At 73.8% G+C, this 115,343-nt stretch carries 105 protein-coding genes and 1 pseudogene (2 of these 106 only partly in view); 33 read left to right on the top strand and 73 right to left on the bottom strand.

Features of this window, described 5'->3' with window-relative positions; genetic code table 11:
• Positions 1-313: the 5' portion of a transcription termination factor NusA gene (gene nusA, locus ACIBTV_RS10005; protein ID WP_396703647.1), read on the bottom strand. Its footprint begins 731 nt before the window's first position; only the first 313 of its 1,044 coding nucleotides appear in the window; it begins with the start codon at positions 311-313; the stop codon falls past the left edge of the window.
• Positions 310-1,008, bottom strand: a complete 699-nt coding sequence (gene rimP, locus ACIBTV_RS10010; RefSeq protein ID WP_396703648.1) for a ribosome maturation factor RimP — start codon at positions 1,006-1,008, stop codon at positions 310-312. The genes nusA and rimP overlap by 4 nt, the downstream gene beginning before the upstream one ends.
• Positions 1,009-1,243: 235 nt before the next feature.
• On the opposite strand from rimP, the gene ACIBTV_RS10015 reads away from it, so the two are divergent.
• From ACIBTV_RS10015 to ACIBTV_RS10045, 7 genes are all read left to right on the top strand, one after another.
• Positions 1,244-1,693: a hypothetical protein gene (locus ACIBTV_RS10015; RefSeq protein WP_396703775.1), complete on the top strand. Its 450-nt coding sequence runs from the start codon at positions 1,244-1,246 to the stop codon at positions 1,691-1,693.
• Positions 1,690-2,139, top strand: coding sequence for a ferritin-like domain-containing protein (locus ACIBTV_RS10020; protein WP_396703649.1), 450 nt, complete (start codon positions 1,690-1,692; stop codon positions 2,137-2,139). Before ACIBTV_RS10015 ends, ACIBTV_RS10020 begins: the two co-directional genes overlap by 4 nt.
• Before the next feature lie 130 nt (positions 2,140-2,269).
• Positions 2,270-2,860 (top strand): PadR family transcriptional regulator, encoded by a 591-nt coding sequence (locus ACIBTV_RS10025; protein ID WP_396703650.1) that lies wholly within the window; start codon positions 2,270-2,272, stop codon positions 2,858-2,860.
• On the top strand, positions 2,857-3,588 hold the full coding sequence (locus ACIBTV_RS10030) for an ABC transporter ATP-binding protein (RefSeq protein WP_396703651.1): 732 nt from the start codon (positions 2,857-2,859) through the stop codon (positions 3,586-3,588). The genes ACIBTV_RS10025 and ACIBTV_RS10030 overlap by 4 nt, the downstream gene beginning before the upstream one ends.
• On the top strand, positions 3,585-6,377 hold the full coding sequence (locus ACIBTV_RS10035) for an FtsX-like permease family protein (protein ID WP_396703652.1): 2,793 nt from the start codon (positions 3,585-3,587) through the stop codon (positions 6,375-6,377). The genes ACIBTV_RS10030 and ACIBTV_RS10035 overlap by 4 nt, the downstream gene beginning before the upstream one ends.
• Positions 6,378-6,434: 57 nt before the next feature.
• Positions 6,435-6,935, top strand: a complete 501-nt coding sequence (locus ACIBTV_RS10040) for a nitroreductase/quinone reductase family protein (RefSeq protein WP_396703653.1) — start codon at positions 6,435-6,437, stop codon at positions 6,933-6,935.
• Positions 6,936-7,041: 106 nt separating this feature from the next.
• Positions 7,042-7,782, top strand: coding sequence for a nucleotidyltransferase domain-containing protein (locus ACIBTV_RS10045; protein ID WP_396703654.1), 741 nt, complete (start codon positions 7,042-7,044; stop codon positions 7,780-7,782).
• A gap of 55 nt (positions 7,783-7,837) precedes the next feature.
• Here the strand turns inward: ACIBTV_RS10045 and ACIBTV_RS10050 are convergent, their stop codons facing one another.
• Both ACIBTV_RS10050 and map read right to left on the bottom strand, forming a co-directional pair.
• The gene (locus ACIBTV_RS10050; RefSeq protein ID WP_396703655.1) at positions 7,838-8,554 is read right to left on the bottom strand and encodes a VIT1/CCC1 transporter family protein; all 717 of its coding nucleotides are present in this window, start codon (positions 8,552-8,554) and stop codon (positions 7,838-7,840) included.
• Complete coding sequence (map, locus tag ACIBTV_RS10055) at positions 8,551-9,408, bottom strand: type I methionyl aminopeptidase (protein ID WP_396703656.1); 858 nt, start codon at positions 9,406-9,408, stop codon at positions 8,551-8,553. The genes ACIBTV_RS10050 and map overlap by 4 nt, the downstream gene beginning before the upstream one ends.
• A gap of 95 nt (positions 9,409-9,503) precedes the next feature.
• Here map and ACIBTV_RS10060 point away from each other — a divergent pair, with 95 nt between their 5' ends.
• The gene (locus tag ACIBTV_RS10060; protein ID WP_396703657.1) at positions 9,504-9,818 is read left to right on the top strand and encodes an STAS domain-containing protein; all 315 of its coding nucleotides are present in this window, start codon (positions 9,504-9,506) and stop codon (positions 9,816-9,818) included.
• 4 nt (positions 9,819-9,822) lie between these two features.
• On the opposite strand, the gene ACIBTV_RS10065 is transcribed toward ACIBTV_RS10060, so the two are convergent.
• From ACIBTV_RS10065 to ACIBTV_RS10090, 6 genes are all read right to left on the bottom strand, one after another.
• Positions 9,823-13,467 (bottom strand): SpoIIE family protein phosphatase, encoded by a 3,645-nt coding sequence (locus ACIBTV_RS10065; protein WP_396703658.1) that lies wholly within the window; start codon positions 13,465-13,467, stop codon positions 9,823-9,825.
• Positions 13,468-13,592: 125 nt separating this feature from the next.
• On the bottom strand, positions 13,593-14,324 hold the full coding sequence (locus tag ACIBTV_RS10070; protein ID WP_396703659.1) for a gamma-glutamyl-gamma-aminobutyrate hydrolase family protein: 732 nt from the start codon (positions 14,322-14,324) through the stop codon (positions 13,593-13,595).
• A complete protein-coding gene (locus ACIBTV_RS10075; RefSeq protein ID WP_396703660.1) occupies positions 14,321-15,088 on the bottom strand; it encodes a 3-oxoacyl-ACP reductase in 768 nt (255 codons plus the stop codon). Before ACIBTV_RS10075 ends, ACIBTV_RS10070 begins: the two co-directional genes overlap by 4 nt.
• Before the next feature lies 1 nt (position 15,089).
• Positions 15,090-16,436, bottom strand: coding sequence for an aldehyde dehydrogenase family protein (locus ACIBTV_RS10080; RefSeq protein WP_396703776.1), 1,347 nt, complete (start codon positions 16,434-16,436; stop codon positions 15,090-15,092).
• 123 nt (positions 16,437-16,559) lie between these two features.
• Positions 16,560-17,924, bottom strand: coding sequence for a glutamine synthetase family protein (locus ACIBTV_RS10085; protein ID WP_396703661.1), 1,365 nt, complete (start codon positions 17,922-17,924; stop codon positions 16,560-16,562).
• 148 nt (positions 17,925-18,072) lie between these two features.
• Positions 18,073-18,693, bottom strand: a complete 621-nt coding sequence (locus tag ACIBTV_RS10090; RefSeq protein ID WP_396703662.1) for a TetR/AcrR family transcriptional regulator — start codon at positions 18,691-18,693, stop codon at positions 18,073-18,075.
• 122 nt (positions 18,694-18,815) lie between these two features.
• On the opposite strand from ACIBTV_RS10090, the gene ACIBTV_RS10095 reads away from it, so the two are divergent.
• Positions 18,816-19,676, top strand: a complete 861-nt coding sequence (locus ACIBTV_RS10095; RefSeq protein ID WP_396703663.1) for an SDR family oxidoreductase — start codon at positions 18,816-18,818, stop codon at positions 19,674-19,676.
• Positions 19,677-19,884: 208 nt separating this feature from the next.
• On the opposite strand, the gene ACIBTV_RS10100 is transcribed toward ACIBTV_RS10095, so the two are convergent.
• Positions 19,885-21,360, bottom strand: coding sequence for a tetratricopeptide repeat protein (locus tag ACIBTV_RS10100; protein WP_396703664.1), 1,476 nt, complete (start codon positions 21,358-21,360; stop codon positions 19,885-19,887).
• 245 nt (positions 21,361-21,605) lie between these two features.
• Between ACIBTV_RS10100 and ACIBTV_RS10105 the strand changes: the two genes are divergently transcribed.
• The gene (locus ACIBTV_RS10105) at positions 21,606-21,959 is read left to right on the top strand and encodes a hypothetical protein (protein ID WP_396703665.1); all 354 of its coding nucleotides are present in this window, start codon (positions 21,606-21,608) and stop codon (positions 21,957-21,959) included.
• Positions 21,960-22,074: 115 nt separating this feature from the next.
• Here the strand turns inward: ACIBTV_RS10105 and ACIBTV_RS10110 are convergent, their stop codons facing one another.
• From ACIBTV_RS10110 to pcaF, 6 genes are all read right to left on the bottom strand, one after another.
• Positions 22,075-22,413, bottom strand: a complete 339-nt coding sequence (locus ACIBTV_RS10110) for a hypothetical protein (RefSeq protein WP_396703666.1) — start codon at positions 22,411-22,413, stop codon at positions 22,075-22,077.
• Between the two features lie 100 nt (positions 22,414-22,513).
• Positions 22,514-24,091 (bottom strand): amino acid permease, encoded by a 1,578-nt coding sequence (locus ACIBTV_RS10115; RefSeq protein ID WP_396703667.1) that lies wholly within the window; start codon positions 24,089-24,091, stop codon positions 22,514-22,516.
• Between the two features lie 280 nt (positions 24,092-24,371).
• A complete protein-coding gene (locus ACIBTV_RS10120) occupies positions 24,372-24,875 on the bottom strand; it encodes a DUF456 domain-containing protein (RefSeq protein WP_396703668.1) in 504 nt (167 codons plus the stop codon).
• Positions 24,876-25,114: 239 nt separating this feature from the next.
• Positions 25,115-27,283, bottom strand: a complete 2,169-nt coding sequence (locus ACIBTV_RS10125) for a putative bifunctional diguanylate cyclase/phosphodiesterase (protein ID WP_396703669.1) — start codon at positions 27,281-27,283, stop codon at positions 25,115-25,117.
• A gap of 5 nt (positions 27,284-27,288) precedes the next feature.
• The gene (locus tag ACIBTV_RS10130; protein WP_396703670.1) at positions 27,289-28,104 is read right to left on the bottom strand and encodes an SAM-dependent methyltransferase; all 816 of its coding nucleotides are present in this window, start codon (positions 28,102-28,104) and stop codon (positions 27,289-27,291) included.
• A 105-nt stretch (positions 28,105-28,209) separates the two neighbouring features.
• Entirely contained in the window at positions 28,210-29,415 is a 1,206-nt protein-coding gene (gene pcaF / locus ACIBTV_RS10135; protein ID WP_396703671.1) for a 3-oxoadipyl-CoA thiolase, read from the bottom strand.
• A 105-nt stretch (positions 29,416-29,520) separates the two neighbouring features.
• Between pcaF and ACIBTV_RS10140 the strand changes: the two genes are divergently transcribed.
• From ACIBTV_RS10140 to ACIBTV_RS10150, 3 genes are all read left to right on the top strand, one after another.
• A complete protein-coding gene (locus ACIBTV_RS10140) occupies positions 29,521-30,486 on the top strand; it encodes a glutathione S-transferase family protein (RefSeq protein ID WP_396703672.1) in 966 nt (321 codons plus the stop codon).
• On the top strand, positions 30,479-31,114 hold the full coding sequence (locus tag ACIBTV_RS10145) for a DUF998 domain-containing protein (RefSeq protein ID WP_396703673.1): 636 nt from the start codon (positions 30,479-30,481) through the stop codon (positions 31,112-31,114). The genes ACIBTV_RS10140 and ACIBTV_RS10145 overlap by 8 nt, the downstream gene beginning before the upstream one ends.
• A gap of 66 nt (positions 31,115-31,180) precedes the next feature.
• Complete coding sequence (locus ACIBTV_RS10150; RefSeq protein ID WP_396703674.1) at positions 31,181-32,248, top strand: NADH:flavin oxidoreductase/NADH oxidase; 1,068 nt, start codon at positions 31,181-31,183, stop codon at positions 32,246-32,248.
• A gap of 22 nt (positions 32,249-32,270) precedes the next feature.
• Here ACIBTV_RS10150 and ACIBTV_RS10155 read toward each other — a convergent pair whose 3' ends face one another.
• The 3 genes from ACIBTV_RS10155 to ACIBTV_RS10165 form a co-directional block, all read right to left on the bottom strand.
• Complete coding sequence (locus ACIBTV_RS10155; RefSeq protein ID WP_396703675.1) at positions 32,271-35,768, bottom strand: ATP-binding cassette domain-containing protein; 3,498 nt, start codon at positions 35,766-35,768, stop codon at positions 32,271-32,273.
• 161 nt (positions 35,769-35,929) lie between these two features.
• Entirely contained in the window at positions 35,930-36,769 is an 840-nt protein-coding gene (locus ACIBTV_RS10160) for a GNAT family N-acetyltransferase (protein ID WP_396703676.1), read from the bottom strand.
• Positions 36,770-36,827: 58 nt separating this feature from the next.
• The gene (locus ACIBTV_RS10165) at positions 36,828-38,051 is read right to left on the bottom strand and encodes an MFS transporter (RefSeq protein ID WP_396703677.1); all 1,224 of its coding nucleotides are present in this window, start codon (positions 38,049-38,051) and stop codon (positions 36,828-36,830) included.
• Between the two features lie 117 nt (positions 38,052-38,168).
• Here ACIBTV_RS10165 and ACIBTV_RS10170 point away from each other — a divergent pair, with 117 nt between their 5' ends.
• Positions 38,169-38,744 carry a PadR family transcriptional regulator gene (locus tag ACIBTV_RS10170; RefSeq protein WP_396703678.1) on the top strand — a complete coding sequence of 192 codons (576 nt, stop codon included), beginning with the start codon at positions 38,169-38,171 and terminating at the stop codon, positions 38,742-38,744.
• A 100-nt stretch (positions 38,745-38,844) separates the two neighbouring features.
• On the opposite strand, the gene ispG is transcribed toward ACIBTV_RS10170, so the two are convergent.
• The 4 genes from ispG to ACIBTV_RS10190 form a co-directional block, all read right to left on the bottom strand.
• On the bottom strand, positions 38,845-40,017 hold the full coding sequence (gene ispG, locus ACIBTV_RS10175; RefSeq protein WP_396703679.1) for a flavodoxin-dependent (E)-4-hydroxy-3-methylbut-2-enyl-diphosphate synthase: 1,173 nt from the start codon (positions 40,015-40,017) through the stop codon (positions 38,845-38,847).
• Positions 40,018-40,025: 8 nt separating this feature from the next.
• Positions 40,026-41,276, bottom strand: coding sequence for a M50 family metallopeptidase (locus tag ACIBTV_RS10180; RefSeq protein ID WP_396703680.1), 1,251 nt, complete (start codon positions 41,274-41,276; stop codon positions 40,026-40,028).
• Positions 41,276-42,487 carry a 1-deoxy-D-xylulose-5-phosphate reductoisomerase gene (gene dxr, locus ACIBTV_RS10185; RefSeq protein ID WP_396703681.1) on the bottom strand — a complete coding sequence of 404 codons (1,212 nt, stop codon included), beginning with the start codon at positions 42,485-42,487 and terminating at the stop codon, positions 41,276-41,278. Before dxr ends, ACIBTV_RS10180 begins: the two co-directional genes overlap by 1 nt.
• 186 nt (positions 42,488-42,673) lie before the next feature.
• A complete protein-coding gene (locus ACIBTV_RS10190) occupies positions 42,674-43,174 on the bottom strand; it encodes a YcxB family protein (protein WP_396703682.1) in 501 nt (166 codons plus the stop codon).
• Between the two features lie 101 nt (positions 43,175-43,275).
• Here ACIBTV_RS10190 and ACIBTV_RS10195 point away from each other — a divergent pair, with 101 nt between their 5' ends.
• Positions 43,276-44,118: a YhjD/YihY/BrkB family envelope integrity protein gene (locus tag ACIBTV_RS10195; protein WP_396703683.1), complete on the top strand. Its 843-nt coding sequence runs from the start codon at positions 43,276-43,278 to the stop codon at positions 44,116-44,118.
• 74 nt (positions 44,119-44,192) lie between these two features.
• On the opposite strand, the gene ACIBTV_RS10200 is transcribed toward ACIBTV_RS10195, so the two are convergent.
• From ACIBTV_RS10200 to ACIBTV_RS10225, 6 genes are all read right to left on the bottom strand, one after another.
• The gene (locus ACIBTV_RS10200) at positions 44,193-45,374 is read right to left on the bottom strand and encodes an alkaline phosphatase PhoX (protein ID WP_396703684.1); all 1,182 of its coding nucleotides are present in this window, start codon (positions 45,372-45,374) and stop codon (positions 44,193-44,195) included.
• A gap of 69 nt (positions 45,375-45,443) precedes the next feature.
• Complete coding sequence (locus ACIBTV_RS10205; protein WP_396703685.1) at positions 45,444-47,675, bottom strand: MMPL family transporter; 2,232 nt, start codon at positions 47,673-47,675, stop codon at positions 45,444-45,446.
• A gap of 97 nt (positions 47,676-47,772) precedes the next feature.
• Positions 47,773-48,993: an ABC transporter permease gene (locus ACIBTV_RS10210; protein ID WP_396703686.1), complete on the bottom strand. Its 1,221-nt coding sequence runs from the start codon at positions 48,991-48,993 to the stop codon at positions 47,773-47,775.
• A complete protein-coding gene (locus ACIBTV_RS10215) occupies positions 48,990-49,733 on the bottom strand; it encodes an ABC transporter ATP-binding protein (RefSeq protein ID WP_396703777.1) in 744 nt (247 codons plus the stop codon). The genes ACIBTV_RS10210 and ACIBTV_RS10215 overlap by 4 nt, the downstream gene beginning before the upstream one ends.
• Before the next feature lie 41 nt (positions 49,734-49,774).
• Positions 49,775-50,905, bottom strand: coding sequence for a peptidoglycan-binding protein (locus tag ACIBTV_RS10220; RefSeq protein ID WP_396703687.1), 1,131 nt, complete (start codon positions 50,903-50,905; stop codon positions 49,775-49,777).
• Positions 50,892-51,527, bottom strand: a complete 636-nt coding sequence (locus ACIBTV_RS10225; protein ID WP_396703688.1) for a hypothetical protein — start codon at positions 51,525-51,527, stop codon at positions 50,892-50,894. The genes ACIBTV_RS10220 and ACIBTV_RS10225 overlap by 14 nt, the downstream gene beginning before the upstream one ends.
• 123 nt (positions 51,528-51,650) lie before the next feature.
• Here ACIBTV_RS10225 and ACIBTV_RS10230 point away from each other — a divergent pair, with 123 nt between their 5' ends.
• From ACIBTV_RS10230 to ACIBTV_RS10240, 3 genes are read left to right on the top strand one after another with little or no spacing between them, the layout of a single operon-like run.
• Positions 51,651-52,349: a response regulator transcription factor gene (locus ACIBTV_RS10230; protein WP_396703689.1), complete on the top strand. Its 699-nt coding sequence runs from the start codon at positions 51,651-51,653 to the stop codon at positions 52,347-52,349.
• Positions 52,339-54,201, top strand: a complete 1,863-nt coding sequence (locus ACIBTV_RS10235) for an ATP-binding protein (protein ID WP_396703690.1) — start codon at positions 52,339-52,341, stop codon at positions 54,199-54,201. The genes ACIBTV_RS10230 and ACIBTV_RS10235 overlap by 11 nt, the downstream gene beginning before the upstream one ends.
• A gap of 11 nt (positions 54,202-54,212) precedes the next feature.
• A complete protein-coding gene (locus ACIBTV_RS10240; RefSeq protein WP_396703691.1) occupies positions 54,213-55,817 on the top strand; it encodes a phytoene desaturase family protein in 1,605 nt (534 codons plus the stop codon).
• Positions 55,818-55,914: 97 nt separating this feature from the next.
• On the opposite strand, the gene ACIBTV_RS10245 is transcribed toward ACIBTV_RS10240, so the two are convergent.
• Entirely contained in the window at positions 55,915-57,504 is a 1,590-nt protein-coding gene (locus tag ACIBTV_RS10245; protein WP_396703692.1) for a Rieske 2Fe-2S domain-containing protein, read from the bottom strand.
• A 297-nt stretch (positions 57,505-57,801) separates the two neighbouring features.
• Here ACIBTV_RS10245 and ACIBTV_RS10250 point away from each other — a divergent pair, with 297 nt between their 5' ends.
• Complete coding sequence (locus ACIBTV_RS10250) at positions 57,802-58,023, top strand: DUF2631 domain-containing protein (protein ID WP_091590987.1); 222 nt, start codon at positions 57,802-57,804, stop codon at positions 58,021-58,023.
• Positions 58,024-58,127: 104 nt separating this feature from the next.
• Here ACIBTV_RS10250 and ACIBTV_RS10255 read toward each other — a convergent pair whose 3' ends face one another.
• The 8 genes from ACIBTV_RS10255 to ACIBTV_RS10290 form a co-directional block, all read right to left on the bottom strand.
• Positions 58,128-59,198, bottom strand: a complete 1,071-nt coding sequence (locus ACIBTV_RS10255) for a DivIVA domain-containing protein (RefSeq protein ID WP_396703693.1) — start codon at positions 59,196-59,198, stop codon at positions 58,128-58,130.
• A 31-nt stretch (positions 59,199-59,229) separates the two neighbouring features.
• Positions 59,230-60,381, bottom strand: a complete 1,152-nt coding sequence (rlmN, locus tag ACIBTV_RS10260; RefSeq protein ID WP_396703694.1) for a 23S rRNA (adenine(2503)-C(2))-methyltransferase RlmN — start codon at positions 60,379-60,381, stop codon at positions 59,230-59,232.
• 104 nt (positions 60,382-60,485) lie between these two features.
• Positions 60,486-61,847, bottom strand: a complete 1,362-nt coding sequence (locus ACIBTV_RS10265; RefSeq protein ID WP_396703778.1) for a phosphatidate cytidylyltransferase — start codon at positions 61,845-61,847, stop codon at positions 60,486-60,488.
• Between the two features lie 630 nt (positions 61,848-62,477).
• Positions 62,478-63,035, bottom strand: a complete 558-nt coding sequence (frr, locus tag ACIBTV_RS10270) for a ribosome recycling factor (protein WP_091590996.1) — start codon at positions 63,033-63,035, stop codon at positions 62,478-62,480.
• A gap of 80 nt (positions 63,036-63,115) precedes the next feature.
• Entirely contained in the window at positions 63,116-63,883 is a 768-nt protein-coding gene (gene pyrH, locus ACIBTV_RS10275; protein WP_091590999.1) for a UMP kinase, read from the bottom strand.
• 159 nt (positions 63,884-64,042) lie between these two features.
• Positions 64,043-64,870, bottom strand: a complete 828-nt coding sequence (gene tsf, locus ACIBTV_RS10280; RefSeq protein WP_396703695.1) for a translation elongation factor Ts — start codon at positions 64,868-64,870, stop codon at positions 64,043-64,045.
• Between the two features lie 136 nt (positions 64,871-65,006).
• Complete coding sequence (gene rpsB, locus ACIBTV_RS10285; protein WP_396703696.1) at positions 65,007-65,855, bottom strand: 30S ribosomal protein S2; 849 nt, start codon at positions 65,853-65,855, stop codon at positions 65,007-65,009.
• Between the two features lie 359 nt (positions 65,856-66,214).
• Positions 66,215-67,540: a hypothetical protein gene (locus ACIBTV_RS10290; protein ID WP_396703697.1), complete on the bottom strand. Its 1,326-nt coding sequence runs from the start codon at positions 67,538-67,540 to the stop codon at positions 66,215-66,217.
• Between the two features lie 167 nt (positions 67,541-67,707).
• Here ACIBTV_RS10290 and ACIBTV_RS10295 point away from each other — a divergent pair, with 167 nt between their 5' ends.
• The 5 genes from ACIBTV_RS10295 to ACIBTV_RS10315 all read left to right on the top strand — a co-directional run bounded on the left by ACIBTV_RS10295 (position 67,708) and on the right by ACIBTV_RS10315 (position 73,327).
• Positions 67,708-68,067: a YraN family protein gene (locus ACIBTV_RS10295; protein WP_396703698.1), complete on the top strand. Its 360-nt coding sequence runs from the start codon at positions 67,708-67,710 to the stop codon at positions 68,065-68,067.
• A gap of 85 nt (positions 68,068-68,152) precedes the next feature.
• Positions 68,153-69,673, top strand: a complete 1,521-nt coding sequence (locus ACIBTV_RS10300; RefSeq protein WP_396703699.1) for a YifB family Mg chelatase-like AAA ATPase — start codon at positions 68,153-68,155, stop codon at positions 69,671-69,673.
• Positions 69,670-70,860: a DNA-processing protein DprA gene (locus ACIBTV_RS10305; protein WP_396703700.1), complete on the top strand. Its 1,191-nt coding sequence runs from the start codon at positions 69,670-69,672 to the stop codon at positions 70,858-70,860. Before ACIBTV_RS10300 ends, ACIBTV_RS10305 begins: the two co-directional genes overlap by 4 nt.
• Positions 70,861-70,977: 117 nt before the next feature.
• A complete protein-coding gene (locus ACIBTV_RS10310; RefSeq protein WP_396703701.1) occupies positions 70,978-72,072 on the top strand; it encodes a tyrosine recombinase XerC in 1,095 nt (364 codons plus the stop codon).
• Positions 72,073-72,145: 73 nt separating this feature from the next.
• Positions 72,146-73,327, top strand: coding sequence for an aminotransferase class V-fold PLP-dependent enzyme (locus tag ACIBTV_RS10315; RefSeq protein ID WP_396703702.1), 1,182 nt, complete (start codon positions 72,146-72,148; stop codon positions 73,325-73,327).
• 76 nt (positions 73,328-73,403) lie between these two features.
• Here the strand turns inward: ACIBTV_RS10315 and ACIBTV_RS10320 are convergent, their stop codons facing one another.
• Positions 73,404-74,030 carry a murein hydrolase activator EnvC family protein gene (locus tag ACIBTV_RS10320; RefSeq protein WP_396703703.1) on the bottom strand — a complete coding sequence of 209 codons (627 nt, stop codon included), beginning with the start codon at positions 74,028-74,030 and terminating at the stop codon, positions 73,404-73,406.
• Positions 74,031-74,192: 162 nt separating this feature from the next.
• Here ACIBTV_RS10320 and ACIBTV_RS10325 point away from each other — a divergent pair, with 162 nt between their 5' ends.
• Entirely contained in the window at positions 74,193-74,837 is a 645-nt protein-coding gene (locus tag ACIBTV_RS10325; protein ID WP_396703704.1) for a methyltransferase, read from the top strand.
• A gap of 232 nt (positions 74,838-75,069) precedes the next feature.
• Positions 75,070-76,200: a sulfite oxidase gene (locus ACIBTV_RS10330; RefSeq protein ID WP_396703705.1), complete on the top strand. Its 1,131-nt coding sequence runs from the start codon at positions 75,070-75,072 to the stop codon at positions 76,198-76,200.
• Positions 76,201-76,274: 74 nt separating this feature from the next.
• On the opposite strand, the gene ACIBTV_RS10335 is transcribed toward ACIBTV_RS10330, so the two are convergent.
• From ACIBTV_RS10335 to ftsY, 20 genes are all read right to left on the bottom strand, one after another.
• Positions 76,275-76,598 carry a DUF2469 domain-containing protein gene (locus ACIBTV_RS10335; RefSeq protein WP_007075222.1) on the bottom strand — a complete coding sequence of 108 codons (324 nt, stop codon included), beginning with the start codon at positions 76,596-76,598 and terminating at the stop codon, positions 76,275-76,277.
• A complete protein-coding gene (locus tag ACIBTV_RS10340; protein WP_396703706.1) occupies positions 76,595-77,440 on the bottom strand; it encodes a ribonuclease HII in 846 nt (281 codons plus the stop codon). Before ACIBTV_RS10340 ends, ACIBTV_RS10335 begins: the two co-directional genes overlap by 4 nt.
• Complete coding sequence (locus tag ACIBTV_RS10345; protein ID WP_396703707.1) at positions 77,434-77,961, bottom strand: NUDIX hydrolase; 528 nt, start codon at positions 77,959-77,961, stop codon at positions 77,434-77,436. The genes ACIBTV_RS10340 and ACIBTV_RS10345 overlap by 7 nt, the downstream gene beginning before the upstream one ends.
• A gap of 166 nt (positions 77,962-78,127) precedes the next feature.
• Complete coding sequence (gene lepB / locus ACIBTV_RS10350; RefSeq protein ID WP_396703708.1) at positions 78,128-78,760, bottom strand: signal peptidase I; 633 nt, start codon at positions 78,758-78,760, stop codon at positions 78,128-78,130.
• A gap of 10 nt (positions 78,761-78,770) precedes the next feature.
• Entirely contained in the window at positions 78,771-79,643 is an 873-nt protein-coding gene (gene lepB, locus ACIBTV_RS10355) for a signal peptidase I (protein WP_396703709.1), read from the bottom strand.
• A gap of 184 nt (positions 79,644-79,827) precedes the next feature.
• On the bottom strand, positions 79,828-80,184 hold the full coding sequence (gene rplS / locus ACIBTV_RS10360) for a 50S ribosomal protein L19 (protein ID WP_396703710.1): 357 nt from the start codon (positions 80,182-80,184) through the stop codon (positions 79,828-79,830).
• Between the two features lie 143 nt (positions 80,185-80,327).
• Positions 80,328-81,101, bottom strand: a complete 774-nt coding sequence (gene trmD, locus ACIBTV_RS10365) for a tRNA (guanosine(37)-N1)-methyltransferase TrmD (RefSeq protein ID WP_396703711.1) — start codon at positions 81,099-81,101, stop codon at positions 80,328-80,330.
• Between the two features lie 19 nt (positions 81,102-81,120).
• Positions 81,121-81,669 carry a ribosome maturation factor RimM gene (gene rimM / locus ACIBTV_RS10370; RefSeq protein ID WP_396703779.1) on the bottom strand — a complete coding sequence of 183 codons (549 nt, stop codon included), beginning with the start codon at positions 81,667-81,669 and terminating at the stop codon, positions 81,121-81,123.
• 2 nt (positions 81,670-81,671) lie between these two features.
• On the bottom strand, positions 81,672-81,932 hold the full coding sequence (locus tag ACIBTV_RS10375) for an RNA-binding protein (RefSeq protein ID WP_396703712.1): 261 nt from the start codon (positions 81,930-81,932) through the stop codon (positions 81,672-81,674).
• Entirely contained in the window at positions 81,907-82,362 is a 456-nt protein-coding gene (gene rpsP / locus ACIBTV_RS10380; protein ID WP_396703713.1) for a 30S ribosomal protein S16, read from the bottom strand. The genes ACIBTV_RS10375 and rpsP overlap by 26 nt, the downstream gene beginning before the upstream one ends.
• A 240-nt stretch (positions 82,363-82,602) precedes the next feature.
• The gene (locus tag ACIBTV_RS10385; RefSeq protein WP_396703714.1) at positions 82,603-83,271 is read right to left on the bottom strand and encodes a DUF402 domain-containing protein; all 669 of its coding nucleotides are present in this window, start codon (positions 83,269-83,271) and stop codon (positions 82,603-82,605) included.
• 1 nt (position 83,272) lies between these two features.
• On the bottom strand, positions 83,273-84,679 hold the full coding sequence (gene proS, locus ACIBTV_RS10390) for a proline--tRNA ligase (protein WP_396703715.1): 1,407 nt from the start codon (positions 84,677-84,679) through the stop codon (positions 83,273-83,275).
• A gap of 158 nt (positions 84,680-84,837) precedes the next feature.
• Complete coding sequence (locus ACIBTV_RS10395) at positions 84,838-85,917, bottom strand: amidohydrolase family protein (protein ID WP_396703716.1); 1,080 nt, start codon at positions 85,915-85,917, stop codon at positions 84,838-84,840.
• Positions 85,918-85,935: 18 nt separating this feature from the next.
• The gene (locus ACIBTV_RS10400; RefSeq protein WP_396703717.1) at positions 85,936-86,514 is read right to left on the bottom strand and encodes a Uma2 family endonuclease; all 579 of its coding nucleotides are present in this window, start codon (positions 86,512-86,514) and stop codon (positions 85,936-85,938) included.
• A 68-nt stretch (positions 86,515-86,582) separates the two neighbouring features.
• Complete coding sequence (gene ffh, locus ACIBTV_RS10405; RefSeq protein WP_396703718.1) at positions 86,583-88,130, bottom strand: signal recognition particle protein; 1,548 nt, start codon at positions 88,128-88,130, stop codon at positions 86,583-86,585.
• Between the two features lie 182 nt (positions 88,131-88,312).
• Positions 88,313-90,583 (bottom strand): [protein-PII] uridylyltransferase, encoded by a 2,271-nt coding sequence (locus tag ACIBTV_RS10410; protein WP_396703719.1) that lies wholly within the window; start codon positions 90,581-90,583, stop codon positions 88,313-88,315.
• 10 nt (positions 90,584-90,593) lie between these two features.
• Complete coding sequence (locus ACIBTV_RS10415; RefSeq protein ID WP_396703780.1) at positions 90,594-90,932, bottom strand: P-II family nitrogen regulator; 339 nt, start codon at positions 90,930-90,932, stop codon at positions 90,594-90,596.
• 25 nt (positions 90,933-90,957) lie between these two features.
• Positions 90,958-92,364, bottom strand: coding sequence for an ammonium transporter (locus ACIBTV_RS10420; protein WP_396703721.1), 1,407 nt, complete (start codon positions 92,362-92,364; stop codon positions 90,958-90,960).
• A gap of 240 nt (positions 92,365-92,604) precedes the next feature.
• A complete protein-coding gene (locus tag ACIBTV_RS10425) occupies positions 92,605-93,468 on the bottom strand; it encodes an aminoglycoside phosphotransferase family protein (protein ID WP_396703722.1) in 864 nt (287 codons plus the stop codon).
• Positions 93,469-93,474: 6 nt separating this feature from the next.
• On the bottom strand, positions 93,475-94,665 hold the full coding sequence (ftsY, locus tag ACIBTV_RS10430) for a signal recognition particle-docking protein FtsY (RefSeq protein ID WP_396703723.1): 1,191 nt from the start codon (positions 94,663-94,665) through the stop codon (positions 93,475-93,477).
• A gap of 152 nt (positions 94,666-94,817) precedes the next feature.
• Between ftsY and ACIBTV_RS10435 the strand changes: the two genes are divergently transcribed.
• The 4 genes from ACIBTV_RS10435 to ACIBTV_RS10450 all read left to right on the top strand — a co-directional run bounded on the left by ACIBTV_RS10435 (position 94,818) and on the right by ACIBTV_RS10450 (position 98,244).
• On the top strand, positions 94,818-96,530 hold the full coding sequence (locus tag ACIBTV_RS10435; protein WP_396703724.1) for an alkaline phosphatase D family protein: 1,713 nt from the start codon (positions 94,818-94,820) through the stop codon (positions 96,528-96,530).
• Positions 96,531-96,554: 24 nt separating this feature from the next.
• On the top strand, positions 96,555-96,995 hold the full coding sequence (locus ACIBTV_RS10440; protein ID WP_396703725.1) for a MarR family winged helix-turn-helix transcriptional regulator: 441 nt from the start codon (positions 96,555-96,557) through the stop codon (positions 96,993-96,995).
• Positions 96,996-97,190: 195 nt separating this feature from the next.
• Positions 97,191-97,679 (top strand): universal stress protein, encoded by a 489-nt coding sequence (locus ACIBTV_RS10445; RefSeq protein ID WP_396703781.1) that lies wholly within the window; start codon positions 97,191-97,193, stop codon positions 97,677-97,679.
• A 43-nt stretch (positions 97,680-97,722) separates the two neighbouring features.
• A complete protein-coding gene (locus tag ACIBTV_RS10450) occupies positions 97,723-98,244 on the top strand; it encodes a DinB family protein (protein ID WP_396703726.1) in 522 nt (173 codons plus the stop codon).
• Here the strand turns inward: ACIBTV_RS10450 and ACIBTV_RS10455 are convergent.
• Positions 98,231-99,211, bottom strand: a complete 981-nt coding sequence (locus ACIBTV_RS10455) for an ArsR/SmtB family transcription factor (protein WP_396703727.1) — start codon at positions 99,209-99,211, stop codon at positions 98,231-98,233. The two genes, ACIBTV_RS10450 and ACIBTV_RS10455, sit on opposite strands and share 14 nt — an antisense overlap.
• A gap of 77 nt (positions 99,212-99,288) precedes the next feature.
• On the opposite strand from ACIBTV_RS10455, the gene ACIBTV_RS10460 reads away from it, so the two are divergent.
• Entirely contained in the window at positions 99,289-100,242 is a 954-nt protein-coding gene (locus ACIBTV_RS10460; protein WP_396703728.1) for an SMP-30/gluconolactonase/LRE family protein, read from the top strand.
• A gap of 69 nt (positions 100,243-100,311) precedes the next feature.
• On the opposite strand, the gene ACIBTV_RS10465 is transcribed toward ACIBTV_RS10460, so the two are convergent.
• The 3 genes from ACIBTV_RS10465 to ACIBTV_RS10475 form a co-directional block, all read right to left on the bottom strand.
• Complete coding sequence (locus ACIBTV_RS10465; protein WP_396703729.1) at positions 100,312-100,932, bottom strand: HAD-IA family hydrolase; 621 nt, start codon at positions 100,930-100,932, stop codon at positions 100,312-100,314.
• Positions 100,932-104,546 (bottom strand): chromosome segregation protein SMC, encoded by a 3,615-nt coding sequence (smc, locus tag ACIBTV_RS10470; RefSeq protein ID WP_396703731.1) that lies wholly within the window; start codon positions 104,544-104,546, stop codon positions 100,932-100,934. The genes ACIBTV_RS10465 and smc overlap by 1 nt, the downstream gene beginning before the upstream one ends.
• A gap of 356 nt (positions 104,547-104,902) precedes the next feature.
• On the bottom strand, positions 104,903-105,097 hold the full coding sequence (locus ACIBTV_RS10475; RefSeq protein WP_091591078.1) for a hypothetical protein: 195 nt from the start codon (positions 105,095-105,097) through the stop codon (positions 104,903-104,905).
• Between the two features lie 372 nt (positions 105,098-105,469).
• Between ACIBTV_RS10475 and ACIBTV_RS10480 the strand changes: the two genes are divergently transcribed.
• Both ACIBTV_RS10480 and ACIBTV_RS10485 read left to right on the top strand, forming a co-directional pair.
• Positions 105,470-106,885 (top strand): CAP domain-containing protein, encoded by a 1,416-nt coding sequence (locus ACIBTV_RS10480; protein ID WP_396703732.1) that lies wholly within the window; start codon positions 105,470-105,472, stop codon positions 106,883-106,885.
• An 85-nt stretch (positions 106,886-106,970) separates the two neighbouring features.
• Positions 106,971-107,840: an endo alpha-1,4 polygalactosaminidase gene (locus ACIBTV_RS10485; protein WP_396703733.1), complete on the top strand. Its 870-nt coding sequence runs from the start codon at positions 106,971-106,973 to the stop codon at positions 107,838-107,840.
• Positions 107,841-107,927: 87 nt separating this feature from the next.
• Here the strand turns inward: ACIBTV_RS10485 and ACIBTV_RS10490 are convergent, their stop codons facing one another.
• The 9 genes and pseudogenes from ACIBTV_RS10490 to rsmD form a co-directional block, all read right to left on the bottom strand.
• Positions 107,928-110,144: an MMPL family transporter gene (locus tag ACIBTV_RS10490; protein WP_396703734.1), complete on the bottom strand. Its 2,217-nt coding sequence runs from the start codon at positions 110,142-110,144 to the stop codon at positions 107,928-107,930.
• A 230-nt stretch (positions 110,145-110,374) separates the two neighbouring features.
• A complete protein-coding gene (mutM, locus tag ACIBTV_RS10495) occupies positions 110,375-111,232 on the bottom strand; it encodes a bifunctional DNA-formamidopyrimidine glycosylase/DNA-(apurinic or apyrimidinic site) lyase (RefSeq protein ID WP_396703735.1) in 858 nt (285 codons plus the stop codon).
• A 202-nt stretch (positions 111,233-111,434) separates the two neighbouring features.
• A pseudogene (rnc, locus tag ACIBTV_RS10500) lies at positions 111,435-112,181 on the bottom strand (ribonuclease III); the annotation flags it as partial.
• Complete coding sequence (locus ACIBTV_RS10505; RefSeq protein ID WP_396703736.1) at positions 112,178-113,158, bottom strand: phosphate acyltransferase PlsX; 981 nt, start codon at positions 113,156-113,158, stop codon at positions 112,178-112,180. The pseudogene rnc and the gene ACIBTV_RS10505, both read right to left, overlap by 4 nt.
• Positions 113,159-113,272: 114 nt before the next feature.
• Positions 113,273-113,446 (bottom strand): 50S ribosomal protein L32, encoded by a 174-nt coding sequence (gene rpmF, locus ACIBTV_RS10510; RefSeq protein WP_396703737.1) that lies wholly within the window; start codon positions 113,444-113,446, stop codon positions 113,273-113,275.
• A gap of 5 nt (positions 113,447-113,451) precedes the next feature.
• Positions 113,452-114,015 (bottom strand): YceD family protein, encoded by a 564-nt coding sequence (locus tag ACIBTV_RS10515; RefSeq protein ID WP_396703738.1) that lies wholly within the window; start codon positions 114,013-114,015, stop codon positions 113,452-113,454.
• A 109-nt stretch (positions 114,016-114,124) separates the two neighbouring features.
• Positions 114,125-114,622, bottom strand: a complete 498-nt coding sequence (locus ACIBTV_RS10520) for a hypothetical protein (protein WP_091591095.1) — start codon at positions 114,620-114,622, stop codon at positions 114,125-114,127.
• A gap of 169 nt (positions 114,623-114,791) precedes the next feature.
• Positions 114,792-115,280: a pantetheine-phosphate adenylyltransferase gene (gene coaD, locus ACIBTV_RS10525; protein ID WP_091591097.1), complete on the bottom strand. Its 489-nt coding sequence runs from the start codon at positions 115,278-115,280 to the stop codon at positions 114,792-114,794.
• On the bottom strand, positions 115,277-115,343 hold the 3' portion of the coding sequence (gene rsmD / locus ACIBTV_RS10530; protein ID WP_396703739.1) for a 16S rRNA (guanine(966)-N(2))-methyltransferase RsmD. It continues 497 nt past the right edge of the window; the window shows 67 of its 564 coding nt (coding positions 498-564); its start codon lies off the right edge, out of view — the gene reads right to left on this strand; its stop codon occupies positions 115,277-115,279. Before rsmD ends, coaD begins: the two co-directional genes overlap by 4 nt.

Here is a 115,343-nt window from a genome sequence, read left to right on the forward strand (position 1 = left end):
CGAAGTGCACCTCGTCGGTGGCCTCCCGCAGTCGCTGGAGGATCACCTGCTTGGCCGTCATGGCGGCGATCCGGCCGAAGTCGTGCGGAGTGTCGTCCCACTCCCGCACCACCGCGCCCTCGTCGTCCACCTCCTGCGCGTACACCAGGGCCGCGCCGGACTTGCGGTCGATCTCCACCCGCGCGTGCGGCTCGGCGCCGTCGGTGTGCCGGTACGCGGTCAGCAGCGCGGTCTCGATCGCCGCGAGGATCGTGTCGAACGGGATCTCCCGCTCGCGCTCCAGTGCGCGCAGCGCCGCGAGGTCGATGTTCACCTCTCCTCGTCCTCCACATCATCTTCGTCGTCGATGTCGTCTTCGTCACCGGGCTCGCCGGTGTCGTCGAACTCGTCCGTCTCCTCGATCTCGTCGAGGCGGTTGAACTCGACCTGGACCCGGCCGGGGCCGAGGTCGGCGTACGTCCATTCGGTGCGGCCGGCGTCCGTCTCCAGCACCACACGCTCGGTGTCGGCCTCGACCACCCGAGCGGTGAGCTGCCGGTCGCCGGCGGGCTGCTCGCCCTCCCGGCCGGCCCGGACGGTCACCTTCACCAGCCGGCCGGCGTTGCGCCGCCAGTGCCGGGGCAGCGTGAGCGGACGGTCCACCCCCGGGGAGCTGACCTCCAGCTGGTACTCCCCCGCGACGATGTCGCCGCCGGCCTCCTCCGCCGCGTCCAGCGCCGCGGAGACCGCCCGGGAGACGTCCGCGACGGCGTCCAGGTTGATCCCGCCGTCGGCGGCCACGATCACCCGCACCACGTGCCGGCGGCCGGCCCGAGACACGGTGAGGTCCTCCAGGTCGTAGCCGGCCTCGGTCACCACGGGCCCGATGACCTCGCGCAGCCGGTTGCGCCGCGCCGTGAGGTCACCGCCGCGCGGTCGCTCGGCGTCGCGCCGCCGTTCACCGGCACCGGACCGCTCGCCGCCGCGGGGCCGGCCCGTCGACCTGGTGGCACGGCCACGCTGCGTCATCTACGTACCCTTCTTCTGACCCGGCGGGGACCGCCTGGTCCCGCCCCATGCCGGCACGCCACCGGGGCGGACGCGCCCGGTGGCTGCGCAGAGCGTAACGCGCCCGGCGTCCACCCGGCCGGGCGGCGCACCGACGCCGATGGCCCGCCCACCACCGACCATGGTGTTGACTTGTGCGGTGGCGACGGGGACGACTACACAGCGAAACGGGATATTCCGACCCTCCCGGCGCGGTCTGCTACGTGCCGGAGGGCTGGTGGCCCTCGGCGGCGTGGCGGTGCCGCTGGCCGGCTGCGGCCTGTTCGACCGGGACGAGGGGCCGCCCCCGGCCGCCGATCCGCTGCACCCGCTGCTGGACGAGGCGCTGGCGCTCGCGGCGAGTTACCGGGAGGCGGCGGGCGCCGTGCCGGAGCTGGCGGACCGGCTCACCCCGATCGCCGAGACCCACGAGTCCCACGCCGCCGAACTGGCGCGGGTCATCGGCGCGACGCCGCCGTCGCCCGCGCCGAGCGCGACCGGCACGCCGCCGGCCGGGGCCGACGCCGCCCTCGCCGCGCTGCGCCAGGCCGAGCAGGCCGCCCGGAACGCCGCCGTCACGGCCTGCGCCGCCGCACCCGCCGAACGTGCGGCCCTGGTCGGGTCGATCGCGGCCGCCCGAGCCACCCACCTGGAGGCCCTGAAGTGATCGAGCGCGCGGCACGGACCACCCCCGCCGAGGCGCTCGGCGCGGCACTCAGCGCCGAGTACGCGGCCATCTACGCGTACGGACCGATCGGGGTCCGGCTCTCGGGCGCGGCCCGCACCTCCGCGCGGCAGGCGGAGGCCGCGCACCGGCGCCGCCGGGACGCGCTGGTGATGCAGCTCAGCACCTCGGGCGCCACCGTCCCGCCGGACCACGCCGGCTACGCGCTGCCGTTCCCGATCACCGATCGGGCGAGCGCCCTGCGGCTGGCCGTGGAGGTCGAGGAGCGTACGGCTGCGCACTGGCGGGCAGCGCTCGCGGCGACCACGGGCAGCGACCGGGACCAGGCGCTGGACGCGCTGCTCGACTACGCGGTGCGGGCCACCCGGTGGCGCAGGACCGCCGGCGTGACCCCGCTCACGGTGCCGTTCCCGGGCCGCCCCACCTGACCGACCGGCGGTCCCGCCGCCCGGTTCGTTCCCGGCGGCGGCGTTCCGTCCCCTTCTCCGTCCACCGGGCGGAGAGCGGAGGACGGAACTCCACTTGCAGCTCGCATACCAGGTATGCATACTCCGGGCCATGTCCATCCGTCACGGGCTGCTCGCCCTGCTCGAACGCGGCCAGATGTACGGCTACCAGCTGCGGGCCGCGTTCGAGGAGTCGACCGGCTCGACCTGGCCGCTGAACATCGGGCAGGTCTACACCACGCTGTCCCGCCTGGAGCGGGACGGCCTGGTGCGTTCGCTGCCGGAGAGCGAGGCGGGGCAGCGCCCGTACGAGATCACCGACGCCGGACGGGCGGACCTGGCGCTCTGGTTCGCCACCCCGATCAGCCGCAACGACCGCCCGCGCGACGAGCTGGCGATCAAGCTGGCTCTCGCGCTCACCACCCCCGGCGTGGACGTCCGGTCCGTCGTGCAGACGCAGCGCAGCGCGACCATGCGCGCGTTGCAGGAGTTGACCCGGTTGAAGTACGCCAGCGACCGGCCCGAGGACCTACCCTGGCGGCTGGTGCTCGACGCGATGGTGTTCCAGGCCGAGGCCGAGGTGCGGTGGCTGGACCACTGCGAGACCAGCCTGGTGCGGTACCGGCCGCCCGCGCCCGGGCAGCAGCCCGGCGCGACACCGGCCGAGGCGGTGTGGCCGTCCGACGAGGAGGCACGACGGTGAGTGGACCGGGCATCGTGCTCGACCTGCGCGACGTCCACCGCACCCACGGCGCCGACGCGGCCGCCGTACACGCGCTGCGCGGGGTGAGCCTGACGGTCCGGACCGGCGAACTGGTGGCCGTCATGGGCCCCTCGGGCTCCGGCAAGTCGACCCTGCTGGCGCTCGCCGGTGGTCTGGACAGCCCCACCGCCGGTGACGTACGCGTCGAGGGCCAGTCACTGGCCGCCCTGGACCGGCGCGGCCTGGCCCAGCTGCGCCGCCGCCGCATCGGCTACATCTTCCAGAACCTCAATCTCCTGGGCAGCCTCAGCGCCGTCGAGAACGTCGCGCTACCGCTGGAGCTCGACGGCACCGGCGTACGGCGGGCACGCAAGCTGGCGCTGGCCGCGCTCGCGGAGGTCGGTCTGCCGGGGCTGGGCGACCGCTTCCCGGACCAACTCTCCGGCGGCCAGCAGCAGCGGGTGGCGATCGCCCGGGCGCTGGTGGGTGAGCGCCGGCTGGTGCTGGCCGACGAGCCGACCGGCGCCCTGGACTCACAGACCGGCGAGGCGGTGCTGCACCTGCTGCGTCGCCGCGTCGACGCCGGCGCCGCCGGTCTGCTGGTGACCCACGAGGCACGGCACGCCGGCTGGGCCGACCGGGTGGTCTTCCTCCGGGACGGGGTGCTGGTCGACTCGACGGCCCCGCTCGGCAGCGTCGAGCAGCTGCTGACCGGCAGCGGCCGGTGACCCTCCGCCCCGGCGTCCGGTTCCGGCTGCCGGCCGGCGCGGCGCGGGAGGTGCCGCCCGGCGCCGGAGCCCCGGCGGGTCGGCCACGCCGGGTCGCCGAGCTGGCGGGCTCGTGGCGCGCGGCGCTGCGCATCGCCCGCCGGGAGGCCCGCCGCGCACGGGGCCGGACCGCGCTGGTGCTGGCGATGATCGCCCTGCCGGTGCTCGCCCTGTCGTTCCTGGCCGCCAGCTACGACATGGCCCACCTCACCCGGGAGGAGCGGATCGACCGGCGGCTCGGGGCCGCCGACGCCGTGCTGAGCTGGACCGGCGGCGTGCCGGTGGTGCAGGACCGGTGGGGAGAGAGCTGGTACACCCAGGGCGGCGACCTCTCGGCACCCACCCGTCCGACCAGCACCCCGGAGCTGGAGGAGCTGCTCGGGCCGGGCGCGCGAGCCGTCGAGAGTCCCCGGCCGACACCGGTCACGTTCCGCGTGGACGGCCACGGCGAGTCGATGACGGCGCGCGACCTCGACCTCACCGACCCGCTCGCCCGCGGCACGGCCCGGCTGCTCGCCGGGCGGGCACCGGCCGGTCCGGGCGAGATCGCCGCGAGCCGGGCCGCCCTGCGCCGCCTCCACGTACGCCTCGACGGCACGGTCACCGTCGCCGACGATTCGGCCACCGTCCGGGTCGTCGGGGTGGTCGAGTTCCCGGACGATCTGGGGCCGGTCGTCGTACGGCACCCCGGCGACGCGCCGCCCGGTGAACCGGCGGCGCCGACCTGGCTGGCCGCACTGCCCGGCGGGGTGCCCGCCGACCTGGTACACCGGCTGAACGAGCGGGGCATCCTCGTGACCACGCGGGCCGGGGACGACCCCGGCACCCCCCGCCTCTGGCCGGGCGGGGACTCGCCGACGGACGTGGACGACCTGGGCGTCGGCCTGCTGATCGGCGGGCTCGGGCTGCTGGAGGTGGTCCTGCTGGTCGGGCCCGCCTTCGCCGTCGGCGTCCGTCGCCGGCGGCGCGACCTCGCCCTGGTCGCGGTGGCCGGCGGCGACGCCGCCCAGCTACGGCGGGTGGTGCTGGCCGACGGGGTGGTGCTGGGCTGCCTCGGGGCGGTCACCGGGGTGCTGCTCGGCGTCGCGGCGGCGTTCGCCGCCCGGCCACTCGTGGAGCAGTACGTCAACGGCGCACGCTACGGCGGCTACCGGTGCTGGCCGGCGGCGCTGGTGGTGATCGCCGGGGTCGCCGTGCTGGCCGGAGTGCTCGCCGCGCTCGCCCCGGCCTGGACCGCCGCCCGGCAGGACGTGGTCGCGGGGTTGGCCGGGCGGCGCACCCCGGCACGGCACCGCGGCCGGTGGTTAGCCCTCGGGCTGACCCTGGCCGTCGGCGGCGCGGTCATCGCCGCGCTGGGCGCCACCCGACCGACACCGGTGGTGATCCTCGCCGGCCTCATCCTCGGTGAGCTGGGGCTGGTCTTCTGCATTCCGACTCTGATCGGCCTGCTCGCCCGGCTCGGCCGGGCGCTGCCGTTGGCGCCCCGGATCGCGCTGCGCGACGCGAGCCGCAACCGGGCCGCCGCGGCGCCCGCGATCTCCGCCGTGATGGCCGCGGTCGCCGGCAGCGTGGCCCTCGGCGCCTACCTGGCCAGCGACCAGGCCCGCACGGCCGCCGTCCACCAGGTGACGATGCCCCCCGGGAGCGTGCTGGTCACTCCCGAGGGGACGGACCGGCCGGTGCCGTCGCTCCGGCAGGTCACCGAGGCCGCCCGGGCCCACCTCGACGCCCGGGCCGTCGCGCCGGTCTCCACCGTCGCGTGCGGCTCAGCCCAGGGCTCGGCGGCCTTCTGCGACGTGAGCCCCGTACCACCGCCGGGGGCGACCTGCCCGTGGCTTCCCAGCGACGCCCTCAGCACGGCGCAGCGGCGGCTGGCCCGGGCCGACCCCCGCTGCGAGCAGCGGTTCGGCGACTACTACGGGTCCTACGTGCAGGTGCTGATCGACGACGGCAGCGCGCTGCCGATCCTCACCGGGGCGGCACCGGCCGACGTGGCGGCGGCTGCCGCCACGCTCCGCGCCGGAGGGGTGGTCGTGACCGACGCACGTCAGGTGCGGGACGGGCGGGTCGCGGTCGCGGTGGACCGGAGCGACGCCGTGGACCGGCCGCCGGCCCGGACGGTCAGCGTGCTCGCCGGGTACGCGCTGCCCGTCGAGATCGGCCCGGACCGGCTGGTGCTCTCCCCCGCCACGGCCAGCCGGCTCGGGCTCACCCGAGCGGTCACGTCGTGGGCGATCGCCACCCCCGACACACCGGACCGGACCCGGATCGACGCGTTCACCGGCGCGCTGCGGCCGGCCGGACCGGTCTCGGTGACGACCGAGCCGGGCCGGCCGCCGGACCGGGACGCACCCTTGCTGCTCCTGCTCCCGGCCGCCGCCGGGCTCATCACGGTGGGCGCGGCCGGAATCGCCACCGGGCTCGCCGCTGCCGAGGGCCGCGCCGACCTGTCCACCCTCGCCGCGGTGGGAGCCAGTCCGGGCGTACGCCGGCTGCTCTCGCTCTGCCAGGCCGGGGTGATCGCCGGTCTCGGCTCGGTGCTCGGCATCGTGGCCGGCCTGGGCACCGCCACGATCGTCCTCTTCTCGACCAACCGGCAGTACGCCGACAGTTGGCCGGTGCAGGAGCCGTACCCCCTGGTGGTGCCGTGGACGGCGCTCGGTGTGCTGGCGCTGGTGCCGCTGGTGACCATGCTCGGCGCCGGGCTGTTCACCCGGTCCCGGCTGCCGGTGGAGCGGCGGCTGGACTGAGCCGGCGGCAGCGTCGGGGGGTGCCGCCGGAGCGGGTGGACCGGCACACTGTTCCCCGTGTCCGTGCTCGGATCCCTCACCCGCCGCCTCGGTCATCACCGATGGTTCGCCGCCGCCGCCCGTCTCCTCGTCCCGGCCGACCGGGCGGTGGGCCGCCTCACCCGGGGCCGGGTGGTCGCGCTCGGGCTGGCCCCGTCCCTGGTCCTGACCACCACCGGCCGCCGCTCGGGCAAGCCCCGCAGCAACCCCCTGCTCTACGTCCGCGACGGCGACGCCTACGTGGTGACCGGCTCGAACTGGGGGCAGACCCACCATCCTGGCTGGACGATGAACCTGCTCGCCCTGCCCGACGCCGAGGTCGCCGTGCGCGGTCGACGGATATCGGTCCGCGCCCAGGTCGCCACCGGCGAGGAGCGGGAACGGCTCTGGCGGCTGCTGGTCACCGAGTGGCCGGCCTACCAGACGTACCTGCGCCGCGCCGGCGGCCGGGAGATCCGCGTCTTCCGACTGGTGCCGGTCGGGCGCGGCGCGCCGGCCGACGCGGACGACCGTGGCTAGGGTGGTGCCAGCGGGGTGACCGGCGCGGACGGTCGCGGCCGGCCGGCGCGCTGACCGGCCGGGCGACGGCGCAGCGTCCGCCAGTCGCGAGGCAGGGGTGGTCGGCGTGAGCGCGGGCAGCGAGGACACCGAGGTCGATCGTCACCTGGCCGATCCCCGGTGGACGGTGGCCGAACGCGCGGCGCAGGCGGCCCGGCGCCGCTACCCGGCCGACGTGCTCGCCGTCGCGGTGCACGGGCCGCTGGCTCACGGCGACGACGACGGGGGTGGCGACGGCGAGGTCGGCCTGCTGGTGGTCACCTACCGGCCCGGCACCGGCCCGGCCCCGGCCACCCGCCGGGTCGACGGCGTGCTGGTCGAGCTGACGGTCGCCGCCGCTGAGGACTACCTCGCGCGCGCCCGGGTGATCACGTCGCGCTGGCCGCTGACCGCCGACCGGTACGTCACCACCCGCCCCCTGCACGACCCCGGCGACTGGCTGCACACGCTGCGGGACGAGCACCTGGGGCGGCTGGCCCGGGCCCGCCCGGCGGAGTTCAGCGCCGCCGCCCGTCAGGCCTGGTACCGGGGGTACGCGGCGCACGCCCGGGCCGCCCGCCTCGCCGAGTGGTACGAGACGGACCAGGCGCTGCTCATGCTCGGCGAGGCCCGACTGGCGGCGGCGACGGTGAACGGGCTGCTCAGCCGCACCTACTTCCGCGACCCCGGTGACGCGGTACGCCGTACCGGCCTGGCCGGCGCGGACATGACGGAGGTGGGCGCGGTGCTCACCCGCCAGTCGGCGGAGCTGACCGCCCGGGGCCAACCCGTGGACGGCACCGTGGACGACCTCATCGCCCACACCTAGCCCGCCCCCGCGACCAGCCCCCGCGATCTTGCAGTTTCGGCCCGTCGCGGTGGGGTCAGCCGAGGCCGCCCTGGACGCCGATCAGGGCGCCGATGCCATAGGTCGCGGCGGCGGCAGCCGAGCCGAGCAGCAGCTGACGCAGACCGCTGGACCACCAGGGGCGGTTGGTGAACCGGGCGACCACCGCGCCGGCCACGAACAGCCCGAGCCCGCCGACGCCGAGCGCCAGCCAGAGGCTCGTGAAGCCGATGAGGTACGTCAGCAGCGGCACGAGCGCGCCGACGGAGAAGAACAGGAACGAGGAGATCGCCGCCGCCCACGGGCTCGGCTGGTCGTCCGGGTCGACGCCCAACTCCTCCCGGACGTGGACCCGCAGCGCCTCCTCCGGGTTGCGCCGGATCGCCTCGGCCACCTGCATGGCGAGGTCGCGGGGCAGCCCCCGCGACACCCACGCGTCGGCCAGCTCGCGGGCCTCCGCCTCGGGGTGCCGCTCCAGCTCCCGCCGCTCCTTGGCGACCTCGGCCGCCACCTGCTCGTTGGCGGACCGGACGCTGGTGTACTCGCCCAGCCCCATCGAGATGGCGCCGGCGACCAGGCCGGCGGCGCCGGTGAGCACGATGCTGCGCGGCGAGACACCGCCACCGCCGACACCGGCGATCAGGGCGATGTTGGTGACCAGGCCGTCCATCGCGCCGAACACGGCGGGTCGGAGCCAGCCGCCGGACACGTCCGCGTGGTGCGCCTCGCGCAGCGCCGCCGGGGTGTCGGTCACGGCAACGTCAGGATCTCGTGCCCGTCCTCGGTCACCACGATGGTGTGCTCGAACTGGGCCGTCCACTTCCGGTCCTTGGTGACGACGGTCCAGCCGTCGTCCCACATGTCGTACTGGTAGGTGCCGAGGGTGATCATGGGCTCGACGGTGAACGTCATGCCGGGCTCCATGATGTCGGTGGGCCGGGGGCTGTCGTAGTGCGGCACGTAGAGCCCGCTGTGGAAGGTCTCCCCGATCCCGTGACCGGTGAAGTCGCGGACCACGCCGTAGCCGAAGCGCTTGGCGTACGACTCGATGACCCGGCCGATCACGTTGATCTGCCGGCCCGGCGCCACCGCGCGGATGCCCCGCATCATCGCCTCGTGGGTGCGCTCGACCAGCAGCCGGGCCTCCTCGCTGACCTCGCCGACGCAGAACGTGGCATCGGTGTCGCCGTGCACCCCGTTGATGTACGCGGTGACGTCGATGTTGATGATGTCGCCGTCCTGCAGGACCGTGCTGTCCGGGATGCCGTGGCAGATCACCTCGTTGATGCTGGTGCAGCAGGACTTGGGGAAGCCCCGGTAGCCCAGCGTCGAGGGATAGGCGCCGTGGTCGCAGAGGAACTCGTGCACCACCTTGTCGATCTCGTCGGTGGTCACGCCCGGCTTGCAGTGCTCGCCCGCGAGCTGGGTCGCCCGGGCGGCCAGCCGGCTCGCGACCCGCATCTTCTCGATGGTCTCCGGGGTCTGCACGTGCGACCCGCGCCACTCCTGCGGGGCCTTCTTGCCCACGTACTCGGGGCGGGGGATCTCGGCAGGCACCGGTCGCCACGGGGAGAGCGTGCCTGGGGTCAGCGGCGCACGGACGGTCATGGGAAAAGCCTATCTCCGCGACCGGGGTGAGCCCCGCCGCGGTCCCGCCGCGCGGGTTGTTGCCGGGCCCGGCGGGGCTGTGCCATGGTGTCTGCGTGGATCAAGGGGCAGTGCCGCCCGTCTTCTCCGCCACGGCGGAGACCGACGGGGATCAGCTCCGCGTACGGGTGGTCGGCGAGGTCGACATGGCGACCGCCGACACCATGTTCCAGACCGCGCTCCGCGAGCCGGCCGCGCGGGTGACGCTGGACCTGCGCGCGGTGACCTTCTTCGACTCGGCTGCGATCCACGCCCTCGTCCGGCTGGCCCAGCGGCTCCCCGGCGCGCTCACCGTGCTGCCGTCCCGGCAGGTCCGTCGGGTGCTGGAGATCTCCGGCCTCGGCGAGCAGGCCTGGCTCGACCCGGCCTGACGGCTCACTCCTGCAACCGCCGACGCAGGGTCACCTCGGTGCCGGCATCGGTGCGCCGGACCGACAGCTCCCCCAGCGCCTGGATCAGGGAGAGGCCGCGCCCGCGGAAGCCGGAGCCGGTCGACTCGCGCCAGCGCCCGCTGTCGCGCACCGTCGCCACCACGGACCGGTCCGCGATGGTCACCTCGACGGCGATCACCGGCTCGGCCGGGTCCACCGGGTGCTCGATCGCGTTGGCCGCCGCCTCGGAGATGGCCACCGTCAGGTCGAACAGGTCCGTCTCACCGACGTCGTGCGCGACGAGGAAGTCCTCCAGCCGCTTGCGGAGCACGCTCAGCCGGGTGGGGTCGGCGGGCAGCCGGAGCGCGAAACGGTTGAGTTCGGCCGCCTCCAGCGCGAGCACCGCCACATCGTCGCGCCGGGGCCGCTCGGCGACCGGCGCCACCACGGCGTCGACGAGGTCCGCCACGTGCTCCCCCGGCCGGGCGGCGTCCTGGCGCAGCCGCGCCAGCGCCGCGTCGATGCCGAGGTGCCGGTCCTCGATCAGCCCGTCGGTGTAGAGCAGGAGCCGGCTGCCGGCGGGCAGCTCGCCCGCCACCGTCCGGTAGGCCGTGTCGGCCAGCGCGCCGACCGGCGGCCCGAGCGCCCGATCGTGCAGGAAGCGGGCGTCGCCACCCCGGATGACCAGCGGCGACGGGTGCCCGGCGCTGGCGTACCGCAGGCGCCCGGTGCGGGGGTCGAACAGGAGGCAGACGACGGTGGCCAGGGTGCGGGCCTCGGTCGAGGCGAGCAGCCGGTTCAGCCGGGTCAGCGACTCGCCCGGGTCGAAGCCCTCCAGCAGGTAGGCCCGCAGCGCGTTGCGGATCTCCCCCATCGCCGCCGCGGCCCGTACGCCCTTGCCCACGACGTCCCCGATGACCAGCACCAGCTCCCGGCCGGCCAGGGCTACCACGTCGTACCAGTCGCCACCGACCTCGACGTCGGCGCTGCCCGGCAGGTAACGGCTGGCGACCACCGCGCCGGGCAGCTGGGGCAGCGAGCGCGGCAGCAGGCTGTGCTGAAGGGTGGTGGCGATCCGGTGTTCGGCCTCGTAGAGCCGGGCGTTCTCCAGCCGCACACCGACCAGCCGGCCCAGCTGCGTCAGGGCGGCCCCGTCGGTCTCCGTGCCGTCCCCGTCGTGCCGCCACACCCGCAGCTCACCGAGCGGTTCCCCACCCGTGCCGGCGAGCGCCAGCACGAAGGAGGGCTCGACGGCGGTGGTCCCGCCGCCGTCCGCCTCGAAGCGGGCCCCGCCCGCGCTGACCACCACCCGGGCGGCCCCGACCAGGCGCAGCGCGTGCCGGGCGGCGACCTTGACCACGTCTTCGGTGGATCGGACGGTGTTCACCGCCACCGCCGCGTCGGCCAGGATCCGCAGCCGGCGGATGATCTGCCCGCGCAGCTGGCCCAGCTCGACGTTCGCGCGGACGCGGGCGGTCAGCTCCTGCCCGGAGAACGGCTTGGTCAGGTAGTCGTCGGCGCCGGCCGAGAGCCCGGCCACCGCCTCGGCGGAGCCGGCCCGGGCGGAGAGCAGGACGATCGGCAGGTGGCGGGTGCGCGGGTCGGCCCGCAGCGCGGCCACCAGCCCGAAACCGTCCAGCCGGGGCATCATCACGTCGCTGAGCACCAGGTCGAACCCGCCGTCCACGGCGAGACGCAGCCCCTCGACGCCGTCGCTCGCGGTGACCACCTCCCACGTCGGGGCGAGCAGCCGGCGGATGTGTTCGCGCAGGTCGGCGTTGTCGTCCACGACGAGGATGCGGCCGGCGGGAGTGGTGGTGGCGGGCAAGGCCGCCACCTCGTCGACGCCGGCCCACAGGGCGGTCTCCGCGGCGAGGAGCCGGGCCTGGTCGAGCACCGCGGGAGCCGGATCCGCCTCGATCACGCGCTCGGGCGGCAGGTGCCCGGTGCCGAACGGCACGGTCACGATGAAGGTGCTGCCCTCGGCCACCCGGCTGGTCACCGTGACCTCGCCGCCGTGCATCTGGGCCAGCTCCCGCACCAGCGCGAGGCCGATGCCGGTGCCCTCGTGGGTACGCGCCCGCACCCCGTCCGCCCGGTGGAACCGCTCGAAGACGTGCGGCACCTCGTCCGGCGGAATGCCGACGCCGGTGTCGGTGACCTCCAGTCGGGCGGTGCCGCCCGACGCCAGCAGCCGCACGCGGATCTCGCCGTCGAAGGTGAACTTGACGGCGTTCGAGATCAGGTTGAAAACGATCTTCTCCCACATGTCCCGGTCGACGAACACCGGCGCGGGCAGGGGCGGGCAGTCCACCACGAGCCGCAGCCCGGCCCGTTCGATCGCCGAGCGGAACGTGCTGGCCAATCGGGCGGTGTAGTCGGCCAGGTCGGTGGCCTGGTAGCGGGCGGCCAGCCGGCCGGACTCCAGCCGGGAGAAGTCGAGCACCGTGTTGACCAGCCGAAGCAGGCGCAGTGCGTTGCGGTGCATCACGGTGAACCGGTCGGTGTAGGTGGCCGGCAGGGCGGGGTCGGCGAGCAGGTCCTCCAGCGGCCCCAGCAGGAGCGTGAGCGGGGTGCGGAACTCGTGGCTCACGTTCGCGAAGAAGTTGGTCTTGGCCCGGTCCAGTGCGGCCAGCTCGGCGGCGCGGTCGCGTTCCTGCTCGTACGCCCACTGGCGGCCCGCCGCCCGGGAGATCTGGGCCGCGACCAGGCCGAGGAAGTCCCGGTACTCGTCGGTCAGCGGGAGCCGGCGGGCGACGCCCACGACGAGCGCGCCGACGGTCTCGTTGGTGGCGGTGAGCGGCAGCACCAGCGCCCGGTCGGCGGCCGTGGCGGGCGCCGGGTCGAGCAGGTCGGCGACCGGCACCTCGCCGGACCCGCCGTCGACGGCGGCGAGGACCATTTCCGGTACGCCCGCGCCGGCCGTCGCCTCGATGCCGCTCGCCCCGGCGAGGCTGAACCCGCCGGCGCCGTCGCGGAGCCAGATCTGCGCGAACGGCACATCGGCCCGGTGCCGGTCGAGCACGGCGGCGGCGGAACGCCCCAGCTCGGCGGTGGTGCCCGCGTCGACCAACTCGGAGCCGAGCTCGGCGAGCGCACGCAGCCGCCGCTCCCCGAGCACCCGGCCGGTGGTCTCGCTCACGATGCAGAAGACGCCGGCGACCGAGCCGTTCGCGCCGCGGATCGGGTCGTACGAGACGTCGAAGTACGTCTCCTCCAGGAAGCCGTGCCGCTCGATGCGGAACGGATGGTCCTCGCCCCGGTAGGACCGCCCGGTGCGGCGCACGTCCGCCAGCAGCGGGCCGAGCACCTCCCACGTCTCCGACCAGGACGTCCGGGCCGGCCGGCAGAGCGCGTGCGGGTGCTTGCCGCCGATCGTCGGCCGGTAGGCGTCGTTGTAGAAGGCCAGCTCGTCGTCGCCCCAGAACATCACGATCTGCGCGCTGGACGCCAGCATCGTGCCCACCGCACCGGCCAGCTCCGCCGGCCAACGGGCCGGGGCGCCGAGCGGGGTGCTGTCCCAGTCGAAATCGCGCAGCTGCCGGCCCATCTCACCGCCGGCCGCGAAGGCCGCGGCGAGTGGTGGGGGCAGTTCCCCGTCGGCGACCGGGAGCTGCCCCGCGTCCGCGCCCCCCAGCGCCGAACTCATTCGCCCTCCCGATCCGGCCGTCCGCACCACCCGGCCGATTGATCCCACCCGTCGTGCCCGGCCTTGTACCCCGGCGCACCGGAGACGTAACACGTGGGACGCCCGGGACGCTGGTTAGGACCGTCTCACTGACGGGGGTCCGACAGCCGGCCGGCGGCCCGGTCGTACGCCGCCGCGACCAGCGCGTCGACCGGCCGGGGATCCGCCTCGTTCTCCGGATGCCACTGCACACCCAGCACGAACGGCCGGTCCGGGTCCTCCACCGCCTCGACGACGCCGTCGTCCGCCCAGCCGGTCACCGCCAGCCGGCCGGGGTCGGCAACCCCCTGGTGGTGGTACGAGTTGACCCGGTCCACCCCCGCCATCGCCCGCGCCGCCAGGCTGCCCGGGGCGAACCGGACCGGGTGCGCGCCGTAGACCCCCGGGGCGGGCCGGTGCCGCTCGTGCCCGACGACGTCGGGCAGGTGCTGGTGCAGCGAACCGCCGTACGCGATGGTGAGCAGCTGCATCCCCCGGCAGATCCCGAGCACCGGCACCTCGGCGGCGAGCGCGCCGGTCAGCAGGGTCAGCTCGCCGGCGTCCCGCAGCGGCCGGGTCTGCGTGCGCGGGCCGGGGAGCTGGCCGTACCGCGCCGGTTCGACGTCCGCGCCACCGGCCAGGATCAGCCCGTCCAGCACCCGCAGCACGTCGGCGTCCCGGTCGTCCGGAGGCAGCACCACGGCCCGGCCGCCGGCCCGGGTCACCGCCCGGACGTACGCCTCGGGCACCAGCACCGCCGGCACGTTCCGCCAGACCGCCCAGCCGGCCGGCTCGACGTACGCGCTGACGCCGATCAGGGTACGGGTGACCCGGCTCACAGGGGTGTGACGTACGCGCCGGTGATCCCGCCGTCCACCACGAACTGGGCGGCGGTCATGAAGGAGGCGTCGTCGCTGGCCAGGAACGCCACCGCGGCGGCGATCTCCTCCGGGTTGCCGAACCGGCCCATCGGCACGTGAACGAGGCGACGGGCGGCGCGCTCCGGGTCCTTGGCGAAGAGCTCCAGCAGCAGCGGGGTGGCGACCGGGCCGGGACAGAGCGCGTTGACGCGGATCCCCTCCCGGGCGAACTGCACGCCCAGCTCCCGGGTCATCGCCAGCACCCCGCCCTTGCTCGCCGTGTACGCGATCTGCGAGGTCGCCGCGCCCATCAGCGCCACGAAGGAGGCGGTGTTGATGATCGAACCCTTGCCCTGGCGGCGCATGTGCGGAATGGCGTACTTGCAGCAGAGGTAGACGCTCGTGGTGTTGACCCGCAGCACCCGCTCCCAGGCGTCCAGACCGGTCTCCAGGATGGAGTCGTCGTCCGGCGGCGAGATGCCGGCGTTGTTGAACGCGACGTCCACCCGGCCGTGCCGCTCGGCCACCCCGTCGAAGAGGTCCCGGACGGCCGCCTCGTCGGCCACGTCCGCGGCGACGAACTCCCCGCCCACCTCGTCCGCGGCGCGCCCGCCCGCCTCCGCGTCGATGTCCACGCAGATCACCCGGGCGCCCTCGGCGGCGAACCGCCGCACGGTGGCCAGCCCGATCCCGCTGCCCGCCCCGGTCACCACGGCCACCCGGTCCTGCAACCGACCCTGCATCTCACTCCTCCGTGCTGATGAACACGTTCTTGACGTCCGTGAAGGCGTGCAGCGCGTCCGGGCCCAGCTCGCGGCCGAGCCCGGAGCGCTTCATCCCACCGAACGGCGTCCAGTAGCGCACCGAGGAGTGCGAGTTGACGCTCAGGTTGCCGGACTCGACGCCCCGAGCGACCCGCAGCGCCCGGCCGACGTCGCGGGTCCAGATCGAGCCGGAGAGGCCGTACTCGGTGTCGTTGGCGAGTCGGATCGCGTCGGCCTCGTCGTCGAACGGGAGCACCGAGACCACCGGGCCGAAGATCTCCTCCCGCCAGTGCCGGTCGGCGGGCGAGTCGGCGAGCAGCACCGTCGGGGCGTACCAGAAGCCGGGGCCGTCGGGCCGGGAGCCGGTGAAGGCGACCTTCGCGCCGTCGACGTAGCCGGCGACCCGGTCGCGCTGGTCGGCGGAGATCAGCGGTCCCATCTCGGCGGTGTCGCGGGCCGGGTCCTCGACGCGGAACGCGCGGACCGCCGGTTCGAGGAGTTCGAGGAACCGGTCGTACACCGGCCGCTGGACCAGGATCCGGGAGCGGGCGCAGCAGTCCTGGCCCGCGTTGTCGAAGACGGCGTACGGCGCGGTCGCCGCCGCCTTCGCCAGGTCGGCGTCGGCGAAGACCAGGTTGGCGCTCTTGCCGCCCAGCTCCAGGGTGACCCGCTTCACCTGCTCGGCGCAGCCGGCCATGATGCGGGTGCCGACCTCGGTCGAGCCGGTGAAGCAGACCTTGCGGACCGCGGGGTGGCTGACGAAGCGCTCGCCGACCACCCGGCCCGCGCCGGGGAGCACGGTGAACACGCCCTCCGGGAGGCCGGCCTCGCGGCCCAGTTCGGCCAGGCGCAGGGCGGTCAGCGGGGTCAGCTCGGCGGGTTTGAGCACCACGGTGTTGCCGGCCGCGAGCGCCGGGGCGAAGCCCCAGCCGGCGATCGGCATGGGGAAGTTCCACGGCACGATCACTCCGACCACGCCGAGCGGCTCGTGGAAGGTGACGTCCAGGCCGCCGGGCACGGGGATCTGCCGGCCGGTCAGCCGCTCGGGCGCCCCGGCGTAGTAGTCGAGCACGTCGCGGACGTTGCCGGCCTCCCACCGGGCGTTGCCGATGGTGTGCCCGGAGTTGCGCACCTCCAGCTGCGCCAACTCCTCCAGGTGCGCGTCGACCACGGCCGCGAACCGCCGCAGCAGCCGCGCCCGGTCCCCCGGCGAAACCGCGCGCCACGTCTCGAACGCCGCCGCCGCCCGCTCGATCGCCGCATCCGTCTCGGCGAGCGAGGTGGCCGCCACCTCACGCAGCGCCTCACCGGTCGCCGGATTGACCACCTGGGTCACGTACCCACCCCCTACTCGCCGACCATGGAGTTGTGGCACCCCGCGAAACCCGCTGAGCGCCACGAACCGGGCACCGCAACTCCATGGTCGACGGTGGGACGGGGCGGGGCGGGGTCACAGGCGTTCGAAGCCACGTTGCAGCTCCCAGTCCGTTACGGCGGCGTCGAAGGCGGCCAGCTCCACCCGCGCGTTGTTGGCGTAGTGGGCGACCACCTCGCTCCCGAAGGCGTCCTTCGCCGTCGCCGAGGACTCCCAGAGCGTGAGCGCGTCCCGGAGCGTGCCGGGCACCCGCTCGGCGTCCCCGTCGTCGTAGGCGTTGCCGGCGCACTCCTCGCCCAGCTCCAGCTCCCGCTCGATGCCGTGCACTGCGCCGGCCACCAGCGCGGCGATCGCCAGGTACGGGTTGACGTCCGCACCCGGCACCCGGTTCTCCACCCGCATCCCCTGGCCGTGCCCGACCAGCCGCAGCGCGCAGGTGCGGTTGTCGGTGCCCCAGCGCAGCACGGTCGGGGCGAAAGAGCCCGGTTGGTAGCGCTTGTAGGAGTTGACGTTGGGGGCGAACAGCAGGCTGAACTCGCGCATGGTGGCCAGCAGCCCGGCCAGCACCCGCTGGCCGGTGGTCGACAGGTGCGCCGGCCCGTCGCCGAGCATGGCGGAGCGGCCGTCGGCGTCGCGCAGCGAGAAGTGGATGTGGCAGGAGTTGCCCTCCCGGGCGTTCGGCTTGGCCATGAAGGTGATCGACATGCCCTCCTGGGCGGCGATCTCCTTCGCCCCGTTCTTGTAGATGACGTGGTGGTCGGCGCAGGCCACCGCCTCGTCGTAGCGGAAGGCGATCTCGTGCTGGCCGAGGTTGCACTCGCCCTTGGCGCTCTCCGGGGTCAGCCCGGCGCCGGCCATCTCGGTGCGGATCCGGCGCAGCAGCGGCTCGACCCGGGCGGTGCCGATCAGCGAATAGTCCACGTTGTACTGGTTCGCGGGCGTCAGCTCGCGGTAGCCCCGCTGCCAGGCATCCTCGTACGAGTCGCGGAACAGCACGAACTCCAGTTCGGTGCCCGCGTACGCGGTGAGCCCGTGCTCCGCCAGCCGGTCGAGCTGCTGACGCAGGATCTGCCGGGGTGAGGCGACGACCGGCCCGGAGCCGTCCAGCCACTCCAGGTCGGCCAGGAGCATGGCGGTGCCCGGCTGCCACGGCACCCGGCGCAGGGTGGTGAGGTCGGGCTTCATGGCGAAGTCGCCGTAGCCCCGCTCCCAGCTCGACATCGCGTAGCCGTCGACGGTGTTCATGTCGACGTCCACGGCGAGCAGGTAGTTGCACCCCTCGCTGCCGTGCGCCACGACCTCGTCCAGGAAGTAGGGGGCGTGAAACCGCTTGCCCTGGAGGCGGCCCTGCATGTCGACCAGCGCCAGCACCACGGTGTCGATCTCGCGCTCGGCGACCGCGACGCGCAACTGTTCCAGCGTGAGCGGAGCTTTCCTCATCGGCGCGCCTCCATCACCAAGGTCTACTGGCAGAACCGGATCACCGTCAATGCCCCCTGCGGCCACCGTCGCAAACGCGATCGGCCGAGGGGGCGGATACCGGTCGCCGGGCGGGCCGGGAAGCTCCTACGCGCCATCAGATGTCGGCTCAACGGCCGGACGGACGTGGGCGCAAGCCGTTGAGGGCGGTGGCGAGGACACGGTCGGTGTATTCGGCGGTGAGTGGTCCGCTGCGTTGCAGCCAGCGGTTGAGCACCGGGCCCCAGATCATCTCCACGGCCACGTCGAGGTCGAGGTCTTCGGCGAGTTGCCCGGCCCGCTGGGCGCTGGCCAGCCGTTGCCGCTTGGCCTCCTTCATCGGCCCGTCCAGCCGTTGGCTGTAGGCGGCGGCAAGTTCGGGGTCGTTCGCGATCTCGGTGGCCAGCGCGCGCATCGGCCGGTCGTACCGGGGATCAGTCAACTCCGCGACCGTGGCGTGCAGCACCGCGGTCAGGTCGGCTTCCAGGTCACCGGTGTCGGGCAGCACGGGAGGTTCGCCCTCGCCGCCCTCACTGAGCATGAGGAACGCGTCGAAGATGACGGCGCCCTTCGACGGCCACCAGCGGTAGATGGTCTGCTTGCCGACGCCGGCGCGTGCGGCGATCCCCTCGATGCCGAGTTTGGCGTATCCGACTTCCTGGAGCAGGTCGAACGCGGCGGCGAGGATGGCGCGCCGCGAGGCTTCGTTGCGGCGGGTCGCGCTGGGCGTTGCTCGGTGTGGTGTCGTCACCTGCCCCACGCTACCGGACAAGACGGACCGTCTCGTCTTGCGCATCGGGGGCCTCTGCCATATCCTCACCTCAGCAGCGAGACGAACCGTCTCGTCTCGGCATTGGGAAGTGGAGAACGCGTTTGCACACCTCACCCAGCACCGTTTCGCGTACCTGGTTCATCACGGGCGCCAGCCGTGGTCTGGGCCGCGCGTTCACGATCGCGGCACTCGAACGGGGTGACCGGGTGGTCGCCGCCGCTCGGAGCATCACGCGGGACGACTTCGATGAGCGATACGGTGACCGGCTGCTCGCCCTGCCGCTCGATGTGACCGACCGGGCGGCGGCATTCGCCGCCGTGGCCACCGCGGTCGAGCACTTCGGGCAGCTCGACATCGTCGTCAACAACGCCGGCACCTTGTCCATGGGCATGATCGAAGAGTTCACCGAAGCTGAGGCGCGTGCCCAGTTCGAGGTCAACCTCTTCGGTGCGCTCTGGGTCAGCCAGGCCGTCCTGCCGCACCTACGCGCCCGGCGTGCCGGCCACATCGTGCAGATCTCCAGCATCGCCGCACTCGGCGGCTTCCCCAGCACCGGGATGTACAGCGCGAGCAAGTTCGCCCTGGAAGGCCTGAGCGAGGCACTGGCGATGGAGGGGACAGCGTTCGGCGTGAAGGTCAGCATCGTGCAGCCCGGCGGCTACTGGACGGACCTGTACACCAGCATGACCTCCACGACTCCGATGGAGGCTTACGGTCCACTGCGCGCGGAGCTGGAACGGCAGTGGGCGGAGGGATCCATCGACAGCGATCCCCGACTCGCCGCCGAGGCGCTGCTGAAACTGGTCGACAGCGACGACCCGCCGTTGCGGCTCCTGCTCGGCGGAATGGTCTACGACCTGGCGTTCGACATCTCGCGCCGGCGAATGGACACCTGGGCGGGCTGGGAACACGTCAGCCGAGCGGCGGAGCGTGCCGTCCCCGCCCCCAGCGGTACGCACTGACGACCTTCCGCGTCACCAAGCGTCGTGGGCCCCACACGCCCGACTTCAAGGTCAATGTGGGGCCCTCCGGCGCGGTGGCGTGGCATCGGCTCACCCCGGACCTGCCATTGTCGCCGCCCTGCACGGCCCGGGACGGCGGCACCCTCCACACCGGAACCTCGCGCCGCGACCGGGCCGGTGCCCTGGAACCGCTGCCGCGGTCGGGCGGTCAGCCGGCGTAGTGGGGCTCGCTGATCCGGCGGCGGAACTCGGCGTGCGCGGTCTGGAAGACCTGGTTGAGCCGTTCGAGTTCGGACTCGGTCGGTTCGCGCCGCAGCCCCACCTCGATCTTGAAGTCGCCGTCCACGATCGCCACGTCGAGGCGGTCGAGCAGGTCCGCGGGCAGCCTCGTCAGGACGAACTCACGGTACGCGTCGGCGATGCTGCCCGGCATGTCACCGCACCCGCAGGTGCGGCCGTCGAGCACCGCACCGAGGTGGCTGCGGCCGACGATCGCGTCCGGGTGCACGGGATCCAGGACGGCGAGGCCCTCCTCCAGGACCGCGCGGGCCTCCGACAGCCGTCCCTCGTGTTGGAGGAACAGGCCCAGGGCGACGCCGGCCCGCCCGACCATGTCGTGGTCGGCCCCGCGGCGCGCCTGCTCCACCGCCTCGGTCAGCCGTTGCTCCGCCGGGCCCACCTGGCCGGCCTCCTTCAGCGCGAGACCCCAGTTGCGCAGCACCTGGCTCCGCAGCTCCGGACGGCCGATGCGCTCCGCCCGCGCGGCCGCCGACGCGTACGTGCGCAGCCCCGCCTCGGTGTCGCCCGCTTCGTCCTGAGCCATCGCCAGGCCGAGCGCCGCCATCAGCGCCTGCTCCGGCCGGCCCTGACGGTCGTACGAGGCGAGCACGCGCTCGATCGCGTCGATCCGCCCGGCCTGGTCACCGAGGTCACGGCCGAGGTTCGCCAGCACGGACAGGGCGTTGAGCGTCGCCTGGTGGTCGACACCGAGCCGCTCCTCCAGGGCCGCGACCAGGGCGGTGAGCAGGGGCTTGGAGGCCGGATCGTCGCGGTCCAGCAGCTGGATGACGACCTGGCCGACCTGCTCGACGACCTCGTCGGGCAGTTGGTGCAGGCCGACGAAGAGCGGCTCGCGGGTGCCCCCGGCGTGCACGATCGCCGCTCGCAACGCCAACGCGGAGGCCACCCGCTCGTGCCCGTTACGCCACAGGTTGGCCACCGCCTCCTCGACGACCTCCCGGGCACCCGCCAGGTCACCACGCTGCCGCAGCAGGTCGGCCAGCGGTTCCAGGCCGAACGCGTACCCGGCGTGCTCGCGGCCGTAGAAGGCGAGCCGCTCCTGGACGCCCTGGCGGAGCTCCGTCTCGGCCTCGTCGAGTCGCCCGGCCATGCGCAGCGCCAGGCCCAGGTTGAGCCGGTAGGTCAACTGCTCCTTGCGGGACTCGTGATCACGCGGCGGCACGGAGGCGGCACGGCGGAAGCACTCCGCCGCGCGGTCGAGTTGATCGGCGTTGAGCAGCACGGTGCCGAGATCGCACTGCGCCGAGGCCCATTCGGGACTGCCCGTGCCGTGCCGGTCCGCGGTGGTCTGCGCCTCGCGCGTCATAAGGTTCTCGGCGTCGCCGATCCGGCCCTCCTGCAACAGCGCGAAGGCCAGCTCGACCGGGGTGGGGGGTGTCGTCACGCGCCGCAGTCTAGGGGTGCCCACCGATCTTCGCGGCCCCTGTGAGCGCCTCGGCGCGCCCGGCACGACAACGGGGGTGCGCGCGTCGGCGGGATTCGTGTTGACTCTGCCGGTGGATCGTCAACGGCTCAGCAGCATCGCGCACTCGCACCACCCGATCGCGGCCCCGATCTTCGGCGTCAACGTCAACCGGCTCCTGCGCCGGGCGGGCGGGCGGCGAAACGCTGAAGCTGGCCGGCCGGCATGTGAACGCCGACGGCATCCTGCTGGTCGGCGAGGGATTCTGGCAGGTACCGCCAACGCCGGCGGCACTCGCCGCCCTCGACGCGAAGCCGGAGGAGTTCACCGACCTCGCCGGCCTGGTCGACGCCGCCGAGGAGGCCGGCTGGACCCCGGTGTACGCCCATGTCAGCGACGCCGCCGAGTGGGACGACTACGAATGGTCGTGGGTCGGCTCGCTCACCGAGTGGGCGCTGGACAACCCCGGCCATCCGGACGCCGCCGAGGCGCTCGCCGTCGCCCGGGAGCACCGGGACCAGTGGCTGCGCGGGTACCGCGACGTCCTGGGCTTCGTGACGCTGGTGCTCCGCCGGAGCTGATCCTGGTGCGGCCTTGATCTTCCCTTGGCCATACCGGTGACCAAGTGGCTTGCGCCACCCGGCGCGATGAAGGCGCGGTGGCGTGGTGAGCGGCCGTTGAGCACGGGTCGCCGAGTCAGGTTTCCCGCCGTGCGTAGCCGCACTCCTCGTGTACCCAGCGATCGAGGTACGCCGTCCTGCCTTCCGGCGAGTCCACGACCGTCAGCCATTCCGCCGCCGCCTGCTTCATGCGCCGGACCGCGGCGGCGTCCTGTTCCGGGGAGCCTCTCCCCGGCGCGTCCATCTCATCCGTCAGTGCTCCCCAGATGAGGTAGAGCGCCACCGGCACGTCGGGGGCGTACGCCGCGTCGGGGGTCTCGGACATGGCGTGCATGGCCCGGCCCTGGAACTCCAGGCCCGTGTCGTACGTGGGCCAGCCGTCCTCGGCGTCGAGCACGCGGCGCGCCTGCTGCACCGTCTCCGCGAGGAACCCGTGCTTCCCCGCCGCGGCGCGGCTCCCGCGGCCCCCGGCGCTCCCCGTCGGCGCCGGGTGGCCCGGCGCCGACGAGGAGGGATCAGGCCGGCTCGTCGGCCGGTGCGCGGCGCTGGTCCGGCACGTCGACGGTACGGCGGGGGCCGGTGAACCACTTCCGGGCGGAGACGTACCACCAGACGGCGACGCCGAACAGCACCCCGCCGACGGCGAGCGGGGCGTAGTTGACGGCGGTCCAGGTGAAGTCCGCGCTGCCGGGCACACCGGCCGGGACGATCGGCAGCACGAAGTAGACGCAGATGATCGCGATCTCGATCACCGCGACCCAGCCGAGAACCTTGTACCTGCGACCCAGCGTCCACGGGCCCGGCACGAACCGGTCCCCCATCCGCAGCCGCAGGAAGATCGGGATGAGGAAGGACAGGTACAGCCCGATCACCGCGACCGAGACCACCGCGTAGAAGGCGACCGGCACGCCGGCCCGCTGGTAGAGCGCGGGCAGGGTGAGCACCAGCCCGGCCAGGGTGGCCGCGATGATCGCGTTGACCGGGGTGCCGTTGCGGTCCACCCGGGACCAGAGCCGCCAGCCCGGCACCGCGCGGTCGCGGCTGAAGGCGTACGCCATCCGCGACATCGAGGTCACGCAGCTCATCCCGCAGAAGAACTGCCCGATGGTGGAGATGATGATGACGGTCTTGAAGAAGAACGGGGTGAGCGCGGACTCGAAGATCGCTCCGGAGAATCCGCCGGCTTCGTTGATCGCGTCCACGTCGGTGGCCGCGAAGAGGAAGGCGAGCAGCAGGATCCAGCCGCCGACCGCGGAGTAGAAGATCGACCGCCAGAGGCCCTGGGCGGCGGCCTTCGAGGCGCCGCGGGTCTCCTCGGAGACGTGCGCGCAGGCGTCGAAGCCGGTGATCGTGTACTGGGTGAGCAGGAAGCCCAGCGGCAGCACGTAGAACCAGAACGTCAGGCCGCCGCTGTCGCCGTCGCCGAAGCCGGAGTTGTTGAACCGCTCGGTGAAGACGAACTGGAAGCTCTGGTGGTTGTCGGGGACGAACAGCAGGATGGCCACCACGGCGGCGGCGCCGGCCACGTGCCACCAGACCGAGACGTTCTGGAGTACGTCGATGATGCGGTGCCCGTAGATGTTGATGAGCCCGTGCAGGGCGAGGATCACCACGAACAGACCGAAGGTCTGGTGCAGGGTGCCGGCCCACCCGTCGAAGAGCGCGGAGAGGGTGAGGTTGAGGAAGGTCGCGCAGCCGTAGTCGACCGAGGCGGTCACCGCCACCAGGCCGATCAGGTTGAGCCAGCCGGTGAACCAGCCGTGCACCGGCCGACCCATGGTGGCGGCCCACCAGTAGATGCCCCCGGCGGTCGGGTAGGCCGAGACCAGTTCGGCCATGCAGAAGCCGATGATCAGGATGAACAGCGAGATCAGCGGCCAGCCCCAGGAGATCGCGACCGGACCGCCGTTGTTCCAGGCCTGGCCGAAGGTGGTGAAGCAGCCGGCCAGGATCGAAATGATCGAGAACGAGATGGCGAAGTTGGAGAAGCCGCTCCACTTGCGGCGCAGTTCCTGCTTGTAGCCGAGTTCGGCGAGCCGTCGGGCGTCGTCGTCCATCGGTTGCTCGGCGGTCGGCGCGGGCGTCGTGGCCACTGCACACCTCCTCGAGGCGGATCCCCGGTGCGAGTGGGCAAAGTGTTCACCCGTCGATCAAGACGGTCAATACGTCGGCGGTGGGAATCTCCTCGCCGCCCGGCCTAATTCCGTTGCCGTGACCGGCCCGTCCGGCGCATCCTTGAGCCCGTGACCAGGCCCGATCGCGACGGGCCGGCCGGGCGCTCGGCAACGCCCGGCCCGCGGCGGCGCGGGGTGTCCACCTCTCTCTCACCCTACGGCGATGCGCCGTATCCGACGGGCACCCCGCGCCGGCGCCTCACGAGGCGAGCAGCAGCCCGGCGCCCCAGAGGGCTGCGATCACCAGACCGGACGCGAACTCCACCAGCATCGACAGGCCGGCCGCCTTCAGCGCCTGCACGGTCGCGGGCCAGGCGAGGCGGTTGTCGCCGAGCCGCAACCGCTCCGCCGCCCAGACACCGCCGACGAAGCCGATCACCAGGCCGACCACCGGGATGACGAAGAAGCCGACCAGGCCCAGCAGGCCCCCGGCGAGCAGCGAGGACGTCGGCACGCCGGTGCGCTTCAGGTTCCGCCCCGGCCACAGGTACTTCACCACCGTCCCGGCGACGGCGACCGCGGTGGCGGCTGCGAGCACCGCCCAGCGGCCGGCGCCGGCGCCGCCGAACAGGGCCCAGACCAGCACGCCGCCCCAGCACAGCGGCAGGGCCGGCAGCCCGGGCACGATCACGCCGGCCAGCCCGGCGAGGATCGCCAGCCCCGCCACCACCGTGACCAGCGCCTCCGTGTCCGTCGCGCCCACCCGACCACCCGCCTCCGCTGCATGTCGCCCCGCACCACGTGCGCGACGGCTCCTTCAAAGCCGAATCGTCTGGCCGCCCGGGGTCGTCCACGACGTCAGCTCCACATGACGCACGCAACCATTCCCGGCCTCGGCGGTCACCATTCGTGTGCTGTCGACCTGCCCCAGAACTGGGGCAGGTCGACAGCGCCGGACCACCCCCGAGGGTCTGCGACGACCGGGCGCGCCCGGTGGCGAGCTCACTCGGAGCCGCGCGCCGTGCCGGCGAGCCGGTCGGCGATCGCGTCGGCCGGCATCGGCGCCCCGAAGTAGCGCCCCTGGCCGGTGTCGCAGCGCAGCGCACGCAACCGCTCGGCCTGCTCACCGGTCTCCACCGCCTCGGCCGTCACCCAGAGCTCCAGCGCGTGCGCCAGCCGGACCAGCGCGTCGACGATCCGCTCGTCGCGGTGGTCGGCCGCCGCGTCCGGGCCGTCACCCCGGATGCCCTCCACGAACGGGCCGGCCAGCTTCAGGCAGTGGATCGGCAGCCGGCGCAGGTACGCGAGGTTCGAGTAGCCGGTGCCGAAGTCGTCGATCGCGAGCCGTACGCCGAGCCCCGAGAGCCGGCGCAGCGACCGCAGCGGCTCCCCGGCCGTGCCCATGACCGCGCTCTCGGTCAGCTCCAGCTGCAACAGCTCCGCCGGCAGCCCGCTCACGGCCAACGCGTCCGAGACGGTGTCCACGATCGCCGGGTCGTCCGCCTGCCGGGCGGCCAGGTTCACGCTCACCACCACCCGGGCCTCCGGGAAGCGCTGCCGCCACCCCTCGGCGTCCCGGCAGGACTGCCGCAGCACCCACTCGCCGAGCCGGACGATCAGCCCGGTCTCCTCGGCGAGCCCGATGAACCGGTCCGGGCCGAGCAGCCCCAGCGTCGGGTGCTGCCAGCGCACCAGCGCCTCGACGGCGAGCATGCGCCCGTCCAGCAGGGACACGATCGGCTGGTAGCGCAGCACGAACTCGTCCCGGTCGAGCGCGGCCGGCAGACCGGCGGCCAGCGCCGAGCGGGCGAGGTCCCGGGCGCTGCGTTCCGGGTCATGGACGGCCCACCGGCCGCGCCCCTGCGCCTTCGCCCAGTAGAGCGTGGTGTCCGCCGCCTTCATCAGCTCGGACGCGGTGTTCTCCCTGGCCGGCCCCTCGACGATGCCCACGCTCGCCGAGACGGCGAGCTGCTGGTCCCCGACGCGCGCCGGCGCGGAGACCGCGGCCAGCGCGGCCTTCGCCACGGCTACTGCCCCGTCGAGCCCGTCGCCGCCGTCGAGCAGGATGACGAACTCGTCGCCGCCCATGCGGGCGACCAGGTGACCGTGGTCGGCGACGCACCCGGCGAGGCGTCGGGCGATCATCACCAGCAGCCGGTCACCGAGGTCGTGCCCGAGGCCGTCGTTGATCGCCTTGAACCCGTCCAGATCCAGGAAGCAGACGGCGACCCGACGGTCGGGCCCGGCCCCGTCGAGGATCCGACCCAACGTCTCGAAGAAGAGCGTCCGGTTGGGCAGGCCGGTCAGCGGGTCGTGCGACGCCTGGAAGCGCAGCCGCTGCTGGAGGGCGTACCGCTCGGTGATGTCCTCGATCATGGAGACCGTGAACCGGGGCCGACCGTCGTCGTACCGGATCAGCGACACGGCCAGGTCCGTCCAGAGGGAGGTACCGTCCTTGCGCTGATAGCGCCGCTCCACCCGGGCCGAGTCCTGCTTGCCCTCGACCAGCTCCTGGTAGAGCTCTCCCATGCCGGCGGCGTCGTCCGCGTGGAACAGCGAGGCCACGTCGACCCGACGCAGCTCCTTGGCGGAGTAGCCCAGCATCTCGGCGAACGACTGGTTGACGTCGATGATCCGCCCGTCGGCCCCGGCGATGCCGATGCCGATCGCCGCGCCCGTGAAGACCGCCCGGAACCGCGCCTCGCTGTCCCGCAGCGCCTGCTCCGCCTCGTCCCGCGCCTGCCAGGCCGAGCGCGCGATGCGCTCCTGCTGGCTGAAGGTACGGTCGCGCAGGGCACGCGCGAACCCGGCGGCGAGGCCGCCCTGCAGGGCCGAGATCCGCCGCGCCGCGTCCGGCGGACAGGTCCCGGCGGGCAGCACCCGGCCGAGGAAGTCCTCGCCGAGGGCGCGGACCGACCACTCCAGCATCCGGGGCTCGGCCAGGTGCGCCCCGACCAGCGCCCCGCCGACGTCCTCGCCGGGCTGGGCGTCGAACGGCTCGGCGCGTACCGCACGGGCCAACCGCGCGGTGTGCGCCAGCAATAGCCGCTCGGTCTCGGCCGCGCTGAGCGGCACGAAACCGAGGCGGCGGAGCGCGGCGGCCCACTCGGCGGCATACGCCTGGGCGCCGGCGCGGCCGATGTCCTCCCCGGCGGGTTCCGGGACGGCCACGTCGATCAGCCGGCGGTTGGTTCGTCGTAGCGGGCGACGCCACCGAACGCGCCGAACCGCTCGGGGTGCTCGTCCACGTCGGACGGTGAGTCGGGCCGCCAGAGCGGCATGTGCACCACACCCGGCTCCAGGATCGTCCAGTCGCCGAAGAAGCCGGTGATCTCGGCCCGGGACCGCAGGCTGATCTCGGTGGCCGTACGCGCCGACAACCGCTGCGCGTCGAGCATCTCCTGCGGCTGGTCCTCGAACGTGGAGTGGGAGATCACCAGGCAGCTGCCCGGCGCGGCGGCGGCGCGGAGGGTGGCGAGCAGGTCGGCGGGGCGGTCCGCGTCGGGGACGAAGTGGACCACCCCGGCGAGCAGGATGCCGACCGGGCGGCCGAAGTCGAGCAGCCCGCCTGCCTCGGTGAGGATCCGCTCCGGCTCGCGCAGGTCGGCGTGGATCACCAGGGTGAGGTCGTTGCCGGCGAGCAACTCCCGGCTGTGCGCGACGGCGACCGGGTCGATGTCCACGTAGACCACCCGGGCCTTCGGGTTCGCGCCCTGCGCCACCTCGTGCACGTTGCCGACGGTGGGAATTCCGGAGCCGATGTCGAGGAACTGGTCGATGCCGGCGTCGAGCAATGCCCGTACGGCCCTGCGCAGGAACTCCCGGCCGGCGCGCATCGTGGCCGGAAGGTGCGGCGTCATGCCGGCGATCTGCTCGGCGAGCTGCCGGTCGATCTCGAAGTTGTGGGCACCGCCCAGGAAGTAGTCGTACACCCGGGCGGCGCTCGGGCGGGTCAGGTCGATCTCGGTCGGAAGGGCGTCGGGCATCTGCATGCTCCCCAGGTCGTCGCCGAGAGGCGGGACGGCGCCGGCGCCGGGGTGCGTGCGGGGACGCGGCGGCCCACCGACCGACCCGCCGATCGTGTGGTGTGGACCACTCTAGGCCGCGGACTCCAGCAGAAGGGAGATCCCCTGGCCCACTCCGATGCACATCGTGGCGAGGGCCCGCCGGCCACCTCGCCGGCGCAGCTCCAGCGCGGCGGTCAGCGCCAGCCGGGCGCCGCTCGCGCCGAGCGGGTGGCCGAGGGCGATGGCACCGCCGTTCGGGTTGACGTGCTCGGCGTCCTCCGGCAGGCCCAGCTCGCGCAGCACGGCGACCGACTGCGCGGCGAACGCCTCGTTCAGCTCGATCACGTCGACCGCGTCGAGGCCGACGCCGAGGCGGTCCAGCAGTTTGCGGGTGGCCGGCACCGGGCCGATCCCCATGACGCGCGGCGGCACCCCGGCGGTCGCGGCGCCGACGACGCGGGCCAGCGGCGTGAGGCCGTAACGGGCGACCGCCGCCTCGGACGCGACCAGCAGCGCGACCGCGCCGTCGTTGACCCCCGACGAGTTGCCCGCGGTGACCGTGCCGCCCGCGCGGAACGGGGTGGGCAGGGCGGCCAGCTTCTCCAGCGACGTCTCCCGGGGGTGCTCGTCGACCTCGACCAGCTTCGTCTCGCGGCGGCCGGCCGGCACGCTGACCGGCACGATCTCCTCGGCCAGCCGGCCGTCGGCCTGTGCCTTGGCCGCCCGCTGCTGGGAGCGGAGGGCGAACTCGTCCTGCGCGGCGCGGTCGATCCCGTACTCGGCGGCCACGTTCTCCGCCGTCTCCGGCATCGAGTCGATGCCCCAGCCCGACTCCATGAGCGGGTTCACCAGCCGCCAGCCGAGCGTCGTGTCGTACACCTCGGCGGCCCGCGAGTAGGCGGAGGTCGCCTTCGGCATGACGAACGGCGCGCGGCTCATGCTCTCCACGCCGCCGGCCACCACCAGGTCGGCCTCCCCGGCCACCACGGCGCGGGCGGCGGTGGCGAGCGCGTCCAGGCCGGAGCCGCAGAGCCGGTTGACCGTGCTGCCCGGCACCTGCTCGGGCAGGCCACCGAGCAGCGCCGCCATCCGGGCCACGTTGCGGTTGTCCTCACCGGCCTGGTTGGCGCAGCCGAGGATCACGTCGTCCACCCGCGCCCAGTCCACGGACGGGTGACGGGCGACCAGCTCGCGGATCACGTGTCCGGCCAGGTCGTCGGGGCGGACGCCGGCGAGCGCACCGGCGTAACGGCCGATCGGGGTGCGGACACCGGCCACCAGGTATGCCACGGTCATCGCGAGTCCTTCGGGGGTGGGAAGGGCGGGACGGAAGCGCCCTCCGGGTCGCGAGGGACGCCCGGCCGCCAGGATATCCACGCCCGGAGCGGATAGGTTGACGGCATGGCCCGGGCCCAGTTCGACGCAGAGACGAGTACGGGCGGCGCGTTCGTCCGCCAGCCCAACCGGTTCACCGACCGGGTCACCCCGCACTCCGCCTCACCCCCGGGCGGTGGGCCGGACGACGAGGGCCGCTGGCCGCTGGAGGCGGGCCGCTACCGGTTGATCTGGTGCCGGGCGTGCCCCTGGTCGCACCGGGCCCGGATCGTGTGGAGCCTGCTCGGCCTGGACGACGTCATCTCGCTGGGCACGGTCGACCCGATCCGCGACGAGCGGGGCTGGCGGTTCAGCCTCGACCCGGACGGGTTCGACCCGGTGCTGGGCGTCGGCTTCCTGTCCGAGGCGTACCTGGCCACCGACCCGGACTACACCGGCCGGGTGACCGTGCCGGCGCTGGTCGACACGGTCACCGGCCGGGTCGTGACCAACGACTACCCGCAGCTCACGCTGGACTTCTCGACCGAGTGGCGGCGGTTCCACGCCCCCGACACCCCCGATCTCTACCCGGTGGAGCTGCGCCCGGAGATGGACGCGCTGATGGCGGAGATCCACCGGGACGTCAACAACGGTGTCTACCGGGCCGGCTTCGCGACCTCCCAGGAGGCGTACGACGAGGCGTACACGGCGCTGTTCGCGCGGCTGGACGCGCTCTCCGAGCGACTCGCCGGCCGGCGCTACCTGATGGGCGAGGAGATCACCGAGGCGGACGTGCGACTGTTCACCACGCTCGTCCGCTTCGACGTGGCATACCACGGGCACTTCAAGTGCAACCGGCAGAAGCTGACCGAGATGCCGGTGCTCTGGGCGTACGCCCGGGACCTGTTCCAGACCCCCGGCTTCGGCGAGACGGTGGACTTCGACCACATCAAGCGGCACTACTACGCCACGCACAAGGAGATCAACCCCACCGGCGTGGTGCCCTTGGGGCCCGACACCTCCGGCTGGACCACGCCGCACGGGCGTGGCTGAGCCGGCCCGGCCCGCGCCGATCGGCGTCCTCCGCAGCGCCGCCGCGTCGGCCGCCGCCGGCTGCACGCTCGCCGGGGCCGGCGCGGTGACGGTCGCCCTGGTCGCCGGTCCCGGTCCGGGCCTCACCGGGTACGTCAGCGAGGCCGGGATAGCCGGCAGCGGCCACGCGCCCGCGTACCGGATCGGGGTCTACGCCCTGGCCGCCGGCCTGCTGCTGCTCGCCGCGGCCCTGCCGCCGCCGCTGCGGGTCGCGGCGACGCTGCTCGCCGCCGGCGGCCTCGGCACCGCCCTCTCCGGTGCGGTGACGTGCAGCGCCGGCTGCCCGCTGCCGCCGTTCGAGCGGGCGACGGTGGCCGACCTGGTGCACGGCGGGGCGAGTATCGCCGCGACCGCCGCGGTGATCTTCGCGATGGTGGCGATCACGCTCACCCACCGGGCGAGCCGGCCGTTGCGCCGGCTCTCCGGGATCGCCGCCGCGGTGGCGCTGCCGCTCTGCGCCGCGGTGGGGCTGGCGATGCTGCTGGTGGGCCGGGGCACGCTGGTCGGCGTGCTGGAGCGGGTGGTGCTGGCGATCGCCGTGCTCTGGGGGCTCGCCGCGGCCACCACGGTCGGCTTCCCCCGCCGATGACATCGACGAGCCGCCCGGAGGGCCCCTCGGTGAGGGCCCTCCGGCCTGTACCGGAACATTGACGCCATGAGCGAACTGTTCACCCCGTTGGCCCTGCGCGCCGTGACCCTGCCCAACCGGATCGCCCTCGCGCCGATGTGCCAGTACACGGCCGGCCCGGACGGGCTGCCGACCGACTGGCACCTCGTGCACCTGGGCGCCCGCGCGGCGGGCGGCGCCGGCCTGGTGGTCACCGAGGCCACGGCGGTGGTGCCCGAGGGGCGGATCAGCCCGCAGGACACCGGGCTCTGGTCGGGCGCGCACGTCGACGCCTGGCGACCGGTGACCGCCTTCCTCGCCGCGCACGGGGCGGTCCCGGCGGTGCAGCTCGCGCACGCCGGCTTCAAGGCCTCGACGTACCGGCCGTGGGCCGACGGCCGCGGCGGCGTGCCCGACGAGGAGGGCGGCTGGACCCCGGTCGGCCCGGGCAGTGAGCCCTTCACGGCCGGCTACCGGACGCCGACGGCCCTCGACGCGGCCGGTGTCGCCGGTGTGGTCGACGCGTTCGCCGCCGCCGCCGTCCGGGCGCTGGACGCCGGATTCGCCGCCGTCGAGATCCACGCGGCGCACGGCTACCTGCTGCACGAGTTCCTCTCCCCGTTGAGCAACCACCGCACCGACGGCTACGGCGGTGACCGGGCCGGGCGGATGCGGCTCACCCTGGAGGTGGCGCGGGCGGTCCGCGCCGCCGTCGGTGAGGAGGTGCCGGTGCTCGCCCGGATCTCGGCGACCGACTGGGTGGAGGGCGGCTGGACGCCGGACGACAGCGTGGTCCTCGCTGGTGAGCTGGCCGCCGCCGGGGTCGACCTGGTCGACACGTCCTCCGGCGGCGTCAGCACCGCCCAGGTGATCCCCCTCGGACCGGGCTACCAGGTGCCGATGGCCGCCCGGATCCGCCGGGAGGCCGGCGTGCCGACCGGTGCGGTCGGGTTGATCGTCGAGCCGGAGCACGCGGAGCGGATCATCGCCGACGGCGAGGCCGACCTGGTGCTGCTCGGTCGGGAGCTGCTGCGCGACCCGTACTGGCCGCACCGGGCGGCGGCGAAGCTCGGCGCCATCCCCACCTGGCCCAGCCAGTACCTCCGCGCCGCCTGACCCCGGGCGGGGGTGGGGTGGGTCAGCCGGCCAGGTGGGACCACTGGGGTTCCAGGTCACGCCACGGTCCCTGGGCGGCCACCGTGCCGCCGACCAGCACCACCACGTGGTCGGCGCGGACCAGCGCGGCCCGCTTGGACGTCGAGCCGACCACCGTCACCCCGTGCTCGCGCAGCGCGGCCCATAGCGCCAGCTCGGTGGTGACGTCCAGCGCGGACGAGACGTCGTCGGCGACCAGCAGCTCGGTGCGGGGCGCCAGGGCGCGGGCGAGCGCCAGCCGCTGCAACTGCCCACCGGACAGCCGGGTGCCCTTGTGGCCGATCAGCAGGCCCAGCCCACCCCCGGCCGCGGCCAGGTCATGGTCGAGCTGCGCCGTGGACACCGCGGCGCCCGCGTCGACCTCGTGGCCGAGCGCGATGTTCTCCGCCACGGTGCCCGAGAGCACCCGGGGCAGCTGCCCCACGTAGCCGACCTGCCCGGGGCGCAGGAACAGCTCCGGGGAGGTCACCGGCTCCCCGTTCCAGCTCAGCCGACCGGTGTGATGCACGATGCCGGCCAGGGCGCGCAGCAGCGACGACTTCCCGGCACCGACCGGCCCGACGACCAGCACCAACTGTCCCCGTTCGACGGTCAGGTCCACGTCCCGGACCGCGAGGATCCCGTCCGAGTGCAGCGCGCCGAAGCCCGCCAGCTCCAGCCGACGCAGCGGGTGACGCGGCGGCGGCTCCGGTGCCGGCGCGGTGCCGGCGGCCAGGTCCACCCCCGGCACCGAGGCCGAGTACGCCCCGACCCCGCTCATCGCCACCGTCCGCCGCGTCCAGACCCGGGCGGACGGGTAGTGGGAGACCAGCGAGGCGGTGGTCCACGCGAACCAGCGGGCCGCGCCCAGCGTGGAGACCGCCACCAGGGTGGCGCCGGCGGAGAGCCCACCGCCGAGGTAGAGGGCCCACGCGCCGATCGGCAGCAGTCCGCTGACCACCGACGGGGTGGACCGCGCCCACACCTGCATGGCGATCTCCCGGCGCTGCCGGTCGCTGCGCACCGTGTCCAGCGCCGCGAGATGGCGCAGCACCGGCCGGGTGGCGCCGGCGAGCTTCACCGTACGGGCGGCGGAAAGCGAGGAGACCAGCGCGGTGGCGAACGCGGCACGCGCCTTGACGGTGCCGCGTGCGGTGCGTTCCAGTCGCGGCCCGAACAGCGTCGCCGCCAGCCCGGAGACCACCATGGTCCCGAGGAAGAAGAGACCCGGCACGACACTGCCGGTCACCAGCGTCATGGTGACCACGATCGCCACCGAGATGAACTGGTCGACGAGGTTGTCGGCGAGCTGCACCACCCGCTCGGTGTCGCCGCCCTGCGCGACCACCTCGGCCGGGGTGTGCCCGCTGATCCGGCGGGGACCGGTCTGCCCGTGCACCAGGCGCAGGCTGATCCGCAGCATCTGCCGGATCCACCACTGCGGGAACCACAGGTTGGTGAGGTACGGCAGGGGCAGGACGACGAGCAGGGCCACGACGATGCCGAGCGCGGGCAGCCACGGGTCGCCCCCGTCGACCACGTCGGCCCACAGCCACGGCAGCACCGACCCGTCCAGGCCGAGCAGCGTCATCACGATGAACATCGCGACCGAGACCAGGCCGAACCGCGGTTCGTTGACGGCCAGCCGCAGGATCTCCCGCATGGTCCGTGCGGGCGGGGCCGGCGGCAGCGGCGGCGGGTCCGTCCTCGGCGCCGTGACCGGGCGCTCGGCCTCCGGTCGGGTCCGCTCCCCCACCGGCTCGGCGAGGTCCCACTCGGCACCGGGGGCGGGCAGCAGGTCCACGCCGCCGCGGGTCGCCCCCGCCCCGGCGTACGCGCCGGCGTGGCTGGTCGCCAGCAGCTCGGCGAAGCGCGTCGACTCGCGCAGCGGCCCGGCCTCCAGCACCTCGCCGTCGGCCAGCACCACGACCTCGTCGCAGCGGCGCACCGAGGAGAGCCGGTGCGCGATGACGATGCCGATGCGGTCGGCGAGCAGACGCTCGGTGGCCTGCCGCACCCGGGTCTCGGTGACCGGGTCGAGTCGGGCGGTGGCCTCGTCGAGGATCACCACGCGGGGGTCCCGGACGAGGATCCGGGCGAACGCCACCAGCTGCTCCTGCCCGGCGGAGAGCACGTGGCCGCCCTCGCCGAGCCGGGTGTCCACGCCGTCGGGCAGCTCCGCGATCCAGCCGGCCAGGCCCAGCTCCGCCAACGCCCGCGCGGCGCCGTCGAGCAGGTCGGGGTCGAAGAGCGCGACGTTCTCGGCGAGGGTGCCGGCCAGGATCTCGGTGCGTTGCGGCACCACGGCGACCCACCGGCGCAGCTCCTCGACGTCCAGGTCGAGCAGGTCGGTATCGCCGAGGAAGACGGTGCCCCGGGGGACCTCCACGGCGCGGGTGAGCACCTTCGCCAGGGTGGACTTGCCGGACCCGGTGCGGCCGACCAGCGCGTACGACCGGCCACGTGCGAAGGTCAGCCGGATGTCGCGCAGGGCGGGACCCCGGTCGTCGTCGGCATGGTAGCGGAAGGTGAGGCCCCGCACGGTGAGGTCGCCCTCGACCGGGGCGAGCCCGCCGGCCGGCTCCTGCCGGGAGTCCTGCAGCAGCTGGACGCGGGCCCAGGCGCCGAGGGCGTACTGCAGGTGCGGCACCCACCGGGCCATGTGCTCGACGGTGGCGCCGAACGCGATGGCGAGCAGCCAGATCGCGGTGAGCCGAGCGCCGTCGATCCGGCCGCTGGCCAGGGCCCACGCGCCGCCGAGCACGACGCCGGCGATCCCGGCCCGGATGGCGCCGGCGGCGATGGCGGTGACCTTCGCCGACATCCGGAAGACCCGCCCGGCACGGGCGATCACCTCGGCGGCCCGGCGGGCGTAGAGGCGCAGCACGTACGGGCGGGCGAGGCTGGTGCGCACGTCGTCCTGGCCGTGCACCGCCTCCTCCATCACCGCGGCCAGGTCGGACCAGGCCTCCTCCTCGGCCATCCGGGCCGGGGCGATCCGCGCGGTCGGGCGGCGCAGGGCGACGGCGAGCAGTGCGGTCAGCAGGACCATCCCGACACCGGCCGGCCACCACACGACCAGCGCGCTGGCCGCCGCGAGCAGGCAGACGGCCAGGCCCTGAACCAGCCGGACGCCGGTGTTCCGCAGCTCGGCGGCGACCTGGTAGACGTCGTTGTCGATGCGGTCGAGCAGCTCGCCGACGGGGGTGGTCTCCAGGGTGGGAAGGTCCTGTCCGAGCGCCACCCGGCAGAGCCGGCGGCGTACGTCGGCGGACCAGTCCGCGGTGAGACCGGCCATCAGCAGCCCGACGGCGAGGTCGGTGACCACCGCGGCGACGAGCGCGACGGCCAGGATCGTGAACCAGCCCATGGAGCGGTGCACCAGCACCGGCCCGGCGAGCGCGGCGGCGGCGGCCTGACCGGCGGCGCCCAGCACGACGAAGACCAGGACGGCCGTCATCCGGCGCGGCGCGGTGGTCCAGAGGTCACGGAGCAGGCGCATGGACAGTCCTCCGGACTTCCGGTCGGTTGGGGGCGGTGCCCCCAGCCTCGCGCGCCGACCACCGCATTTTCAACGCAATTACGCGCCGGCAGAGCGCCGGTCAGGTCGGGCGACCCGCCGAGCGGCGCCGCCGCACGTCCTCGGTCGGTCGACCGGGCAGCTCAGAACAGCACGGTGGCCAGGGTGCCGACCGGGCGGAAGCCGCACCGCTCGTAGACCCGGCGGGCGGGCAGGTTGAAGTCGTTGACGTAGAGGCTGACGGTGGGTGCGACCCGCAGCAGGGCGTCGCGTACCACCGCGGCCATCGCCGCCGTGGCGATTCCCCGCCCCCGCCACTCCGGCGCCACCCAGACCCCCTGGATCTGGGCGGTGCGCCGGGTCACCACCGCCAGCTCGGCCTTGAAGATCACCCGACCGTCGGCGAAGCGCGCGTACGCCCGACCGGCCCGGACCAGCTCGCTCACCCGGCGCCGGTAGCTGCGCCCGCCGTCCTCGGCCAGCGGCGAGACGCCGACCTCCTCGGTGTACATCGCGACGGCCGCGGGGAAGAGCCGGTCGATGTCGCCGCCGCGTACCCGGCGCACCTCCGGATCGGCCGGCACCGCCGGCAGCGCCTCGGTGGCCAGCAGCGGCTGGTTGGCGCGGACGTCCCGGGCCGGCCCCCAGACGTCGGCGAGCTGGTCCCAGAGCCCGAGCACCGCGTCGGCCCGCCCGACGATCGACGAGCAGAGGCGCTCCTCACCGGCGAGCAGGTCGGCGAAGGCGGCCACGGCCGGCTCGGTGGCGAGCACCGGAGTCAGGTTGCCGCCCAGCCAGCAGAGGGATTCGAGGTTGCGCCGGGCGCCGTAGCCGAGGATCCGACCCTCGGCGCGCCACCAGGCCAGGCCACGCGCGGCGATGCGCTCGGCGACCTGCGCGCCCGCGTACGGGTCGAGGTCGAGCAGGCGCTCGACCGCGCGGCGCTCCGATTCCCCGAGTTGCCGTACCGGCACCGTCAGCACGACTACCAGCCTGCCAGATCCCGCCCCCGGCTCGCGGGCTGAGTGGCGACACTGTCGCTCACACCGCCACCGGGCGCGCCGCCGGGTGGGACTCGCGGGTGGAAACCGCCCACCGGACCACCGGTGGCACCAGGACACCGAGCAGCAGGAACAGCCCGCCGAGCACCAGCCATCCCGGCACACCCCAGCCGATCGCCAGCGTCGTCACCACCACCGGGGCGAGCATCTTGCCCAGTTCGTACCCCATGCTGTAGGCGCCCTGGTACTGACCGTGCGCGTCGTCCGGGGCGAGGCCGAAGGAGATCCCCCAGCCGGCGGCGGAGTGCCACAACTCGCCGACGACGTGGCTGAGGGCCCCGGCGGCGAGGAGCGCGACGGCGGCGGCGGTGGGCAGCCCGCCGCTGGCCGCGAAGAGCACGCAGGCCACGGCGATGGCCACGCCGGCACGCCGCGAGGCGCGGGCGGCTCCGGTGAGGTTCTCCGTGCCCCGCGCCGCCCGCACCTGGAAGAGCACCACGGTCACCGTGTTGACGAGCGTCACGCCCGAGATCACCCAGGCGGGCGCCCGGGTGTGCCCGGCGATCCACAGTGGCAGGGCGATGTTGAGCAGGCCGAAGTGCATGGACAGCAGTCCGTCGAGGACGGTGAAGGCGAGGAACGGCCGGTCCCGCAGAGCGACGAGCCGGGGGCCGTGCGCGGGGGCGACCACCGGTGGGACGACCGGCAGGCGGGTGAAGACCGCCGCCGCGACCAGGGACGCCACCGCGGCGGTCAGGACCAGCCCGACGTACGCGGCACGGGTGTCGGCGGCGATGGCGAAGCCGGCGAGCACGGCGCCGAGGGAGATGCCGACGTTGGTGGTGGCGCGCAGGTAGGCGCGGGTGCGGACCCGCTGGTCGGACGGGACGGCACCGGCGATGAGCGCGCCTCGGGCGCCCCGGTCGGCCGCGTCGGCCAGCGCGGTCGCCGCGCCGATCAGCAGAAACGCCGGAAACGACCGGACCGTGACGAGGGCGGCGGTGAGCCCACCGGCGACGATCAGCGCACCGATCTGGGTGCCGCGCGGGCCGACGCGGTCGGCCAGGTAGCCGGTGGGGGTGCTGGCCAGCACGCCCACCAGCGCCGACACGGTGAGCCCGGCGCCGACCTCGGCCGCCGAGAGCCCGACCGATCGGGTGAGGAACAGCGCGCTCGCCACGAGCCAGAGACCGCGGCCGACGGTCTTGACCAGGGTGCCGATGGTGAGGACCCGGGCCGATCCGGGCGGGGGAAGCAGTCGCATGATCCGCAGCTTAACAAGACGTACGTACGGTTTGTTGCGGGTCGCCGTCCGCCTTGTCGACGACACATTGGCGATATATCGTGGATGCATCGGCGATACCACGAGGAGGAGTTGGTCATGAAGTTCCATCGACAACACCACGCCCTGCACGAGGCCCGGATGCGCGGCTTCGGCTTCCCGCCCTTCCCGCCCGGCGGCCCCCACGGGCCGGGCGGCCACGGCTGGGGTGGCGGACGAGGGCGCGGCCGGGGCCGCCGACCCAACGTCCGGGGGGCCGTCCTGGCGCTGCTCACCGAACGTCCGATGCACGGGTACGAGATGATCCAGGAGATCGACTCCCGCACCGGCGGGGCCTGGCGGCCCAGCCCCGGGTCGATCTACCCGACCCTGCAACTGCTGGAGGACGAGGGCGTCATCGTCGCCGCCGAGGACTCCGGCGGCGGACGCAAGCGGTTCACCGTCACCGAGGCCGGCAGCGCCGAGGCCACCGCGGCGGCGCAGACCCCGCCGTGGGCGGAGTTCGCCCAGGGCACGGTCAACAGCTGGCACGACATCCGGGATGCCGGAGCGCAGGCGATGCAGGCGCTGCGGCAGGTCATGATGACCGGCACCGACGACCAGCGGGAGCGGGCCGCCCAGGTGCTCGACGAGACCCGCCGCAAGCTCTACGCGATCCTCGCCGAATCCGAGTGACCCGGACGCGCCAGGCCCTCACACACGCGAAGAGTGGCCATCCCCGGGGGGTATGGCCACTCTTCGCGTGTTCGTCGACCCGCCACCGGCGGGCGGGCGGTCAGTGGACGGTCACCGTCGGGCCGGTGATCATGCCGCGCAGCTCCTCGGGGAGCTCGGCGCCCATCTCGTCGGCGATCCGCAGCGCCTCCTCGATCAGGGTCTCCACGATCTGCCCCTCGGGGACGGTCTTCACGACCTGCCCCTTCACGAAGATCTGACCCTTGCCGTTGCCGGAGGCGACACCGAGATCGGCCTCCCGGGCCTCACCGGGGCCGTTGACGACGCACCCCATCACCGCGACCCGCAGCGGCACCGGCAGCCCCTCCAGGCCGGCGGTGACCTCCTCGGCGAGCTTGTAGACGTCCACCTGAGCCCGCCCGCAGGACGGGCAGGAGACGATCTCCAGGCCACGCTCGCGCAGGCCCAGCGACTCCAGGATCTGGGCGCCGACCTTGATCTCCTCGACCGGCGGCGCGGAGAGCGAGACCCGGATGGTGTCGCCGATGCCCTCGGCCAGCAGCGCGCCGAACGCGACCGCCGACTTGATGGTGCCCTGGAAGGCCGGGCCCGCCTCGGTGACGCCGAGGTGCAGCGGATAGTCGCACTGCTCGGCGAGCTGTCGGTACGCCCGGATCATGACCACCGGGTCGTTGTGCTTCACCGAGATCTTGATGTCGCGGAAGCCGTGCTCCTCGAAGAGCGAGCACTCCCACAGCGCCGACTCGACCAGCGCCTCGGCGGTGGCCTTGCCGTACTTGCTGAGCAGGCGCTTGTCCAGCGAGCCCGCGTTCACGCCGATCCGGATCGGGACCCCGGCGTCGCTGGCGGCCCGGGCGATCTCCTTGACCTTGTCGTCGAACTGCCGGATGTTGCCCGGGTTGACCCGCACGGCCGCGCAGCCGGCGTCGATCGCGGCGAAGACGTACTTCGGCTGGAAGTGGATGTCGGCGATCACCGGGATCTGCGACTTCTTGGCGATCGCGGGCAGCGCCTCCACGTCGTCCTGGGACGGCACCGCGACCCGGACGATCTGGCAGCCGCTGGCGGTGAGCTCGGCGATCTGCTGCAGGGTGGCGTTGACGTCGGCGGTGAGGGTGGTGGTCATCGACTGCACCGACACCGGCGCGCCGCCACCGACAGGGACCGAGCCGACCATGATCTGGCGGCTGGCCCGGCGCGGCGCGAGCGGCGGGGGCGGAACGGCAGGGATACCGAGACTGACAGCGGTCACTTCAGCACTCACCTTGAGAAGAGCGTGATCGGGTTGACGACATCAGCGGTGATGGTCAGCAGCGTGAACACGCCACCGATGAGAATCACCGCGTACGTGAACGGCATGAGTTTGAGGTAGTCGACGCGGCCCGGGTCCGGGCGGCGCAGGCGCGCGTAGATCCAGGAACGGGCCCGCTCGAACCAGGCGATGGCGATGTGCCCGCCGTCGAGCGGCAGCAGCGGCAGCAGGTTGAACACGCCGATGAAGAAGTTGAGTGAGACGAAGAGCATGAAGAACACCAGCCACGCGTTGTTCTCCACCGCCTCGCCACCGAGCCGGCTCGCGCCGACCACGCTGATCGGGGTGTCGACGTCCCGCTCGCCACCGGTGATCGCCGTCCAGAGCGCCGGAACCTTCTGCGGGATCCGCTGGATCGCGTGGTAGGTGCCCACCGCCATCTCGCCGGTGAAGTCGGCGGTCGCACCGAACGCCCCGACCGGCCCGTACGTGACCCGGGTGGGCGTGCTGGGGATGAGCCCCACGCCGAGCGCGGCGACCGGGGCGACGGCGCCCTTCGGGTCGTCCAGCGGTGGGCGCTCGGTCTTCGCGAGGGTCGTGGTCACCGTGTCCGGCTTCCCGTCCCGGACGAAGCCGATGGTCGCGGTGCTGCCCGGCTGGAGGCCGCGCAGGGTGGTGAGCAGCTGACCGTAGTTGTTGATCGGCATGCCGTTGAGCGAGGTGATGCGGTCGCCGTCCCGCAGTTGGGCCTGGGCGGCCGGGCTCGCGGCGTCGCCGGGCGCGCAGGCGCGGGCGGTGTTGTCCGGCACCACGCAGTCGCTGAGCGCCACGACCGCCGGCTCCTGACGGGCCTGCTCCTCGGTCGTCGGGTAGGCCGGGTTGGGCAGGCCGGCCGACATGGCGAGGATCCAGAGGGTCACCAGCGCGAGCGCGAAGTGGGTGATCGAGCCCGCCGACATCACGATCGTCCGCTTCCAGACCGGGTAACGCCACATGGCCCGCTTCTCGTCGCCGGGCTCGACGTCGTCGTCCTGCGGGGTCATGCCGACGATCTTGCAGAAGCCACCGAGCGGGATGCCCTTGACGCCGTACTCGGTCTCACCCCGCTTGAACGACCACAGGGTGGGGCCGAAACCGACGAAGTAGCGGGTGACCTTCATCCCGAACGCCTTGGCGGTGAGCATGTGCCCCGCCTCGTGCAGGCTCACGGAGATCAGGATCGCCAGGGCGAAGAGCACCACCCCGAGCAGGTATGCCATCAAGCTCCTTCCACCGACCCGGTGATGATCTTCTGCGCGTGCGTACGCGCCCACGACTCGGCCGCGAGCACGTCCTCGACGGTACCTGGTTCGTCGAAGTCCGGAGCGTCCTCCAGGACCCTCGCGAGAGTGTCCACGATGCCGAGGAACGGCAGTCGACCGGCGACGAAGGCAGCCACGCACTCCTCGTTCGCGGCGTTGTAGACCGCCGGCCGACACCGCCCGGCCTCGCCGGCGGCCTTGGCCAGGGCGACGGCCGGGAACGCCTCGTCGTCGAGCGGGGCGAACTCCCAGGTGTGGCTGGTCGTCCAGTCGACCGCGGCGGCGGCGTCGGCCACCCGGTCCGGCCAGCCGAGGCCGAGCGCGATCGGCAGCCGCATGTCGGGTGGGCTGGCCTGGGCGAGGGTGGAGCCGTCGGCGAACTCGACCATGGAGTGGATCACCGACTGCGGGTGCACCATCACGGTGATGTCGGCGTACGGCACGTCGAACAGCTCGTGCGCCTCGATCACCTCGAGCGCCTTGTTGACCATCGTGGCCGAGTTGATCGTGACGACCGGGCCCATGTTCCACGTCGGGTGCGCCAGGGCCTGCTCCGGCGTGACCTCGGTCAACTCGTCGCGCCGCCGGCCCCGGAACGGGCCGCCGCTGGCGGTGACGATCAGCCGGCGCACCTCGCCCCGCGTGCCGCCACGCAGACACTGGGCCAGCGCCGAGTGCTCCGAGTCGACCGGGACGATCTGCCCCGCGCGGGTCACCGCGGCCTTGACCAGGGGGCCGCCGGCGACGAGGGACTCCTTGTTGGCGAGCGCGAGCGTACGCCCGGCGCGCAGCGCGGCCAGGGTCGGCGCCAGCCCGAGCGAGCCGACCACCCCGTTGAGCACCACGTCGCACGGCCACTGGGCCAGCTCGGCCATCGCGTCCGGGCCGGCGACGATCTTGGGTAGCTTGAAGTCGCCGGTGGCCCAGCCGCGCCGGCTCGCCTCGGCGTAGAACGCGAGCTGGAGATCCTGCGCGGCCGACGCCTTCGCCACGCCCACCGCGTCCACGCCCAGTTCGAGGGCCTGGCCCGCGAGCAGCTCCACGTTGCCGCCGCCGGCGCCGAGCGCCACGACCCGGAACCGGTCCGGGTTGCGCCGGACGATGTCGACGGCCTGGGTGCCGATCGAGCCGGTCGAACCGAGCAGGACGAGATCTCGCGGGGAAGTCACCCGCCCATTCTTCCCCAGTCGGGCTGTACGTCCGCTGGGAGCCTCAATCTTCCCCGCCGACCTGCGCCTCCCGCGCAAAGGCCCCGTCGTCGAACCGCTCGGAGGCCGCGTCGTCGGGTTGCTCGGGGGCCGCCTCGTCCAGGAGGTCGGCTGGATCGCGCAGGCTGTCCGCCCCCGGCACACGGATCAGCGGAGGAGCCCGTCCGGGGCCCCGCCGGCACCGGCCAGGCCCCGCGCGCGGAGGAGGCCGAGCAGCGCCGCCCGGTCCTGCGCACCCAGGCCCGCGATGGGCACCGGAATGACCTGCTGGCGATTGATCTTGAGGAGCAGCTGGTCGGGGATCAGCTCGACGGTCTCCACCGCCGGCCAGCGGACCAGGCTCTCCATGAGGTCCGAGACCATTCGGACGCCCTCGTCGGAGACCTGCCAGTCGATCGTCCGCCCGTACGTCTTCCAACTCGTCTGGACAGCGCTGCGCACCACCAGCGGCGGCAGGATCCAGAAGACCACCGCGGCGAACACCCACACCACGACCATCGCCGGGTCGTCGGTGAGCACGGCGACGGCCGCCGGCAGGAGAAGGATGACGCCGCAGAGCCGGGACAGGAGCAGGCTGCGGCCGAGCGTGCGCCGCAGCGCGGCGGCCAACAGGGACCGGTCCGCCTGCGTCTGGAAATCGATCACCACGGGCGCAGACGATACGACCTCCGCCCCAGCCCCTCCACCCCCGCGTCCCGACCAGCGATCGTCGAGGACTGGCGGCGACGGCTGCGGGGAAGTAGAAGGCGATGGGGACGGGCTGGCAGCGGACGCGGCGGATCGTGAGTGCCGCGTTCCGGCCGGTCCGGGGGCGGGACCTCTCCCTGCACGCCGCCGCGATCACCTTCTACGGGGGTGTCGCCATCGTGCCGGTGGCGCTGCTGGCCATCTGGCTGACCTCGCTCGTCGCCGGGACGGGTCGGGTACGCCGGCTCACCGCGTACGCCGTGCGGACCCTGCCGGACGACATCGGCGCGCCGCACGCGGTGGCCGCGCTGGTCGACGCCGGCGTGGGACTGACCCCGGTGCTGGCGTTGGCCTCCCTGTTGCCCGCGTCGCTCTACGGCGAGGGGCTGCGCCGCGCGTTCGTCTCGGTCGCCGCGTCGCACACCGGGGAGAGCTGGGTCGGTTGGCGTGGCCGGCTGCTGCTGTTGCCGCTGCTCGCGCCGGCCCCGGCGCTGCTGCTGTCGATCCTGGTGGCCCTGCCCACCACGACGGGGCTGGTACGCCAGGGCGGCTGGGCCGGGGTGCTGGGCGTGGTGCTGTCGTTCCTGGGTGTGTGGCTGGTGCTCACGCCGGTGCTGCTGTGGGTCTTCCGGGTGGTCGGCCCCGCCTCGCCGGACTGGCTCTCCGCGCTCGCCGTCGGCTCGTTCACCGCGGCGAACCTCTCCGGGTTCCTGCACGGCTTCGTGCTCTTCGCCTCGCTCCCCCTCGACCTGGGGGCACCGTTCGGCGGCTTCGACGAGATCGGCGCCGGTGTCGCCGTGCTCCTCTGGCTGTACGTGTTCCACGTGATCGTGCTCAGCGGCTACTCCGCGACCCTGGCCCTGAGCGCCTGGCGAACCCGCCGCGCCGGGGCGGACCGGGGTTGACCAAGAGATTCGCGTCACCCGAGGGTCCGTTCCTGACGCAAACCTCTTGATCAACACGGGTCGGGGCAGCCGGGTCAGCGTCGGAAGGGGCCGGTCACCTCGTAGGTGACGCCGTCGGTGCCGGCGCGGGCCCCGCTCGTGCCGCGCTGGGAGGAGAAGTAGAGGCGGAAGCCGTCCGGGGAGAAGGCCGGCCCGGTGATCTCCGACGAGGACTGGCCGACGATCCGCAGGAACGGGCTCACCACCCCGGTCGGCGTGATGACGTTGATCTCCATGTCGCCGCCGTCCTCGGCCACGTAGAGGTCGCCGCCCGGGGTGCCGGTGATGTTGTCCACGCCCGTCAGCGGAGCGGCGCCGGGCGGCACCAGCGAGTCGTCGTACGCCAGGTCGAGGCGCTGGTTGACCGCGTCGTACGCCCACACCCGGTTGTCGCCCTTCGTGGTGAACCAGCAGGTGCCCTGGTCGTACCAGCAGCCCTCGCCGCCGTCGAAGTGCTTCGCGGCGCCCACCTGCCACCGGGTGAAGATCGGGAAGCCGTCCCGGTCCGGGATGTCCCGCCAGGTCACCGGGCCGGCCACCTGGTCGGCGGGCGCGCAGAGCACCTGCACCTTGCCGGTGCGCAGGTCCCCCCAGGTGTCCGGGATGAACCGGTAGAAGCACCCGTCGTTCTCGTCCTCGGTCAGGTAGACCACCCGCCGGTCCGGGTCGCAGGCGGCGGCCTCGTGGGTGAAGCGGCCCATCCGGGTCCGCTCCTCGGCGGCGCGGCTGCCGTCCGGCCAGGTCTCGAAGACCCGCCCGAGCGGCACCTCCTCGCAGGAGAGCCAGGTGCCCCACGGGGTCGCGCCACCGGCGCAGTTGACGTTGGTGCCGCCGAGGATCCGGTACGCCGCCGTGACCGAGCCGTCCGCCGCGAACCGCACCGCCGAGGCGCCACCGACCAACGGCACCTCGGAGTTGGACACGTAGATCCAGCCGGTGCCGGCGGGGAAGCAGGCGCCACCGTCGGGTGCCGGATGCCAGACGTACGAGGTGCCGGCGACCCGCTGACCGGAGCGGGCGATCACCCGGCTGGTGAAGTCGGCGGGCAGTTGCAGGCCGTTGCCGTCGGCGGGGAGCAGGTCCCCGTACGGGCCGGGGCCGGGCTGCGCGGGACCGGCCAGGGCGGCGCCGGTCCAGAGGCTGCCGGAGAAGGCCGCGGCGCCGGAGATGGTGGCGGCCCCGGCGACGGCGGAGCGCAGGACGGTACGACGGTCCATCGGATGACCTCCCGGACGTGAGTCGATACGTTGTCGACGCTAGGGCCGACACGACATCGACGGAACCCACTATCCGGTAAACGCGGAATGACGGGTCTCCGGTGGGCTCGACGCCGACTCCCGCAGCCCGTAGCGGCGGTAGACGCGGCCGAGCGGGCCCGGCGCCCACCAGTTCCAGCGGCCGAGCAGCCGCATCGTCGCCGGCACCAGCAGCGCCCGGACGAGCGTCGCGTCCACCACGATCGCCACGATCATGCCGACGCCGATCAGCTTGATGAACGCCATACCGCCGGTGGCGAAGCCGGCCACCACGACGATCAGCAGCAGCGCGGCCGCGGTGATGATCCGGCCGGTGTGTTGGAGCCCGGCGGCCACGGCGGCGGTGTTGTCCCCGGTCCGGTCCCACTCCTCCCGCACCCGCGAGAGCAGGAACACCTCGTAGTCGGTCGCCAGCCCGAAGAGCACCGCCAGCATGAGGATCGGGTTGCTCGGCTCGATGAACCCGGTGGGGGTGAAGCCGAGCAGGTCGGCGAGGTGACCGTCCTGAAAGATCCAGACCACCACGCCGAACGACGCGCCGATCGAGATGAGGTTCATCAGCACCGCCTTGACCGGCAGCACCACCGACCCGAACGCGAGGAAGAGCAGCACCAGCGTCGCGGCGGCCATCAGCAACGCCATCCAGGGCAACCGGGCGCCGAGGCTGTCCAGCAGGTCCCGGTCGGCGCCGGGCCGGCCGCCGACCAGCACCTCCGCACCCGCCGGCCCGGGCAGGTCGCGGACCGCCCGCACCACGTCCTGGGCCACGTCGCCGGTCGGCTCCCCCGGGTACGTCACGCTCAGCAGCGTCGCCTCCCCCCGGTTGGCCGTCACGGTCACCCCGGTGACCCCGGGCAGCCGGGCGATCCGGTCGGCGAACGGGCGCACCGCCTCGGCCGACGCGCCGGAGACCAGCACCTCCACCGGGGCCACGGTGCCGCCGGGGAACTCGGCGGCGATCCGTTCGGAGACGACGCGCGGCTCGGCGCCCACCGGGAGCACCCGCTCGTCGAAGCCGCCGAACGTGATCCGCAGGAACGGCGTGGCCAGCAGCGTCAGCAGCAGCGCGACCCCGACCAGGTAGGGCACGGGGCGGCGCATCACGCTGCGGGCGATCCGGGCCCACGCGCCGCCCTGGACGGCATCGGGGCCGCCGCCGGTCGCCGTGCCGTCCGGGGCGCCGGCCGCGCCGTCGGCGGTCGCCGCCGGCCGCCCACCCGCCGTCGCTCGCCGCCACGGCAGCGGTACGCGCACCGCGTCGATCCGTGGCCCGAGCACCGCCAGCAGGGCCGGCAGCACGGTCAGCGCCGCGAGCATGGCGACCAGCACGGCGGCCATCCCGCCGAGGCCCATCGAGCGCAGGAAGGACTGCGGGAAGATCAACAGACTGGCCATGGCGAGCGCGATGGTGAGGCCGGAGACGAGCACGGTCCGGCCGGCGGTGACCATGGTGTGCCGGACGGCCCCGGCGCTGTCGCGGCCGGCGGCCAACTCCTCCCGGAACCGGCTGACCACGAAGAGCGCGTAGTCGACCGCCATGCCGAGACCGATCAGGGTGATCACGTTGATCGCGAAGATCGACACCTCGGTGACGACGTTGACCAGCCGGACCGCGACGAACGCGCCCAGGATCGCCAGCCCACCGATGAGCAGCGGCGTGGACGCGGCGACCAGCCCGCCGAAGATGACCACGAGCAGCACCAGCAGCACCGGCATGGAAAGCAGCTCGGCGCGGGTGATGTCCGCCGTGGTGCGGGTGTTCGCCTCCTCCAGGAAGGGCACGTTCCCACCGGTCTGCGTGCGTACGCCGGGGGTGTCGAGCACGCCGCGCAGCTCCCGGTAGGCGGCGGTCTTGCCGTCCTCGTCGTCGGCGCGCAGCTGGACCAGCGCGTAGGTGGCCCGCCGGTCGCCCGCGAGCAGGGCGGGCGCACCGGTGTCGTACCAGGTGGTGACGGTGGCGACCTCGGGCCGCTCGCGCAGCCGGGACACCGTCGCCGCGACGGGATCGCGGAACGCCGGCTGGTCGGCGGTGGCGGTGTCGCTGGACCAGAGCACGATCACGTCCGCGCCCTGCGGCCCCAGCTCCTCGGTGATCCGCTCGTAGGCCCGGGTGGACTCGCTGGCCGGGTCGTCGAAGCCACCGCCGGTGAGCTGCCCGAAGACCCCGGCGCCCCAGGTGGCGCCCACGACCGCGAGCAGCAGCCCAGCGGCCAGCACGGCCCAGCGCAGCCGCACCACGACCCGTCCCCACCACGCGAACACCGCGCCTCCCTCGCCGCCGGCCCGCCCCAGCATCCCCCACACCGCGCGCGGACGTGAGGGAGCCGGGGTTTCGGGGGGCCGGCGACGCGGGCGGCCGTCACGGGGCGGCGAGCGCCTCGGTGGGGGTGAGCCGGGCCGCGCGGATCGACGGGTAGACCCCGGCGACCACGCCGACCAGCAGCGCCCCACCGACACCGGCCGCCACCGAGGCGATCGGCACGGTCGGTGGCCAGCCCTGGTAGCCGGCGTACCCGACCGTCGCCAGCACACCGAGGACCGTCCCGGCGGCGCCGCCGAGGAGGGAGAGCAGCACCGACTCGGTGAGGAACTGGGTGCGGACCTGGGCCCGGTTCGCGCCGAGGGCCCGGCGCAGGCCGATCTCCCGGCGGCGTTCCAGCACCGAGATCACCATCGTGTTGGCGACCCCGATGCCGCCGACCAGCAACGCCACCCCGGCCAGCCCGAGGAAGAGCGCGGAGAAGGTGTTCTCGGTGGCCCGCTTCGCGGCGAGCGCGTCCGAGGGGCGGCTGACCTGCACCAGGCCGGGGAGTTGCGGATTGAGCGTCGCCGGCAGCACCGCCCGCACACCCTCCAACGCGTCCTCCCGCGCCTGCGCGTAGACGACGGTGGGGTGCCCGTCGAACCCCAGGACGTCCCGGGCCGCGCCCCAGCCGACCAGCACCGACCGTTCCAGGTCCGGCGCGAGCGGCATCGGGTCGAGGATGCCGACCACGGTGAACCAGTGCCCGTCGATGTTCACCTGCGGCGGCTGCCGCGGGTCCACCGTCGCGAAGCCGAGCCGGCTCGCGGCGACGTACCCGAGGACGGCGACCGGCAGCCGGTCCGTTCCGGCGGCGAGGAAGCGGCCCGTGCGGAGCCGGCCGTTGACCGTGTCGAGCAGGTTGGGCCGTGCGGCCAGCACGGTGAGCCCCCCGTTGTCGTACCGGTCCATGACGTCGCTGCGGCGCACCGTGGTGTGGGTGTTCGCGACGGCGCTCGTCGCGGTGACCGGCCCGATCCGGGCCGCCATGGCGGCCGACTCCTCGGGCAGCAACACGGGCGGCGTCCGGTCCGGCACCGGCTCGGCCCGCAGCAGGTTGGTGCCGAGGGCGGAGAGCTGATCCATCAGGTGCCGCTGGCTGGACGCCGGGATGCCGACCACCACGATCATCGTGGCGATGCCGATGGCGATGCCGAGCGCGGAGAGGACCGCCCGCCCCCGCCGGGTGGTGAGCCCGAGCAGACCGAGCCGGAGCACGTCGGTCGGGGCGAGCCGGACGGGCCGGACGCCGCGCCGCGCCGCGTCGCCGCGCCTCATCGCCCGCTCCGTTCGCCGCTGGTCGCGGGGTCGCCTCCCGAGCGGCGGCCGGGCCCGGAAGCGGTGTCCGCGACGACCCGTCCGTCGCGGATCTCCACCTGTCGGGGGGTCCGCGCGGCGATGTCCCGGTCGTGGGTGATGAGGGCGATGGTGGTCCCCTCCGCGTTCAGCTCGGTGAGCAGCGCCAGGACGGCCTCGCCGGTGGCCGTGTCCAGGGCGCCGGTCGGCTCGTCGGCGAGGACCAGCGCCGGGTCGTTCACCAACGCCCGGGCGATCGCCACCCGCTGCCGCTCCCCACCGGAGAGCTGGTGCGGCAGGTGGTCGACCCGGTGGGCGAGGCCGACCCGGGCCAGCGCCTCGACCGCTCTACAGCGACGGTCGCGGCGGCGCACCCCGGCGTAGAGCAGCCCGGTGGCGACGTTCTCCACCGCGTCGAGCCCCGGGGCGAGATGGAACTGCTGGAACACGAAGCCGAGCCACCGGCCCCGCAGCGCGGAGAGCCGCCGGTCGGAGAGGGCGGTGACCTCGTGTCCGGCGACCCGGACGTGACCGCTGGTCGGCAGGTCGAGCGTGCCCATGATGTTCAACAGGGTGGACTTGCCGGAGCCGGACGGGCCGACGATGGCGAGCAGCTCACCGGCGTGGACGCGCAGCGACACGTCGTCCAGCGCGGTGACTCCGCCCGGATACGTCCGGCTCACCCGCTCGATGGCGAGGACCGGTTCCCGGTACGCGGGGATCACCTCGGTGGGGGCGTCGCCCGCGCTGGTGACGAGGGCGCTCACGAGGCCGTCACCACGGCGAGTCCCTCGGTGACGCCGGGCCCGCTGACCTCGATCAGGCCCCGCGCGACCATGCCGGTCTCCACCGCCACCAGCCGACCCTCGGGAACCTGGAGCGCGTAGCCGCCCTCCCGGAGCGCGACCAGCGCGCCGACCGGCACCGCGAGCACGTTCTTCCGCGTCGCGCTGGTGAACCGGACCTGGACCGCGGCGGCGTCCAGCGTCGCCACGTCCGCCGCCTTGACCGGGCTGACGAGCACGTTCACCTTCGGCGGGCTGCTCTCACCGGCCCCCTGGTCCGCTCCGCCGCCCTGGACGGTGCGGGATACCGACGCCACCCGGCCGGGGACCTCGGTCCCGTCGGGCAGGACGATCACCACGCCGGTGCCGGCCCGGATGCCGTCGACCTCAGTGGCCTCGACCGGCACGGTGACCAGCTTCGTCCGCTCGGTGACGGCCAGGAGTTCGCCGGCGACCGCGTCACCGGGCAGGGCCTTGACCGCGCTGACCCGCACCGACCCGGGAAGCACGACGGCCGCGCCGACGGTCAGCTTGCCGGTCGGCTCCAGACCGTTCTGCTGCTGCCACTTCTTGATCGCGGCGACCAGGGCCGGGGTGAGCACGGCACGGTCCGGGCCGAGCTTCGCGCCGTTCCGGCCCCGGGTGGGCTGGGATCCGGTGCGGAGACCGAGCGCCGCGAGGTTGTCCAGCACCATCCGGACGTCACTGCCCTCCAACCCGGGCGTGTCCAGCGGGCGGAAGAGCGGGACCGTGCCGAAGAGCACCGGCACCGGCCGGTCGTCGACCCAGTAGAGCGGCCGGCCCCGGGTCACCGTGTCGCCGACCTTCGGCAGCCGGGTGACGACGCCGCTTCCGGCCCCCTTCACCACCCGCTCCGGCCCGAACCCGAGAGTGCCGCCGACGCTGCGGCTGTCCGACAGGTCGGTCCGGGTGACGGTGGTCGTGGCGATCGGCGGTGGGCCGCTCGCCGCTCCGTCCGTCGACCGGTCGCGCAGGGTAAGCAGCGCGCCGCCGGCGCCGGCGGCGGCCAGCACGACGGCCAGGACGGCGAGGGCCACGGGCCGGGCCCGTCCACGCGACCGGCCGTCCGGCGAACTACTTGCGGCCACCGAACGCCTCCTGGGTGCAGTCGCGCTCGGCCCGCGTCAACGCCTCGCCCTCCACCGCGATGGCGACTCCGTCGTCGTAGGTCCACCCCGAGCCGTCGGGGAGCGCGTGGATCTTCATGCCGCGCCCGCGCAGGCACTGCACGTAGTCGCTGAACTGGCTCAGGTAGTTCGGGTTCTTCTTCGGGTCCAGCTCCGGCGGCATCACCGGCAGCTTGTCGGCGCAGGCCGCGTACGCCGCCTTCGGCTCGCCACTGGAGAGGTCGAGGTCGATCCCGTCGCCGTTTCCGGCGGCCCCGGGCACCTGGCCGTGGTTCTCCGGCACCCCGTGGTCCTTCAGGCAGCGCAGGTACGACTGCCAGAGCCGCGACTTCTCCGCCTCCGTGGTGTCCAGACGCAGCTGCGGACCGCCCCCGGTCCCGCCGGCCGGCGCGGACGCCGACGCGCTGTCGGCCGGCGCGGTGAGCGACGCCACATCACCCGCCCCGTCGGCCCGGTCCCCACCGTCGCCGGCGCCGCCGCAGCCGGCGAGGCCGGCGACCGCGGTGAGCAGGGTGACAGCGGTGCGCGCGGCGAGGCGGCGCGGACGCGGCCCGGACACGACCCGATTCGGTCTGATCGTCATGTCACCGAGCCTCGCGGCCGGTTGTCAGGGACCTGTCAGGAAGCTGTGGTGATCCGATATCCGCTGGTCAGGCGCGCTCCTCGGCCTCGGCAGACCGGGTCGCGGGAACGTACAGTCGCCGCCGTGGGTGCGCATGTGCTGGTGGCGGAGGACGACGAGAAGCAGGCGGAGCTGGCGCGCCGGTACCTGGAACGCGAGGGGCATCAGGTCGTCGTCGTCCCGGACGGGCGGGCCGCTCTGGAGCAGATCCGACGCCGACCACCGGCACTGGTGATCCTCGACGTGATGATGCCGAAGGTCGACGGGCTGGACGTCTGCCGCATCCTGCGCCAGGAGTCGGACCTGCCGGTGCTGATGCTCACCGCCCGGTCGACGGAGGACGACCTGCTGCTCGGCCTGGACCTGGGCGCCGACGACTACATGACCAAGCCGTACAGCCCACGGGAGCTGGTCGCCCGGGTCCGGACGCTGCTGCGGCGCGGCCGGCGCCCCGCCCTGCCACCCGACCCGGTGCTGCGCGTCGGCGCCCTGCACGTCGACCCGGTTCGGCACGAGGTCACCAGCGACGGACGCCCCGTCGACTGCACCCCGGGCGAGTTCCAGCTGCTCGAGGCGATGGCGGCACAGCCCGGGCGGGCGTTCACCCGGGATCAACTGCTCACCTACCTGCACGGCACCGGCCGCTACATCACCAACCGCACCGTGGACGTGCACGTGATGAACCTGCGCCGGAAGATCGAACCGGATCCGCGCCGGCCGGTCCGGCTGGTGACGGTGTACGGCGTCGGCTACAAGCTGGTCGAGGGCGTCCGTGGCGCCTGAGCTCCCCCTGCGCCGCAGCCTTCTGGTCCGGCTGCTGGCCCTCGCCGTCCTGATCGCGGTCGGCTCGATCGCGGCGACCGCCTGGCTCGCCGTCCGCACCACCACCGGGGCGATCCGCCAGGAACAGGGGCAGGCGCTCGCCGACGACGCCCACGTCTACGACACCCTGCTCACCTACGCGGCGACCCACCCCGACTGGAGCGGCGTGGACGCCGCTCTGCGGCCGCTCGCCGACCAGGTCGGCCGGCGGATCACCCTGACCACCGGGTCCGGTACGCCGATCGCCGACTCGACGCCCGGCGCGGGTGGGCTGCCGGCGAAGCCCTCCGCGGTCCTCGACCCGCTCTCCGTCGACGCCGCGCTGACGCCGGGGCCGGACGCCCGGGCCGGCGCCCCGTCGACCGACCGCATCGACCCCCGCGCCGTGGGCCCGTACCGGTTGCCGGAGGAGGAACGCGCGACGCTGCGCCACCGGGCGGACGAGGCGCTGCGCTGCCTCCGGACCGGCGCGAAGATGGAGGCCACGGTCGTGGAGGGGCCGAGCGGGCGGCCCCGGATCGACACCCCCGGCACGGACCTGGCCGGCAGTGCGCTCTGTGCCGAGTCCCGCGCGGCGCTGGAGACGTCGACGCCCACCGAGCGCAAGGCCCTGGCCCAGCTCAACGCCCTGGTGAACACCTGCCTGGCCCGCCGGCACCTGCCCGAGGTGCGGGTCGCCCCCGACTGGACCTGGGCGTGGCTGCCCGGGCCCACCGGCCCGAAGCCCGACGCCGAACAGGACCAGGAGGAGAGCCGCGCCGTGCGGGCGTGCGTCGGGAGCAGCCGGCGGGAGCAGCTTCTGCCGTACGTCGCGCAGCCGGCGGCGCTCTACGTCACCGACCTGGCCGGCCGCCCCTCCACCGCCTTCGACCTCTCCCCGGCCAACCAGGCCCGGATCGTCGCGGTCGCCGGGCTCGTCCTGCTGGTGACGGTCGGCGTCACCGTGCTCGCCGGCATCCGGCTGACGCGTCCGCTGCACGCCCTGATCGGCGCGGCGCAGCGGATGCGCGACGGGGACGGCTCCGCGCGGGTCCGCGTCACCGGTCGGGACGAGATAGCCCGGCTGGCCGAGGTCTTCAACGACATGTCGGCCCGGCGTGAGCGGCTGGAGGAGCTGCGCCGGGCGATGGTCAGCGACATCGCGCACGAGATGCGTACGCCGGTCACGAACATCCGGGGCTGGTTGGAGGCGGCCGAGGACGGTGTCGTCGCCCCCGACCGCCGGCTGATCTCCTCGCTGCTGGAGGAGGCGACGCTGCTGCAGCACGTGATCAGCGACCTGCAGGACCTGGCCGAGGCCGACGCGGGCGCGCTGCGGTTGCACCGCGAGCACGTCTACCTCGCCGACCTGCTCGCCCAGGTCGTCGAGGCGCATCGGGCGCAGGCGGACCGGGTGGGCGTGTCGATCGCGCTGCACGCCGAGGCGGACCCCCAGCTCGACGCCGACCCGGTGCGGCTGCGGCAGGCCGTGTCGAACCTGCTCGGCAACGCGCTGCGGCACACCCCGACCGGCGGCAGCGTGACGGTGCGCGCCGAGCCGGCCGGCGACGCGGTGATCGTCACGGTGGCCGACACCGGCTCCGGGATCAGCGCCGAGGACCTGCCCCGGGTCTTCGACCGCTTCTGGCGCGCGGAGAAGTCCCGCGGCCGGCAGACCGGCGGCAGCGGCCTGGGGCTCGCCATCGTCCGCAAGCTCGTCGAGGCGCACGGCGGCACCGTCGCCGCGGCCAGCACGATCGGGCTGGGCTCGACCTTCACGATCCGACTGCCCGCCGGTTCCGAGCGGGCGGAATCGGACCGGCCGCTAGGTTAGGCTGCCGCGGCATGAGCAGTGAACTTCCCGCCCGCGCCGACGTCGTGGTCGTCGGGGCCGGGCACAACGGCCTGGTCTCCGCCATTCTGCTGGCCCGCGCCGGGCTGGACGTGCTGGTGCTGGAGGCGGCGGACGTGATCGGCGGCGCGACCCGCACCGAGAACCCGTTCCCGAAGGTGCCCGGGCTGCGCCACTCCACCGGCTCCTACCTGCTCGGGCTGATGCCACCGGAGCTGCTCGCCACCCTCGACGTGCGGATCCCGGTGCTACGCCGCGACCCGCACTACTTCCTGCCCACCCCGGGCGGGCTGGGGTCGCCGTACCTGCTCTTCGGCAGCGACACCGCGGCCACGCGGGCGCAGCTCGCCGAGTTCTTCTCCCCCGCCGACGTGGCCGCCGACGACGCCCTCCAGGCCGAACTGGCCGCGCTGCGGGAGGACCTCGCGCCGGCCTGGCTGGCCGAGCCGCTGCCGGTGGAGGAGACCGCCGAGCGGTACGTCCGGCCGGCGCTGCGGCAGGTCTTCGTGGACCTGGTCCGCGGCTCGGTCGCCGACTACCTGGCCCGGTTCGACTTCCGCTCCGAGCTGCTGGTCAGCATGTACGCGGTCACCGACGGGCTCTCCGGCCTGAACGCCGGGCCCGACGACCCGGGGACCGGTCACAACTTCCTGGTGCACAACATGTGCCGGCTGCCCGGCTCCGGCGGCACGTGGATGATCGCCGAGGGCGGCATGGGCACGGTGAGCCGCACCTTCGCCGAGGCTGCCCGGGCCGCCGGGGCGCGGATCCTGACCGACGCGCCGGTCCAGGCGATCACGCTGGACGGCGGCGCGGCGAGCGGGGTGGTCCTGGCCGACGGTCGGGAGGTGGCGGCCCGGGTGGTGCTCGGCGCGTGTGACCCGTACCGGCTGATGGGTCTGCTGCCCGACGGCGCGCTCCCGGCACCGCTCGGCGAGCGGATGACGGCGGTCCGCCGCACCGGCAGCACCCTGAAGCTCAACCTGGCGCTGGCCGGGTTGCCCCGCTTCTCCTGCCTGCCGGCGGCCGCGCCGAGCCCGTTCGGCTCCACCATCCACCTGCTGCCCGGGTCGGCGTCGCTGGTGGGCGGCGACACCTCGTCGCCGATGGCGGCGCTGCGGGCCATGTGGGCGGAGGTGCGGGACGGGCGGCTGCCGGCGGAGCCGACCATCGAGTGGTACCTGCACACGACGGTCGACCCGTCGCTCTCCGACGGGAAGGGGCACCACTCGTCGGCGCTGTTCGTCCAGTCGGTGCCGTACGAGCTGGCGGGCACCACCTGGGACGCGGCGCTGCCCGGGTACGTGGAGCAGCTCGTCGCGATCTGCGAGCGGTACGCGCCGGGCACCGCTGATCTCATCGTCGACGCGGTGCCGCTGCCGCCGCCCGGGATCGAGGCGCACTTCGGGATCACCGGCGGGCACATCCACCACGTCGACAACACGGTCTCGTTCACCGACCGGATGCCGTACGCCACCGGTGTCGACGGCGTCTACGCGGGCAGCGCGGGCTGCCACCCGGCCGGCAGCGTGATCGGTGCCGCCGGCCACAACGCCGCCCGCCGCATCCTCACCGACCTGGGCACACCCTCCCGCTGATCATGAAGTTGTCGCCTCGACACGCCCCGGGGCGGCGGGCAACAACTCCATGATCACCGGCAGTGGGGCCGGGCCGGGTGCGGCGGGGCGGTGGGTTTCAGCTCGCGGCCTCGCCCGCGGGCGCCGGGGCCGCGGCGTCGGCCCGGTGCGCCCGGATCTTGTGCCCGACGCTGGTCAGGCAGCGGCCGCTGGGCAGGTCGAACCGCCAGCCGTGCAGCTGGCAGGTGAGCTGGTCGCCGTCGACGATGCCGAACCGGCTCAGGTCCGCCTTCAGGTGCGGGCAGCGGCGCTGCACCACCCAGTCGCCCAGCGTGATGTCCTCGGCGTCGACGGCCCGCTCGTGCTCGTCGTACCAGCCCTCGGCGTACTGGAGGCGCTCCTCGGAGAGGCACTTGAAGAAGGCGTAGACGAACTCGTTGTACTGGCCGATCCGGGCGGCGGAGAACCGGCAGGAGAGGAAGAGCGAGTTGACCCAGTCCACCTCGTCGATGAAGAGCAGGTGCTCGATCAACGCCCGCTCCGTACGGAACCGGTAGCGCACCTTCTCGTCCGCGTACGGCCGGACCTCCTTGCCCGGGAAGTCCACCACGATTGATTCAAGGGTCTCCCCGCCTGAGCTGTCGGTGCCCACCAGGTCGAAGCGGACCGGGCCGCCGACGCCCTTGGCCAGGTAGATCGACTCGTCCAGCAGCGGCTCGATGCGGCGCTTCATCTCGGCGAGCACGTCCACCTCGGGGTGCCGCCACGACGCCTTCTCCGCCTCGATGATCGGGCGCTTGCGCTCGCGCATCTCCTCCAGGTGGGCGACCTTGTTGGCGAAGAACTCCGCCACCGGCACCGGGTGGGTGGTGGTCGCGCCCTCCGTGGTGACCTCGGCGACGCTGCCCGGCAGCAGCACGATGCCGTTGGTGCCACCGACCTTCGCGTACTCGGCGAGGAACACCGACTGGTCGGGGAAGATGTTGCCCTCGTCGCCGAAGATGTCGTTGAACTGCCACAGCTCGTCGTCCAGGAAGCACGGCGGGCCGGCGATCGGGAAGACGTGATCGGCCTTCAGGTCGTCGATGTAGCGCCACGTACGGTCGAACTGCCGGTCGCGCTTCTGCTTGCCGAACGCGGTCTTGGCCGCCTGGGGCAGCTCGTAGACCATCGGGTACCAGATCGCGCCCGAGAACTGGAGCAGGTGCGCGTGCACGTGGCCCAGCTCGGCGAAGACGCTCAGGTCGGTGGGGCGGGCGTCGTTCTGGTTGAGCAGCCGGACGCCGTCGTACTCCACCCAGAGCGACGAGTCGCCGATCGGGCCGTCGGTCGGGCTGGTCAACGCCTGGATCATGATCTTCAGGCCGCCGGGCAGCTCCACGACCTGCTCGTTCGGGGCCTTCAGGAACTTCGTGAAGCCCAGCGCCCGGAACTCGTCCTCCATCTCCGAGGTCGGGAACTCGGGGAGCAGCACCGTCGCGTCCTTCGACACGTACTGCTTCAGGTGCTTCGCGTCGAAGTGGTCGCGGTGCAGGTGGGAGACGTACAGGTAGTCGACCTGGCCGAGCGTCTCCCAGTCGAGCCGGGAGTTGTCGGGAAACGGGAACCAGGAGGCGAAGTAGGCCGGATTGACCCACGGGTCGCACAGGATGCTGCCCGCGGCCGTGTCGATCCGCATGCTGGCGTGCCCCGTACCGGTCACTCGCACCGCAGTTTCCCCCTCAAAAGACGTATCAAGGTGTACGACAAACGCTACCGGAGTGACTGTGGCCCCCGGTCCGCGACGCCGGTAGTGGCGTTACGCCCTGGTCGGAGCGGGACCTTCGGCCCGGGGGCCCACCCCGCGGCCGTCCGAGGGTCACCCGTCGAGCGCGCCGCGGCCGTTGCCGGTCGCTTCCGCGCCCGCGGGTCCCGCTTGCGGGGCCGACCGGTCGGACCCTGCGCCGGGCCCGGTACGGGGCGTGCCAGACTAACCGGAGATCCGATCGCGAGGGAAGGACCGACAGTGGCAGGAAGCGAGCCGGTAACGTCGCCAGACCAGCACAAGCCCGGGCACCGCAAGTCCGGGCGGATCGGTGCGGTGCTGACCGCGCTGGCGCTGGTGGCGATGATCTGCGGCAACCACGAGGGCAAGGTCGAGGACATCTGGCTGATCGGCCTCGCGGTGCTGCTGCTGGTCATCGTGATCGGCGACGCCGTGCTGCGGCGCAACGGCCTGCGCTCCTGACCGGGGCGCCGGACGCGCCACCTGTCGCGCCGGACCACCACGACCACGCACGAGGGCCCGCCACCCCATCGGGGTAGCGGGCCCTCGTCGTACGCGGAGTGGCCTCAGCGGCCGAACAGGATGTCCTGCACGTCCTTGAGCGCCGCGTCCACCTCGGCCTCGAAGTAGCCGCCCGGCACCAGGCCGAAGCGCAGCGTGTCCAGGTCCTTCGGGTTGACCGGCATCGGGTTACGGCCGGCCATGCCGCCGAGCAGGGTCTCGAAGAAGTGGTCCACCTGGTCGGGGTCGTAGCCGCTGCCGAACCGGCGCACCTGGAAGCTGCGGCGGATCTGGTCGACCCGGTAGAGGTCACTTCCGGGCGGGCCGGCCATCGGCGGGCCACCCATCGGCGGGCCGGGCACGGCGGGCGGGCCACCCATCGGCGGACCACCGACGCCCTGCTGCGGCATCGGCGGCGGGCCGGCCGGGCCCCGGCGCGGGTCCCGGTCGGGCATCCGGATCTCGGCGGTCATGTCGGTGCGGGCCCGCCGACCGGCCTCGAAGCCGTCGAAGCGCTGCTCCTCCTGGCCGTAACCGGCCGGACCCGGGGGCAGGCCACGCGGCGGGCCGGCCGGGCCACCCAGGGGAGCGCCCGGGCCCATCGGCATGCCCGGGACCGGGCCGCCAGGGCCGCCGGGGCCACCCGGGCCGCGCGGGGCGTCGTAGCCGCCGCGTGGGCCGTCGTAGCCGCCCGCGAACGCGCCGGTCGGCTCGTCGTAGCGGGCACCGTAGCGGTCCGCCGGCGGACCGGCCTGCGCCGGCATCGGCCGTGGCGGTAGCGGCTGCGGGACCGGCGACATGCCGCGCTCGTCGCGCATCGGCGGGGCCATCCGGTCCGGCGGACCCATCCGGTCGCTCATGCGGGGGTCGCCACCGCGCCCACCCGCGCCACCGCGCTCCTCGAGCTCGGCCAGCTGGCGCTCGACCCGGTCGAGGTGCAGGTCGACCTGCCACTCGTCGTAGCCGTTGAACCGGACCCGGAAGACGACGTCATGGACCTCCTGGGAGGCCACGGGCGCGCCGACCGGCTGACCGGCGAGCGTCGCCTCCACCCGGTCGAGGAAGGCGTCCACCTCGTCGACCTTGTATCCCCGGCGGAGCGCCTTCCGCCGGAAACGCTGACCCTGACTCGCCACTATGTCTCCTGGTCTCGTTCGCCACGCCCGGTCACGCCGGTGCCGCCTCGGCGCGGTCGATGTCCCTGTCCTCCGCGGCGGCGAGCTGCCCACACGCCCCGTCGATCTCGCGTCCCCGGGTGTCCCGCACGGTGGTGGAGACCCCGGCCTCGCGCAAGCGCCGGACGAACTCCCGCTCCACCGGCTTCGGGCTCGCGTCCCAGCGGCTGCCCGGCGTCGGGTTGAGCGGAATGAGATTCACGTGGGCCAGCTTGCCGGCCAGCAGCCGGCCGAGCAGGTCGGCTCGCCACGGCTGGTCGTTCACGTTCTTGATCATTGCGTACTCGATCGACACACGGCGCCCCGTCCGGGCCGCGTAGTCCCACGCTGCGTCCAGCACCTCGGCTACCTTCCAGCGCTGGTTGACCGGCACGAGTTCGTCGCGCAGATCATCATCGGGGGCGTGCAACGACAACGCAAGAGTCACTGAGAGGTCTTCGCTGGCCAGTCGGCGGATGGCCGGAACCAGACCGACCGTGGAAACGGTTATGTGTCGCTGGGACAGCCCGAGACCCTCGGGAGCGGGCGTGACCAGCCGACGGATGGCCGCGACCACCCGGTTGTAGTTGGCCAGCGGCTCGCCCATGCCCATGAACACGACGTGGGACAACCGGGCCGGTGACCCCGCGACCGCCCCGGAGGCCGCAACCCCGGCCAGATAGACGGCCTGATCCACGATCTCCGCCGTGGAGAGGTTGCGGGTGAGCCCGGCCTGGCCGGTGGCGCAGAACGGGCAGGCCATGCCACAGCCGGCCTGACTGGAGATGCAGACGGTGACCCGGTCCGGGTAGCCCATCAGCACGCTCTCCACCAGCGAGCCGTCGTGCAGCCGCCAGAGGGCCTTGCGGGTGGCGCCGTCGTCGCAGGCCAGCTCACGGACCGGGGTGAGCAGCGACGGGAGCAGCCGCTCCGCCAGCCGTTCCCGGGTGGCGGCCGGCAGGTCGGTCATCAACTGCGGGTCACGGACGAGCCGGCCGAAGTAGTGGGTGGAGACCTGCTTCGCACGGAAGGCGGGCTCGCCCAGCTCCGTCATCAGCGCCTGGCGACCGGCCAGGTCGAGGTCGGCGAGGTGTTGCGGGGGCATGGCAGCCCGGCGCGCGGCAGGGGCGCCCGGGGCGGTGGGGATCAGCGGCAGGCTCGTCATGGCGGATCCAGTCTGTCACGCCGAACGGCGGACGCACCTGTCCGGAGGTGCCGAACCGCCCCCGGCCCTCCGGCCGAGGCCCCGGCTGCGGCCCGGTCCACGCCTCACCCCGCGAGCGGTACGAAGACCGCCAGCAGCAGGTACGCGGTCGGAAGCGCGAACAGGATCGAGTCCAGCCGGTCCATCAGCCCGCCGTGCCCGGGCAGCAGGTTACTCATGTCCTTCACGCCCAGATCCCGCTTGATCATGGACTCGGCGAGGTCACCGAGGACCGCGGCGCCGGAGACCGCCAACCCGAACACGGCACCCCACCACGGCGCCACGTCGAACATCAGCCAGATCAACAACGCGCTGCCGAGCGCGGCCGCCGTGACCGAGCCGGCGAAGCCCTCCCAGGACTTCTTCGGGCTCACCGAGGGCGCCATCGGGTGTTTGCCGAACATGACGCCGGCCGCGTACCCGCCGGTGTCAGAGAGCACCACCGCGACCAGGGTGGCGAGGATCCGCCAGGCGCCGTCGTCGGGCGCCGCGGCGAGCAGCGCGGCGAACCCGCCCAGGAAGGGCACGTACACCGCGATCAGGGTGGCCGCGGTCAGGTCGCGCTGGAAGCCGGCCGGCCCGTCGCCCAACCGCCAGATCATCGTGCCGAGCACGGTGACCAGCAGGCCCAGGCTGAGCGCGTCCGGGCCGGCGAACCAGGCCAGCCCCACGGTCAGCGCGCCACCGGCGACCAGCGGCACGAGCGGCGGGTGGGCGCCACTGCGCCGGACCGCGCGGCTCATCTCCCAGATCCCCACGCCGATGGCCGCGATGATCACCACGAGGAACGCCGGCGGGAAGAGGAAGAGCGGGACCAGGATCAGCGCGCCGAGGCCCAGCCCGACGCCGATGGCGGCCGGCAGGTTACGACCGGCGCGGCTCGCGGTCTGCTGGGTGGGGGGCCGGTCGGCCGTGGCGCGCCGCTTGCCCGGCTTCCGTCGGCCGGCAGGCGGCTCCGCCTCGGCCGTCAGGACGGCGTCCGGCGCGCTGTCGGCCCGCACCGGCTCCAACTGTGCCGTCGGATAGGCGTCCTCGTCGTCGAATCGACCCGCCGGGCCGGTCGGCCCGTCGAAGCGGTCCGGCCCCGGCCCGTCGAAGCGATCCGACCCCGGCCCGTCGAAGCGATCCGGCCCCGGCCCGTCGAAGCGGTCCCCGCCCGACCCGGGCGGGCCGTAGCGGTCCGCACCCGGTCCGGACGGCCCGTCGAAGCGATCCACGCGGGGATCACCGGCATAGCGGTCGTAGCGCTCGTCCAGGTGCCGATCGGCGGGGTGGCGGTCGATGCCCGCCCGGCGGTCCCCCGACGGGCGGCGGTCGATCGGAGGACGGTCCGCCGGGTGGCGGTCGTCGTGGCGGCCCGGTTCGCCGTGCGGGCCAGGACGGCCGCGCTCCGGATAGGGGCCGGGCCGGCGCCGCTCGCCGCGCACCGGCTCGCTCCGCGGAGGGTACGGCTCCGCGGGGTGCCGACGCCCGTCGTCGTACGCGTCCGGCGCGTAGCGGTCACCCCGCTCGGCGTACGGGTCAGCGGACGGGCGGGGGCGGGTCTGCGGCTCGGCGTACAGCTCGGGGCCGACGCCCGGCTGCCGTGTCCACGGCCCCGGCTCGACCTCGCGCTCGGGCCAGGGCAGGGCCACCGGCTGGTCCGGTCGGTCCCAGCCGCGGGCGTCGGCGCTGCCGTAGGGGTCGGGGTGGGACATCACGCACCGCGATGCGGCACGAGTACCACCACAGAACGCAAGACCACAAGCATCCCCTACACACGCGCGACTGTTGTTGCGGGTTGACCGGCCCGACGACCGGTCGATCCCCCGAGTTCACCCTTCGGTGACCGGGAATCGTGCCGAGCCTACTGCACCCGCGGGTCGGGCACGGCGGACGATGCGGGCGCCCCGCCCCGCGACCCGCTCCGCCCACGGCGGGAACACGCGCGGCCCGCACGCGACGAGGCCCGCCCCTGTCGGAGGCGGGCCTCGTGTCACGTTCATCGGCCGTCACCCGGTCCGGCTCACCCAACCACGGGTCGGGCCCACCGGAGGTGCCCCGGTCGGCAGCGGTGCTCACACCTCGAGCAGCTCGGTCTCCTTGTGCTTGACCAGCTCGTCGACGTTCGCCACGTACCGCTGCGTGAGGTCGTCCAGCTCCTTCTCGGCGCGGCGCACCTCGTCCTCGCCGGCCTCGCCGTCCTTGACGATCCGGTCCAGCTCCTCCTTGCCGCGGCGGCGGATGTTGCGGATCGCCACCTTGGCCTCCTCACCCTTGTGCCGGGCGACCTTGATCATGTCGCGGCGGCGCTCCTCGGTCATCTGCGGGAGCAGGATGCGCAGCTGGTTGCCCTCGTTGTTCGGGTTCACGCCAAGGTCGGAGTCGCGGATCGCCTTCTCCATGGCGTTGATCTGCGAGTTGTCGTACGGCTTGATGATGGCCATCCGCGGCTCGGGGATCCCGACGGACGCCATCTGCGTCAGCGGCGTGGGCGTGCCGTAGTAGTCGATGATGACCTTGGAGAACATGGCCGGGGTGGCGCGGCCGGTGCGGATCGCGCCGAACTCCTCCTTGGCGTGCTCGATCGCACGCTCCATCTTCTCCTCGGCCTCGAGGAGGGTGTCGTCGATCACCGGTCTCCTCGCCTCCTTCTGTGCTCGTGGTGGGCTCTGCTGTGTGTCGGAGGACCGCTGCCGTCGCCGTGGGCGACCGCTCAGGCGGTGATCAGGGTGCCGATCTTGTCGCCACCCACGGCGCGGACGATGGTGTCGTCCCCCTGCGCGCCGAATACCAGCATCGGCAGGTCGTTCTCCATGCAGAGGCTGAACGCCGCCGCGTCGGCGACCCGCAGGTTGCGGCGCAGCACCTCGGAGAAGGTGATCGAGTCGAACTTGCTGGCGGTCGGGTCGATCCGGGGGTCGGCGCTGTAGACGCCGTCCACGCCGTTCTTGCTCATCAGCACCACGTCGGCGTGGATCTCCAGCGCCCGCTGGGCGGCGACGGTGTCCGTGGAGAAGTACGGCATTCCGGCGCCCGCGCCGAAGATGACGACCCGGCCCTTCTCGAGGTGCCGGATGGCCCGCAGCGGGATGTACGGCTCGGCGACCTGCGCCATGGTGATCGCGCTCTGCACCCGGGTCTCGATGCCCTCCTTCTCCAGGAAGTCCTGGAGGGCGAGGCAGTTCATCACCGTGCCGAGCATTCCCATGTAGTCGGCGCGCGCCCGGTCCATACCGCGCTTCTGCAGCTCCGCGCCGCGGAAGAAGTTCCCACCACCGACCACGACCGACACCTGCACACCGCGGCGGACCACGGTCGCGATCTGCCGGGCGATGGCCTGTACGACATCCGGGTCCACACCGATCGCGCCACCGCCGAAGACCTCGCCGGAGAGCTTCAGCACCACCCGGCGAGCCCGGCCGGGCGGCGGGGCGGTCGGATCGTCCACCGCCAGCGTCCGGTCACTCACAACCTGCGTCATCCGCCCCGCCCTTTCCCACGCCGGCGCCCCGTGCGCCGCGTACCGCGAATCTGCCGCTGCCGACCCTATGGGACGAGGAGGCCGCGGTGCCTGTCACGTACACCGGCGACCTCCTCGTCGACGTTCCTGCCCGCGGGCGCCGGGGCGCCCGGCGGCGGCTCAGGCCTGGCCGACCTCGAACCGCACGAAACGGGTGACCTCGATGCCGGCCTCGGACAGCACCTGCTTCACCGACTTCTTCGGGTCGGTGACGGAGGACTGCTCGATCAGGACGTAGTCCTTGAAGAAGGCGTTCACCCGGCCCTCGACGATCTTCGGCAGGGCCGCCTCGGGCTTGTTCTCCTCGCGGGCGGTCTGCTCGGCGATGCGCCGCTCGGACTCGACCACGTCGGACGGCACCTCGTCGCGGGTGAGGTACTTCGGCCGCATCGCGGCGATCTGCATGGCGACACCACGGGCGTCGGCGTCGCCGGCCTCGTCGCTCTTGCCGGCGTACTGCACGAGGACGCCGACCGCCGGGGGCAGGTCCTGGGCCTTGCGGTGCAGGTAGACGGCGGTGGTGCCGTCGAGCTTGGCGAAGCGGTTGAGCACCAGCTTCTCGCCGATCTTGGCGGACTGCTCCTGGATCAGGTCGGCGACGCTCTTGCCGTCCAGCTCGCTGGCGAGCAGCTCCTCGGCGTTGGTGACGCCGCTGGCCGCGCCGTGCTCGACGAGCTGCTGGGCCAGCGCGATGAACGACTCGGTCTTGGCGACGAAGTCGGTCTCGCAGTTGAGCTCGAGCAGCGCCTGGCCGGAGTGCGCGATCAGGCCGTTGGCCGCGGTGCGGCCGGCCCGCTTGCCGACGTCCTTGGCGCCCTTGACGCGCAGGATCTCGACGGCCTTGTCGAAGTCGCCCTCGGCCTCGGTCAGCGCCTTCTTGCTGTCCATCATGCCGGCGCCGGTGAGGTCGCGGAGCTTCTTGACGTCCGCGGCGGTGAATTCTGACATGGCTCTCTCTTCGGTGTTGAGACGGCGTGTGGATGGTCAGAGGGGCCGGTTACCCGGTTCCGGGCCGGATGTGCCCGGCCGATCCGTCACTGCCCGCCGTCCGCCGAAACGGACGGCGGGGCAGCGACGGATACGGTCACTCCGCTGCGGCGGCCGCCGGCTGCTCGGCCGGCTGCTCGGTCGGCTGCTCGTCGGCCTTCTTCGGCTCCTCGAGCAGCTCGCGCTCCCACTCGGCCAGCGGCTCGTCGGAGGCCACACCCGGCTCCGGCTTCTCGTCGGTGCCCCGGCGACGGCCGGAGCGGGCGATCAGACCGTCCGCCACGGCGGCGGCGACGACCTTCGTCAGCAGCTCGGCCGAGCGGATCGCGTCGTCGTTGCCCGGGATCGGGAAGTCGACCTCGTCCGGGTCGCAGTTGGTGTCGAGCACCGCGATCACCGGGATGCCCAGCTTGCGGGCCTCGTCGACGGCGATGTGCTCCTTCTTGGTGTCGACCACCCAGATCGCGGCCGGGAGCTTCTGCATGTCCCGCAGACCACCGAGGGTCTTGGTCAGCTTGTCCTTCTCGCGGGAGAGCTGCAGGGTCTCCTTCTTGGTGTAGCCGGCGGCGGTGCCGCTCAGGTCACCGAGGGCCTCCAGCTCCTTCATCCGCTGCAGCCGCTTGTACACGGTCTGGAAGTTGGTCAGCATGCCACCGAGCCAGCGGTGGTTCACGTACGGCTGGCCGACCCGCGTCGCCTGCTCGGCGATCGCCTCCTGGGCCTGCTTCTTGGTGCCGACGAAGAGGATGCTGCCGCCCTCGGCGACGGTGCCGCGCACGAAGTCGTACGCCTTCTCGATGTAGTCGAGCGTCTGGCGCAGGTCGATGATGTAGATACCGTTGCGCTCAGTGAAGATGAAGCGCTTCATCTTCGGGTTCCAGCGGCGGGTCTGGTGCCCGAAGTGGACACCGCTCTCGAGCAGCTGGCGCATGGTCACGACGGCCATGGTGGTTACTCCTTGCGATCCCTGGTTGTCCCGCCCGGCCGGCGGCCGGGCGGCCTGGCGCCCGGTCGTCGGCCATGATGGGCCCGATCAGGATCGGGACCAGGGAGGCCGCCGCCCCACGACGATTCGTGAAGAGGGCGCGCGAGGTCGACCGCGCGAGGCGGTCGCCAGTCGACCAGTGTACGCCCCTCCCCCGCCCCACACCCCCCGGGTGCGCGCCACCCCCGCCCGCGCCGCCCGATGAGGGTCGATCGCGCTATTTCAGGGATGTAGTGGCCTCAACGGCACGCGGAGGCCACTACATCCGGGATCGAGCGGGATCATGCCGGCGACCGACGCGCGTGGTCGTCGACAGGCGGTCAGCCGGTGGCGAGCGCGGCGGCGACGAAGAGCACCAGGGCGACCGTCAGGTAGGCGGTCGGCGGGCGCAGCCAGCCCCGCCCGCCCTCGGCCAGGGACAATCCACCGGTTCGCAGCCCGTACAGCCCGATCGCGAAGATCGGCAGGCCGACGACCAGGAAGGTCCCGGCGACGATGTTCGCGGCCGAGACCGGGTCGCCGGTAAGGCCGTTGGCCAGCAGCCGCAGCGCGGGGATCTCGAAGACCAGGGCCAGCACCGCGAAGAGCACGGCCAGGGCCGGCCGACGCGTCCGGTAGACGCCGTCGCCGACCGGCGGGCGTCCCGCGTCCGGCGCACCCACCGGCAGGTACGGCGGCAGGTCCGCCCGTGCCCCGACCGACGGCATCGGGCCGGTCGGCATCTCCAACGGATGGGGCGCCTCCGCGCCGACCGCCGACTGGTGGGCGGCGTCCACGCCGAGCCCCGGCCGTTGGGCCGCGTCCACCCCGAGCGCAGGCTGGTGAGCCGCGGTCGCCCCGACCGCCGAATGGTGCGCCGGGTCCGTGGCGAGCCCCGACCGGTGGGCCAGGTCCGCGCCCAGCCCGGGCGTCTGCGAAGTCTCCGCCACCGGAGCGGGCTGAAGCGGCGCCTCCAGGCCACGACCGGGTTGGTACGGAGCCTCCGCGCCGCGCGCGGACTGGTAGGCGGCGTCCACGCCACGGCCGGCCGCCTGCGGGGTCTCCGCACCACGACCCGGCTCGACGATGGGGTATCCGCCCAGCGGGGCGGGACGGGTCAACTCCTCACCCGCGGACACCGCCGGGGTCGGCGCGCCGGGCAGCGCGGCCTCGCGGCCGAAGGTGGCGTCGGGCAGGGCGTCCCGGACGGCCTGCCGACCGGTCAGCTCGCCGGAGTCGTCCGCGTGGTCCGATTCCGCCCGTCGACTCCGGTTCACCCGGTACGGCGACGTGTCCAGCCACTTGTCCCCGCTCGCCGCTCCGAAGCCGCCCGAGTCGTCCGTGCCGGCGGCGGCCCTGCTCGGGAAGGCGACGGAGTCGTCCGTGCCGGAGACCCGGGTCGCGAAGGCGACGGAGTCGTCGACGGCCGGGATGCTCGTTCCGAAGCGCCCGGGCTCGGCCACGCCGAAGCGCATCGGCTCCCGGTATCCGTCCGGGTCGGCGTACCGGGTGTCGTCGGCGGGACCGCGCTGCTCCGGGGCGCGGAACTCCTCGTCCCGCAGGCGCGCCTCGTCCGTGCCGCGCCAGTCCGGCTCGTAGCCGCGTCCACTCTCGCCGGAATACCAGCGCGACTCCTGATCTTCGGGGTAGCTCCGTCGTCCGCTCACGCGGGCACCGTATGCGACCAGCCCGACCGGCGCCATGCGGCCCCGGCCCGACGGCGGCATAGCACGGCGTGGGCATGATCGTCCGGTTGTCCACAGCCCGCGCGTCGTCCACAGGCGAGCCGGGTCGGGGTCGCCGCGACGCCGGGGAGCACGGCACGGTGCCGGTCATGACGAACCGGAACCAGGCGGTCGGCGCGTACGGCGAGCGGTGCGCCGTCCGGCACCTCATCGGAGCCGGGTTGCGCCCGGTGGCCCGCAACTGGCGCTGCTCCGCCGGTGAGATCGACATCATCGCCTGGGACGGGCCGGTGCTCGCCTTCTGCGAGGTGAAGACCCGTCGAGGCGGCGACTTCGGCAGCCCCGCCGAGGCCGTCGTGCCGGCCAAGGCCCGCCGGTTGCGCGGTCTGGCGGCCCGGTGGCTGGCCGAGACCGGCACGACGGCGGAGGAGGTCCGCTTCGACGTGCTGTCGGTCCGGCTGCCCGCCGCCGGCCCGGCCCGGGTCGAGCACCTGAAGGGCGCGTTCTGACGATGGGGACGCACATCGGGCCGGCGGTCGTCCGCCGCGGCGGCGCGCCCGGCAGGCACCGCGGTCGGGTCGCCGGCGGTGCGGCGTGAGCTACGCGAAGGTGCTCAGCGTGGGCCTGGTCGGGGTGACCGGGCACCTGGTGGAGGTGGAGGCCGACCTGGCCGCCGGGCTGCCCGCCGTGGTGATCTCCGGGCTGCCGGACACCGCGCTGCACGAGGCCCGGGACCGGGTGCGGGCGGCCGTGGTCAACTCCGGCCAGCGCTGGCCCAACCGCCGGATCACGCTCAACCTGCTGCCGGCCACGCTGCCGAAGTTCGGTTCGGCGTTCGACCTGGCCATCGCGGCGGCCCTGCTGGGCGGCTCCGGCGAGCTGCCGCTGGTGCCGCTGGACCGGGTGGTGATCCTCGGCGAGCTGGGGCTCGACGGGACCGTCCGCCCCGTCCGCGGGGTGCTGCCGATGGTCGCCGCCGCGGCCCGGGCCGGGATCGACCGGGTGATCGTGCCGGTGGCCAACGCCGCCGAGGCGGCCGTCATCCCCGGCGTACGGGTGCGGGCCGTCGACACGCTGCACCGACTGGTCGCCTTCGTCCGGGACGGCACGCCGTTGATCGAGCCACCCGCCGTCGAGGCCGCGCCGGCGCCGGACGCACCCGACCTGGCCGACGTGGCCGGCCAGGAGATGGGCCGCCGGGCGCTGGAGGTCGCCGCGGCGGGCGGGCACCACCTCGCGCTGCTCGGTCCACCGGGCGCCGGCAAGACGATGCTCGCCGAGCGGCTCCCGACGCTCCTACCGGAGCTGGACGACGAGGCGGCGCTGGAGGTGACGGCACTGCACTCGATCGCCGGGCTGCTCCCGCCCGGCGGCCGGCTGCTGCGCCGACCGCCGTTCCAGGCGCCGCACCACGCCGCGACCATCCCCTCGCTGGTCGGCGGCGGCTCCGGTCTGGCCCGGCCGGGCGCGATCTCGCTGGCCCACCGTGGCGTGCTCTTCCTCGATGAGGCGCCGGAGTTCAGCAAGGGCGCGCTGGAGGCGCTGCGGCAGCCGTTGGAGCACGGCCGGGTGCAGTTGGCGCGCAGCCGGGGCGGCACCGAATACCCGGCCCGGACCCAGCTGGTGCTCGCCGCCAATCCCTGCCCCTGCGCGAAGCCGGCCGGGGACGCGTACTGCGAGTGCAGTCCGCTGACCCGCCGGCGCTACCTGGGACGGCTGTCCGGCCCGCTGCTGGACCGGATCGACGTGCAGGTGACGTTGCAGCCCGTACGCGCCGCCGAACTGATGTCCGGGGACGGCGGCGGGGAGTCGTCGGCGGCGGTGGCTCGGCGGGTGGGGGCGGCGCGGGGCGCCGCGGCGGCGCGCTGGGCGGTCCTCGGTCGCCGGGTCAACGCGGAGGTGCCCGGGCCGCACCTGCGCCGGCCGCCGTGGCGGTTGCCGGCGCGCGACACCGCGGAGCTGCGCGGCCGGCTCGACTCCGGGTCGATCTCCGCCCGGGGCTTCGACCGGGTCATTCGGATGGCCTGGTCGATCGCGGACCTGGACGGCCGGGACCGGCCGAACCGGGAGGACGTCCTGGAGGCGATTCAACTGCGGACGGGGGACCTGACGTGAGCACCCGCGAGGAACGGACACTGGCCCGGATCGCGCTGACCTGGTTGGCCGAACCGGGCACCCGGTCGGTGGCGCGGCTGGTCGACCGGCTCGGCTCGGTGGCCGCGCTGGACCTGCTGCTCGACGGCCGGGCACCGGACGAGAAGCTGCGTGCCTCGATCGCGGCCCGGTCGGCCGACGGGGATCCGCGGGCGGTCGCGTACGACGCGATGGCGCGTACCGACCGGCTCGGCGCGCGGATCGTCACGCCGGAGGACGCGGAGTGGCCCCCGGGCCTCGCCGACCTGCGCGAGCTCCGGTTGCCCGGGGCGTACCGCAAGGTGGACACCGAGACGGCCCCTCCGCTCTGCTTCTGGGTCCGCGGTTCGTGGCCGCTGGCCGAGGCGCTGGACCGCTCGGTCGCCGTGGTCGGCGCCCGCGCCGCCACCGGCTACGGCACGCACATCGCCACCGAGCTCGGTTACGGGCTCGGCGACCGGGGCTGGACGGTCGTCTCCGGCGGCGCGTTCGGCATCGACGCGGCCGCCCACCGGGGCGCCCTCACCGCCGGTGGCCTCACCGTCGCCGTGCTCGCCTGCGGCCTCGACCGGCCCTACCCGATGGGCAACGCGGCGCTCTTCGACCGGATCGCCGACACCGGGCTGCTGGTCAGCGAGTGGATGCCGGGCGCGGAGCCGCTGCGGCCCCGGTTCCTCATCCGCAACCGGGTCATCGCCGCCGGCACCGTCGGCACGGTGGTGGTCGAGGCGTCGGCCCGCAGCGGCGCGACGCAGACCGGGCACCGGGCGCTCGCGATGCCCCGCCCGACGATGGCGGTGCCGGGCCCGGTGACCTCGGCGATGTCGGTCGGCACCCACGAGCTGCTGCGGGACTATCCGAAGGCCCGGCTGGTGACGGGGGTGGCGCACGTGCTGGAGGAGGTGGGCCGCATCGGTGACGACCTGGCACCGCCTGCGCGCGGGCCCGACCGGCCGACCGACGCGCTCGACGACGACGCCCGGTCGGTGTTGGAGGCGATGCCGCGTCGCGGCGGGGTGGGCGTGGAGCGGTTGGCCGCCCGGGCCGGTGTGGACGTGCGTACGACGCTGCGGAAGCTGTCCCTGCTGGAGGAGCTGACGCTGGTGGTCCGCCGCGACGACGGATACGCCCTGGTGTCGACGCCTCGACCGCGCCGGGCGACGACCTGACCCACGCGGTGGTGCGGGGCAGATCGGCGCCGGGCCGCGCCCGTAGGCTTGGTTGCGCGGCGGGGCGGATCGCATCCGCTCCCCCGTGGACGCTGGACCGTCGACGACGAGGTGGCGATGAGCGGCAACGGCCACGGCACCCGGGCCACCCACCAGGCGCTGCCCGTCGAGCTGCGGGAGGCCGTGGACGCGTTCGCCGCGCACCTGTCGGGCGTCGGCAACCGCTCCGCGCACACCATCCGGGCGTACGTCGGCGACGTCGTCTCGCTGCTCGACCACGCGTCGCGGATGGGCTGCACCGTCCCGGCCGACCTGGACCTGACCGTGCTCCGCAGCTGGCTGGCCCGACAGCGGACGAGCGGCGCGGCGCGCGCGACCCTGTCCCGGCGGGCCGCGTCGGCGCGCACCTTCAGCGCCTGGGCGCACCGGGGCGGGCTGCTGCCCGCTGACGTGGCCGCCCCGCTGACCAGCCCCCGGGCGCGACGGGAGCTGCCCACCGTCCTCCGCCCCGACCAGGCCGCCGCGCTGGTCGAAGCACCGGGCCGCGCCGCCGCCCGGGTCGAAGCACCGGGTCGCACCGCCGCACCGCCGGCCGGGCCCCCCGGAAGCGCGACCCCGCCGGCCGACGGACCGGGGACCGACGCGGTCCCGTCGGCCCGGACGTCCGGCGGCACGGCCGTCGACCCACCCGTCTCCGGTGCGGCTGATCCGGTGCTGCTGCGGGACCGGTTGTTGCTGGAGTTGCTCTACGGCACCGGCGTACGGGTCAGCGAGGCGTGCGGCCTCGACACGGCCGACGTCGACCAGGGCCGCCGGGTCGTCCGGGTGTTCGGCAAGGGCGGGCGGGAGCGGACCGTGCCGTACGGGCTGCCGGCGCAGCGGGCACTGGACGACTGGCTGCGGCACGGCCGGCCCAACCTGGCGGGGCCCGGCTGCGGGGACGCGCTGCTCCTCGGCGCCCGCGGTGGGCGGCTCAACCCGACGACCGCCCGCCGGATCGTCGGCGGGTACGCCTCGGCCGCCGGCCTGCCCCGGATCAGCCCGCACGGCCTGCGCCACTCCGCCGCCACGCATCTGCTGGAGGGCGGCGCGGACCTGCGCGCCGTGCAGGAGCTGCTGGGCCACTCGTCGCTCGCCAGCACCCAGATCTACACGCACGTCTCGGTCGAGCGGCTCCGTGCCGCCTACCGCCAGGCCCACCCGCGGGCCTGAGAGGCCGCGCTCAGCGCGCTGCCGAAGGGGTGGAACCGGCTGATGATGATCCACCGACGGTTACGATCATCGGGTGAGCGTCCCGCAGCCCCCGGAGCCCATTCCGGGCGCCCGCCTGCTCTTCTCCCTCGACCCGGCGGTCAACCACCTCAACCACGGCTCGTTCGGCGCGGTGCCGATCGGCGTGCAGCGCGCCCAGCAGCGGCTGCGCGACGAGATGGAGGCCAACCCGCTGCGGTTCTTCACGCAGGGGCTGACGGACCGGATCGCGCACACGCGCCGACACCTCGCCACGTTCCTCGGGGCCGACCCGGACGGCACCGCACTGGTCGGCAACACCACCACCGGTGTGGCCGTGGTGCTCCAGTCGCTGGGCCTGCGCCCCGGCGACGAGGTGCTGAGCACCGACCACGGGTACGGCGCGGTGAGCCTCGCCATCGGGCGGGAGTGCCGCCGCACCGGGGCGGAGAGCCGGGTGCTCCCGGTGCCGCTCGCGGCAACCGACGAGGAGGTCATCCAGACCGTCCGGGCCGCGCTGCGTCCGGGCCGGACCCGGCTGCTCGTCGTCGACCAGCTGACCTCGGCCACGGCTCGGCTCTTCCCCGTCGCCGCCATCGTGGGAGTGGCGCACGAGCAGGGCGTGCCGGTCCTCGTCGACGCGGCGCACGTGCCCGGGATGCTGCCCACCAGCGTCGCGAGCGTCGGCGCCGACTTCTGGGTGGGCAACCTGCACAAGTGGGCGTACGCCCCACGGGGCACCGCCGTGCTCGTGGTCGCACCGCAGTGGCGGGAGCGGATCGAACCGCTGGTCGTCTCCTGGGAGCAGGAGACCGGCTTCCCGGCCCGGCTCGAATGGCAGGCCACCCTCGACTACACCTCGTGGCTGGCCGCGCCGGCGGGCCTGTTCACCCTGCGCAGCCTCGGCGTCGACCGGGTACGCGCGCACAACGCGGCGCTCGCGGCGTACGCCCAGCGGGTGGTGGGTGACGCGCTCGCCGTGGCACCGGCCCACCTGCCCGACCCCGGCGGGCCCGAGGTCGCCATGCGGATCATTCCGCTCCCGCGCGGGCTCGCCACCACCGTCGAACAGGGGCGGGCGTTGCAGCGGCGCATCGCCGAACGGCTCGCCGCCGAGGTGGCGGTGATGTCCTGGAACGGTCAGGGCTGGCTGCGTCTCTGCGGGCAGGTCTACAACGCACCCGAGGAGTACGAGCGGCTGGCCGTACGGCTACCGCCGCTGCTCGCCCAACGCTGAGCCCTCCGAAGCCAGGAGCCGCCCGAGCCACCCGAACCGCCCGAGCCACGTGAACCGCCCGCGCCGGAGGCACCCGTCACGGCTGCCTCCCGTCGAGCGGGAGCAGGCGGACCGGGCCGAGGCCGAGCAGCGCCAACGGATCCAGGTATTCCTCGCCCCGGCGCAGTCCCCAGTGGAGGCAGGCGGTGGCGGGGCAGCCGGCATGGCCGGCGAGCAGGACGCCCACCGGATCACCGGCGGTGACCGACGCCCCGACGGCGACCGTCGCGTGGGCCGGCTCGTAGGTGGTGCGCAGCCCGTCGGTATGCCCAACGGTGACCACCGGACGCCCGGCCACCGGGCCGGCGAAGAGCACGGTGCCGGCCCCGGCGGCACGCACGGTCGCGCCCGCCGGGGCGGCCAGGTCGACGCCCCGGTGCCCGGGCAGCCAGGGTCGCGGCGGTGGATCGAAGCGGCGTACCGGCCGGGGCGGGCCGTCGAGCGGCCACCGGAACGTCCCGGCGACGGCCGGCGGAGCGCTCACCGACGCGGTCGTCAGGCGCTCCGGGGAGCCGCCGTCCGTCGGGCGCACACCGGCCGCGGCGGGCAGGGCCGCGATCAGCACGACGGCACAGAACTGGACGGTGAGCCAGAGCGGGACGGCGGCGCAGAGCAGCAGCGTGCGGCGGATCTCGGCCGGGACGGACGATGGCGGTGGTCGCATGACCGGCAGCCTGCCGCGCCTCCGTCGGCTCCGCCACGGCCGTCGGCCCAGCTGTGGACAACGGGGTGCCCTGTGGACAGTCCCCGCCCGGCCGGTGGATCTGCTATGTCGCCCCGCACCGGGCGCCCCGCGCGCCGTCGCCCCGCCACCTAGGCTGGCCGGATGACGCGGGACTGGCACAGCTGGCACGACGACTACGACCGGCCGGGCTCACCGCTGGCGCGCCGGCTGGCCGAGGTGCGCCGCCACCTCCGCGACGCGCTCGACGAAGCACCAGCGGGCCCGCTGCGCGCGGTCAGCCTCTGCGCCGGGCAGGGACGCGACCTGATCCCGGTCCTCGCCGAGCACCCGCGCGGGGCGGACGTCACCGCCCGCCTCGTCGAGCTGGATCCGCGCAACGCGGAGATCGCCGCGACGGCCGCCCGGGACGCCGGCCTGACCGACGTCGAGGTGGTGGTCGGCGACGCCGCCCGCACCGACGCGTACGCCGACCTCGCCCCGGCCGACCTGGTGCTGGTCTGCGGGGTGTTCGGCAACGTGTCGGACGCGGACATCCGGACCACCGTCTCCCACTGCGCCGCCCTCTGCGCCACCGGCGGCACGGTCCTCTGGACCCGGCACCGGGGCGAGCCCGACCTGGTGCCGACCATCTGCGACTGGTTCGCCGAGGATGAGTTCACCCCGGTCGCGGTGACCACCCCGGCCGACCGGGTGGGCGTCGGCGTGCACCGCTTCCTCGGCCGACCCAGGCCGCTGCCCACCGGCGTGCGGATGTTCGAGTTCGTCGACCGCCCCGGCACCGCCTGACACCTCCGACCGCCGACGGCGAACGGGAGGAGGGAACGGCGGGGACAGCCTGCGACGAATCGGAACGCCGGGAGGACCGGCCCCGGACCGGGACGAAGGGGCAGCCACCCGGCGGACCCCCGACCCGGAGGCAGGCACCCGGCGGACCGGGGTGTGCCGGTGCCAGGCCACGCACCCTAGGCTGGGGTTCGCACGGTGGAGCGGCCGCCGTCGGGGAGCCGGGGAGATCACCATGACGACCGTGGACGACGTGAACCGGCCCGCCGTGACCGACGTCAGCGGCCCGTCCCGGGTGGCGGCGTCCGGCGAGGGGATCAGCGCCGAGGAGCTGCAGCTGGCCGCGCGCAACCACGGCATCCCGCTGGAGGCGCTCCGCTACGACGTCACGCCGGCGGGGCTGCACTACCTGCTGATCCACTACGACATCCCGGAGCTGGACGCGGCGGCGCACGCGCTGACCGTCGACGGTGCGGTCGATCGGCCCCTCAGCCTGAGCCTCGCCGACCTGCGGGAGCGGCCCCGGGTCACCCGGCAGGTGACCCTGGAGTGCGCCGGCAACGGCCGGGCGTTGCTGCACCCGCGCCCGGTGAGCCAGCCGTGGCTGGTGGAGGCCGTGGGCAACGCCGAGTGGACGGGCACTCCCCTGGCCCCGCTGCTGCGGGAGGCGGGCCTCGCCCCGGACGCGCTGGACGTGGTGTTCACCGGCGCCGACCACGGCGTGGAGCGCGGCGTCGAGCAGGACTACCAGCGGGCCCTACCGGTGGCCGACGCGCTGCGCGAGGAGGTGCTGCTGGCGTACGAGATGAACGGCGCACCCCTGCTGCCGCAGCACGGCGCCCCGCTGCGGCTGATCGTGCCCGGCTGGTACGGCATGGCCCACGTGAAGTGGCTCCGCTCGATCAACGTCGTCACCGAGGCGTTCGAGGGCTACCAGAACGCGGTCGCGTACCGGCTGCGGCAGGACGCCGACGACCCGGGGATCCCGCTGACCCGGATCGAGCCGCGCGCCCTGGTGCGCCCGCCCGGCTTCCCGGACTTCATGTCCCGCGCCCGGGTGCTCCGCCCCGGTCCCTGCACCGTGGACGGTCGCGCCTGGTCCGGGCACGCGCCGGTGGTCGCGGTCGAGGTGACCACCGACGGCGGGACCACCTGGGCACCGGCCACTCTGGACGAGCCGACCGGCGGCGAGTTCGCCTGGCGGCGCTGGCATTTCGCGTGGACGCCGGAGCCGGGACGGTACGTGCTGGGCGCCCGGGCCACCGACGCCTCCGGCCGGACGCAGCCGGTGGAGCAGCCGTGGAACCGGGGTGGCTTCGCCAACAACCTGGTGCAGCGGGTCGAGGTGGCGGTCGTCCCGGAGTGACCGCGACCGGGCGGGTGGGGCGCCGGCGCGGTGGCGGGCCGGCGGTGGGCCCGCCGACGTGAGGGGTCGGCCGGTCAGCCGCCGAAGCCGGAGTCGGCGGGCAGGGAGATGTCGGGCTTCTCCAGCTCCTCGACGTTGACGTCCTTGAACGTCATCACCCGGACGTTCTTGACGAAGCGGGCAGGACGGTACATGTCCCACACCCAGGCGTCGTGCATCTCGACCTCGAAGTAGACCTCGCCGTCCGAGTTACGCACGTGCAGGTCGACCTGGTTGGCCAGGTAGAAGCGGCGCTCGGTCTCCACCACGTAGGAGAACTGGCGGACAATGTCGCGGTACTCCCGGTAGAGCTGCAGCTCCATCTCGGTCTCGTACTTCTCGAGATCTTCCGCGCTCATCGCTCTCCGCCTTCCATGCCCACATCTTCCCCCACCGGCGACGACGGCCGAGCCCGCTCGCCCAACGCCACGCCGACGGTACTCCCTGGCGCGCAAGAGCGCTCCATCGGCTCGTCGTCGAAGAGCGTCGCCGGGTCGTTCCGACCGGACGCGGCGCTCAGCGCCGGCCGGCGCGACCGCGGCGGGCGCCCGTCCCGGCCCGACACGCTCGCCACGTTGACGTACGAGAACCGGTGCTCCCGGCACGGCCCGTGCTCCCGCAGCGCGGCGGTGTGCTCGGACGTGATGTAACCCTTGTGCTCGGCGAAGCCGTACGCCGGGAACACCCCGTCCAACTCGACCATGATCCGGTCCCGGGTGACCTTGGCCAGCACGCTCGCCGCCGCCACGCAGGCCGCCACCCGGTCGCCCTTCCACACGGCCAGGCCGGGCACGTCCAGCCCGTCCACGCCGAAACCGTCGGTCAGCACGTAATCCGGTCGGGTCGCGAGCGAGGCGAGCGCCCGACGCATCGCGGCGAGGTTGCACACGTGCAGCCCACGCGCGTCGACCTCCTCGGCCGGGATCACCACCACCGCGTACGCCAGGGCCCGCGCGACCACCTCGTCGTACACCCGCTCCCGGCTGGCCGGGGTGAGCAGCTTCGAGTCGGCCAGCCCCTCGATCTCCCCGCGCCGCCCCTCCGGCAGCACCGCGGCGGCGGCGACCAGCGGCCCGGCGCAGGCGCCCCGGCCGGCCTCATCGGCGCCGGCCACGTTACGGAACCCACGCCGCTGCAACGCGCGCTCCAGCGCGTACAGGCCGCCCTCCCGGCGCACGACGGTGCGCGGCGGGGTCAACACGCCGCACCGCCCTCGGCGGCGGCCCCGGCCGACCCACGGGCCGCGCCGCCCGGCCCCCCGGTGACGGTGTCGGCCAGCACCTCGGCCAGCAACCCGGGCAGGTCGGCCGGGTAGTAGCGGTCCGAGGTGCCCGCCAAGTCGGTCACCGACCACCAGCGGTGGCCGGTGACGCTGGCCCGCTCGACGTCGTCGAAGCCCGCGGTGTCGACCTCCCAGCCGGGCACCCGGACGAGGAAAAAATCCTGCTCCTGGCGGTACCACACGCCGTCGAAGGGGAACTCGACCGTCTCGCGCCGGATTGGCTCGCCCAGCCCGGCCGGGTCGAGCCGCAAACCGGTCTCCTCGGCCAGTTCCCGGGCCGCGCCGACCGCCGGCGACTCACCCGGGCGCAGACCGCCGCCCGGCGTGAACCAGTACCGGTGCTCCGGTCGGGCCGGGTCGCGACCGGCGAAGAGCAGCACCCGGTCGTCCGCGTCGACGAGCAACACCCGCGCGGCGCGGCGCGGCGTGCAGACCCGCACGGTGCCATCCGAATTCGCGACTGCGGGGCTCGCAAGCTCACTCCTCGCGCTCACGGTGCCATCCGAATTCGCGACTGCGGGGCTCGCAAGCTCACTCCTCGCGCTCACGTTCACCGGACCAGCCTGCCAGACCGGCCGCCGTTCGCCCACGCCCCCCGGGGGCGCGCTACGAGTTCGGGATGCTGTCGTACTGCTCGGGGACGCTCAGCCACTTGGCCCGGTCCACGGGCCAGAAGACGGTGAACGCGCGGCCGACCACCTCGTCCTCGTCGATGGTGGCGGCCATGATGTCCTGCCCCGACTGCTGCCAGTGCTCCAACGAGTCACCGGAGGCGGAGCGGTGGTCGCCCATCACCCAGAGCCGCCCCTTCGGCACCGTGATGTCGAACGCCTGGTCGGCCGGCTTGTCCCGGCGGCCGTCCATCGAGAAGATGTACGGCTCGTCGAGCGGCTGGCCGTTGATGACGAGACGGTCCTGCTCGTCGCAGCAGACGACGTGGTCGCCACCGACGCCGATCACCCGCTTGATGAAGTCCTCGTCGTCGGTGCCGGCCCACTCGACGGGCGCCCTGAAGACGATCACCTCACCCCGGTGCGGGGACCGGAAGTCGTAGACCAGTTTGTTGACCAGCACCCGATCGTCGATCTTGAGCGTGTTCTCCATGGACGGGGAGGGGATGAAGAAGGTCTGCAGGACGAAGGCACGCACCAGCACCGCGACCAGGATCGCCACGCCCAGCAGGATCGGCAGCTCCTTCCAGAAGGAGCTGCGCGGCTTGTCGGTCTGCTCGTCAATCACGCCAAGGAGCCTACGTTGCCCGGCCGGACGCCACCGTCCGGAACGCGCGAGAACCGGCCAGAGCAGCCGTCAGCGGTAGGAGAAGCGCCACATCACCCGACGGGAGGGGCCGGACCGGCGCCGGGCCGGCCGGCGCCGCGACCGGCGGCCCGGCGACGTCGGCGAACGTCTCGGGCACCGGCAGGGTCGTCCACCGCGATGAGGGCCAGACCACCATGAAGGCCCGGCCGACGACGTTGTCGATCGGCACCGGGCCCTGGCAGCGGGCGTCCTGCGAAACGAGCCGGTGGTCGCCCATGACGAAGATCTGGCCGGGCGGGACCACCACCTCGTCGAAGCGGCGGGAGCGGCACTCCCGGGGGTTCGGCGGCACGTCCAGCGGCGAGTTCTCCAGGACGTACGGCTCGTCCAGCGGCGTCCCGTTGACGGTGACCCGGCCCTGCGCGTCGCAGCACGCCACCCGGTCGCCGGGGACACCGATCACCCGTTTGATGAAGTCCTTCTCGCCGGGGCGGCTCACCCCGACCAGGTCACCGACGGTCCGGCCGAGCTTGCCCACGAAACCCGGCTCGGGTTGGTCGTCGACCTGGGGCGCCCAGCGTTCGGTGCCCCGGAAGACGACGACCTCGCCGCGCACCGGGTCGCGTACGTCGTAGACGACCTTGTTGACCAGCACCCGGTCACCGACGAGGAGGGTGTCCTCCATCGAGCCGGACGGGATGAAGAACGCCTGCAGCAGGAAGGTGCGGATCAGCACCGCGAGGCAGAACGCGACCACCAGCAGCAGCGGCAGCTCCTGCCAGAGCGGCATCTGACGGCGGGTGCGGCGGACCCGCCGGCGCCACGGATCGACGGTGCCGTCCTCGTCAACGGTCTGCGCCACGCCACTCCCCGATCCGCAGAAACGACACTGCCGCCCGGGAGCCTCGATGAGGCCCCACGGGCGGCAGCGGACGGCTCCCGCCGTTGCGGCGGGACCGCCGCCTGGCTGCGCCCGTGCCGACCAGGGTAGTGCGGACCGGTCGGTAGGGCATACGTGCAGCTCAGGCGGCGTGGCGAGCGGGAAGTCAGCTCGGCTGCTTCTCCCGCTTCTCCTTGATCTTGGCCTTCTTGCCCCGCAGCTCGCGCAGGTAGTAGAGCTTGGCCCGACGGACGTCACCGCGGGTGACGACCTCCAGCCGGTCGATCGCCGGGCTGTTCAGCGGGTAGGTCCGCTCCACACCGACACCGAAGCTGATCTTGCGGACGGTGAAGGTCTCACGCAGCCCGTCACCCTGGCGGCGGATGACGACGCCCTGGAAGATCTGCACACGGGACCGGTTGCCCTCGACGACCCGCGCGTGCACCTTCACGGTGTCACCGGCACGGAAGTCGGGGAGGTCGGCACGCTTCGACTGGGCGTCAAGGGCGTCCAGGATGTTCATCGCTGCGTCCTCGTAAGGCTCACGGCGCACCGTCAGTCGGTGCGCGGATGGGTGATTCTGATCCCCGGGTGGCGGTCGGTCGTCCCGACCCCGGTCGAGGATCCTCGCAGCCGTCCGCGGCGCGGCCGACTGCGGCAACCCCCCTACTTTGCCACATCCCCCGGCGGCGGATGAAATCCGGCCCGATCCAACGCGGCGACATCCCGCTTGTCCAGCCCCGCCGGGTCCAGCGCGGCCAGCAGGTCGGGGCGCCGCCGCGCGGTACGGACCAGGCCCTCCTCCCGCCGCCAGCGGGCGATCCGCCCGTGGTCGCCCGAGCGGAGGATCTCCGGCACGTCGTGACCCCGCCAGGTCGGCGGCTTGGTGTAGACCGGCGCCTCCAGCAGCCCGTGGGCGTGCGACTCCTCGTCGAGGGAGCCCGCGTTGCCCAGCACACCCGGCAGCAGCCGGGTGACCGCCTCCAGGATCACCAGCACCGCGACCTCGCCGCCGAAAAGCACGTAGTCACCGAGCGAGACCTCGGTGACCGGCATCCGGGTCGCGGCGTGGTCGAGCACCCGCTGGTCGATGCCCTCGTACCGGCCGCACGCGAAGAGCAGGTGCTCCTCGGCGGCCAGCTCGTGCGCCATCGCCTGGGTGAACGGGACACCGGCCGGGGAGGGCACCAGCAGCCGGGGTGGCGTGGCCTGCGGCGGCGCCAACGCGTCGAGCGCCTCACCCCACGGCTCCGGGCGCATCACCATGCCCGGCCCGCCGCCGTAGGGGGTGTCGTCGACCGTGCGGTGCACGTCGTGCGTCCAGGTCCGCAGGTCGTGTACGGCCAGCCGCAGCGTGCCCGTGGCCCGGGCCCGGCCGATCAGCGACAGCTCCAGCGGGGCGAAGTACTCCGGGAAGATCGACACGACGTCGACGCGCATGCGGGGGTGCTCCAGCGGACTACAGGTCGAGGAGGCCGTTGGGCGGGTCGACGACGACGCGACCGCCGGCGAGGTCGACCTCGGGGACGATCGCCTTGACGAACGGGATCAGCGCCGTCTTCCCCTCGGGGCGGCGCAGCACCAGCAGGTCGGACGCGGGGGCGTGGTCGATTCGGGCCACCTCGCCCAGCCGCTCGCCGGCCGGAGTCACCACGGCCAGCCCGACCAACTGATGGTCGTGGAACTCCTCCGGGTCCTCCGGCGGCGCGACGTCGGCGCTGTCCACGCCGACCAGGGTGCCGCGCAGCGCCTCGGCGACGTCCCGGTCCAGGACGCCCTCGAACGCGACGAGCATCCGACCCTGGTGCCAGCGGGCCGACTCGACGGTCAACTCGGCGGGGACCCGGAACGGCACGCCGGGGCCGGGTGCCGCCGGAGGCGTCGCCCCTGGTTCGGTGACCAGCACCGAACCAGGGGCGAACCGCGCTTCCGGTTCGTCGGTCCGCACCTCCACGGTGACCTCACCGCGGATCCCGTGCGGCTTACCGATCCGGCCGACGATGAGCAGCATCAGTACGAGTCGACGATGTCGACGCGGACGCCGCGCCCACCGATGGAGCCGATCACCTGGCGCAGTGCCTTGGCGGTCCGGCCGGACCGCCCGATCACCGTGCCGAGATCCTCGGGGTGCACGCGGACCTCGAGCCGCTTGCCCCGACGGGAGTCGACCAACCGGACGCGCACGTCGTCCGGGTGATCGACGATGCCCTTGACCAGGTGCTCCAGCGCGGGACGCAGAGCCATGTCAGGCCTGCTCGCCGGACTCGACACCGGTCTGCTCCTCGGCCTGCGCCGGCGCCTCGGCGGCCGGGGCCTGAGCCTTGGCGGCCTTCTTGGCCGGGGCGGGGGTCTCGGCGAGGCCGGCGGCGGCCTTCGCCTCGGCCTCGTAGGCCGCCTGACGGTCGGCCCGCTCGGCGGCGACCTTCAGCGGCGGCGGGGCCGGCAGGCCCTTGAACTTCTGCCAGTCACCGGTCAGCTCCAGCAGCCGCTGCACCGCCTCGCTCGGCTGAGCGCCCACGGACAGCCAGTACTGGACCCGGTCCGACTTGACCTCGATCACCGAAGGGTCTTCCTTCGGCTGGTAGACCCCGACGAACTCGATCGCCCGGCCGTCGCGCTTGGTGCGCGAGTCGGCGACGACGATGCGGTACTGCGGGTTGCGGATCTTGCCCATCCGCAGAAGCCGGATCTTTACGGCCACAGTTGTTTCGCTCCTGTTGCGATCTCACCGGCCCAGTGGGCGGTGTGCACGGGTGAGCGCCGACCGGCACAGTGGGGTTGGGCCGGAGACTGCTCGGTGGACTGGCGACGCGCCCGGGTTAGAGGGCGCCGGACGCGCGCCGGATACCAGCGACCCATTCTGCCAGATCGACGGCGGATCCCTCACACCGGACGGGCCACGTCACCCGACGACCACCAACTGTGCGGTTGACCACACGGCTCAACGTGCCGCGGGCCGGTCCCAGCCGGGCGGCAACGTCTCGGGCACGTCCCACTCGGCGGGCGGGGTGTAGTCGCACCAGGTGCCGTCGAACGGGAACTCCCCCGCCTCGGCCTGCGCGATCACCCGCTTGCCCTCGGTGCGTACGGCGGCCTCGTCGGTCACCCAGTAGTGCTCGGGGAAGGCGAGCCGCTCGACGAACTCGCCCTCGTCCTTCCACTCCCAGCTCAGGTCCGGCCGGACCACCACGTCGAGATCCTGGTCGACGATGTCGACGCCGGCGAGGTCACCGTCGTCCCAGCGCACGCCGGGCTCCTCCAGATTGACGTACCAGCTGGCGAAGCGCCCCCGCGCGTCCCGGAACCACCAGACGGAGTGCGCCGCCCCGGTGGGCAGGAACTTCAGCACCGGCGGCCCGTTCCAGCTGCCCACCGCCAGCCGGTACGACGACGTGATCCACTCGCTGAACGGGACGGCCCGCATGCCGAGGCCCGCCGCGGTGACCTCGCTGGCGACCGGCGAGCCCTGCGCGACCCACAGCAGCAGACCCCGCTCGTCGTCGCTGACCACCCGCGCGGTGCGGGCCCAGCCGATCCGCCCGTGCCGGACGTTGCGGTGCACGATCAGCCGCCCCGCTTCGAAGCGGCTGACCGCCGGGACCGGCCGCACCTCAGTAGGCGCGGGCCAGGATGGCCACCAGGTCCGGCTCGTCCTCCGAGTCCGGCACCGAACCGTCCGCCTTGAGCAGGCAGCGCACGGTGACGCCCTGGGCGTTCGCCTTGGCCTCCCCCTCGACGCCCACCGCGGACCACGGCACCCGCGCCCAGCCGGTGGCCGACGCCTCGATCGCCTCGTCCAGCGTGGTCACCTCGACGGTGCGCGACTGCCGGTGCGCGAGGGCCTGGTCGTGCAGCGCTCGCTGGTCGGCGTCGAGCGCGGCCAGCACCGCGCCCACCACGTCGGCGACCGGCGTCGGCGCCTTCGAGCCGTCGGTCCGCCGGACCACGACCGCGTTGCCGGCGGCCAGGTCACGGGGGCCGACCTCGACGCGTACGGGATAGCCACGCAGCTCGGCGTCGACGGCTCGGCGGCCGAACGGGGTGTCGGTGCGGTCGTCGAGCGCCACCCGGACACCCGCGTCGCGCAGGCCGTCGCGCAGCTTGGCCGCCGCCTCGGCGACGCCCTCGCCGTCCTTGACGACCATGACGTACGCCTGCACCGGCGCCAGCTTCGGCGGCACCCGCAGGCCGTTGTCGTCGCCGTGGCACATGATCAGGCCGCCGAGCATGCGGGTGGAGGTGCCCCAGGAGGTCGTCCAGGCGTGCTCCCGGCCACCCTCGGCGGAGGAGTAGCTGATGTCGAACGCCTTGGCGAAGTTCTGGCCCAGCTCGTGGCTGGTGCCCATCTGGAGGGCCTTGCCGTCACCCATCATGCCTTCGCACGTGTAGGTGGCGGTCGCGCCGGCGAACCGCTCCCGGGCGGTCTTCAGACCGACGACCACGGGGATGCCCAGCACGTTGACCATCAGGTCCTCGTACGCCTCGTGCAGGATCCGCCGGGCGTAGGCGCGGGCGTCGTCCCGGGTGGCGTGCGCGGTGTGCCCCTCCTGCCAGAGGAACTCGCTGGTGCGCAGGAAGATGCGCGGGCGCAGCTCCCAGCGGACCACGTTCGCCCACTGGTTGAGCAGCAGCGGCAGGTCGCGGTACGAGTCGATCCACTTGGCCATGAACTCGCCGATGACCGTCTCGCTGGTGGGGCGCACCACCACCGGCTCGGCGAGCTGCTTGCCGCCACCGTGGGTGACGACCGCCAGCTCCGGCGAGAAGCCCTCGACGTGCTCGGCCTCGCGCTTGAGGTAGTTCTCCGGGATGAAGAGCGGGAAGTACGCGTTCTCCGCCCCGGCGGCCTTGATCCGGGCGTCCATCTCGGCCTGCATCCGCTCCCAGATGGCGTAGCCGGCCGGTCGGATGACCATGGTCCCCCGGACCGGGCCGTTGTCGGCCAGCTTCGCCTTGGCGATCAGGTCCTGGTACCAGCGGGGAAAGTCCTCCGCACGGGGAGTGAGCACGCGTGCCATGACCGCACATCCTATGCGCCACCGACCCCGCCACCGTCTCCGGGAGCCCCCACCACCGCCCCGCGCCGCCTCCCTCACCCGGTGATCTCGAAGTTATCGCCCCGACACGCCGAGACCGAGGGCAACAATTTCATGATCACCGGGGCCGGCCCATGGGATCAGCGGAGGACTTGGCCGCGGAGGATGATGCGGGTGGGGGTGCGGACAACGGTCAGGTCGCGGCGGGGGTCCTGCGGGTAGACGGTCAGGTCGGCGAGGCCGCCCTCGACCAGGCCGGGGAAGCCGAGCCATTCCCGGGCGCGCCAGCTCGCGGCGGCGAGCACGTCGACCGGGCTCATGCCGGCCTGCTCGTGCAGCAGCAACATCTCCTCGGCGGCCAGCCCGTGGTCGATCCCGCCGCCCGCGTCGGTGCCCACGTAGATCGGCACGCCGGCCTCGTACGCCGACCGGACCACCTCCGGGAACCGGTCGCGCAGCGCGAGCATGTGGGCGGCGTACCCGGGGAACTTGGCGCGCGCCTGGTCGGCGATCCCCCCGAACGTCCGGATGTTGATCATCGTGGGGATCAGGGCGGTGCCCTGCCGCGCCATCAGATCGATCAGGTCGAGGCTGAGGCCGGTGCCGTGCTCGACCGAGTCCACGCCGGCCCGGACCATGATCTCCACGGCCGACTCGGAGAAGGTGTGCACCGCCGCGCGTACGCCGGCGGCGTGCGCGGCCTCCACCGCCGCGGTCATCGTGTCGGCGTCCCAGGCCGGCGCCAGGTCGCCCACCCCGCGGTCGATCCAGTCGCCGACCAGCTTCACCCAGCCGTTGCCGGCCCGGGCCTGCTCCGCGACGGTCGCGGCCACCTCGGCGGCGTCGACCTCCACCCCGATGTCGCGCAGGTAGCGCTTCGGCGGGGCGACGTGCCGGCCGGCCCGGGCCAGTCGCGGCAGGTCCGGCTCGTCGTCGAGCTGCGGGTACGGATACGGCGAACCGGCGTCGCGGATGGCGAGCACCCCGGCGTCCCGGTCGGTGCGGGCCAGCTCACGGGCCTGGTCGAGGGAGGTGATCGGCGCCCCGCCCCGGGCGATGCCGATGTGGCAGTGCGCGTCGGTGAGCCCGGGCAGGACGAACCCACCGTCGACCACGGTCTCCGCGCCGGGCACCGGTTCGAAGGTCACCCGGTCGTCGACCAGCCAGAGATCCCGGACTTCGTCGTCGGGGAGGAGCACACCGCGCACATGCAGAGCCATGCGCACAGTCCTACCCGATCACTCCCCCTCGGGGGCGAGCAGGTCGTTCTTCCGGGCGGTGAGCGCCGGCAGGTCGACGGAGACCTTCCACGGCTGCTCCGTCACGAACAGGTCCTCGGTGTGGGTGACCTGGTCGTACTCGCGGCCCGCGCCGAGCGCGTACTCGGTGAGCGTGATCCGCTCCTGGCTCGGGTCCACGACCCAGTAGGACCGGACGCCGGCGTGCGCGTAGACCTTCGCCTTGTCGTACATGTCGCGGAAGTTCGAGGTCGGCGAGACGACCTCGACGGCCAGCAGGGCATCCTCGACCGGGACCGGGGACCGGCCGGCGTGGCGACGGCGGATCACGACCACGTCGGGGCGCGGCTCGTTGCGGCGGTCGACCCGCATGGACAGGTCGATGCTGACGAGGTACTCCGGCGGACAGTTGACTTCGAGTGCGAGCAGTAGGCGGACGCAGAGGTCCTGATGCACGGCAGTCGGCGACGGCACGATCAACCTTCCGTTGATCAGTTCGTACGGAAGGTCCTTGGGCAGGTCACCCAGGTCGTCGACCGTCCACTCGTGCCGCTCCGGCAGGATCGGGGCCGCGGTCATGACATCTCCTCCCAAGGGGCGAAACGACCCTAGGTGATGGCCGCCTCGCCCACCGTCACCGACACGCGTCAGCGCGGGCCCTTGTCACCGCCCTTGCCGAGCTTGTTGAAGTCGATCTTCGGCAGCTTGAAGCCGGGCGGGAGGCCCTGGCCGGCGAGCTCGTTCGGGTCCATCCCGGCGGGCAGCTGCGGCATGCCGCCCGGGAAGCCGCCGGGCATTCCGGCCCCGGTGCGCGGCCGACCGCCGCCCTTGGTGCCCTTGCGCTTGTTCTTCGGCGACTTGGTCGCCTTGCGCCGGCCGCCGGGCAGCCCCATCATGCCGCCCATCTGCTTCATCATCTTCTGCGCGTCGGCGAAGCGGTTGAGCAGCTGGTTGACGTCCATGACGGTGACGCCGGAGCCGTTGGCGATGCGCGCCCGCCGCGAGCCGTTGATGATCTTGGGGTTGCTGCGCTCGCCCGGGGTCATCGAGCGGATGATCGCGGTGACCCGGTCGAAGTGCTTGTCGTCCAGCTCGGCGAGCTGGTCCTTCATCTGCCCCATGCCCGGCATCATGGCCAGCACGTTGGCGATCGGCCCCATCCGGCGGACGGCGATGAGCTGGTCGAGGAAGTCCTCCAGGGTGAACTGCTCGCCGCCCATCAGCTTGGCGGTCATCTTCTCCTTCTGATCGGCGTCGAAGGCCTGCTCGGCCTGCTCGATCAGAGTGAGGACGTCGCCCATGCCGAGGATCCGGCTCGCCATCCGGTCGGGGTAGAAGATGTCGAAGTCTTCGAGCTTCTCGCCGGTGGACGCGAACAGGATGGGCTGACCGGTCACCTCGCGGACGGAGAGCGCGGCACCGCCGCGGGCGTCGCCGTCGAGCTTGGAGAGGACCACGCCGGTGATGCCGACGCCGTCGCGGAACGCCTCGGCGGTGCGGACGGCGTCCTGACCGACCATCGCGTCGATGACGAAGATGACCTCGTCCGGCTGGACGGCGTCGCGGATGTCGGCGGCCTGCTGCATCATCTCGGCGTCGATGCCGAGCCGGCCGGCGGTGTCGACGATGACGATGTCGCGGGCGGCCCGGCGGGCGTGGTCGATCGAGGCCCGGGCTACCTGCACCGGGTCGCCGACGCCGTTGCCGGGCTCCGGGGCGTAGACCTCGACGCCGGCGCGGCCACCGAGCACCTGGAGCTGCCCGACGGCGTTGGGACGCTGGAGGTCGGCGGCGACCAGCAGGGGCTGGTGCCCCTGGGCCTTGAGCCAGCGGGCCAGCTTGCCGGCGAGGGTGGTCTTACCGGAACCCTGGAGACCGGCCAGCATGATCACCGTCGGTGGCTGCTTGGCGAACTGCAGCCGCCGCCCCTCGCCACCGAGGACGTTGATCAGCTCGTCGTTGACGATCTTGACGATCTGCTGGGCCGGGTTGAGCGCCTGGGAGACCTCCGCCCCGCGCGCCCGCTCCTTGACGTTGGCGATGAAGCCCTTGACGACCGGCAGCGCGACATCCGCCTCCAGCAGGGCGAGACGGATCTCGCGCGCGGTGGCGTCGATGTCGGCGTCGGTGAGCCGGCCCTTGCCGCGGAGCTTGGTGAAGATCCCGGAGAGGCGGTCACTCAAGGTGTCAAACACGCGAACATCCCGTTTGTCAGTGTTTTGGCGGGCACAGGGCGGCCGGCTCCGAAGAGTCCGGCCCCCGCTAGGGTAGCCCGCCGCCGACACCCGCGCTTCCGCGCCGGCCCAGCCCCGGCACCGGCGGGCAGCGGCCTCCGGCCCGCCGGGCGGCCACCGCAGCCTGACCGGTGCCGGCGCGGTCAGACGGCGGCGAGGACGGCGCTCTCCAGCCGGTCCCGGGTGGCGTCGTCGGGCCAGCCGCCGACGAGGTAGAAGGCGTCCACCACGGAACCGCCGAGGGTGGAGATGCGGGCCGCGCGGACCTCGGCGCCGGCCTCGTCGAGGGCGCAGGTGACCCGGTAGAGCAGCCCGGCGGCATCGGCGGCGCGCAGCTCCAGCAGCACCGCGTCGGTGGCCGCCTCGCGGTGCCAGACGACGCGGGGGGCGGCACCGGAGCCCCGCGCGGCCAGGGCCCGACCCCGCAACCGCTGGATCACCGACACGTCCCCGACGAGCGCCCGGCGCAGGTCGGCGCTGAGCGCGACGGAGTCGGGGGCGAGGCCGTAGCGGGGCTGCACCCGGCACTCGACCAGGGCCCGGCCGTCGACCGCCGACGCGTCCGCGGAGATCACCTCCAGCCGGTGCAGGGCCAGACAACCGGCCACCGTGGCCAGCAGGCCGCGCCGGTCGGCAGCGGCCACCGCCACCCGGTCCCCGGTGAGGTGGACGACCGGCAGCGGCTCGGCGAGCAGCGCCGGGTCGGGCGCGGGCGGGGCCGGCAGCGCCCCGGTGTCGAGCGCCGTACGCACCCGGCCCACCAACTCGGCGATGAGCCGTCCCTTCCAGTCCGACCAGGCGGCCGGGCCGGTCGCCGCCGCGTCGGCGCGCACCAGGGCGTGCAGCAGGTCGAGGGTGGCCGGGTCGCCGACCGCCTCGGCGACGCCGGAGATGGTGACCGGGTCGGCGAGGTCGCGGCGGGTCGCCACGTCGGGCAGCAGCAGGTGCAGCCGGACCAGGGTGCCGATGAGCGCCACCTCCGGCTCCGGCAGGCCGATCCGGGCAGCCACCGCCTCGGCGATCGGCGCGCCGACCGTGCTGTGGTCACCCGGCAGGCCCTTGCCGATGTCGTGCAGCAGGGCGCCGAGCAGCAGCAGGTCCGGGCGCTCCACGTCGCGAGAGTGCCGGCTCGCCTCGTAGGCGGCCTGCACCAGGTGCCGGTCGAGGGTGAACCGGTGGACCGGGTTGTGCTGCGGCAGGCTGCGCAGCCGGGTCCACTCGGGCAGCCACCCGTCGACCAGGCCGTAGCGGTCGCAGGTCTCCCAGGCCGGCACCAGCCCGGGGCCCGCGCCGAGGAGGGTGAACAGGGCGGCCCGCGCGTCCGCCGGCCACGGCGTGGGCAGCGGCGGGCAGTACGCGGCCAACCACTCGCAGGTCGCCCGCGCGATCGGCAGGCGGGTGGTCGCCGCGGCGGCGGCGACACGCAGGGACAGGCTCGGATCCGGCCGGGCGCCGATCGCGGTCCGGGCGAGCACCAGCTCCCCGTCGTGCTCCACCACGTCCCGGGCCACCGGGCGGCGCACCGGGCGCAGGCCGGCCCGGGATCGGCCGCCGCGCAGCCGGTCGGCGGCGCGGAACGCGTCGTCCAGGGCGTGGCTGACGGTACGGGCGTCGCCGGCCACCCGGCGCAGCAGCGCGTCACCGTCGTCCAGGTCGAGCAGGGCGGCCACGCCGTCGCGCTCCTGGGCGACCAGCCGGTCGACCCGGCGGCCGACCTGCTCGTGCAGGGCGTCCCGCACGTCGAGCAGCCGCAGGTGGGCGGCCCGGACGGCGGGACGCAGCGCGTCGGTGACGCCGGCCGTCGCGATGGCACGCAGTATGCCGACGTCGCGCAGCCCGCCGGCCGCCTCCTTGAGGTCCCCTTCGAGCAGGAAGGCGAGTTCGCCGTGGGCGGCCCAGCGGGCGGTGGTGATCTCCCGCAGGTGCGGAAGTTGGCGGATGGCGGTGCGCCGCCAGTGGTCCGCGGCGGTGCCGATCAGAGCGTCGGCGAGGGCCGGGTCGCCGGCGACCAGTCGGGCGTCGAGCAGCCCGAGGGCGACCTTCACGTCGTCCTGCGCCACGGACAGCGCCTCGGCGACGGTGCGGACGGAGTGGTCGAGGCGCAGGCCGGCGTCCCACACGGGGTACCAGATCGCGGCGGCCAACTCGTCGACGCCGCGCACCCCGGCGTGCAGCAGCACCAGATCGAGGTCGCCGTGCGGGGCGCACTGCCGCCGGCCGAGGCCGCCGACGGCGAGCAGGGCCACCCCGGGGCGGGGCGGCAACAGCGGTGCGAGGAAGGCGTCGTACGCGGCGGCCCGCCGCTGCCGTGCCGACGCGCCGACGCCGGAAACGCCGACGACCCCGTCGGCCGGGCGGTCGACGCCAGCGGGAGTGGGGTTCCCCGGCGCGGACCGTCCGGCCAACGAGGTCATCGCTGTCTTCCTAGAGGGCGTCGAGGCCGCGCTCGCCCGTGCGGACCCGGACGACCTCCTCGACGCCGGTCACCCAGACCTTCCCGTCGCCGATCTTGCCGGTGCGGGCGGCGGCGACGATCGCGTCGACGACCTTCTCGACGTCGATCTCGTCGGTGAGCACCTCGACCCGGATCTTGGGCAGGAACTCGACGGTGTACTCGGCACCCCGGTAGACCTCGGTGTGCCCCTTCTGCCGCCCGTACCCCTGGACCTCGCTGACGGTCAGCCCGGCCACCCCGAGGGCGTGCAGGGCCTCCTTCACCGCGTCCAGCTGGTAGGGCTTGATGACCGCGGTCACCAGTTTCATGTCCAACCCCTCCATCCCAGGAACGTTAACCGGCGACCTTCTCGGTGACCTGCTCGGCGGGCCCGTCCGCCACGGGCTTCGCGCCGCTCGAAGCGATGCCCGCCATCGCGAACGCGCCGCCGCTGCCGCCACCCGCCGGGGAGAGGTCGTAGCCGCTCTCGGCGTGCTCGGCGATGTCGATGCCGCTGACCTCGTCCTCCGAGCGGACCCGGAAGCCCATGGTCTTGTCGATCGCGAAGGCGATCAGCCAGGCGATGCCGAACGACCAGACGGTCACGATCAGACCGGCCAGGGCCTGCCGGCCCAGCTGGGTGATGCCGCCGCCGTAGAAGAGGCCGTCGGAGGCGCCGATCGCGTCGGTGATGGCGGAGTTGACCGAGTTGGTGGCGAACAGGCCCAGCCAGAGCGAGCCGATCCAGCCGCCGACGAAGTGCACGCCGACCACGTCGAGCGAGTCGTCGTAGCCCAGCTTGTACTTCAGGCTGACCGCGAGCGCGCAGACCGCGCCGGCGACCAGGCCGAGCAGCACCGCCGCCCAGGGGGCGATGAAGCCGCAGGCCGGGGTGATCGCGACCAGACCGGCGATCGCGCCGGAGGAGGCGCCGACCATCGTCGGCTTCCGGTCCTTGATCCACTCGACGACGATCCAGCCCAGCACCGCTGCCGCGGTGGCCAGCTGCGTGTTGATGAAGGCGAGCCCGGCGACGGAGTCGACGGTCAGCTCGGAGCCGGCGTTGAACCCGAACCAGCCGAACCACAGCAGCCCGGCGCCGAGCGCGACCAGCGGGATGTTGTGCGGCTTCATGCCCTCCCGCGGCCAGCCCAGCCGCTTGCCGAGCACCAGCGCGACGGCCAGGGCCGCGGCACCGGCGTTGATGTGCACCGCGGTGCCACCGGCGAAGTCCAGCGCCTTGATGTGGCCGTCACCGGCGCCGAGGAAGCCGCCGCCCCAGACCCAGTGCGCGACCGGGAAGTAGACCAGGGTCGCCCAGCCGAAGGCGAACAGCAGCCAGCCGGCGATCTTGGCCCGGTCCGCGATCGCGCCGCTGATCAGCGCGACGGTGATCACCGCGAAGACCATCTGGAAGGCCATGAAGACGTACAGCGGCACGCCGATGCCGCTGGGGTTCTCCGCCGTCGCGCCCCAGAGGTCGGTCTCGGCGAGGAACGTCTTGGTACCGAGGTACGTGGTCGGGTTACCGATGATGCCCTTCGCATCGGTCCCGAAGGCGATGCTGAAGCCGTAGAACCACCACAGAACACTGATGAGCCCGATCGCCGTGAAGCTCATCATCATCATGTTGAGTACGCCCTTGGCCCGGTTCAGGCCGCCATAGAACAGCGCCAGTCCCGGTGTCATAAGGAGCACGAGCGCGGTCGACACCAGCAGCCATACGGTGTTGCCGGAGTCGATCGTCGGTGCTTCAGGCACGCTGGCCTCCCAAAGTGAAGTTCCCTCCTTCGCGGCTTCCGGGGCAGCGTCGCCCGTATGCCGGTTGCGCGGAAGCTTGGTAGCCGGCTGTTTCACCGAAGGGCGCGCGCCGGTTTCCGTTCGGTGACGGGTTGTTTCGGACGTGTGAAGAGGGTTGCCCGGTAGGCGACATGGACAGCGGCGGATCGGCCGTACGGCGGACGTCGACGTCCGACCGGCCGGCGCGATCCACCGCTCCGGTCAGCGCAGCGCGTGCTCCAGGGCGTGCCGCTCGTAGTCGAGCAGCCGCAGGTCGCGCATCGGGCGGCGAAGGTGACCCTTGTGCACGATCCGGACGAACGCCGGCTCGCCGGCGGCCGCCATCCGGCGGATCCCCTCGACGTGGTCGACGATCCGCTTGCGGATGGTCCGGATCAGCCGGTGCCGGTCCCGGGGGATCAGCCCGTACGCGTCGGCGAACAGGCGCAGCCGTCGGGGCCGGTCCGGACGCTTCCAGCCGAGGGTGATCGAGTCCCGGTCGGAGAAGATCGGCACCCAGGTCCAGGCCGCGTACGCGACGTCGTAGATCCGCGAGCCGGGCGACGCGAGGTCGAAGTCGATCAGCCCGAGGGTGCCGTCCGGCCGCCAGATGACGTTGTGCGGGGCGGCGTCGTGGTGGCAGATCACCTCGGTGTCCGGCGGCGGCGGCCCGAACGAGCGCCAGACCGCACCCGGCGGCGGGGCGAAGCCGTACTGGGCGTCGTGGAACATGCGCAGCATGGTGGCGACGGTCACCAGCGCCTCGTCGGTCACCCAGTGCGGGGCGAGCGGATACTCGCCGCACTCCCCCTCCAGGTACGACAGCACCTCGCGGTTGCGCTCGTCCATGCCGAGGGCGCGGGGCGCGCCGGTGAAGCCCACGTACTCCAGGTGCCGCAGCAGGGCGTGCACGGAGGGCGTCCAGGGCCCGGCGTTGCGCCGGACCGTGTCGCCGACCCGGACCACGGTGCTCACGTTCCCGCCGTGCAGCGGGATCTCCTGTGACGTCACGTACGGTCTCCCCAGGCGCTGCGAGGGGTGGCTCGGGTCGCGCCAGCCCGCGTACGCGCGATCGTCGGTCGTCACCCGAGACTACGCGTCCCGTGCGGCGGCTTCGGTGCCCAGCAGCGCGTCGACGAACTGCGCCGGGTCGAACGGCGCCAGATCGTCCGGCCCCTCACCGAGGCCGACCAGCTTCACCGGGATGCCGAGCTTGCGCTGCACCGCGATCACGATGCCGCCCTTCGCGGTGCCGTCGAGCTTGGTGAGCACCACGCCGGTCACGTTGACGACCTCGGTGAAGACGCGGGCCTGCTCCAGGCCGTTCTGCCCGGTGGTGGCGTCCAGGATGAGGATCGTCTCGTCGATCGGGCCGTGCTTCTCCACCACCCGCTTGACCTTGCCCAGCTCGTCCATCAGGCCGACTTTGTTCTGCAGCCGGCCGGCGGTGTCGATCAGCACGGTGTCGACCCCGCTGTCGATGCCGCGGCGCACCGCGTCGAAGGCCACGCTGGCCGGGTCGGCGCCCTCGGGGCCGCGTACCGTCTCGGCGCCGACCCGCCCGGCCCACGTCTCCAACTGGTCGGCGGCGGCGGCGCGGAACGTGTCGGCCGCGCCGAGCACGACGCTGCGGCCGTCGGCGACCAGCACCCGGGCGATCTTGCCGCAGGTGGTGGTCTTGCCGGCGCCGTTGACGCCGACGACGAGCAGGACGGCCGGTACGCCGTCCTTACGCTCGGTGCGCAGCGCGCGGTCCAGCGTCGGGTCGAGCGCGTTGACCAGCTCGGCGGCGAGCAGTGCGCGCAGCTCCGCGGCGGAGCGGGTGCCCAGCACCCGGGTGCGCTCCCGCAGCCGGTCGACGATCTCCCGGGTGGCGTCGATGCCGACGTCTGCGGTGATCAGGCTGTCCTCGATCTCCTCCCAGGTGTCCTCGTCCAGGTGGTCCCGGGTGAGCAGGCCGAGCAGGCCCTTGCCGAAGACGTTCTGCGAGCGGGACAGGCGGGTGCGCAGCCGGACCAGCCGCCCGGCGGTCGGCTCCGGGACCTCCAGCGCCGGCGCCGGCGCCTCGATCACCGGCGGCGGCTCGACCAGCACGCCGGTGGACAGTTCGGCCTCCGGCGCCTCGACCGGCGGGCCGGCCAGGTCCTCCTCCGCCCGTGTCTCGACCTCCGTCGTCGGCAGCGGCGGCTCCTGGCGGCGGCGCAGGCGCGGTGCGACCAGACCGACGGCGCCGAGGATCAGCACCCCGAGCAGGGCGATCGCGATGAGGAGGTAATCCGTCATGCCGAAATCCTGTCAGATGTCGGCGACGGCGTCCCAATCACGGCACCCGGAAGCCCCGACGGGCCGAGGGTAGGCTCGGTCACAGCCAGCAGTGGTGCGACGGCCGGCCGGGTAGTAAAGATGAGGTCCGCTCACCCTTCGGAGGTCGCGCCATGCCCGCCGCACATCTGCTCATCGGCCCGTTGCTGCGTCGGGTCGTCGGCACGCGGGCCACCGTCTGGGTCGAGACGGCGGCGCCCGCCGTGGTCACCGTCCGCACCGCCGACGGCGCCGGCGGCAGCGCGCCCACCTTCACCGCGTACGACCACCACTACGCGCTGGTGGTCGTCGAGGGCCTGACCCCGGACAGCGCCACCACCTACGAGGTGCTGATCGACGACGAGCTGGTGTGGCCGGAGCCCGGGTCGAGCTTCCCGCCGAGCGTGATCCGCACCCGCGCCGCCGACGACCGGGACCAGCCGGTCCGGCTGATCTTCGGGTCGTGCCGGGAGACCACCCAGCACGCCACCACCCGCAAGCTCCCACCCGACGCCCTGGACGCGTACGCCCGGCGGCTGATGGCCGACCCCGCGCCGGACGCGCACCCCGACCTGCTGGTGCTGCTCGGCGACCAGGTCTACGCGGACGTCACCTCGCCCACGGTCCGCCGGCTGCTCAAGCGACGCCGCCGGCGGCCGACGGGCGCCCCGGCCGACCAGGTGGTCAGCTTCGACGAGTACACGAAGCTCTACCTGGAGTCCTGGCGCGATCCGGAGATCCGCTGGCTGCTCTCCACCGTGCCGAGCGTCATGATCTTCGACGACCACGAGATCATCGACGACTGGAACACGTCCGCGTCGTGGCGGTCGGACGCGCGGTCCCAGCCGTGGTGGGCGGAGCGGATCGGCAGCGGGCTCGCCTCCTACTGGGTCTACCAGCACCTGGGCAACCTCGCGCCGGACGAGCTCGCCGCCGACCCGGTGTTCGCCAAGGTCTCCGCGGCCGAGGACGCGACCGGGGTGCTGCGCGAGTTCGGGCAGCGGGTCGACCAGGAGGCCGACCTGGCGCACGACACCGAGCGGTGGCGGGCCGTGCAGTACCAGTGGAGCTACGCGCTCGACCTGGGCCGCACCCGCCTGGTGATGCTGGACAACCGGTGCAGCCGGGTGCTCGATCCGGGCAACCGGGCGATGCTGCCGCCGGGCGAGTGGTCCTGGTTCCTCGACCAGGCGCACGGCGTCTACGACCACCTGGTGGTCGGCGCGTCGCTGCCCTGGCTGCTGCCACCCGGCATCCACCACGTCGAGGCGTGGAACGAGCGGCTGGCGGACTCCCGGCGCCCCTGGGCGGCCCGGTTGGGCGAGAAGCTGCGCCGGGCGCTGGACCTGGAGCACTGGGCGGCGTTCCGCCGGTCGTTCGAGGCGCTCGGTGCCACGTTCGCCCGAATCGGCAGCGGCACCCCGGGTGCCCCGGATGAGCGGGTCGGCGCCGGACCCGCCTACGCGCCACCGGCCTCGATCAGCGTGCTCTCCGGTGACGTGCACCACTCGTACGTGGCCCGGGCCCGGTTCGACGACCCCGCGGTGACCACCCCCGTGCACCAGCTGACCTGCTCGCCGATCCACAACCAGGTGCCGGCCGGGATGCGTCCGCTGATGCGGCTCGGCTGGTCGGCGGGTCCGGCCGCCGCGACCCGGGCGCTCGCCCGCTCCGCCGGCGTTCGCCGTCCCGGGGTGCGCTGGCGCAAGCTGGCCGGGCCGTACTTCGGCAACGCCGTGGCCACCCTCGTCCACCAGGGCCGCCGCGCCGAGGTGACCGTGGAGGGCACGACGAGTGACGGACACCTGCGCCCGGTCATGCGGCAGCGGCTGGCAGGCGGGTCCTGAGCGGGACGCCGTACTCTCTACGCCGTGGACGAGCAGCACGCGGAGACGCTGCGGGCGGTCGAGCATGAGCTGACCGCACTGCTGCGGCGCGGCCGGGCCGTCTCGTGGGATGTCGCCCGCGAGGTGCACCCGAACCTGGAACCGAACGCCTACGGACTGCTGCTCTGGCTGCGCCGGTGCGATTCGATCCGGCTCACCGACCTGTCCACCCGGCTGGGGATCGGCAAGGGGACGCTCAGCCGGCAGATCCGCGGGCTGGAGACGCTCGGCCTGGTGCGCCGCATCCCCGATCCGACCGATGGGCGGGCCGCGCAGCTGAGCCTCACCGAGGAGGGGCAGCGCCGCTTCGACGCGGCGCGGGCCGCCCGGATGGGGCACATCCGGGGCACGCTGGAGAGCTGGCCGGTCGAGGACGTGGCGGAGTTCGCGCGGCTGCTGGGCCGCTTCAACGACGCCTGGTCCTGACCCGCCCCGGGCACGCCGCGCCTACGGGGGCGAGACCGAATCAATGTCCGGAACATTCTTCCCGTTCGGCATGTTGTTGCTTCAGGCAACGAGTCCTATGGTTACCAGGAGGCCGACGGCACGGGCCCCTACCCGTCCGTCCCGACCCGAGCGACAGTGGAGACCGGCGACGCGAAGGGGGAGGCGGCCGTGAGCGTGGGAGCACCCGACCGGGAGGAGTACGGCCCGGAGGCCCGACCCCTGCCGTTCGAGCGCGGCACCGACGGACCCCGCGTGGTGCTGGTCGGCGTCGACGGCACCCGCACCTCGGAGCGCGCCGGCTGGTACGCCGCCGGCCTCGCTCGCCGCCAGGGATCGGCCCTCGTCGTCGTCTTCGTCAGCGCCCCGAACGGGCTCACCGCCATGATGCCCGGCGTGGACGCCGGGGCGGTGCGGCGCGCACAGGACGAGCTCGCCGCCGAGCTGCGCCGGGACATCCGGCGGGGCGCCGAGGAGCTGGGCCTGCCGATCACGTTCGTCTGCCGGCGCGGCGACGCGTACACCGAACTGCGGGACGCGGCCGACGAGTTCCACGCGGACCTGGTGGTGGTGGGCTCCTCCGAACAGGCCGGCCACCGGCTGGTCGGCTCCGTGGCCACCCGACTGGTCCGCGCCGGCCGCTGGCCGGTCGTCGTGGTGCCCTGATAACCGGTCGCCCGCTGTCGGACCTCCCGGCGATCATGTCCGGATGACCTGGAGAGCACCCGAGATCACCCGCACGCCCGAGCCCCTCGTCGCCGACGAGCGCACCATGCTGGAGGGCTGGCTCGACTACCACCGGCAGACCCTGCTGCTGAAGTGCGCCGGCCTGACCGCCGACCAGTTGACCACACCGAGCGTCGAGCCGTCCGGGCTCACCCTGCTCGGGCTCGTCCGCCACCTGGCCGAGGTGGAGGCCTGGTGGTTCCGGGACAACTTCGCCGGCGAGACCGTCGACTACCCCTACTTCACCCCCGAGCAACCGGACGCCGACTTCGACGTGACCGGCACCGACGCCGAGGCCGACTTCGCGACCTTCCACCGCGAGGTCGAGCTGGCCCGGGCCGCGGCCGCCGGTCACTCCCTCGACGAGACCTTCACCGAGAAGACCCCGAAGCGCCGCACCTTCAACCTGCGCTGGGTCTACACCCACATGATCGAGGAGTACGCCCGGCACAACGGCCACGCCGACCTGATCCGCGAGCGCCTCGACGGCGTCACCGGGGACTGACCTGCCCGGCCCGCAGCAGGTGCGCGCCGAGCGGGGTGAGCGCGTGCAGCACGGCGACACCGTTGCGGTGGGACGTGATCAGCCCGGCCGCCCGCAGCGTCGAGGCGTGCTGGCTGGCCGAGGCGACCGAGATGCCGAGCGCCCGGGCGACCTGCGAGGTGCTCGGCCCATCGGCGATCACGCCCAACACCGCCGCCCGGGTCCGTCCCAGCAGGTTCGCCAAGGGCTCGGCGGTGGTCAGCTCGCGCCGGCTCGGGCGGATCGGGTAGGCGAGGACGAGCGGCCCGGCCGGGTCGTCGAGCACGCACGGGTGCGGCAGGAAGTAGGCCGGGACCAGCGTCACACCCCGACCGTCCGGCACCACGTCCAACTCCGTGCCGAACGCGCACTCGTACGACAACTGGTAGGTGGAGCCGGCGGAACGCCAGGACAGGTGCGGGCTGAGATCACGCAGCACCCGGTCGATCCCGGCGTCCACCAGCGCGTGTCCGCGTACGGCTCGGTCGGCCTGCACCGCCGCGCCGACCGTCGACCAGTACGGGGCCACCGCCACCGCGTGGAACGCCGTCATCGCCGCCAGCAGTTCCCGCCGGGCCGCCGCGTCCCCCGACGCCAGCGGGCCGACCCGCGCCGGGAGGTCACCGGCGTCCAGGCGGGGCCGCAGCTCCGCCGCCAGCCGCTCGGCGGGGGTGGCCGCCACCTCGTCGAGCGACGTGCGGAAGTCGCTGCCGAGGCCGGGCGGGGTGACGAAGTCCGGCAGCCACCACGCCAGGCGGCACAGGTCCAGGTACGGCCGCATGGCCGGGCGGAGCGCGGCCCGGGTGCGGGCCCGCCACTGCGCCAGGTGCTCCGGCACGGTGGCCTGGAAGAGGCGTTGACCGGCGGCGGCCAGCTCGATCAGCACCGACGGCGCGGATCGCACGGTGGTGCGGCTGAGGTCCGTCGCGTTCAGGTGCAGGGTCAACATGCGGCCGACGCTAGCCGCCCTTCACGCCAGCCCGAAAGGGTGTGGAGTGTGGACGGACCCGCGCCGATCCTTCGCGCATGACGAGTTTCCTCGCGGCGGCCGTCGCCGCGCTCACCGTCCTGACCGTCGCCGCCGGACCCTCCCCCATCCCCGACCGGGAACGCCCGGACAGCTACGTCGTCACCCACGAGCCGGACGTACGCCCCGAGGGCGTCGCCGTCACAGCCGACGGCACGATCTACGTCACCAGCGTGACCACCGGCGCCGTCTACCGGGGCGACACCGCCCGGCCCGCGCTTCGGCCGTTCCTGCCGGCCGGCGGGGACGGTCGGACGAGCGCGGCCGGGGTGCGCCCGGACCGGAACGGCCGCCTCTTCGTCGCCGGCTGGGTGACCGGCACGCTCTTCGTGCACGCCCCGGACGGCACGCTGCTCGCCCGGCGGGTGGCGGCCACCGACGCCGCCCTCAACGACGTGGCGGTGACCGACGACGCCGTCTACGTCACCGACTCGGCGACCGGGACCGTGTGGCGGGCCCCCCTCGACCGCACGCGGATCGGCGACCTCACCCCGTGGCTCACCCCGGCGGACTTCGCCGCCGCTCCGGGCTTCCTGAACGGCATCGCGGTCACCCCGGACGGCCGGTACGCGCTCGTCGCCGACCAGGGCACCGGCGAGCCGGGAAGCGAACGTCTGCACCGGGTCGACCTGCGGGGGCGTACCGCGACGGTGGTGCGGGTGAGCGGCGGGCAGATGGGCGCCGACGGGCTGCTGCTGGAGGGCGACCGGCTCTACGGGGTGGTGAACTTCCCCGACGGGCACGGCGGCTGGAGCTTCGCGGTCAACGTGGCGGTCCTCGACGCGGACCGACGGACGGCGCGGGTGGTCCGGCAGTCGCGACCGGCGCCGCTGGCCCAGTCGCCGACCACCCTCGCCCGCGACGGTGGCCGCCTGCTGTGGGTCAACAGCCAGCTCAACGCCGAGACGCCCACGCCGCCGTTCACGGTGAGCGAGGTGCCGGGCGTGCGTTGACCGGCGCCGGTCCCGCCCGGCGACACCCGGGAAGGGACCTGCGGCCCCTGACCACGCCCGGCCGCCCGCTCAGTACGCCAGCGCCGCCCGCAGGTAGCGCAGGTCGCCGGGGCCCGTCCAGCGGTGGGCGGAGAGCCCGGCGACGCGGGCGCCCCGCACCGACCAGTCCTCGTCGTCGGTGAACAGCACCCGGTCCGGTGGGGTGGCGAGGGCCTGGCAGGCCGCCTGGAAGTACTCCTTCGCCGGCTTGTTCACGCCGAGCCGGTACGAGCTGACCACCGCGTCGAACTCGTCGGTCAGGTCGAGCGCGGCCAGGTCGTCGTCGAGCCGGTCGGTGGCGTTGGTGGCCAGCCCGACCCGGATGCCGGCGGCCCGCGCCTCCCGGACGAAGCCGAGCACCTCCGCGTCGATCTCGCCCCGGTAGGTCTGCCACTCCTCGACCGCCGCCCGGGCCCGCTCCGGGCTGCCCACCGGCTCGGCCAGCGCGTCGGCGACGCTGGTCATCCAGTCGGCGTGGCTGACCTGTCCGGTGAGCACCGGCTGGAGCCGCCCCCACTGCATGGCGATCTCGGTGAGCACCCCCTCGGCGAGGCCGTACCGCTGTTCCACCCCGGCGGCCACCGCCGGGTCGAAGCGCCGTACGACGCCGTCGAAATCCACCAGGAGCGCCGTCGCGCGTTCCCGAGCCACTACCCGTTCTCCTCGCCGCGGCCCTGCCGCTCGTCCTCGTCGTCGGCCCGGTTGAGCCGCTGGCTGATGACCTGGGTGACGCCGCCGCGCATGGTCACCCCGTAGAGCGCGTCGGCGACCTCCATCGTCCGCTTCTGGTGCGTGATGACGATGAGCTGGCTCTTCTCCCGCAGCTGCGCCAGCAGTGTGATCAGCCGGCCGAGGTTCACGTCGTCGAGCGCCGCCTCCACCTCGTCCATGATGTAGAACGGGCTGGGTCGCGCGCGGAAGATCGCCACCAACATGGCCACCGCGGTCAGCGACCGCTCGCCGCCGGAGAGCAGCGACAGCCGCTTGATCTTCTTGCCGGGCGGCCGGGCCTCCACCTCCACACCCGTGGTGAGCAGGTCGTCGGGGTCGGTGAGCACCAGCCGGCCCTCGCCGCCGGGGAAGAGCACCGTGAAGACCTGCTCGAACTCCCGGGCGGTGTCGGCGAACGCGCTGGCGAACACCTCCAGGATCCGGTCGTCCACGTCCTTGACGACGGTGAGCAGGTCCCGCCGGGTGGCCTTGAGGTCCTCCAGCTGCTCGGACAGGAACTTGTAGCGCTCCTCCAGCGCGGCGAACTCCTCCAGCGCCAGCGGGTTCACCTTGCCGAGCAGGGCCAGCTCCCGCTCCGCCTTCGCGGCCCGCTTCTCCTGCACCGGCCGCTCGTAGCGGACCGGCTCGGGCACCGGCAGGCCGTCCCGCTCGGCGGCGGCGACGTCGGCCTGCGTCGGCGGCACCGGCTGGCCGGGGCCGTACTCGGCGACCAGGGTCTCCACGTCGAGGCCGAAGTCCTCGGCGGCCTTCGCCTCCAACTGCTCGATGCGCAGCCGCTGCTCGGCGCGGGCGACCTCGTCGCGGTGCACCTGGCTGGTCAGCCGCTCCAGCTCACCGCCGAGCCGCTTCGCCGCTCCGCGTACCTCCTGGAGCTCGGCCTCCCGAGCGGCGCGCTCGCGCGCCACCTCGTCGCGCTGCTGCTCGGCGGTGGCGATCGACGTGGTGAGCCGGGTCAGCGCCTCGCGGGCGCCACCGGCGACGGCCCGGGCGATCGCGGCGCCCCGGGTGCGGGCGGCCCGCCGGGCCGCGGCGCGCTCCCGCGCGGCCCGCTCCGCGGTGGCCTGTCGGCGCAGCGAGTCGGCGCGGCCGGCGATCGAGGAGACCCGCTCCTCGGCGGTACGCACCGCCAGCCGCACCTCCATCTCGTTCTGTCGGGCCTGCGGCACCATCGCGGCGAGCTGGTCCCGCTCCTCGGTGGACGGCTCGGCGTCGACCGGGGTCTCCTCGGCCAGCCGCAGCCGCTCCTCCAACTCGGCCAGGGCCAGCAGGTCACGCTCGCGGGCGGCCTCGGCGCGCGCCCGGGACTCGCCGAGCCGGTCGGTCTCCGCCTTCGCCGAACGGGCGGCCGCGCCCAGCTCGGCCAGGCGGCGGGCGGCGGCGTTGCGATGGCTCTCCGCCTCCCGCTTCGCGGCCGCGGCGTGCTGCACCGCCTCCTTGGCGACGGCCACCTCGGCGCGCGCCTCGACCAGCTGGTCGCGCAGCTCGGCGGCGGTGTGTTCGGCCGCGATCCGGTTGGTGCGGGCCTCCTCGACGGCGGCCTGCACCTCGATGAAGCTGGGTGCCTTGGCCGACCCGCCGGCCGCCGCGTACGCCCCGACGACGTCGCCGTCCGGGGTGACCGCCCGCAGCTCCGGGTTGACGCCCACCAGTTCGGCGGCGGCGGCGAGGTCCTCGACGAGGACGACGTCACGCAACGCCCGGTGCACCGCCGGCCGGAGCTGGTCGCCGCACTCCACCAGGTCCGGGGCCCACTGCGCGCCGTCGGGCAGTTTGGGTCGCAGCGCGTCGGCGGGTCCGTCCATGCCGGGGCCTGCCGGGCTGCCCACCAGCAGCCCGGCCCGGCCGGCGTCGGAGATCTTCAGCAGTCGCATCGCCTCGACCGCCTCGTCCACACCGCTGACGGCGACCGCGTCGGCCAGCCCGCCGAGCGCGGCGGCGAGGGCTGCCTCGTGCCCGGGCGCGACGGTGAGCAGTCCGGAGAGGCTGCCGAGCAGGCCGGGCACGTCGCCGGCGCGGGCGAGCAGCGCGCCGGCGCCGTCCTTGCGTCGCAGGCCGAGCGCGAGGGCCTCCTCGCGGGCCTTCCAGGTGGCGGCGTCCTTCTCCGCGGCGCGCTCGGCGTCGGACAGCGACCGGACGGCCGCCTGGGCGCGCTCGTGCACGGCCACCGCCTCGGCGTGCCGGGTGTCCAGGTCGGCGTTGTCGCGGTCCGCCTCGGTGGACTGCTCGGCCACCGCGTCAAGGTCGGCCTGGGCCTTCTCCGCGCGGGCCATCGCGTCGGCGTGGGCGGCGGCGAGGCGCTCGATCTCCTCCCCACCGGTGGTGGCGCGGGTCCGGGCGGAGTTCACCTGGCCGGTGAGTCGGGCCAGCCCCTCCCGGCGGTCGGCGATCGCCTTCGCCGCCGCGACCAGCTGCCGCTCCGCGGCGGCGAGCTGCCGCTCCAGCTCCTGGCGGTGCTCCACGGCCTCGGCCAGCCGGATCTGGTCGTCGGTGAGCGCCCCGCGCAGCTCCTCCTCCTGCTCGCGGACCCGCTCGGCCTCGGCCTCCAACTGGTCCGGGTCGCGCCCGGGGCGCTCGTCGTCCGGCGTGGCGCTGAGGTGACGCAGCCGCTCGCGGGCGAGCTGCTCGATGGAACGGAACCGCTCCTGGAGCGCGGACAGCTTGTACCAGGTGTCCTGGGCGGCGGCGAGCAGCGGCGCGTCCTCGGCGAGGGCGGCCTCCAGCTCACCGAGGCGCTGCTGCACCTCGGTGTGCTCCGCCTCGACCTGCTCCCGGCGCTCCCGCAGGGCGGTCTCGTCGGCGATCTCCTTGTCCAGGGTCGCGCGCAGGGTCGCCAGGTCGTCGGCGAGCAACCGCAGCCGGGCGTCCCGCAGGTTGGCCTGGATGGCGGCGGCCCGACGGGCCACCTCGGCCTGCCGGCCGAGCGGCTTGAGCTGGCGGCGCAGCTCGGCGGTGAGATCGGTCAGCCGGTTGAGGTTCGTCTGCATCGCGTCGAGCTTGCGCAGCGCCTTTTCCTTGCGCTTGCGGTGCTTGAGGACGCCCGCGGCCTCCTCGATGAACGCGCGCCGGTCCTCCGGCTTGGCGTGCAGCATGCCGTCGAGCCGACCCTGGCCGACGATGATGTGCATCTCCCGGCCGATGCCGGAGTCGGACAGCAGCTCCTGGATGTCGAGCAACCGGCAGGAATCGCCGTTGATCTCGTATTCGCTCTCGCCGGACCGGAACATGCGGCGGGTGATGGACACCTCGGTGTACTCGATCGGCAGCGCACCGTCGGTGTTGTCGATGGTGAGGGTCACCTCGGCCCGGCCCAGGGGGGCGCGGCCGGCGGTGCCGGCGAAGATGACGTCCTCCATCTTGCCGCCGCGCAACGCCTTCGCGCCCTGCTCGCCGAGCACCCAGGCGATGGCGTCGACGACGTTGGACTTGCCGGAGCCGTTCGGACCCACCACGCAGGTGATGCCCGGCTCCAGCTTCAACGTCGTCGCGGAGGCGAAGGACTTGAAGCCCTTCACCGTCAGGCTCTTGAGATGCACGTCCCGATCCTCGTCCGGTGGCCGCCGTACCGTCGCCGGCTGCGCGGACCCCTGGTGAACCCGCAGACTAACCCGCGGGCGCCGGGGCGCGGGCACGCGACCCGCCTGCGGTGCGGGCCGCGCAGCGCTCACCGGCCGGCCCGGGCGGCCATGCATTGCTCATCGGTACGCCACGGCAAAGGCGATCATCGTTCACGCGACGCGTGGACCGCCGCCATTTCCGGAACCGGTGAGACGGACCGTCGCCAAGATCGATTAATTGCGGGGGCGGAAAAGCGTGGAGACAGAGCTGCGCGCCGGCACACAGGTGACGGCGCGCTTTTTTGCGTGTTGCGATTCAGTTTTCCGACCCGGGATCAGGTCAGCGCGGGCTCGGCGAGCCGGAGCAGATCGTCCGCCTCACTCGCGGCGGCGGCGAGCCGATCATTCTCGGCGCGCAGACGCGTGAGCTCGAACTCGAGTGCCTGAACCCTGGCACGCAGTCGGGTGACCTCGTCGAGCAGACGCCGGTCGGGCGCTGCACCTACGTGGCCGTAGAGGGCCTTCGCCATGATGACTCCTTGATATGCGCTGCCGGAAAGGCCGGCCAACGCGCGCCCATGTGTCAGCGACTGCCATTCCAGCTGTATCTGGGCATGGCCGGGCGCGACTGGCGACACTTATATATTGAGCCGCAAACCCCCCCTTCGTCAAGTTCTCGCAGGCCGTAGATCATCTCTGCGTCGGCCTGACCACTTGCCGGGGGGCTGCCACGAGGCACGGACACGCTCTGTCCGGACGCCTTTACTGTACGCCTCCGTTCCCGGGAAGTCCGCACCCGGGCGTCCGGCTTCCCCTTAACTCTTCCTTAGCCACATTGCCGCAGGTCGCGGGGCAGTCGTAGCGTCACCCCGGCCCGCAACCGACCCTCTGGAGGCTGAGGCGTGTACGGCAGGACCGACCCGAACGACCCGGCTGGCGCCGCCCGGCGCCCGGAATCCCCGATCGGCGAACCGGCCTGGCTGACCGACCGTCCGGAGCCGCGGTCGGCCTACCTGTTCGGGGACGACCCCGAGCAGCCGGCCGAGACCCGGCGCCACGACCAGCCGACGGACGGCCGGTGGGCGGAGCCCACGGGCGGGTGGGACGACCAGCCGACCGGCCGATGGGCGGCCGAGCCCGCGCCGCGGGACGAGCGGGCGACCGACGGCCGGCACCGGGACCTCCCCGCCGGTGGCTGGCGGGACGAATCGTCCACGCACTGGTCCGCGGAGCGGACCGACCCCTGGGCGGCGGACGAGTCCACCGGCCGGCACCACGGTCCCGCCGCGGGGGGCGTCCCGGCGGAGCCGCCGATCGGCGGCTGGACCACCGACGCCGCCACGGAGGCGTGGTCGACGTACGACGCGAGCGCGCCCACGAGCGACGCCTGGCCGGCGTACGACCGCGACAGCGAGCCCACGCGTGGTGGCTGGTCGGCGTACGGCGAGCGCGACGGTGGGCCGGTCGCCGGCACCTGGCACGTCGACGACGCCACCGCCCCGATCAGCCCGCCGGTCGCTCCCCGCACCACGACCGTCGACCAGGGCGGCGCCCAGGGGCGGCACCGGTCCCGCCGACGGGTCCCCCGACCGCTGCTCATCGGTGGCGCCGCCGCGGCGGCCACCCTGGTGGTGAGCCTCGGCGTCGGCGCGTTCGCCCTGCCCGGCGGCCCCGGCGGTCCGGGCGAGCCGAGCGCGGTCGACGACACCGTGGCCGCCGCGCCCGCCCCGCCCGCTGACGAGGCGTTCCCCGGTGACGCGCTGGCCGCCCCCGCCGCAACCGCCTCGCCCACCACGGCCCGCCCGACCCCGTCGGCGAGCCCGACCAACCGGCCCACCCCGGTGCCCTCCCGCACCACGGCGACGTCCCGGCGCAGCGTCGACCGGAGCCCCAAGCCGAGCTCCGCCGCGACGACGGCCCCGGCCGGCGGCACCGTCAGCGCCCAGGCGCGCGAGATCGTCGACCTGGTGAACGCCGAGCGGGCCAAGGCCGGCTGCGGCGCCCTCGGCATCGACGACAAGCTGATGACCGCGGCACAGCGGCACAGCCAGGACCAGGCCGACCACCAGAACATGTCGCACACCGGCAGTGACGGCAGCGACGCCGGTGACCGGCTCGACCGGGTGGGCTACGCGTGGCGCACCTACGGCGAGAACGTGGCGTGGAACCAGAAGACGCCGGCCGCGGTGATGGACGCCTGGATGAACAGCCCCGGACACCGCGCCAACATCCTGAACTGCGCGTTCACCGAGATCGGCGTGGGCATCGCGAGCAGCAACGGGCCGTACTGGACGCAGGTCTTCGCCACGCCGCGCTGACCGGGCGAGTCGTCGGCGGGTCCGCGCTCGTTCACCCGGATGAGGTACGTCGACGTGGGGGCGGCGTACCGGTGGGGGCGGCCGGGTGCCGCCCGGGACCCGGGAGCTGCCGATGCGGATCCGGCTGCGGCGTCGCGCCGTCCGGTGCCGGCTGCGCCGGGCACTGTCCGCCGGCGCCGTCCTGCTCCTGCTGATCCCGGTGTACGGGTGCCGCGTGGAGCTCACCCCACCGGGCGCCCCGACGGCGTGGCCGGCGGAGTCGGCCCGCCACTGGCAGTGGCAGTGGCAGCTGAGCGGCCCGCTCGACCCGAACGTCGACGCCGACGTGTTCCTGCTCGACCCGGTGCGGACGACCACGGCGGAGACCGCCGACCTGCGGGCCCGGGACCGTCGGCTCGTCTGCCAGGTCCACGTGGGTTCGCTGCTGCCCGACGACGCGGACGCGAGCCGCTTCCCCGAGACCGTACGCGGTGCGGCCGGCCACCGTCCGGGGAGCCGATGGCTCGACGTCCGGCAGTGGGACACCCTGGAGCCGGTGCTCGCGGACCGGATGCGGCTCTGCCGAGGCAAGGGATTCGGCGCGGTGGTCCTCGCCGACGCGGACGGCTACCTGCACCGCAGCGGCTTTCCGCTGGGCTTCGACGACCAGCTGGTGTTCAACCGGCGGTTGGCCACGCTCGCCCGGTCCCTGGACCTCTCCCCCGGGCTGCTCAACGACGTGCCCCAGGTCGCGGCGCTGGCCCCGGATTTCGACTTCGCGGTCAACGAGGAGTGCGTACGCCTCGGCCTGTGCGCCAAGCTGCTCGCGTTCACCGAGGCGGGGAAGCCGGTCTTCCACGTCGAGTACACGGGCTCGACCACCGACTTCTGCGTGACCACCGTCGGCTACGGCTTCACCTCCATGCGCAAGGAGCGCACCCTCGACGCGTGGCGGATCTCCTGCGCGCTGCCCTGACCGTGCGGTCGGCCGTGTCCGCCCCAGGAGGCCGGGCGACGCGGCGGGGCCGGACCGCGCGTACGGCCCGGCCCCGCCTGATGATCGTCAGCGGACGCCGACGAGCTCCGGCGCGGACGCCGGCGGGTCGGTCGGCGCGACCGCCGGACGGCGGCGCAGGAAGCGCGGCGCCCACCAGTTCGCGTCGCCGAGCATGGTCATCAGGGCCGGCAGCACCACCGCCCGGATGATCGTGGCGTCCAGCAGGATCGCCGCCGCGAGCCCGATGCCGAGCTGCTTCATGTCGATCGTGCTCAGCGTCGCGAAGATCGAGAAGACGCCGACCATCACGATCGCCGCGCTGGTCACCACCCCGGCCGATGTGGTGATGCCGTACGCCACGGCGTCCCGGTTGGACATCCCGGCGCGGATCCCCTCCCGGATCCGGCTGACCACGAAGACGTGGTAGTCCATCGACAGGCCGAAGAGCACCACGAAGAGGAACAGCGGCAGCCAGGACACGATCGCGCCCATCGAGGTGAAGCCGAGCAGGTCGTCCGCCCAGCCGCCCTGGAAGACCAGCACCAGCAGCCCGTACGCGGCGCCCGCGGAGAGCAGGTTCAGCGCGATCGAGCTGACCGCCACCACCACCGAGCGGAACGTCAGCGTCATCACCAGGAACGTGAGCACCAGCACGAAGCCCATCACCAGCGGGAGCTTGTCCCGGACGTGCGCCGCGTAGTCCTCGCTGGCGGCGACGCCACCGCCGACCGCGTACTCGATGCCGGGGACACCACGGAGCGCGGCCGGGGCGAGATCGTCCCGCAGCCGGTGCAGGGAGTCGACGGCCCGATCGTCGCGGCTGGCGTACGGCGTGGCCACCTCCAGCACCGACACCCGCCGGTCGTCCGACACCCGGATCTTCGGGCCGTCCGCCTCGACGGGCGCGAAGAGCGGATCGCCGCCGGCCCGACCGGCCAGGTCGGTCAGCGCGGCCCGCACCCGCTCGGCCTCGGCCGCCGGCGCCCGGACCGCGACCGTGTGGCTCGTGCCGTTGCTGGGAAAGGCGGCGGTCAACCGGTCGTACGCCTGCATCGCCGGCGTGCTGCGCGGCAGGTCCTCCATGCCGGGGAACTTCAGCTTCATGCCCAGCGCGGGCGCGGCGAGGGCGAGCAGCAGGCCGACGGAGATCACCAGCGTCGCCACCGGCGCCCGCAGCGCGGGCCGGAGCACGGCCGGCCAGAATCGTGGCGGCGCCTCCCCGGCTCGTCCGGTACGCGGCGCGGTCAACCGCCACAGCAGCGGCACCCGGGGGCGGTCGACCCAGCGGCCCAGCTTCGCCAGCAGCGCGGGCAGCACGGTCAACGAGCCGGTCACCGCGACGGCGACCACCAGGATGGAGCCCACGGCGAGCGAGGAGAAGACCGCGTCACCGGCGAGCAGCAGGCCGGCCATCGAGATGACCACGGCGAAGCCGGAGACCACGACCGCGTGTCCGCTGGTCTCCGCGGCGATCTCCACGGCGTCCAGGCCGGAGCGTCCCTTGGCGCGTTCCTCGCGTTCCCGGCGCACGTAGAACAGCGAGTAGTCCACGCCGACCGCCATGCCGATGAGCAGGATGACGCTGGCCGTGACATCGGTCGCCGGCACCAGGTGCGAGGCGAGGGTGGAGAGCCCCATCGCGGCGGCCACCGAGGAGAGCGCGAGCAGCACCGGCACGCCGGCCGCGATGAGCGCGCCGAACGCGATGATCAGGATGGCCAGGGTCACCGGCAGGCTGAGCAGCTCCGCGCGCTGGAAGTCCTTGCCGAGGGTGTCGTCGAGCGCCTTGTTGACCGACGGGCCGCCGACCTGCTCGATGCGCAGCCGCGGGTGGGCGTCCTGGGTGGCGGCCGTGGCGTCGAGCAGCGGTTGCAGCCGCTCCGACGCCGTCTCCGGGTCGCCGGACATGGTGATCGGCAGCAGCAGCGCGGAGTCGTCCCGCGCCGGCACCGGCTGCCCCACCTCGGCCACCCCGACCACCGACCGCAGCCGCTCCGCGGCGTCGCCGGCCGCCGCCCGCGCGGCCGCCTGGTCGAGCGTGCCCGTACGCGCGGTGATCAGGATGTTCTCCACCGCCGGCTGGTGGAAGTCACCGCCCTCGACGATCACCCCGGCCCGGCCGGACTCGCCGATCGCCCGGTCGGAGTTCGTGGCCTCGTTGAGGCCCGCGGCGTTTCCCCCCACGAAACACACCGCCACGAACACCACCCACAGCGCGATCGCGCGCCACGGATGTTCGGCGCTCCACCGCGCCAGCCGGACCGTCACCGGTCTCGCCCCCATCACGGGTCCCCCTGTTCCGTCAGCCCATGTCACCGGTGCTGACGCTAGGGACGGAACCGTCCGCGGACATCCGGGAGCGCCCCGGCCCGTCCCCGGTGTCCACCCGGGCGGGACGACCCCCGATCGGGGCGCGTCGGTGGGGGCATCGGTCGCGAATCAGACGGTCACCGGGGGTACGCCCGGAGCGGCACCGGCCGACACGCGAACCGCGCCCCCGAGACGGCTCAGGGTCAACCCCGCAGGGCGCCCCGGGGGCGGGTCTGACAACGCGGGCAGCTGTACGAGGACCGGTTCATGAACGGTTCGCGGCGGATCGGCGCGCCGCAGCGGCGACAGGGCTCGCCCTCCCGGCCGTAGACGTTGAGCGACCGGTCGAAGTAGCCACTCTCGCCGTTGACGTTGACGTAGAGGGCGTCGAAGCTGGTGCCGCCCTGCTTGATCGCCTCACCCAGCACGTCCCGTACGTGCCCGAGCAGCCGCTGCGCGGCCGGGCCGGTCAGCGCGTCGGTCGGCCGGGCGCCGTGCAGGCCGGCCCGCCAGAGCGCCTCGTCGGCGTAGATGTTGCCCACTCCGGAGATCAGCGTCTGGTCGAGCAGCGCCCGCTTCACCTCGGTGCGCCGCCGCCGCAGCCCGGCCACGAACCCGGCGTCGGAGAACTGCGGGTCCATCGGGTCCCGGGCGATGTGGGCGATCTCCGCCGGCAGCTCCGCCCCGCCCTCGCTCACCGCGAGCCCGCCGAACGTGCGCTGGTCGACGAAGCGCAGCTCCGGGCCGTCGTCGGCGAACCGGAACCGCACCCGCAGGTGCGTCTCGTCGGGGGCGTCCGCCGGTTGCAGCAGCAGCTGACCGGACATGCCGAGGTGGCCGACCACCGCGTCACCCGAGTCCAGCGGTAGCCAGAGGTACTTGCCGCGCCGGCGTACGTCGAGGATCGTCCGGCCGGCCAGCACGTCGGCGAAGTGCTGCCCACCGGGCACGTGCCGCCGGACCGCCCTCGGGTGGCGCACCTCGACGGAATCGATCCGTCGGCCGATCACCCACTGGGCCAGGCCCTGCCGGACGGTCTCGACCTCGGGCAACTCAGGCACGTGCCGGCCCCGGGTCCCGGTCGCCAACCGTGTCCGTGGCGTCGGCGTCGGTCGTGGCGGCCGCCTCGGTGGTGGCGTCAGCGTCGATGGTGGCGTCGGCGTCGATGGTGGCGTCGGTGCGCGCCGCCGCGGGGGCGCCGTGCGGGCCGGAGCCGTTGCCGGACGGCCCGGAGCCGTTGCCGCCGGACTCGCCGGGCTGGGCGGCGCTCTCCCCGCCGTCACCCTGCGCGGTCCGCTCGGCCTGCTCGGTCAGGTTCCGCCAGGCGGCCTCGGCGGCCCGCTGCTCGGCCTCCTTCTTGCTGCGCCCCTCGGCGCCGCCGTAGCGGTTGCCGGCGACCACCACCCAGGCGGTGAAGGTCTTCAGGTGGTCGGGACCGGTGCCCTCGATCCGGTACTCAGGCACGCCCAGCCCCATCGCCGCCGTCAGCTCCTGGAGACTGGTCTTCCAGTCCAGCGCGGCGCCCCGGCCGGCCGACTCCGCCATCAGCGGGTCGAAGAGGCGGTGGATGACGATCGCGGCCGTGTCCAGGCCGTACTGGAGGTAGATCGCCCCGAGCAGCGCCTCCAGGGTGTCGGCGAGGATGCTCGCCTTGTCCCGGCCGCCGGTGGTCTCCTCACCCTTGCCGAGGAGCAGGTAGGCGCCGAGCCCGTCCGGGCCGAGGCCGCGCGCCACATCGGCCAGCGCCCGCATGTTGACCACGCTGGCGCGCAGCTTGGCCAGCTGCCCCTCCGGAAGGTCGGGGTGGTTGTGGAACAGCGCCGTCGTGATCACCACGCCGAGCACCGAGTCGCCGAGGAACTCCAGCCGCTCGTTGGTGGGCAGGCCGCCGTTCTCGTACGCGTACGACCGGTGGGTCAGCGCGCGTTCCAGCAGCTCCGGGTCCAGCGTCACGCCGAACGCGGCCTCGAGGTGACCGACGGACGCCCGTCGCCGCTTGTCGTTGCTCATGGTGTGGCTACCTCATCGGTGGTGCGGTCGTGGTCGGCCGCGGCGCTGGTGGAGAGCAGCGCGGCGACGGCGTCGGTGACGCGTCGGCGCCACAGGTGGGCCGCCAGGGCGATGCCGGAGGCGACGTCGTCGGCGCCGGCCGAACCGTGGCAGACGACCACCGTTCCGGCGACGCCGAGCAGGGCGGCGGCACGGGGAGCGCCGCCGTTGGCGGGCGGCCCGCCGGCCATCTCGTACGCGCCCTCGATCGCCTTGAGCAGGACGTTACCGGTGAAACCGTCGGTGACCACCACATCGGCGCGCGCGCCGACCGAGACGTCGTAGCCCTCGACGAGACCGACGTAGCGGGCGTCGCAGGGCAGCGGCTCGGTGGCGAGCACGGGATCGGCGGCGCGACGCACCCGATCGCCCTTGCCCGCCTCGACGCCGACGGAGAGCAGCCCGACCCGCGGCGCGGTCACGGCGTGCGCGACGGCCGCGTACGCGGCGCCGAGCACGGCGTGCCGGGCGAGGGTGGCCGGGCGGGGTTCCAGGGATCCGCCCACGTCGAGCAGGACGACGGGGCCGGCGACGGCGGGGAGCGAGGCGACCAGGGCCGGCCGGCGGACCTCCGGCCAGCGGCCGAGGCTGAGCGCGGCGGCGGTCACGGTGGCACCGGTCGAGCCGGCGGAGACCATCGCGTCGGCGGTGCCCTCGCGGATGGCGGTGACGGCGGCGCGAACGGTGCTCTCCGACCGCGCGGCACTCGGGTGGTCGGCCATGCCGACGGCGGCGCGGACCGGCCGCACGGTGATGCGAGACCGCCCGGCCGGGTCGAGGGCGGCGATCAACGCGTCGGCGACCTCGGAGGGACCGACGAGCAGCAAATGGAGGTCGGGATCGGCGCGCACGGCCCGCAGAGCGCCGTCAACCACGACGGCGGGAGCGTCGTCCCCGCCGAGGAGGTCAACGGCGATCCGCGCGGTGCCCGGCTCCACTCCAGCGGCGGCCGGAACGTACCGGCCGGCGTCGGAAGGAGCCGGGGCACCGGGCGAGTGCCAGGGTGCGCGCGCCGCCCGACCCGAGGTCGGGGGCGTCACTCGGCGTCCAGGTCAGACCTCGAGGACCTGACGGCCGTTGTACGTGCCGCAGACGGAGCAGGCGGCGTGCGGCAGCTTCGGGGACTTGCACTGCGGGCACGCCACGGTCGCGACCGCGGACGCCTTCCAGTTCGCCCGGCGGGACCGGGTGTTGCTGCGCGACATCTTGCGCTTGGGGACGGCCACGGTTCTTACTCCTCTTTACGGGTCAGTTGCGACAGGCTCGCCCATCGCGGGTCGATCTGCTGGTGGCTGTGGTCGGCCGGCAGATCGTCCCAGTGCACCCCGCATTCGGGGCACAGGCCTGGGCAGTCCTCCCGGCAGAGCGGGTTGGTCGGCAGCGTGAGCACCACCGCGTCCCGCAGCGCCGGTTCCAGGTCGATCAGATCGCCCTGCATCCGGCCCACCTCGTCCTCGTCGGTCGTGGTGTCCGTGGTGCTGTTCTCGTACGCGTACAGCTCCTGGATACGCACGACCACCGAGTCGTTGATCTCGCGCAGGCAACGGCTGCACTCGCCCCGGATGGGACCGCTGACGGTCCCGGAGACGAGCACCCCCTCGGACACCGACTCCAGCCTCAGGTCGAGGTCGAGGTCCGCGCCCTCCGGCACGCCGATCAACTCCACGCCGAGGTCCGCCGGTGCCGGCACGACCCGCTTGACCGTACGCAACGCACCAGGCCGACGCGGCAGGTCCCTCGTGTCGAGGACCAGCGGCGACCTGGGGTCGAGTAGTGAAGGCGAGTGTTTGGGCATAGTCAGACTCCGGCCGGTGAGAGGCCGACAAAAAAGGTTACCTGGGTGGCCGCCCGACCGTCGAACCGGGGGCGCAGCCAGCCCCACCTGCCGGCGGTTGAGGTGCCGCTCAGAAGGGTAGCGGGCGTTCCGCCTCGTCCCCAGCGAAGGTGCCGATCTCCCGCAGCGCGTGCATCTTGTCCCGGCCGCGTTCGATCGAGGCGAGGGCCCGGGTCAGGAACTGCTCGAAGTTGGCCAGCGCCGTGTCGACGTAGTCGTCGACCTCCTCGCGCAGCCGCTGCGCCTCGGCGCGGGCCTCGGCGATGATCCGCGCTCCCTCGTGCTCGGCCGAGACGGTGATCTCGTTCACCGAGACCAGCCGGGCGTGTTCCGCCTCACCCTCGCTGATGATCCGGTCGGCCTCGCGCTTGCCGGCCTCCATGATCTTGTCGCGCTCCTCCAGCAGCGCGGCCGCCCGGCGGAGGTCGGCGGGGAGTTCGGCGCGCAGCTCGTCCAGGGCCGCGATCATCTCGCCCCGGTCGACCATGCAGTTGTTCCGCGACATCGGCACGGACCGCGCCGTGTCCACCATGGCGATCAGTTCGTCGATGCGATCGAGCGGGTCCACCGGTCCTCACCCCTGTCGTTCGTCGGCCGACCTACATGATGCGGGTTACGGCCGGATTCCCGCTCCTCCCATCATCGCGCGCACCGCCCCGGCCCGCGCACTTGCCCGGACCGGCGCGCCGCCCCCGGCCCCCGCCGCCGCGGTTGCCACGGGAGTAGGGGGTGGGGGCTTAGGGGCGGGGAGGCGGCGAGAGGCGGGACTGGAGTTCGGCGCGGACGCGGTCGGGCACGTGCGCGGAGATGTCGCCGCCCCACTTGGCGACGTCCTTGACGAGGCTGGAGGAGAGGAACGAGTAGAGCGGGTTGGTCGGCATGAAGAGCGTCTCGACCCCGGCGAGCCCGATGTTCATCTGCGCCATCTGGAGCTCGTAGTCGAAGTCGCTGACCGCCCGCAGGCCCTTGATCAGCACGCTCGCCTGCTGCGCGCGGCAGAAGTCGACCAGCAGCCCACGGAACGACTCCACCCGCACGTTGTCGTACGAGGCGGTCACCTCGCGGAGCATGTCGATCCGCTCCTCGACGGTGAACAGGCCACTCTTCGACTGGTTGACCAGCACGCCGACGATCACCTCGTCGAACAGCCGACTGGCCCGACCGATGATGTCGAGGTGTCCGTTGGTGACCGGGTCGAACGAACCGGGACACACCGCACGTCTCATGATCGGCGACCGTACCAAAGGGTGGTCTCGCCGTAACGGCGGCTGCGCTCCCCGGTGATGCCC

Source organism: Micromonospora sp. NPDC049366, from assembly GCF_044466625.1.
In the GTDB taxonomy this organism is placed as follows: domain Bacteria; phylum Actinomycetota; class Actinomycetes; order Mycobacteriales; family Micromonosporaceae; genus Micromonospora.

Bases quoted from the DNA above. Each gene is read 5' to 3' on its own strand.
- ACIBTV_RS10150 (WP_396703674.1), top strand. From the start codon at position 31,181: ATGAGCGAACTGTTCACCCCGTTGGCCCTGCGCGCCGTGACCCTGCCC.
- trmD (WP_396703711.1), bottom strand. From the start codon at position 81,101: ATGCGCGTCGACGTCGTGTCGATCTTCCCGGAGTACTTCGCCCCGCTG.
- ACIBTV_RS10165 (WP_396703677.1), bottom strand. From the start codon at position 38,051: ATGCGACTGCTTCCCCCGCCCGGATCGGCCCGGGTCCTCACCATCGGC.
- ACIBTV_RS10225 (WP_396703688.1), bottom strand. From the start codon at position 51,527: ATGACGATCAGACCGAATCGGGTCGTGTCCGGGCCGCGTCCGCGCCGC.
- proS (WP_396703715.1), bottom strand. From the start codon at position 84,679: ATGGCACGCGTGCTCACTCCCCGTGCGGAGGACTTTCCCCGCTGGTAC.
- ACIBTV_RS10075 (WP_396703660.1), bottom strand. From the start codon at position 15,088: ATGCAGGGTCGGTTGCAGGACCGGGTGGCCGTGGTGACCGGGGCGGGC.
- ACIBTV_RS10515 (WP_396703738.1), bottom strand. From the start codon at position 114,015: ATGCCCAAACACTCGCCTTCACTACTCGACCCCAGGTCGCCGCTGGTC.
- ACIBTV_RS10450 (WP_396703726.1), top strand. From the start codon at position 97,723: ATGACCTGGAGAGCACCCGAGATCACCCGCACGCCCGAGCCCCTCGTC.
- ACIBTV_RS10085 (WP_396703661.1), bottom strand. From the start codon at position 17,924: ATGAGGAAAGCTCCGCTCACGCTGGAACAGTTGCGCGTCGCGGTCGCC.
- tsf (WP_396703695.1), bottom strand. From the start codon at position 64,870: ATGTCAGAATTCACCGCCGCGGACGTCAAGAAGCTCCGCGACCTCACC.
- ACIBTV_RS10170 (WP_396703678.1), top strand. From the start codon at position 38,169: ATGAAGTTCCATCGACAACACCACGCCCTGCACGAGGCCCGGATGCGC.
- ACIBTV_RS10180 (WP_396703680.1), bottom strand. From the start codon at position 41,276: ATGGCATACCTGCTCGGGGTGGTGCTCTTCGCCCTGGCGATCCTGATC.
- pyrH (WP_091590999.1), bottom strand. From the start codon at position 63,883: ATGACGCAGGTTGTGAGTGACCGGACGCTGGCGGTGGACGATCCGACC.
- ACIBTV_RS10025 (WP_396703650.1), top strand. From the start codon at position 2,270: ATGTCCATCCGTCACGGGCTGCTCGCCCTGCTCGAACGCGGCCAGATG.
- ACIBTV_RS10400 (WP_396703717.1), bottom strand. From the start codon at position 86,514: ATGACCGCGGCCCCGATCCTGCCGGAGCGGCACGAGTGGACGGTCGAC.
- ACIBTV_RS10155 (WP_396703675.1), bottom strand. From the start codon at position 35,768: ATGCGCCTGCTCCGTGACCTCTGGACCACCGCGCCGCGCCGGATGACG.
- ACIBTV_RS10395 (WP_396703716.1), bottom strand. From the start codon at position 85,917: ATGGCTCTGCATGTGCGCGGTGTGCTCCTCCCCGACGACGAAGTCCGG.
- ACIBTV_RS10195 (WP_396703683.1), top strand. From the start codon at position 43,276: ATGGGGACGGGCTGGCAGCGGACGCGGCGGATCGTGAGTGCCGCGTTC.
- pcaF (WP_396703671.1), bottom strand. From the start codon at position 29,415: ATGACCGTGGCATACCTGGTGGCCGGTGTCCGCACCCCGATCGGCCGT.
- ACIBTV_RS10415 (WP_396703780.1), bottom strand. From the start codon at position 90,932: ATGAAACTGGTGACCGCGGTCATCAAGCCCTACCAGCTGGACGCGGTG.
- rimP (WP_396703648.1), bottom strand. From the start codon at position 1,008: ATGACGCAGCGTGGCCGTGCCACCAGGTCGACGGGCCGGCCCCGCGGC.
- rplS (WP_396703710.1), bottom strand. From the start codon at position 80,184: ATGAACATCCTGGACGCCCTTGACGCCCAGTCGAAGCGTGCCGACCTC.
- ftsY (WP_396703723.1), bottom strand. From the start codon at position 94,665: ATGACGGATTACCTCCTCATCGCGATCGCCCTGCTCGGGGTGCTGATC.
- rpsB (WP_396703696.1), bottom strand. From the start codon at position 65,855: ATGGCCGTCGTGACCATGCGCCAGCTGCTCGAGAGCGGTGTCCACTTC.
- ACIBTV_RS10200 (WP_396703684.1), bottom strand. From the start codon at position 45,374: ATGGACCGTCGTACCGTCCTGCGCTCCGCCGTCGCCGGGGCCGCCACC.
- ACIBTV_RS10460 (WP_396703728.1), top strand. From the start codon at position 99,289: ATGACGAGTTTCCTCGCGGCGGCCGTCGCCGCGCTCACCGTCCTGACC.
- ACIBTV_RS10455 (WP_396703727.1), bottom strand. From the start codon at position 99,211: ATGTTGACCCTGCACCTGAACGCGACGGACCTCAGCCGCACCACCGTG.
- ACIBTV_RS10310 (WP_396703701.1), top strand. From the start codon at position 70,978: ATGAGCGGCAACGGCCACGGCACCCGGGCCACCCACCAGGCGCTGCCC.
- ACIBTV_RS10475 (WP_091591078.1), bottom strand. From the start codon at position 105,097: ATGGCGAAGGCCCTCTACGGCCACGTAGGTGCAGCGCCCGACCGGCGT.
- ACIBTV_RS10240 (WP_396703691.1), top strand. From the start codon at position 54,213: ATGAGCAGTGAACTTCCCGCCCGCGCCGACGTCGTGGTCGTCGGGGCC.
- coaD (WP_091591097.1), bottom strand. From the start codon at position 115,280: ATGAGACGTGCGGTGTGTCCCGGTTCGTTCGACCCGGTCACCAACGGA.
- ACIBTV_RS10130 (WP_396703670.1), bottom strand. From the start codon at position 28,104: ATGCAGATGCCCGACGCCCTTCCGACCGAGATCGACCTGACCCGCCCG.
- rlmN (WP_396703694.1), bottom strand. From the start codon at position 60,381: ATGACGAGCCTGCCGCTGATCCCCACCGCCCCGGGCGCCCCTGCCGCG.
- ACIBTV_RS10065 (WP_396703658.1), bottom strand. From the start codon at position 13,467: ATGAGTTCGGCGCTGGGGGGCGCGGACGCGGGGCAGCTCCCGGTCGCC.
- ACIBTV_RS10325 (WP_396703704.1), top strand. From the start codon at position 74,193: ATGACGCGGGACTGGCACAGCTGGCACGACGACTACGACCGGCCGGGC.
- ACIBTV_RS10410 (WP_396703719.1), bottom strand. From the start codon at position 90,583: ATGACCTCGTTGGCCGGACGGTCCGCGCCGGGGAACCCCACTCCCGCT.
- ACIBTV_RS10330 (WP_396703705.1), top strand. From the start codon at position 75,070: ATGACGACCGTGGACGACGTGAACCGGCCCGCCGTGACCGACGTCAGC.
- ACIBTV_RS10140 (WP_396703672.1), top strand. From the start codon at position 29,521: ATGGCCCGGGCCCAGTTCGACGCAGAGACGAGTACGGGCGGCGCGTTC.
- ACIBTV_RS10320 (WP_396703703.1), bottom strand. From the start codon at position 74,030: ATGCGACCACCGCCATCGTCCGTCCCGGCCGAGATCCGCCGCACGCTG.
- ACIBTV_RS10210 (WP_396703686.1), bottom strand. From the start codon at position 48,993: ATGAGGCGCGGCGACGCGGCGCGGCGCGGCGTCCGGCCCGTCCGGCTC.
- ACIBTV_RS10435 (WP_396703724.1), top strand. From the start codon at position 94,818: ATGCCCGCCGCACATCTGCTCATCGGCCCGTTGCTGCGTCGGGTCGTC.
- map (WP_396703656.1), bottom strand. From the start codon at position 9,408: ATGACCGTCCGTGCGCCGCTGACCCCAGGCACGCTCTCCCCGTGGCGA.
- ACIBTV_RS10295 (WP_396703698.1), top strand. From the start codon at position 67,708: ATGACGAACCGGAACCAGGCGGTCGGCGCGTACGGCGAGCGGTGCGCC.
- ACIBTV_RS10335 (WP_007075222.1), bottom strand. From the start codon at position 76,598: ATGAGCGCGGAAGATCTCGAGAAGTACGAGACCGAGATGGAGCTGCAG.
- ACIBTV_RS10490 (WP_396703734.1), bottom strand. From the start codon at position 110,144: ATGGGGGCGAGACCGGTGACGGTCCGGCTGGCGCGGTGGAGCGCCGAA.